The sequence below is a fragment of the Erwinia sp. JH02 genome (assembly GCF_013074405.1).
GTDB classification, from domain to species: Bacteria; Pseudomonadota; Gammaproteobacteria; order Enterobacterales; family Enterobacteriaceae; genus Erwinia; species Erwinia rhapontici.
In genome coordinates, this window is record NZ_JABANZ010000003.1 from 230,687 (window position 1) to 341,083 (window position 110,397).

Genomic DNA, 110,397 nt, shown 5'->3' on the forward strand with positions numbered 1-110,397 from the left:
ATCGCTTGAGTTTGCCAAACTGCTGTTACAGGAAGCGAAGGTGTGTGTGTCGCCGGGTATCGGCTTTGGGGATTACGGTGATACGCACGTGCGCTTTGCCTTGATTGAAAACAGCGACCGTATTCGTCAGGCGGTCAGAGGCATTAAAGCGATGTTTCGGGCTGAGGGTATTTTAGCGAGTGCCACAAAAAGCGGCGAAGACGACGTCTGAAAACAGTAAGGGTCAGGTTGTCCTGACCCCTTCACTTTTATCCCTACACCATCAGATAGAAAGTGCCAACCCAGATTAACAGGATAAAAGAGATTCCCATCAAAGCATATTTCACGAACAATTCCTCTAAACGCCTAAAACAGGCAGGATCGGACGCTAATCTACCCGCATTCCCTTGCGAAATAAAGGTGATTGTTCTGGGATCTTTCTCACATTAATGCATTTCTAATTCTGGAACGACGGACATACCAACGCGCAGTCGTGGCAGGTCTGACTGGCCCGGTTCCAGCACGATTTTTACCGGCAGGCGCTGCACGACTTTGGTGTAGTTTCCGGTCGCGTTATCAGCAGTAATCGCCGCAAAAGTTGAACCTGTAGCAGGGGCAATACTGTCAACATGGCCGCGCAGCGTCACGCCTGGCAGGGCATCGACCGTCACTGAAACGGGTTGCCCCTGGGTCACATGGGCCAGCTGGGTTTCAAGGAAGTTTGCCACCACATAGCTTTGCTGCAAGGGGACGACCGCCAGCAGACGTGTCCCCGCTGCGACCCACGCACCCTGACGCACGGCCCGCTGGCCAACGCTGCCTGAAATCGGTGCGGTAATCTGCGTATAGGAAAGGTTGAGCTGCGCCTGATCGACGCTGGCCTGCATCGCCGCAATGTCCGCATCCGCCTGCTTCACGCTTGCCTGCAAGACGGCGACTTCTTTGCGTGCGGCCAGTACGGCAGCCTGGCTCTGCTTAACCTGCGCTGCCGCACTTAACATCGTTGAACTGGATTTCTGTTGCTCATCGGCGGTCGCGGTGCCGCTTTTCAGCAGGCGACGATAGCGGTCAGCATTTTGTCCTGCGTAGTTCAGCGTGGCCTGGCTGGCGCTAACGGCTGCTTCGGTCTGGGCGATGGTCGCTTTCTGCTGCTCCAGTTGGGCTTCTATGCTGCTGCGTTTCGCTTCGCTGACCTGAAGATTGGCGTTGGCGGTTTCCAGTGCCACACGATAGTCGCGGTCATCAATGGTGGCCAGCACATCACCGGCTTTCACCTGCTGGTTGTCAGTCACATTGACCGTGCGGATATAGCCGGACACTTTGGGGGCCACCAGCGTGTAGTCAGCGGCGATCACGGCATCATCGGTCCGCAGGTGATGGCGATTGATCGCTGACCAGATGAAAAAGGCGATGGTCAAAAGTACCAGCAGCAGCAGTACCAGCAAAGAGGTGCGTTTAGCAGGTGTGAAACTCATTGTTATGATCTCGATGTTTGCGGAGCTGAAGTTAACAGTGTTTGTGGCGGCCAGACGCGTTTTGGTAGCCAGGCGGTCAGAAGGATCAGCAGCAGTGCGAAGCCAATAATCATCAGATAGCTGTCGCTGAGGCTGAGGATCACCGCCTGGTGTTTCACCAGCGTGCTGAAATGGCTGAGATTCTCAACCGAGCTGGCCGATCCATCCGGCAGCAGCGGCATCATGCTGCTGGCCGTGTCGCTACGGGTGGCGGTCATCAGCCACGGGCGGTTACCCAACTGATCGACCAGCGTATGCGAATGGAATTTTTCCCGATGGGTGAGGAAATTTTCGACCAGCACGCCAGCGGCGACGCTGGAAAAACCCCGGACAGTATTAAACATGGCGGAAGCGAAGGGGCCCTCCGGTGGCAGCACCACGCTGGTGGCGCTCATCAGCACGGGCAGGATCATCATCGGCTGACCAAACGCCTGTAGCGCCTGAATTAACCAGAAATTCTGTCGCGCCCACTCCGAGGTGATCTGCATCCCCAGTACGCAGGAGAGGATCATCAGCCCGGCACCTGCCGTCAGCATCCAGCGGCAGTCAATCCAGCGCAGATTCAGTAAGGCCGCGAGCAGGGGGGCAATCACCAGCTGCGGTAGCCCAATGGTCAGCGCCAGCGGAGCAAACTGCGCGGTGCGGAATCCTTCTATCTGACCGAAATACGCCGAGGGCAGGGCCGACCCCGACAGCGCGACCATCAGTACGCCCGCGAGGACCAGCAGTCCATGCGTCAGATTTTTACGTTGCAACATTTGCAGCCGGAACAGCGGCAGCGGATGGAACCATTCATTAATGAAGAACACGACCAGCAGTGCGGCGGCGCTCAGTAACATGCCGCTGATGAGCGGTGACTGGAACCAGTCCAGCCGTTCGCCCTGCGTCAGCGCCAGCACCAGCAGCGCGATACCGCTACAGCCAGTCAGCATCCCCAGTGCGTCAATCTGGCGGAAACGTTCGAGACGCAATGGGTCCTGCGGCAATCCGCGGCTAATCAGCAACATGGCGATCAGACACGGCGGGATCACCTGCCAGAAGGTGAACTGCCAGCCGACGGAATCGGTCCAGAAAGCGGCAAGTGACGCCGCCATATTCGGGCCAAACGTTGCCGTCATGGCATAAGCGGCCAGTCCGTAAAGCTTGATGCCGGGGGGCAGAAAGCGCAGGGCAACCGTCATCAGCATGGGGGGCAGCGCACCCCCAAAAATCCCCTGAATCACCCTGAGAGCGATAAAGCCTGAGGCATCGGTCACCAGCGGTTGGACTGCCGCAATCAGGCAGAATCCGAGGGTGACTGACAGCGTAAAACGGCGCAGTGAGAAGGTGACCGCAAACCAGGGGGCGATCATCATGGCGGCCACTTCTGCGGCCTGGTAAGCGGAGGTGATCCAGCTGCCGGTATCAAAATCGATCCCCAGCGCGGTGCGAATATCAGCCAATGCCAGGTCGGTCACGCGATCGTTAAGACCGGAGCTGAGCGCGGCGATCAGTACACCCACCAGGCCCAGCGCCAGGCGAAGAGTAAAAGGGTGCGGAGACGGCGGCATCGCCGCTGGCTGGCCATTCATAGCAGGTATCCCGGACGAGAATTATTATTATCGATGCAGTGTATTGCATCGTGATACATTGAGCGGAATATTACATGGTGATGCGCTGTATTGCAATGTGATACAGCGTGTCCAGTAAGCCAAATAGTGCTACAGTATTTGCCGATGACAAGGAAAGAGAATCCCTATGTTTGAGTCCGCAACCTGCCGTGATGACGAACGTATCGGCGGCATTCAGGTGATCACGCGCGCCGCGAAAATTCTTGATGCGTTGGGCGCAAAACCGAACGGAATGAGCCTCGGCGAAATCGCTCTGGCGGTCGATTTGCCGCGTTCCACCGTGCAGCGCATCGTCAACGCGCTGGATTCAGTGCAGCTGGTGCGCAGCCACGGCGCGGCCGGTGGCGTTCGGCTTGGCCCGGCTCTGCTGCGGCTGATCGCCAACGTGCATACCGATGTGGTGGCTATTGCTCAGCCGTGGCTTCAGGCACTGTGCGACACCACCGGAGAAACCGTGTCGCTGGCCCGGGCCAGCGGCCTGCAGTTGGCGATTGTGCATTATGTTGTGGCTGACCGGGAACTGCGGGTGGTGCCACGCATAGGCATGAACCTGCCGCTCTACAGCACTTCCGGTGGCCGTGCGCTGCTGGCGCTGGAGAGCGATGACGCTGCCAGAGAATTGGTGGGTGAGGCTTATCAGGCCATTACCGAACTGACCGTGCGCGATTTCCCCGCGTTGCTGGCACATTTAACCGAAATTCGTCGTACCGGTCTGGCGTATGACCGGGGCGAGACGCTGGAAGGGATCTCCACGATGGCCGTGGCAATCGACACGATTCTGGGACGCTTTTCCATCAGTCTTTTGATCCCTGGCGCCCGTTTCCAGCGGCATGAAGCACGTAATCGCGAGGCGATCCTCAAATGCAAAGAGGCGCTGATCGATGAAATTGGAAAAGTTGCATTACGAGACTGACAGGAGAAGGGCTATGAAAACGCTTTTGGTCGCTGTTGATAATTCGGTGATTGCCCGCAAAGTGATTCAGCTTGCGACCGAACAGGCACTGGCCTTGCAGGCAGAGGTGGTGGTGCTGTGCTGTGTGGATGCCAGCTATGCGGCATCCGGTCCGTTTGATATTGAAGCGGGCGAAGATCCCGGCGACTTTGGTCTGGCGCTGGATGAGCAAAATACCGCAGAAGGCGTTGTGCGTCAGGCGTTAGCCGAGCTGCATCGTGCGGGTGTGGCAGCGCGTGGGCGCGTCGCTGCCGGAGAATCGGCAGAAACCATTGTGGCCCAGGCGAACAGCCTGAACGCAGCGATGATCATCATGGGTCGCCGTCATCTCTCCTCCTTTAACCGTCTGCTGAAAGGCTCTTGCAGTGCTGCGGTGATTGAACGTGCCAGTTGCCCGGTATTACTTGATGTGCGCGTCGACTAACATTTCTAACGGGCCGGTTATCCGGCCTGATAACGTCAGGGTTCTGTTTTGATTTCTCACGCTATTCTTGCCTCGCTGTTCTCCGCTCTGGTCTGGCTGGTCGTTTTGGGTGCCCTTTTCAAACGTAAAAAGATGGCCTCTGCCGTGGCGATCCTGCTGTTTTCGGTTCCGCTGCTGGTGGGGAATCTTTATTACTATGGTTGGGTCAGCCCGGCACGGGAAAAGCAGGCGGAAATTGATGCCGCCGCTGCCCGTCTGGCACAGCTCCCGGTCTGGCGTACGGTAAAAACGCAGCAACCCCTGCTATATCAGCAGGCGCATGATGAACTGATCGCTCAGCTGGAAGCCGGTATACCGCAGCAACAGGCGATTGAGCATCTGCGCCCGTTGGTGGCCGATCTGTTGAATCAGCGGATTAACGCGGCGCGTGACCAGGATCTGATTAACTATATGCAGGTTTCCCTGGAGCAGATGAGACAGATCCGCCAGCGTGGCCCGGAGCAGTGCTTCCGTTTCCTGTTTCCCCAGGTGAAAGGCGGGGTGAATGTCAGTGAACTGGTACCGAAAACCCTGACGGAGCGGGAGCTGCAGGCGATGGATGTATTGCTTAAGCACAGTAATGGCATTGAGCAACCCATTGATTTCAAACAGGGAAGGGAGCAGTTGCAGGCGGTGGTGCGTCAGTTGTATGCGCGCTGGGGAAGCGATCTGCAAACGTTAAACACGCCTGCGGAAGCCGGGGTGAATGAAGCGAAACTCTGCGACATGACCATTGACCTTTATCAGTCGGTTCTGGCACTTACTGGTAAGGATTCCGCCAACGTTCTGCGTATAATTATTAGCGGAACAGGTAATTAAGTCCAAAAAAAAGCCCGCTCGCCGCGGGCATAAGTCATTCTAATTATAGCAAAAAATTTCCTGGTGTTGCGCAGACATCTTGCGATGTCTGGGTGCATAGTCGCACTGAAATCGTTCTGACGCTATTCATCTCCCTGAATCGATTCAATCGGTAAAACATTGCATAACTTAAGTAAAATTATGCAAATGCGCTGGCGTCTGATAGCGCCGGGGGGCGGGGCAGCTCATGATGCGGCACTGGAAGAAGGGAGCCATGATGAAATCAAAAATAATCGGCGCATTTGCGCTACTGTTGCTGGCAGGTTGTACTTCCGGCAAACCCGGAGCCTATGAAAAGGTCGATGAAGATCCGGCAGTGAATACCGTTCAATACCGTTTTAATCCCGTCCGCGTGGACAAAACCGCGATGGAGAAAGACGTTGAGCGTTATTGTAGTGAACGCGGCTTTGATAAAGTTGAAGCGTTGCGGCCACAGGATAGTCATGTGCCCGGTCTGGTGAAAGCCTGGTATCAATGTAATTACAGTATTAAAAGCTAAAAAATAAGGGCGGGAAAATTCCCGCCCAATGTACTTATTTACCATTTATTTTATTTACCGACTTACGGCTTATTGCTGTGTGCAGGCTTTGCCCACCCTTCTAAAAATTCCTATCTGCCGCGTCGTGGGCCACCACCATGATGATAGCCGCCATGATAACCCCCACCGCCACCGTGATACCCACCGCCACCGCCATGATGAGGAGGGGCAATAATACAGCCGCTCAGCATAACAATCAGAGACACCACAGAGGTTGCTTTCATTATTGTTTTCATTGTTGTCTTCATGTTGTTCTCCTGCTCTTTTCAATGACTACAACTTTACGAAAGAAAAGTGGAGGAATAATGCGGTGAATGTAGATTTATTCGGGAAGTTATTTCCAAATAATTCATTATATCTCTCGAATGAATGAGAAGGCTTTAATGAAATAAGATAAGGATGAAAAAGGCAGTTTATTGGTGGGAATCGTCTGAATATACCCGTCATACTTCAAGCTGCATGTGCGTTGGCTACGTTTGCTCACCCGAATCACTTACTCGAGTAAGTGATTCGGGATTATGAGCTTCATTTCTGAAGCTCACCCTGTGGGCCTGCGTAAACGCTGTTCAAAATGGCCGTCGGCCAATTTGTCACTCACTTGCCGCCTTCCTGCAGCTCGAATTATTTTGGGTATAGTGGGAAATTAATGAAAACGCCCGCTGTCGTTATCGATAGCGGGCGTTAATTGACTGACGGGTGTTATCAGGCGTGTTGCAGTTCTTTCTTCGTTTCTGCCTGTTTATACGGCATCCGGATGGTGGCGGACATCAGCAGTGAAATCACCAGCAGCGCCATAATCAGGCTGAAGGTCACCGTAAAGCCACCGAACAGTGAGGCAATCAGCGATCCCATTACGCTCCCAATCCCGAAGCCCAGGTAAATCACGCCGTAGTTTTTGGTCAGGTTGTTCAGGCCGAAGAAATCGCTGACCAGTGACGGATAAACCGTGATAGTGCCACCGAAGCTGAAGGCGACGCAGGCAATGGCAATAAAGAAGCTGTTTTCATTCATGTGGCTGAACAGCAGGATGCTCATGCCGACCAGTGACACCACCTGTGCCAGGGTAATAACCCGGATACGTGCCACCTTATCGGACAGGACACCCAGTACCAGACGACCGCTCAGGTTGGCAATGGCAATGATGGTGACGGCATTGGCGGCGGTCTGCGCGCTCAGGTGTACCATGCTTTCGCCGATATCCTTCGCCACGCCAATCACATACAGGCCGCTCATGCAGGCGGTCAGGAACATCAGTGCCAGCATCCAGTACTGCGGCATACGCATGGATTCCGCCAGCGAGTAATCGCGTTTCTCTGCGGATTTGCTGCCGGATGGCTGCTGTGCAGGCGCATCTTTCATTAGCAGTGCGCCAACGATGATCATACTCATCGCCAGTCCGCCCCAAATCATAAAGGTGGTTTCCAGGCTGTAGACGCTCAACAGATAGCTACAGATAAACTTGAAGCCAAGGCTGCCCAGGCCGTATGCGCCAATGGCACAGGCTGATATCACCCCTTTACGTTCCGGGAACCATTTCACGCAGTTTGATAACGTCATCAGATAACCTGCACCATCGGCCAGGCCGACCAGCAGGCCCGCGCTGAGATAGAGCATAAACAGGTTATCGGCCTGCGAGGTCAGCATCAAACCGACCGCCATCAGCAGCCCGGCGGCGATGGTGACGTGACGAACGCCAAAACGTTCCTGTAATTTTCCGGCAACGGATGAAGCCAGTGCCAGACCCAGACTCAGCAAACCGAACGAGAAAGCCACCTGACTGATTGTGGTATCCAGTTTCAGGGAGAGCTGCCCGTTAAACAGACTCCAGGTATAGACCGATCCCAGTGCAAACTGGGTAATGATGGTACCGATCAGGGTTAACCAGCGGGTGCGGTTAACGCTGCTGCCTGCAGTAGGTGTGTTCATGGATATCTCCCGATGGGAATGCTAAGAATCTTGAATTAGCACAATGATAAATTCGCCCCTGTGAGAGCGGGGGAAAAAAGGCATGAACTGCCATGAACAGGGAATGAAATGCCTTCAGGACGACATGAATGGCGGATATCGGGCATGGGCGCAGAATAAACGGCAGGCTTATAACTTGATATATATCAAGTTATTAAGTGGAATTAAAGTTTTATCAGCGCGCGGCCGATGATAGTCATTGATGGTATGTCGATAGAACTTACCCGCATAACAATAAAAATCACTTTTCCTTTGGCTTATCTCTGATTGTCGATTTTCAATTTTATTTTCCGAGGTAATCATTATGTCGTGGGTTCCCGTTCGTTTATCAGGGAAATTGACGTTAGGTGGCGTGTTTATGTTGTTGCTTACCTGCGTCATCGTCTACCTGGCGATTTCACTGCGCGGTCAGCCGCGTGTGATCGATGCCAGCAACAGCTTAATTCAGCAAACCGGTGAGAATATCGTCGGTCAGCTTAACCAGCAGCTTATCCGTATTGAAGGGGAAGGCGTCAGTCTGGCCCGCCTGGCCGAAGTGCTGCCACATGATGACGCGCTGGTGAAACAGGTCTTGCCACAAATCATCGACAGTAAAGGGGATAAAAGTATCGCCGGGGGAGGTATGTGGCCGGAGCCCAACGCGTTCAGTGAGGGGGTGGCTCGCCGCAGTTTCTTCTGGTCGCGTAACGCCAGCGGTGGGCTGGATTACTCGGACGGCTACAACGACCCGGCCGGGGCGGGCTATCACAATGAAAGCTGGTATACCTCAAGCCGCACGGCGTCTGCCAACAAGTGCAACTGGTCCGAAGTCTACCAGGACCCGGTTTCCAACGTGAATATGGTCACCTGTAGCGTACCTTACAGCCACGGCGGTGCTTTTGCCGGGGTCGCGACCTTTGATGTGCTGCTGGATAATCTTTCCGGTTTTATGCAGCGCAACGGCAGCAACACTGGCGGTTATGCATTTGCGCTCGACCAGGCCGGTAACGTGCTCTATTTCCCCGGTATGAAAGACAAAGCGCTGAAAAAATTCAGCGATCTGGCACAGCAGCAATCCTGGCTGGCACCGATAGTTGAAGGGGTAAAAAAAGCGGGCACGGCCAGCGGCAGTACCACACTCAGTGGCATCAACGATGAATGGCTGCACCAGGATGCGCAGGTGACGCTGTTCCGTATGGCGGATACCGGCTGGATCATTGGTCTGGTGACGCCGCAGGCAGAAGTGACTGCGCTGGCGCACAACATTATGCAGGATATCTTTGTGCTGCTGATCCCTTCATTGTTAGTGTTGCTGGTTGCCTCGTGGTTTATCTCGCGCCAGATTTCAGGACGGCTTGAGTCGACCCGTAAAGCGCTGGATGATATTGCGCACGGTGATGGCGATCTGACCCGCCGTCTGGATACCTCAGGCCGCGATGAGATCGCTGATATCGCCGTATCCTTCAACCAGTTTGTCGATAAGATCGCCGGTGTAATCACTAACGTGCAGTCGAGCGGCGTGCATGTGGCACACAATGCCAGCGGGCTGGAGCAGAGCAACCAGGAGCTGACCGACAAGATCAGCGAACAGGCGGCTGCGGTCGAAGAGAGTGCTGCGGCGATGGAGCAGCTTAATGCCACCGTGCAGCAGAATGCTGAGAATACCCGCCTGGCCGATTCCTTTACCGAACAGACGGCGCAGATCGCCCGCAGCAGCAGTAATGTCATGCGACAGCTGATCGATACGATGGAGACCATCAAAGTCTCTTCCAGCCGCGTAGGTGAGATCCTCAGCGTGATTGATGGCATTGCGTTCCAGACCAATATCCTGGCACTGAACGCGGCGGTTGAAGCGGCGCGCGCCGGGGAGCAGGGGCGCGGTTTTGCCGTGGTTGCTGCTGAAGTCCGTGCGCTGGCCCAGCGCAGTGCAACGGCCGCACAGGAGATCAAAACGCTGATCGGTCAGTCCGACAGCAATGTGCTGACCGGCAGTAAGCTGGTGGAAGGCGCAGGACGTCAGTTAGAAGAACTGGTGAAAGATGTGCTGAAAGTGAAAGAAGTGGTGGGGGAGATCCGCGTAGCCGGTGATGAGCAGAGCAAAGGTATTGCCGAAGTGACGCTCGCCGTATCGCAGATGGAGCGTACCATTCAGCAAAATCTGGCACTGGTTCATCAGACAGCGGAAAATACTCACGCCCTGCATGCGGAAGCCTCGCAGCTGGCGGAAGATATTTCGGTGTTTAAAGTCGTGTAATCCCTTCCTGCCGCCCCGGTATCAGCCGGGGCGGCAGGATATCGCTTAACGAATATAACCGCGTATCACATCCGCAATGGCTTTATTCGCTTCACGTCCATCGCGGTGTTCCACTTCTTCCGCAATTTTCTCCAGGTACTTATTCAGCTTGCCGCCGGTCGGGACATTGCCGTAAGCGATGAGCATCTGGACAATATTTCTCAGCGCAAGAACTTCTAAAGAGAGGCGTTCAACAACGGGGTCTTTATCTGGCATAGGATGCTCCGGTACAACGGTCAATAACAATCCTTTTAGGTTACCCGCTATCCGTTCGAATCAATCGGCAGAGTATCGCTGTTTTTCGCACCGGTTTGTCACGTAAACCCCATTTTTCTCTGTCATTGTAAATGTCGGGACCACGGACCGCTAAAGGTTGAACCTGGCATCTTCAGAGGGCATGATCGCCCCTCGTTTTATAAAGGAGGCGTTATGCAGCAGTTGGCTACATTTCTGAAGCAATATGGAATAGAACCAGGTCACCCTACCTCGCTGATTGTGATTGTTGGCATCATTTTTCTTACCGCATTAATCGTGCATTTTATTCTGCACCGCATTGTCCTGCGGGCATTTGAACGGCGTGCGCAGGGCAGCAACCGCCTGTGGCTGCAAATCATTACCGGGAACAAACTCTTCCACCGGCTGGCCTTTATGCTTCAGGGGATGATCGTCAATCTCCAGGCCGTTCTGTGGCTGGAAAAGGGCAGCGATGCCGCCCTGATCCTGTCCACCTGCGCCCAGCTGTGGGTAATGATCTATGCATTGATGTCATTCTTCTCACTGCTTGACGTGATCGCTGGCCTGTCGCACCGGTTTGCGTTTGCTGCGCAGTTCCCCCTGAAGGGGATCTTCCAGGGCGTGAAGCTGCTGAGCGCAATCGTGATTGGCATCATGATGATCTCACTGCTGATCGGTAAATCCCCTGCGATCCTGATCAGTGGACTGGGCGCAATGGCCGCCGTGCTGATGTTAGTGTTTAAAGATCCGATCTTAGGGCTGGTGGCAGGCATTCAGCTTTCTGCCAACACCATGCTGAAACTGGGCGACTGGCTGGAGATGACGAAATACGGCGCGGACGGCGCGGTAATCGACATCGGGCTGACCACGGTGAAAGTGCAGAACTGGGATAACACCATTACCACTATCCCGACCTATGCCCTGGTATCCGATGCCTTTAAAAACTGGAGCGGCATGTCAGCCTCCGGTGGGCGACGTATTAAGCGCTGTATCAATATCGATACCACCAGTATCCGTTTCCTCTCTGATGCAGAGCATGAAAAACTGATGCAGGCCCGCCTGCTTAAGCCGTATATGGCGGCGCGCCAGGAGGAGATTAACAGCTGGAACGGGCAGGGCGATGTTGCCGCCGCCTCCGTACTGAATCAGCGCGGTATGACCAACGTGGGGACGTTCCGCGCCTACCTGACCGAGTATCTGCGCCAGCATCCGTCGATTCGTAAAGATATGACGCAGATGGTACGCCAGCTGGCACCGGGCGCCGAGGGTTTACCCATTGAGATCTATGCGTTTACCAATACCGTTGCCTGGCTGGAGTATGAAAGTATCCAGGCCGATATTTTCGACCATGTCTTTGCGGTGGTAGGCGAGTTCGGCCTGCGGGTGCATCAGGCACCGACCGGCAGTGATGTGCGGGCCATTGCGGGAGTTGTTTCTTCTTAAATACTGTACTGAATAAGAAAGGGGCTAAATAGTTAGCCCCTTTCTGCAACGGATAAATAACGCGGATTCAGAAACTTTTTTTCTTACTGCGTCGCTGCCGCTGAAATAACCCGCCTGCCAGAGCGCCGATCACCGTTAAAAGGGAAGCGGTAATCAGAAACAAGCCAACGTTTTGATTCATCTCCTCATCACTGACCACCGGGCCGACGATCAGATCGGATAGTAGTGGGAATACAGCAAATGTTACGCCAAATCCCACAATCGTGCCCAAAAGCGAAAACAAAAACAGCCTCATCGCATCTTACCTTAAGTTACAAGAAGCCATGTGTTAGCACATTTTCGAGTAGCAAAAAGTCCAAAGTGGTTATTTTGGGTGACAGTCATCACACTTAATAATTAAATGTGCATGATGATATAAGCGAATGGATAGCAATGCTTCCGGACATTGATGGCTGATTTTTTCTTTGTTTTTCCAGATTCTCCCCATGAGTGAACTGTCTACCCTGGTGCCAGAAAAAGCGTAACTAACAGTGCAATACCCGATTACACCGGGTTGCAGCATGCAGCTGGGTGTGTAACGGGGATATTAATGGATTAATACGAGAAAATGCTGATGTCTGTTCAAAATGAAACTCACTCTGCCCTGAGGATCGTAAGACAAGCACGGAGATGGTGGAGCGAGTTTTGTGTGGAATTTGAAAGGAGTAAATACTATAAGGAGTTATCTGAAAGTGGGATATTTCCTGGTCGGTAAGTTGCATATGTAGCCAGTGAGATTTTACCTTTTATATCTGGGGAATATTTTGAGTCATAGCAATCCTCTTCACCCGCAGCAGTTGACGGTGTTTCAGGCCCTGGAGCTGGCGAATGCTCACTGGAACGCGGGCCAGGCGGCGCAGGCAGAGCAGCTCTGTTTACGGGTGCTGCAGGTCGCGCCATTACAGCACGATGCCCTCAATCTTTTGGGGATGATGATGCATGCCTACGGCAAGCCGGATCTGGCTCTCGATTATATCCATAAGGCCAGCCAGTCACCGGAGGCACCGGCAATCATTCACAGCAACCTGGCCGAGCTTTACCGCCAGAAAGGTTTGCTGCTGGAAGCCGAGCAAGCCGCCCGGCGCGCAACCGAACAAGAGCCGGAACTTGTCGCAGCTTGGAGTAATCTTGGAATCATTCTGCAGGAGGCCGGAAAATTCAATGCTAGCCTGGAATGCCTGAAATACGTTGCATCATTGCAGCCGGATAATGCCGAGGTGTACAACAATCTGGGCAATACTTACAAGCGTCTGGGCGATCTGCCCCGCGCCCACGACAGTTACCAGCGTGCCCTGACATTGCGCCCCGATTACGCCGAGGTGTACAGCAATCTTGTCTTACTGTTGATTGACCAGGGCCGTATTGATGAGGCTGTGGCCTCTGCCATGCGGGCGATAGATATCAACCCGCAGCTGGCTGATGCGTACCTAAATCTGGCGGAAATTGCGTTGTCGCGTATGCGCTATGCCGATGCGCTGCGCTGGGTCAACGCACTGCTGGCGTTTGCCCCACAACACGCGGGTGCGCTCACTGCACTTGCCCATATCATGAATGCCGATGAGCGTTACGAAGACGCTGTCGCCGCTGCACGTCACGCCCTGGCCATCGCACCGGATAGTGCCAATACGCATAAGATTTTGGGTAAAGCCTTGCAGGCGCTTGGGCAGTATAAAGAAGCTGAGCAGGCTTATCACCAGGCTGCGGCATTACCTGGTACGGTCGCCGAGGAAGCTCTGATTGCGCGTGCTGTGTTACTGATGGAAATCGGTGATAAGGACGCAGCGACGGCGGGCTTTGAACGCGCATTGGAACGTTTTCCTGATTCGCCGCGGGTTATCGCTGCGCGTTGCGATAACAAATTCTATCGGGCAGGCGACCCCGACGTGGTGGTCATGGAAGCCGCGTTAGTACGCGAACCTGCTCCCCCGTTGAATGAAAAAATGATGCTGCATTTTTCGCTGGGCAAAGCTTATCTGGATACCCATGATTCTGATCGCGCATTTTTCCATTTAAACCAGGGTAATGCGTTTAAACGGGCCTCTTTTCATTACGATGCCGCACAAACCAGTGCGTGGATGAAAAATATTGCTGCCGTTTTCACACCAGCTTTGATGGCACAGTTCAGCGGCGCTGGCGCTGCTTCTGACCGACCGGTGTTTGTCATCGGTATGCCGCGCTCAGGCACCACGCTGATTGAGCAGATTCTGGCCTCACATCCTGCGGTTTATGGTGCAGGGGAGTTGCGTGCGCTGGATCGGGCAGTGTCACGTGGAGGCCGCTTCCCGGATGATGTGGCGCACTGGAGCAAGGCCGATTTTGCCCATATTGGTGCGGATTACCTTGAGCAGGTGCGCCATCTGGCGCCGGATGCATTGCGGGTGATCGACAAACTGCCTGGCAACTTCCTCTATGCCGGATTGATTCCACTGCTGCTGCCCGGCGCGCGCATCATCCATTGCCGCCGCGATCCTGTTGATACTTGCCTGTCCTGTTACAGCAAGCATTTTTCTGGCGAGCAGCTATTCGCTTACCAGCTGGATGAACTGGGCCAGTTCTACCTGGCGTACCAGACGCTGATGGCACATTTTCGCCAGATTTTGCCCGCAGAATGCTTCATCGAAGTTGATTACGAAGCTGTGGTCGACGACCTCGAAGGCCAGGCGCGGCGCCTGATTGATTTCATCGATCTTCCCTGGGACGACGCCTGCCTGACCTTCCACGAAACACGTCGCATTGTGCGCACGGCCAGCGTGGCTCAGGTGCGTCAGCCGATCTACACCTCCTCCAAAGGACGCTGGCACCGGCACGCGGCGCACCTCGGTCCTTTGCTGGACGCACTGGGTCTGGAGCCGCAATGAACCTCATACCGACAGATGTCCACGCCATTTTCCTGCAAGTTGACTCACTCCTGAAGGCCGAACGCTGGGCTGAGGCTGACGTGATGCTGTGCCAGGCGCTGGCCTCCGGTACCGGGCCAATTCCCTTGTGGCGGCAGCTCTATGTGGCGTTTCGCCAGCAAGGGAAGTTTGCCGAGGCGACTCAGGTGCTGGAGATGATCGTGCAGGCAACGCCCGGTGACGTGAGTGTGCGCTTCGACTTGTCTGAGATGTTGTTATTACAGGGCGAATTCACGCGCGGCTGGCGCGAATATCGCTTCCGTTACCGGCTCGACAACACCCGCATGCTTGAACGCCACATCGCTAAACCGCGATGGGAAGGGCAGTCTGTGCAGGGGAAAACGCTGCTTATCCACGATGAACAGGGTTATGGCGACACCTTTCAGTTTCTGCGGCTGGTACAGCAGGCGCAAGAGCGCAGCGGTGCCCATGTTGTGCTGGAGGTGAATCCGGAGGCTTATCACCTGGCGCGTGGCGTCAGCGGGTATCACCAACTGATGGTGCGCGGGATGCTGCCGCCGCCCTTCGATTTCCACTGTGAACTGATGAGTCTGCCAGCGGCGCTCGGTTTACAGCTGTCGCATCTGCCGGGGAAAATGCCCTATCTGTTTGCCGATCCTGCCCGGGTAGAAAAATGGCGCGTACGCCTGGCCGACCTGCCACGCCCGTTAGTGGGGTTGGTGTGGGCCGGTCGTCCCACTCATGCCAACGATAAGCGCCGCTCGCTGACGCTGAGCGAACTGGCACCGCTGGCGCAGGAGGGCATCACCTTCCTGGCATTACAGAAAGGGCCAGCGGCCGAGCAGGCCGCCACGCCGCCACCAGGTATGTCGCTGCTGTCACTGAGTGATGAGATCCACGATTTCGATGATACTGCGGCCATCCTTTGCGTGATCGATACCCTGGTTTCTGTGGACTCCTCGCCGGTTCACCTGGCCGGTGCGCTCGGCCGACCAGCCTGGGTGCTGTTGCCTTTCCAACACGACTGGCGCTGGTTACAGCAACGTGAGGACTCCCCCTGGTATCCTGGCATGCGGTTGTTCCGCCAACCCGCGTCAGGGCAATGGCATACCGTCCTGCAAAACGTTGCCATAGCGTTAAAAACATTAAAGGATGTGCCTGAAGCGCACGGTCCTGCACAGCCTTAATCGCTGTTGCGGAGCAGGTGATACCGGTTGCTAACACCGCACGTCAGAATTGTACGATTCTAATGCAATAATCACTTGTTACAAATTTGTGGCTAATGATATAAGTTTAATCTTATAAATCATAAAAAATGCAGGGGCGGGGAATGTTAAAATATAGAATGAGTCCAGTGGCAGAAGCACTCAACAGACGCAAGGTGCTGGGCCTTTCTTTGGGGTCCGCAATGGTGTTGCTGTCGTCAGCACAGGCCTATGCAGCCTGTTTCCCCGTTAATATCTCGTCGACACTGGTGGGAACGACCGACTGCATCGACTGGTCTGCCGGGGACTTTAACATTGTCAGTGAGAGTGCACTTATTTCAACGGGTACCCCGCCCCTGGCGGCATCCTCCTCAGCGGGAGTATTAACCAATGACGGATTGCTGAGTGGGACATCCGTCGCCGCCCTGCAGAACACCAGCAACTCCTTGAGCGTTGTGAATGGCGGCAGGATCATCAGTGACACTTTCGGGATCTTAAATAACGGAACGATCGTATCGCTGGCCAACAATGCCGGAGGGACGATTTCCGGCACCACGGCAGGTATTCGGAACAACAGCCTCATTACGTCACTCAGTAATGGCAATATCATCTCGGGTGGCATTGGCATCCTCAATGCCGGTACGATCGGCACGTTGTCCAATACGGGAAGCCTCACCGGAACGACAGCGGGCATTCAGAGTACGGGTGCGATCACCAGCTTATTCAATAGCGGCACTATTTCTGCCAATAGTTACGGCGTTCAAGCTGATAACGGCAGCCTCATCACCTCGCTGGAGAATACCAGCACTGGCCTTATTGAAGCAGGGACAGGGGTTCTGGCTGGCAACCTTACTCCCTCGGGCGTGATCAATATCAACACGCTAACCAATGCCGGTCGGATTTCAGGGACGACTAACGTGGGTGTTGGCACCAGCGCCAACGCCACCATCGGTAGCCTGAATAACAGCGGGACTATCACCGGTGCTCTTGGCGCTGTCGCGAATGCCGGTACTCTCGGTGCGCTGGTGAACAGCGGAACCATTGCCAGCAGCAGCGGCTATGCCATTTATAACGCTTCAATTGGTACCCTGGGGCCGATCACCAACAGCGGCCTGGTCTCCGGTTTGATCGGTAATTTATCCAGCCGCAGCATGACTATCAACGGTGGCAGCGATACGATCTTCGGTACCCTGACCGGTGCCAGTGGCGGCATCGGCAGTGCCGATATCGGGACGATCTCAAGTAACGCCGCCAGCCTCTATTTCGCGTCCGGCAATCTGCTGCTCAACGATAAAATCAACGTCGGCAGCAATTACGTGAACAACACGGGCGCGACGTTGCAGGTCAATAACCTTATCAGCATCACCGGCAATTACACTCAGAGCGCCCTGGCGACATTGCTGGTCGGTGTCAGTGATTCAGCAATAAGCAGCGGGAATGATACCGATACCGGCTATGGGCGTCTGATTGTCAGTGGTGCCGCAACCATCGAAAGTGGTTCGACTGTTTCACTCAAGGCACTCAATACCTACAGCTTTGCGGCAGGACAGCGCTACGTGGTGATCACCGCTGCTACCAGTGGCACCGATTACAATGCCGATTCCTTAAATTATTTGGCCTCCGGATACAGTGGGTTAAACACGGGTGCCGCTGTTGTCAATGGCAACACCAGTAGCCTGGTGGTGACGCTTGGCAATATTATTAATCCGACCAATCCTACTAACCCGACCAATCCTACTACCCCTTCCACCAGCTACGCCACGACTGGCAACGCGATCTCATCGTTGAAGGGACTGAAGCAGTACTCCGGCATTGCCCCGGGACTGCTCGATCTGTATAACGCCTCCCTGGCCATTGACTCTACCCGGGAAGCAAACAAGGTGGGTGAGCAGTTATCACCAGTACAGAACAGCAGCGCCAGCCATGTGGCCTCAGTTGCAACATTCGACGCAGTCAGCGTGGTCGGTCAGCGAGTTGATGCCGTGCGTCTGGCACAATCGCATGGCATGCGTGGTGTGGCTACCGGTGATGATCCTGCTGAGTGGTCTGCATGGGGGCAGGTGTTTGGCGGCCATGCTAATCAGGGGATGGTGGATGCTGTCAGTGGTTATAAAGCGAATTACAGCGGGCTGGTACTGGGCGGCGATCGGGGCTTGGGAGACGCCTGGCGCGCCGGTGGTGCCCTGACCTACAGTTACACCTCGGTTCATGGCGAAGATAATCTTTCCGGTAACAAGACGGGCGTTGACTCATATGGCCTGATTGGCTATGCCAGCTATACCGGTGAACCCTGGTTCGTTAACCTTTCGGCCAGTGTAACCCAGCAACGTTACGACACCACGCGCAATGTGAGTGTGACGGGTTACTCCGATACGGCGCAGGGCAAGTTTGATGGGCAGCAGTACGTCACCAAAGCGGAGTTTGGTTATCCGCTGGCCGTGGCGGACGCCACCACTCTGACGCCGCTAGCCAGTCTGAGCTACAGCTATCAGACGCTGGACAGTTATCAAGAAAGCAGCGGTAATGGTTCAGCCCTGTCAGTAGAAGGCAGCCATAATAACGCGCTGCGTAGCGGACTGGGCGCACGTCTGGATAAATCATTCCAGACAGGCTTTGGCGATGTTGTGCCTTATGTACAGGCTGTCTGGACCCATCAGTATAATCCTCAGCGCAGTGCCACTACCGCCAGCTATATTGCTGATACAGCAGGTGAAACCAGTTTCACCACCTTTGGTGCTTCACCCGTTGAAGACACTGCCGATCTGTCTGTTGGTGCTACCGTGGTTAAATCAGACACGCTCAGCCTGACCGCGCGTTATAACGCGCAACTCGGTGAGCAGTACAAAGGGCAGACCGTCACTTTGCAGGTACGTCAGCAGTTCTGATCCGTTCCCGTCACCCGAATACCGCTTCTGAGAAAGGCCTCTGAAGCGGTATTTATCCCTCGCGCATGTGCCAAAATAATGATTCTTATCGAATGAAGAAAAACAGACATGCCACGACAAGTCCACTGACCCGGGCCTTTCGCATGTCGATCTCCTCGGGGCAACGTTATCAGTATGCAGGACGACCTCTAAAAGTGAATAGTGCGTTTTAGCGGGATACTTACAGCTGCTGCCGGATCCCAAAACCGCACCCAAAAGCCAGAACAGAAACCGTTTCACCGCACCTTCCAGACCCCTCCTTTAACGTAAAGTCATAAAGCCCATGTAGTAGTACATTTCCGTTTAGCGAAAAGTCCAATGTTGATGATGGCATCTTAATGCCTGCTTTTGTTTGCCTGTCGACCAGCGACATGAACTGGCTGGTTCATGGTTTTTACGATGCGTATAAATAGCCCCGTAAGCCAATGGACGTGAGTGCTTATCCTCTCGCAAATGGCTCAATCGACAGGGTGTCATACACAGAGTTATCTCAAAAAAACATCATGCAAACAGGGGCTTTTATGACATATCCAACAAGTAAACTGAATGGTCTGGTCGGTTTTGCCAAAGCAGCCAATGTTACAGGCGGCTGGAATGGGTCGGTGGTGGAGATTAATACACTGGCGCAGCTTAACCAGTATGTGGGCGACAGCACGGCGCGGGTACTGGTGATTAACAGCAATATCACCGCCTCAAGTCTGACGAAAGTGAATCTCGGTTCGAATAAAACTATTATTGGTTCATTCCAGAACCGCACCTTAAACAATATCCATTTCCGTGCGACGACCACCTCGCAGAACATTATTTTCCAGAACCTGATTTTCCAGCATTCGGTGAATATTAAAGCCAATGATGATATCCAGCTTTACCTGAACTACGGCAGTAAATACTGGATCGATCACTGTTCATTCGTCGGTCACACCTGGTCAGATGGTGACGGCAGCCTGGATAAATTGCTGTATATCGGTGAGAAAGCTGACTACGCAACCATCAGCAACTGCTATTTCGGTAACCATAAATACGGGCTGATTCTGGGGCACCCGGCAGATGATAATGATGCAACGTATAACGGTTATCCGCATCTAACCATTTGCCACAGTTACTTCGATAATATGGAGGTCAGGGCACCGGGACTGATGCGTTATGGCTACTTCCATGTTTACAGTAACTATATCAACAAGTTCCAGCTTGGCTTTACGCTGGCTCAGAACGCAAAAATTATTTCTGAAAATAACTACTTCGGTGAGGGCAGCGCGAATAAAGGCATGCTGGATGATAAAGGCAACGGCACCTTTACTGATACCGGCAGCGTGCCTGCCATTACCAACCAGAAGTCGCCGAAGAGTCAGTGGACAGCGGCATCAAATTACGCTTACAGCGCAAAATCGGCGGCGGACGCGAAAACATTTGCGGCGGCTAATGCCGGGGCGAAGTCTACGACGCTGGTATTTGGTGGTTAACGGGAGGTAACGGAAGCCCGCACACGCGCTGAGGTATCCCCACAAAAATGAATGGCTGATCATTCGGCTTCAGGTCTGAGGCCAGTTTGAGCACGCCGGATCGGCAAAAGACGCATCCATGCGGGCCTCGGCACGCGGCGTCCCTGCCGCGTGACGTCCGGCTTACCTCAAACTGGCCCCATCCCCGCAGAGCGTCTGCTCGCTGTGGGTATTACAACCCCCACCATGTGACAGTCTCTGCGGATTGATTTGAATCAGGATTTTGGATCTGGGTTTTGACGTTGAGGCGGCGACTGCCCACCTTGGGTCGCTCAGCCCACGCAGCGGGAAAGCGAAACGCCCTTGACGTTGACCTGAACCATCGTGCAGGCCCGCGTCACTGGCCGACCGGAAAAGAAGGTGGCTGCCAATAATGCAGGTCTTGTTTTGTGGGGTCCCTCAGCGCACACGCGGGCTTTATCCTGTCGTGGGGCGGCGGTGTAACCCTCTTGCATCATCGTGCCATTCATATTGAGAGGTCTCCCGGCATACTCATCCTGATAAAAGCGATAATAATTATAAATGAGATTTATCTAATGAAAAAAAGGAAGCATGCTATTACTGTCATGATCCCTGTTGCCCATTTCCATTTTCTCGATTTTTCAAAGTAAAAAAAGGTCATCTGGGATATCAAGATCAAAAATAGAATTACACCAGAAATAACCTTTCCATTATTACTGTTGTTAATCAATGATCCTTGATGGATCATTGGGTCCATATCATAGATAACATCATATTTATCCACCGTGGATAAATAAATGGCCATCATGCCCAGCAGGTAAAAAAGAATAAATACAAACCTGATAAATTTATTCATGTAAATATAATCCTATAGCCAAACCAGCCTGTTGCGGAGCGCGGATGCAACAAACCACTATGAACGGGTCATTTAGATGGATCTTGAGTTTAAAAGGGTTTTTGCGAACTACTGCGTAGGGCGACAGGACAGGAAAATGGTGTCCCCTGCATACATCGAATTAGTATGGCAGGGGGTTGATTAGGAAGGGATATTTCAGGAGTGTATTTGTTTTTACCCGCGCATTTACCCATTCAGGCAATTCAGGAGCTTGTTTTTGAATTCGCAGTGGTCACGATATAGCCAGCGGGCGCGGCCATGTATCAGCTTACTTTTCGGCAGGGTGCCGTCTTTGATTCGGTCATAGATGAAGGTCTTTCCAAAGCCAGTATCGGCCATGATGAATTTCAGGTCAACCAGCGAGTCTGGCTGCAGGTGATGTTGCATAAGTGCGTCTCCAATGGGAATCGAACCTGTGGGCTATTCGCCAGGTTACCTCAGTAGATAGATGGGGGAGGGTTAAGCTTTGAGAAAGAGAATCCAGTGAGTTTTGTCACCTTTTCCTGTGCGCTGCCAGATTGTTGGTTTTTGGTCAGTTAGCTCGATGACGTGGCGAACAGGAATTTGAGTTTCATTCCACTTGAATACCAGCGTGCCTTGTGGCCGCAGCACTCTAAACGCTTCGGAAAATCCCTTTCGGATATCTTCGCGCCAACCATCTCTGTCTAGCACTCCGTATTTTTTTCTCATCCAGCCATTCTCTCCAGCACGGTCAAGGTGCGGCGGGTCGAAAACGACTTGAGAGAAACTATTATCCATAAATGGAAGGTGACGGAAGTCCGCGATCACATCTGGGGAGATGTTTAAGAGGCGGCCATCGCAGAGAACATGCTCTTCACTTCGTCGGTCTGAGAAGATTACTCGTTCATCCTGGTTATCCAGCCAGAACATGCGCGAGCCGCAGCACATGTCTAAAATTGTTGCTTCAATCATGCTCGAATCTCCTTATCCACCACGCGCACATAGTAAGTAAGCCAGCGCTTAGCTGAGAACTTGCCAGGTGGCAGGGCAGTTATTTGTTTAGTGAATTTATCTAACAGAAGTGTGGTGATGCGGTCTTTCTCGGATATCGGTTGGCCGGCAGTGGCTTTGATGATTTCAGCCCGGCAGTTTCTCGCCACCGACCGTAGTGCATTTTCCTGTGCTGGCGACATTCTGTCTCTCCATGCAATCTATCCACACCCCCCGGGCCAGAACGCAGCGCGGTATGCTCCACAGCGTCCGGCGCTTGCCAGTCTGCCCGGCGTGCTCAATTACCTCGTCGAGATAGGCTTCGAATGATTTCTCTGATTCAGTCATCTGACAGCCTTACGCCGGTGATTTTTCCGGCTGCGATGGCTTCGTAGAGACCGGAGAGGTTATAAAGCCCTGATGCATGACCAAAGAATGCGCGCATGGCGGCTATGGATGCCTCACGCCTGCGCTCTGCTTCGGTGCGGATGGGGCGGAACTTTACTTCACTTAACCCATAACTCACTTCTCTTGTCGACAAACGCACAACAACGGTTTCTATGCCTATGAAAAGAATCTCACAGCTCAACCAGTTATCGCCGCACCAAGAACGTTCACACTCACACCCAACAGGTGGCAATCCCTCACCGTTCCACACTGGCTGCTGTGCTGCGATGGCGGCTTCGTATTGCGTTCGGCTAATCTTCACCTTGGCATCATGATGCTGATGTCTATGGTCTTCGCTTAACTCATCAGCAAACCAGTTCAAATACCTAGGTCTCATTTGCCTGTCGTAGTCCTGCCATATTTCTTCAACCCCTTCAGGCCACCCACCACGCTTAGGCAACTCTTTAACCAGCAATTCTAAAAGTGTCATGCAACTCTCCTTTGACTAATGGCCCACAGCTCACGCTCATGGTCTTGTCTGCACTCAGCACAGCAGTAACTCGTACCCGGCTGTGATGGCTCGCCACAGTCTGAATTCCGACATACGGGCGATGGCGGTTCAGGCTTCTTCCTGTTAGCCAGTGCGATATTCCTTTCCAGCTCTTCAAGCTCAGCGGCCTGGTCTAGTTCATCAGACATAAAAATCCTCATAAATTTAGAATTAGGTTAAATTTAATATTTGTATAACAGGAGGTGGAAATGGGTAAGTTGGGCAGTCAAAAGCCAAGAGATAGACACATACACAATGACAGGCACCTTTCAATGCGGCTGGAAGAGCTTCTTTCGCTGGCAAATAAAGCCAATGTCCCTGTTGATACTCTGGTGAAAATAGAGATAGCTATGCATCTTCGCAGCATTGTGGATGTGCTTGCGGATTCAGGGGATAAATCTGATGAAAATCTCGCTGGGCTGGGGGATATCATTAGCAATCTAGGGAATAAGTAAGGGTTTAGGCCGCAACGGAAGCGGCTATTACTCTATGCAAATCGCGCTTACTGTTCACCTCCCGGCGCTGGCGCTGCTGCCAGCATTGCGCGATATGCTCTTGTTGCGCCACCGCTAACCATTCCTTCGGTGTGTGCGTCGATCATGCGTTGTGTCGGCTCAAGCGGAACAAGCTTCCACCCATCAGGCAACGTGTAACCCTTACTTACAGGTTCGCTGGCCGCTGGCGGGGTGGTGTAGAGGGGGGCGGTGTAACCTTCCTCCGTATTAAGCCTTCTATCTGTCGGAAACCCTCGAATATAAAGCCCGGTGACATGCATATTCGATATCTCAAACGCATGAGTATATGCGACAGGCTTAGCATCCAGCACCGCCAGCAGAGCGCGGGCCATCAATCGAATTTCCTCGTTGATGTTGCACATGCGCTTGTCAAAAGCGTACTGCTCCAGCCGCTCCCGGCCAATTTGCTCGATAAGTTTTTTCACCAGTCACCCCCGCCGATATCCGGCGTGTTCGTATACAGCGCTATTAAGTCCTGCTGCGCCGTTTGGTTGCTGTCATCCGCGTGACTGCTTCCGAGCAGCAGGCACAATGTCCCGCTGGCTGAATAGTAATTAGCGTTAGGGAACGACTTCTGCACCTCCAGCAGCAGGTCGTTTAATTTTTTAGTTGCCGCCTTAAACTTCTTTGCCGCATCCGGCACCTCATCCAGCAGCAGGCCAGGCGCATCATTCTCGCCGCTATCAACGATATCCAGCACATCAGATTCAGTCATCATTTCTTCACCTCATACGGCACATTGGCCGCGTCGAGTAACCCGGCGATCTGCTTGATGGTGTCGTTGCTACCCTTGAAATATTGCTTAGTCTTCACATCCCCGGCCATTTTTAGATTGAACAGCGCAGGCAGTACAACAGGTTTCTGCGGCTGTGCTCCCAGTGCAATAGCATCGGCACGGCACTGGTTGTATCCTTCAACAAAAGGATCATGAGTGCCTTTCATCTCAGGCGGCAACACGGCTGGCGGTGCGGCGGTGTAGAGGTTATAAACATCGTCCGGCAGAGAATGACCCGCACTTGTATAACAGAGCGCAAACTTTTTTCCGTCCCCGCGCCCGCGCTGAATGTCCACTACTGCAACAGGCTCACGCGCAGCAGCATCGCGGCGTGCAAGCTCTGCCTCTGCTTCCTGGGCGCGTTTAATCCAATCTCGGCGTTCACGGTCACATGCGCCAAGCTGATCGGTAAGGCGCTGTGACTCTTTATCTAGTCGATCGACCTCCGCTCGCAGCTCGTCGCGCTCACGCTCAACAGCGCTGAGCCGTTTTATTTCGATATCTTTTGCGACATTCCGATCTATGGCTCTGGTCAGCTTCTCCCGCGTGCTGCGCAACAGCTGCTTCGTTTCTTCAAATTCGTGAGACAGGATTTCATTGCTTGTGATCAGCTCGATTACAGCGCCAGGGTGCGCTGCTTCGATGAAAGCCATATCTGCGCGAGATACAGATACACAGGCCACGCCATCAACTGCTTTAAACGCGCTGATAACATCGCCATCTTTGCCGCTGGGAACACTACTCAAGCGATTGTGGCTGTTGCTTGTGAACCACTTCCACGGCCAGGGAGTTGCCAGCTGCGCCAGCTTTTTTAACTGTTGTGTGTTCATCGCATGCGCTCCAATATCACACCTGCGCGGACTAAATCGCGACAATGGCTAATTATTTCAGCGCGAGATGCCCCACGCCAAGGTGAATAGAATGGCGTCAAATCCACTCCTTCCCGCCAACCAGATTTCTCCTGAGCATCGTTCATGCCTTCAAAATCTGTCGTGTTATCGATAAGCCAAGAGTAAAGCAGCCAGTAGCATTCTGATTCATCCCAATCGCCAAAGTAGTCAGGACCGAACCATACAACGCTCTGTTCGTGCCAGACTTTGCTGCGATAGGATTGAAAGCTATCGCCCTCAACTGTGAAATCATTGCCGTTGAGGCTTGGGTAAAGAGAAAGCAGCAGGGTTTTGGCTGTGGTGGAAATTTTCTTCTCGATCCGCGCTGTCGTATGTGAATGTTTAGCCATCAGTATTCACCCCACGTGTATTTTTCAGCCATGGGATCCCCCATTCGTGCGCGGCGCACCGCGATATTCAGGATATGGCCGATGTATCGGCGGCGCGATGGTGTGCTTAATAGCTACCTGCCATGTGGCCCGGTTGTTCCGAAGCCAGCGGCCGCCGTTCTCATCAAACCAACCATCTGTCACCGGGTGAGATAGCGGCTCCAGCACATCACACGGAACCGCGATAGTGTTCACACCGTCGTTGTAGTAACCGATGCGGGCGTTTATCTGGCTCTCTGTGTAGCGCCCGGCAGTGGCCACGCGCCCGCGATAGCCGGAGTTGTCAGGCGCCCATAAAATGATGTACGGGGATTTGCGCTGGCTGTGCGCGATGCTCAAAACGAAATATTCACGTTCAGGCATTGATCACCTCTCCGTTACGCAGACGGGCAGCACACTGCCTTAATAGATGGGCAACCACTCCAGTGCTGGCCACTGTATCGGCCAGCATCAGCTCATCGGCCGCACAATCCAGTTCGTGCGCCTGAAGTTCGCGGATAACGGCGTCGGTGGCTGGGTATTCAGGAAGCAATTTATAATCACACCAGCCCTGCCAGCTGTTTTCTTCTGCGGGCTTTTCGTAATCAACCTCAGTAGCCTGTTGGATGATTAAGCCCCAGCAAGTGCTGCCAGCGTCCTCAGGCCAACCCTCGGAAGAAGCATCAGCACGATAGTCAGCAATCATTTCTTCCGCGGCGTTAACTGCCTCTTCGCGGCTCTTGTAAGTTTCAAAGCCAGCATCAGCACTGTTCATAAAGAAACTAAACCCTGACGTGAGCGCCGCATTCTCAGCAGCCAGCGCCCGCACCTGCTCCTGAAGCGCGGCGACGATTGCGGCATGGTCATCGTGTTTAACGAATCTTCCGTGACTGTTAACCACCATTGCTGACTCAACATCGTCTGATGTGTCATGAATAATCGTGTGATTCCAACGTTTAATCTCTTTCATATCTCTATCTCCCGCCGACCGCAGTCAGCCAGTTAAATCCGATGATGTAATCCATAACCCGGCTTTCATAAGCCTGGCTCTGCGTGCTGCCGCCTCAATGCAGGCCTGACGCTGCTCTTCGCCACGGTCGCGTAGCGAGTTAATGCTGACGACGATGGTTTTGTTCGTTGCCGCTGCTGACGTGATGCGCCGGGGATTTCGAACCAGCGTGTACAGCCTGTCGCGCTGGGCAGTCTCTTCGTCGATATACCATTCACCCGCTGATATTTCGGCGGTGGCGCTGATGAGGTGTCTTTGTGCGTTGAGCTGTCGATGGATGCTGCGGAGGGGTAATTTTGTTGCCATGTGGAGCTGACGCCCGGTCATTGGCCATTTGCTGAGAAGCCAGACTATTTTCTCTTTCAGTCCGTCATTGGGGCCGCCACGACCGCGGCGGTACATTGCGACTTTCTTCATGCTATTACTCCTGCCTGACTGCGCCGCCAGCACCGTAACGATAATCACGATAATCACCCCATCGCTCCGTAACCTGAGGTGTCGTGACGATGATGCACGGCTGCTTAGGATAAAATGCTGCCTGCTCTGCGTAGCGCCGGGTAACAAGCCTGGCTTTTCGCTGTGCCACGGACAGTGTGTTGATGCGAGGGTGCTGCTCTCCAGCTTTCAGCGCCATCCATGCACGCCCTGCATCCCACGCTATGCTTTCCATCTGGCGCTCCCTTTCGGTCATTCGTGAGGCTTTGTAGCGGTACGATGCCCGCCGATATTCCGGCAGGCGTGCGCAATGCTCCTGTTGTTCAGGTGTGAGTTCTCTCATTGGGATTCCTGCCGGGGTAGGGGTTAAGCGACTTGTTTCAGTTCTGCCAGGCGAATGCCCGTGATATCTTTGCACTTCTGCTGATGCTCAGGGTGGCCTGATAGCTCAGCCCAGGCCTTTTTATATTCTGATTGCAGCTTAGCCTTGTCATTTTCATTCCCGGCATACTCAGTGAATGCAGTGAGCCTTGCGTCAGGATTGATTGCTGGCTGCCTTTGCTGCGGAGTATTTTGTTGGCACTTATGCTCGTCTGTATCGGCATCCTTTGAGTCGTCAATGCCAAACAATCCATTCAGGCAGTATTTCCGTGCGTAGGAGCTTGTTGCACCTGTTACCTGAGCATCATCCATGCCTTTCTTTTCGCTGGCCTCCCTTGCCATTGCAGATGCGGAGTGCGATGTCTCACCATCGGTTATGGTGGCCGTAGCCTTGACGTAATAGCGATCGCCAATCATCACTATTTCGTCTGAGATAGAGAGGAAAAGCCCGTTCAGCAGGGGCTTAACGCCTTCGAGAATGTCCTCACAGCTTCGGTATTTGTATTTCCCAAAGCTGTTAAACTGATTCTTTGGGGCATTAAGAGTTCGCTGTATCTCAGCCAGCCTTATAAAGAATTCACTGCTCACAATAACCTCCCATCATCATTTCCTGCTGCTCCGTGCGGTGGTCGGCGTTAGCTTCCTGCTGCGCCAATAGGTCGTTCATAACTGGCTCAATAATCGGGGTCATCATCGAGATAAAGAATTCGTCTGCTGCGTCATGCTGCATGATGCTTCCCCCAGTCTTTGTCCTGACAGTCGCGCCAGCCCAGGGCGATTGTCTGCGCCCAGTCATAAGCCTCTTTCATGCCTTCCTTTGTGTCAGGGAAAGAAGATTCATAGAGCTTTCCAAACTCTCGATTTCCCTGAGTGACGTAGATGGTTCCGTTGACGGGTACAATTGTCATAGGGTGGGCTCCTTGCTCAGGCGGTTGAATGTATGCCCTTTGTGGGATTTATTTTCTCCAGCAAGGCACTTGTAAACACAGTCAGCTCTGAATCCGTTTTTGGCGTACTCAGCCACTCCTGCCATCGTGATTTTTTGACCACTTTTGATGTTTGTGGCGATGACAATGCCTTTGCAGGTGTTGTGGCTTACTCCAGGGTAGGTGTTTGGTGATCTTGGTTTCAGGCCAGTCTTCACTGCGTGTAGAGAGTTTTCTTTTGCTGTGCACCACTCAAGGTTTTCGAGTCTGTTGTCATGCTTTATTCCGTTTTTGTGATTCACAAAACTCTTGTCGGTTTCTTCAGGTAGAAATGCCAAGGCTACTAACCTGTGAACAATGAATCTGACTTGCTTGTTATTTTTATTAATCCCTACTCGAAGATATCCATCCTTGTCCGGAACCTTCGTCATCTCACGGCCATATATATTTTTCCCGCCCCGCAAAACCCTATCTATGGTTCTTACATTCCCTAGGTTCGATACCTCTGCGACTCCCTCATATCCACATATGGCAACCCATATCTCACTCATGGCTCACCCCTTTGATTCAGCATCTCGATTAATGAGCGCCAGCCAGAGCGAAGGCGGCGGGTGATTACGTCTAAAAGTGATTCAGAGCGGCCAGCAACAGGCCACCCTGCAATGACGAGTTGCATGGTCGATTCCTTAGAATTGAATTAGTAGTTGATGCTGGTATGAGGGATTGAGTTGCTCATAAGAGCCTTCAGTGTTGCGATAGCCTGTTCACGCGTTAAGCCAGCGTGCTCTACCAGGCCTTTCACAACATCGGTGCCGACTGCCCTGCGATGGGCTTCATTGGCTGCGCGTTTAGCGGCTTCATCAGCAATGCGCTTATCTTCTGCCAGTCGTGCGGCTTCTTTCTGCTCAGTTTCACGCTTAATGCGGTTGGCTTCATCCTGAGCTTTACGCTGCTCATCAGCGATGGCCTGCTGCTTGTTTTGCTCTGCTGCGGCTAACTCTTTTTGCTGTTCTTCAATGGTTTCAGCGTTAATCAGCAACCGTTTAATCTGCTCAATGGCTTGGTATTTGGCATTTTCCGCAGCGCCTCTCAGTGCGCCAAATCTGTCATCGATAGGCCACGCTTCAGTTTCTGCGAGAGTGTCTTTGATGCACTGAGTTGTGCCGCCTTTTCGAACACCAGAGCGACCAGACTGCGCAATTATTACCTGCTGCTGAATGCCGCTGATTTCACTCAATGCATCCTGGTGTTGCTGGCGCTCACGCTGCGACTGTGCTTCTGCTTCCTGTCGAGCTCGCTCAACTGCCAGACGAGCAATTTCCTCTTCGTGAGAGATTCGCTGACGTTCGGCCTCGGCTTTGGCTTCAATTGCATCCCGGTCGAATTTTTCGTTCAGAAGCAGGGCGATTTCATGGTCTGATTCGAACTGCTTTCTCAATGCTTCTGCTCTCGCAGAATCGAAATCAGCGTTCATGCGATCAGCATCATCACGCATATTGCTATATTCCTCGGCAGCCAGGCGGGCCGCCTCTGCTTCCTTGATGCGCTCCTGCTCGACATCCCATTCATCACGCGGCGCAAGAATCTCATCACGAATCAGGTCGCATTCCCGAGTGAATCGGCGAAGCTCTTCTTCGGCGGGCTTGACCGCTTCTTTCAGTTGGCGAAGATAATTACGCCCAGGCTCTTCAATCGCCTTTTTGCTTGACCCAACCATGCGAGCAAGAGAGCCGATGCGGTCCCTGCCTTTCTTGGTGGTTACATCTGGCACTTCCTTTGCCAGCGCGCGAATCTGCTCAAGGTAATTATCAAGTCCATTAGCAACGTAAAGGGAAGGGGCTTGCTCGGGCTTAATTTCGAGAACGGCGATATCCGTGGTATCAGTCATGACCACTCCTTTAATTGGTTATTCACATGTCGGTGCTGCCTGAACAGGCAACATTGAGATGAAAAAAAGGCCCGAGGGTTAGCTCAGGCCAAACGGCTATGCAATTTCCTTTAACGCCTTTGCAGTGACGACTAAAGCGCTTTACTGATGACTGGGCGTCATCGTCGAAGCCACTGATGGAATGGCTTCTGCGATGCTACTCGAACCACTGGGATGCGAGATAAGCCGCCCCGGCAATCTTGTGCTCATGTTTAGGCTCAAAATCAGATAGGCATGCCTGAATATTCAGCATTGCCAGCTTACCGCTTACTTCCGGCTTTGGTTTTGGCCAATCACTCTTACTCAGGCCATTAAAAAACCATTTGCTGATGAACGAATTCCACTTGTTACCTTCCCGCTTGAAATCACCGGGAATCGATGAATATGCAGGCAGTATCTTCATCGCTTTGCCGCCAAATGCGATATCAAGATTGGTTATTTCGATTGGTAGTTGCATTAGTCGTCCACTCCTCAAACTGATCTTTATTGAGTGTTACAGCAAGCCTGTTATCAGCACGCTCACCGTTGTCTTTTAACTTGTCAGCACGCCACATATAGCCGCAGGACAGAGCTGTTACGCGCCACTTACCATCCTTGCGAGTTACTATCATGGTGTGCTCCGGGCGTAAAAAAGGCTGCGGGTTAGGCAGCCTGATTGTTTGCTAGGTCATGGAATCGACCGTATGTGAGTACCTGGAAGTGCGGGGGAATCTCTACCTCGCCGTGCTTGGCGTAACCATCCCTGTCTTTTGCATTGGGTATTGCGAAAAGCAGGCAGTCATCACGACCCGGGCATCGGCCACCATACGTAGTCAGCATTGCCATGCCAAAGTTGCCAGAAGCTTCTCCAAAGCCTGTTCTCATAATATTGTAATGGTCAATGATGTAAGCCTGCCACGAAGGCAAGGATGCTAGCTTCTGATTGGCTTGTTTAACGCTACCGTCGAGTCGCTTATTGAATTCACGACCACCCTTGGTATTTCCCTTTCCGCGTGCGGAAATAACTTTTTTCCCATCCAGGTAGTCGCTGCGTTTGATGGTGACAGCGCATGGAAACTTATAATCAGCATTCCACACCAAACCGCGCAGCAATGATCCCTTATCACCAAAACCAGATGTGTCCGTGTAAGCAACAGCTCCGAACTCACCCATGACACCTGTAATAATGTCACTGCGACCCTTGCGAATGCTATCGTATCCATCGATAAGGGTTTTGACGTCCGCACCCTCAACTAGGTAATAATCGTAGTGCTTATGATTATCTGCCATCTCTCACTCCTGCGGCAGCGCCGCTGTTAAAGGCCGGCTAAGCGGCGCCTTCGGTTTCCACATCTGGCTCATTAATCCATTCCGGTCGCTCGCCTTTACCCAGGTAAAAGTCGATAACATCAAGCAGGCGGGGATAGAACTTAAGCGCCTTGCGACCATCCATTTCAGCAATTTCACGCTTGGTGAAAGAGCGCCATTGCTCTGCTGTATGGTTTTGGCATCCAGCCTTGATATATTCACCGTTTGTGATTTGCAGGTAGTACGCCTCACCCATAATTACGAAGGTGTGATCAGGCAGGTCGGCATCGCGCAGGTCGGCATCGCGCAGGTTGGCACCGCGCAGGTTGGCACCGCGCAGGTTGGCACCGCGCAGGTCGGCATCGTACAGGTTGGCACCGCGCAGGTTGGCACCGCGCAGGTCGGCACCGTACAGGTTGGCATCGCGCAGGTTGGCACCGCGCAGGTCGGCACCGTACAGGTTGGCACCGCGCAGGTTGGCACCGCGCAGGTCGGCACCGTACAGGTTGGCATCGCGCAGGTCGGCACCGTACAGGTTGGCACCGCGCAGGTTGGCACCGCGCAGGTCGGCATCGCGCAGGTCGGCATCGCGCAGGTTGGCACCGCGCAGGTTGGCACCGCGCAGGTTGGCACCGCGCAGGTCGGCACCGTACAGGTTGGCATCGCGCAGGTCGGCATCGCGCAGGTTGGCACCGCGCAGGTTGGCACCGCGCAGGTTGGCACCGCGCAGGTCGGCACCGTACAGGTTGGCATCGCGCAGGTCGGCATCGCGCAGGTCGGCACCGTACAGGTTGGCACCGCGCAGGTTGGCACCGCGCAGGTCGGCACCGTACAGGTTGGCATCGCGCAGGTTGGCACCGCGCAGGTTGGCTCTCGATCCGCTTTCCTGCAACGAGGTAACCCACAACTTATGTTCGTCTAAAATCTTCTGCAATTCGGTAGAGTTCATTGTCACCTCAAATCAGTGGGATGCTACACCCGCGCATCTTCTGGCGAGCGTTAATGTGCTGCCCGCAAGGGTTGTTAACCTTCCGGTACTGCGGGTTCTCGCGAGTCACAAACTCGACTTCTTTCACATCACGAACACTCGGCCCGTTGATTGCTCTTGCAACCTTCAGGCTGCTGCAACCAGATGCGATTACAGCGTTTTTGCGAGAAAGCGAAGCATCTGCATTGGCTTGCTCACGTTTAGCTGCTCTGCGTGCTCTGTAGCGGCTCTTGGCGTTATCTTTTGCCAGATACGTAATCACTACTGTCATAAGTACCTCCGGTAATTGGCTTGGGTGGATGAAGGTGAAAGATGGATTTCCTTGATGCTTCTAACAGCTATCGATTGGGCATCACGATCGCACTGCGATTCGATGTGCTTATTCACAAGGCCTCATTACACCTACATCCCCAAAGCCAACTGCACTTTGGTCTCCTCCTGTTAGAGAGGAGCAATCCCGAATTTTTAAAGAGCGTGACATCATGTCGTTGTTGCTGTGCTTCGTGCTGATGGGATAAACAATACTAGCGGTATTAATCAAAAGCAATACTATAGGTATTAAAAATAATGGAAAAAGTATTATGTTTGTGTTTTTAAAGGGGATTTATTTTTTTCAGGTATTAAAAATGAAAATTCAGGCCCAGAATTGGGCCGTAAGGGGGGGCTACTTCGATTTTTTTATGCAACGATCTATTCTTGATTGCCAGTCTCCGCTCCAGCCTTGGCTCAGGGCCTTTTCACAGAGCTTGATGGCCTTCTTGTAGTTTTTCTGCTTCTCAAAAATAATCGCAAGTTGCTTAAATCCAGGGTGTGATGGAAGGAATCCATCTTTGAAAAGATTCTTCTTGAAAGCAGATTTCACTTTAGTTGCAATTGAAATCTGGCTTTCGCATGCTTTTATAGCTCGGCCCAATGCCCCGGGGTCTAAGTCTCTCTGCTTGTACTCAAAGGCGATTATTGAGTGAAAAAGGAAATGCAAGTCTATGGCGTTTTGACCGCCGCTTGATGCAATTTCTAGGGCTTTATCGGCGATCTTCTTTTTTACTTCATATGGGCAATCGGTATGAATCAGGGAATTGAATATGCTTATCTGAGATGAAAGCTTTCCTTTAGAATCATATCTTTCTGTGTAGCCAGAATCTAGATTATCACCGCCCCCGAGGGGGTGATAACCCTGACTGATAGCAGCTCTATCGCTTGGGCTAAGAACGTAATCCCACCAATCCGTCAGACCCGCAAACCCAATCAATCCTCTTCCTTCATCCATAGCAACCTCCCTAAATTAGCCTCATCATTGTTTCGATAGCAACGCCTATAATTTTGCAATTACCATCAATTTGGAATCTGGTTTGATTGGGGTTTAATGGCTGAAGGTAACGCTGACCCATACCCTCATCAATCACAAGTTTTTTAAACGTAGCCTCGTTGGCATCCGTTAGCTTCGCGATAACAAGGCTGCCATTCTTTGCCTCTCTGCCTGTATCTACCAATACAAGCATGCCCTCGGGAATGCTCATGCCTACAGGGGATGTCATAGAGTCTCCTTTTACCCGCAACCAAAAGGCATTCCCCTCGACGTGAGCATCAGACTCATACCACTCACTTATCTCTTCCATCGTGTAAGGCTCTACCGCCTCCGCCCAAGCTCCGGCACTCACCCAGCTAATCACCGGATACTTATCTCCCTTCTTGTAATCCCTGACAAAGCTAACGTTGGCATCTGACGCTGAGGCGTAGCTAGATGCTTCCTTTGCCAAGGTCGGGCTGAACTCAGCAATCGAAACACCAAGCTTGTTAGCGAAAGCTGATGCTACTGAGACATTAAGGGCATTACGCCCATTCAGGTAATGCCCTACAGCACCCTGGGTGATATCCAAAAGGTCAGCAATCTGCTGCTGAGTGACATTCAGTGATTTCTTTTTTGACTCGTACAAAGCTTTTAGCTGCTGGGCGTCTGCGAGCTGTTCTGGCGTCAGTGACTTCTTCTTTTCCATCACCTGATTCTAATACCTGTGCTATTGAAAAATGAAATACCGCAAGTATTGATATTTTTAATACTTAGAGTATTATTGAACCATCAGCAAACAACCGGAGAAGACCGATGGAAAAGATTCCACTCGCTGATTACGTCAAACAAAACGGACAAGCTAAAGCGGCTGACGCGATAGGTGTTCACCAGACGGCAATTAGTAAAGCAGTGCGGGTAGGTCGAAAAATTTTCATTACCACACTAGCTAACGGAAAGATTGAAGCAGAAGAGCACCGACCTTTCCCTAGCACTAAAACAGCAGCATAAGCAACACCGCTCTTTAAAACTCTGAAGCCGCTCCCGTCTAACCGCAGGAGCACAACGTGGAACCCCACTGGTTTCACACGTAACTAACTAATCAACAAGGACAAGTATTAACGATGGAACATGCAAGCAACAGCAAGTTAATCAACCAGGTAGAAACGGAGTTGCGTTCACGCCTGACGGTTAAAGGGCAGCGAATTCTGGCTGATGAGGCTGGATGGCACGAATCGAAGGTAAGCCGCTTAAACCTGCGCGATATGGCAACGGTATTTGTGCTGCTGGAGAAGGTGTGGGAAACGAGCCTGATAAGAGAAGTGGCGCGGCAGGCTGTAGAAGCTGCTATGCCGAAAAAGCAAAAATCCCCGGCTGCGCGAACAACTGAGGATTCTCAAATGACGATGTACTTCTAACAATGTCTGGAGATAAGTATGCCAGGAATAATCACTACAGGCAAATGCCTGACAATGACCAGCCGCGAGATTGCAGAACTGACCGGGAAACAACACGCCCACGTAATGCGTGATATCGAAGTTATGCTGGATCAGCTCAATGAGTCAGCTGAGGGGTGTCTCCAGATTTGGGTGCACCCCCAAAACGGCCAGCAGTACCGTGAGTATGCTCTCGACCGCGAACACACCGAATGTCTGGTGACCGGGTACAACGCCATGCTGCGCATGAAGGTGATCAAGCGCCTTCATGAACTGGAAGGTAATCAGCCTCCTGCTTTGCCCCAAACGTTACCTGAAGCGCTCAGGCTTGCCGCTGACCTCGCTGAAGAGAAGCAGCAACTTGAGAGTCAGCTTGCTATCGCCGCACCAAAGGTTCAGTTCGTTGACAGCTACGTTAACGCAACCGGATCGCTCGGGTTCCGCGAGACCTGCAAACTGCTTCACATCAAAGAGAACACCTTCCGTCAGTTCCTGCTTAACCACGACATCATGTACACGCTGGCGGGTAAGTTAACCCCCTATGCACAGCATATTGATGCTGGTCGCTTCACGGTGAAAACCGGAGAGAACCAGGTGAACGGTCACGCATTCACACAGAACAAGTTCACGCCTAAAGGTATCCAGTGGATCGCCGGGCTGTGGGCGGCTCAACAGGTTCAGGAGCGGGCGGCATGAGTACAGCAAGAGTTTACGATCTCAATGCCGAAAGGCATCTCAGGAGCAACAGGATGGAGAACCAGAAAAATGGTTACATCCCGTTGTACCGGAGCGTCAAAAAGAAGCCTTGGGCTAAAGATGTTTTTCTTCGCACTCTATGGGAAAACATCCTTTTTGCCGCAGCCAGGAAGCCATACACGGCTAATTTCAAGGGCCACAGATGGCCGCTGGATACCGGGCAACTGGTGACAACCTCAGCGGATTTAGGGCTGGAACTGTGCGACAGAAATGGTGACCCAACAAGCCGCCATGCAGTTGAAAGGATGCTCAGTTTTTTCGAGAAAGAAGGGATGATTTCTGTTCATGCAGAGCGGCGAAAAGGCACGGTGATTACCGTGATAAATTACACCGAATATGCTGAAAAAATGAACGATACCCCCGCGCATAACTCCGCGCATATGGCCGAGCATAACAAAACCAGTGATAGCAAGGCTTCGGAGGTTGCCCCCGCGCATAACACCGAGCATAAAGCCGCGCATCATGAACAAGAATATAAAAACAATACTAATAAAAACCCTTCGTCCGAGAATTCTAACGAATCCTCTGACAAGCCCCGCAAACGTCTTCCAGTAATTCGAGCAGAAGCAGGCATTCAGAACGGCAACAAGTGGGGAACTGCTGACGACCTCAAAGCAGCCGAGTGGATGTTCGATGTCGTTAAGTCAATCGAACCCTCTGCAAGAAAGCCCGCTTTTGCAGGATGGGCAAACGACATCCGGCTGATGCGAGAGAAAGACGGACGCGACCACCGCGACATGTGCCTGCTGTTCAAGTGGGCCAGTCAGGATAGCTTCTGGTGCGGTAACGTGCTTTGCCCTGGAAAGCTACGCGAGAAGTGGTCACAGCTGGTTATCAAGCGCGACAAGGCCAAATCAGGCACCGCCACTGGCAAGCCTGTTTTAGACCTGAATAACACCGATTGGATAAATGGGGTCACGATATGAGAAACGTCGTCACAGCCATCCAGCAGCGCGATGGCAAATCTTTGCAGCAGATGTATGCCGGGGAGCAGAAGTCTCCGCAGGTGCCCGCACAGGTGGCTCAAATCATCAATGAACTGTTCAGGCAGTTGAACGGTGCGTTTCCGGCAATGATGGCAGGCAATAAATCTCAGGAAGAGCTTAACGAGTTGCGCCGACAGTGGGTGATGGCCTTTGCTGAAAACGGCATCACGACAATCGACCAGGTTAACGCCGGGATGAAGATCGCCCGCCAGCAGGAGACGCCGTTTCTCCCGTCACCCGGCCAGTTTGTTGCCTGGTGCCGTCAGGGTGAAGTGGTCAAGTTTGGCCTGCCTGACGCCGAAGAGTTGTTCGACCTGGTGAAGGATTACAGCGCACGCCGTGGATTGTTCACAACCCCGGAGGCCTTCCCCTGGACCAGCAACGCCGCTTACTGGATGGTGACCCGGATTTACTCCGAGATGATGTCTCAGAACCTGAACGCTGCTGAAGTGCGAAAGCGCTGTGCGAAGGAGTTGCGGGCAATGTCGCGCCGGATTGAGTCAGGAGAGCCGATCCCCGCGCCAGTGGTGCAGATTCCAAAGCTGCACATCCCAGTCACGAACGATGCTGGACTGGATAAAATCGCAGCGCTTCGAAGCAAGCTTGGCCTCCGCAAGCAGGTGAAATCATGACAACAGCACAGCAGCTAATACATCGCGACATGGAACAAAGCCACCGCCTGATGATGCGGTACTACAAGGCATCGTCATTGTCGTGGATTGAGAAGCGAGACAACAAGCCAGAGGCGTGCAAATACCGCCGTGACCGGGTGCTACACGCAATCATGCAGCGAGAAATGGAAAAGGTGCTCCGCATTATCGGGGCCGGCCAGCCAGCCAGAGGGGGTAAGTAACATGGCAATGAACAAAAAAGAGCAGGCGGCATTTGATGCGGCGATTGCAGAGGCAGAAGTAAACCGCGCACTCCGCTGGTCAGACTACGAAACCGAAAGGGACGTACCGAAACCGGGACCATCTGATGGGTATGTTAATGGCTGGAGTGTTAATTACCACAGTGAAAGAGTGTACCTGTCATGGTCAGGAAGCATAAGCCATGGCGATGGCCGTGTTGTAGGTGGTAAGCGTCCACCTTACGGCTCTCAGCGTGGCATTGAGCAGTACAGCACAAAAGAAAAAGCTCTGAAGGCGATGCGTCGGCAGATGGAGAGGGAGTTTGCTCAGAGACTGGCAAGCGTTGACCGCATGATTGCTGCTGCCGTAAACGAAGGGGAGGCATCCTGATGGACTACAGCAAACTGTCAGATTTCGAAATTAATAAGCGGGTACTGGCAATAAAGTCAGGAATCAAGCCGCTTGGTTACGCCCACAACACAGACGCCTGGCCGATTATCAACTATCAATGGTTCGATTTCTGCAACAACGCCGCAGACGCCTGGCCGATTATCATGGGTAACAGAATCACACTTATGCCTGCTTCGAAAGGTGATAAGTGGATGGCTCAAGCATTCGACCATGCCATTGCCGATGTAAGCACAAATCCGCTGCGTAGCGCGATGATCGTATTCCTGATGATGCAAGGAGATGAACAGTGAGAATTGCATTGCCGGGAAGATGTGGAGGTTGGTGGTTGTCTATCTCATGGCAGAAACGCACTGACTGGGGCTATCACCACTTCTACCATAACGGGCCTTTCCGCTCATTCTGGATTTGGCACTTATGCATTGAGTGGTGGTGGCGATGAAAGAAATCTACACAACAGAAATCATCATATCGGGGCTGCTGATTATCGCGGCCCTTATTTTTTGGCGCTGGGCGGGGAGGAAAGCGTGATGGATATTTCCATACCACAACCAACAATCAGTCAGGTTCCTAGTTCTTCAGATGACAACATAATTCCAGAAATAACCCATGAATTAGGGCGTTATTGGCAACAGCCTCGGCGTGAAAACATTCTGGTTGATGATACCCATGCAGTTATGAATCGGAGAGATTTCGACTCTCTCGCTGACTACTCTCGATCAATTCCTTCAGGTGTTTACCCAGGAAAGATGTGGAAAGCCATAATGCCGGATGGGAGAAAATTGCTTTGTTGGTTTTCCAGTGTTAGGGCAGGCCTATGCACCCGTGAGTATCGTGAAATTTTAATTCTGGAGGTGAAGAATGGATAGTCGAGCGCAGTTTGAGATGTGGTGCGCTACTTCTGGCTTTGATTTCGAACGTAGCAATGATGGCGACTATAACGACTTCGCAACTGATACAGCGTGGCAGGCATGGGAGGCATCACGCGCAACGATTGAGGTGACGCTGCCAGAGAGGGTTATGGTAGAGGATGATTACGACCGCGGGCATAACTACGGCATTGAATATTGCGAAGAGGCAATCATAGCCGCAGGCCTTAGCATAAAAGGGGAGTCATCATGACAGCAGAAATCATCCCATTCAAACCACGGCATCAGCCTGTAATCGAATCACGTGAGGCATTGCTCGTAGCTCTGACGATGATTCGCAGTGGCGGCCACAGTGAGCAGGCGATTGACCTGTTAATCAGCGCGGCAGCTGACAATCTCTATGACTACGTGGAGACCCTAGAGGGGAGGTAACCGTGCAGGACTTCTGTTTGCACAAAACAACCCTCGGCCAGTTCACTAAGCTTATCTTCGACCTCGTTTCCTCCGGCAAAAAATACCGCATCAAATTCTCAGAATGGCGTGACCAGCGCAGCATCCCTCAGAACTCCCTTCAGCACATGTGGTACGCAGAACTCAGCGCTTATCTCATCAAGCGCGGCAAGTCTTTTGCGTCTCCAGAGTGGGTAAAAGAGGCGATGAAAAACACATTCCTGGGATATGAAGCGCGTGAAATGGTGAATGTGAAGACAGGCGAACGAACCCAGGTACAAACGCTTCGGCATACAGCCGACCTCGATACAGGCGACATGCATCACTACCTCACTCAGGTGGAGCAATGGGCGCTGAATATCGGGTGCCGACTGACGGTGCCAAATGACAGCGAATATAACCAACTCAGACAAAAGCAGGTGGCGTGATGGAAAAATACACCCTGATTTATGCAGATCCACCATGGACGTACCGCGATAAAGCCAAAGATGGAGAGCGTGGCGCAGGACACAAATACCAGACCATGACAATCCCTGAAATCTGTCGTCTACCGGCATGGGATTTAGCGGCTGATAATTGCCTGCTGGCGATGTGGTGGGTGCCGACCCAACCAATGGAAGCGCTGAAGGTGATGGATGCCTGGGGTTTCCGCCTGATGACTATGAAGGGATTCACCTGGCACAAGACCAATAAGCACAAGGGCAACAGTGCAATCGGCATGGGTCACATGACGCGGGCCAACAGCGAGGACTGTCTTTTTGCTGTACGCGGAAAACTGCCTGAGCGTCTGGATGCATCAATATGCCAGCACGTTACCGCGCCGCGTATGGGGCACAGCGCTAAGCCGCCTGAGTTTCGCGATCTGCTGGTCAGGTTGTTGGGCGATGTGACGCGCTGCGAGCTGTTCAGTCGTGACAGCGTGCAGGGGTGGGATATGTGGGGCAACCAGTGCGATCGCGCATTCGACCTGTTCCCCGGCGTGGCAGAAAAAACCTCAGCGGAGAAAGTAGCATGAGCAAAATGCAGATAGCAATCATCGACCTTTTATCATCCGGTCAGTGGATGACGTCGAGCGAGATAGCAGAGCAGGCCGGACTACCCAGGCCATATACCCGAGTGACTCTGGCAACCATGACCAGGGACGGGTTAATTATCAAGAAAGACGATCCGGAAAGGCTCGGAAAGGTGCTCTACAAAAAGACTGATTTACCCTGCGGTTTTGGTGTCAGCCAGGCAATGGCGGCATTCGAAAAATGCCTTCAGGCGGTGCGAAAATGAGTAGACAGAAAGTCTCACCGACACAGAAAACCATCGACTCCCTGATATTTACCCCCACCGCCAGAACCCGCAGTAAGAGAAAACCGACACCCCATGCCAGCCAGGTGAAAACATTCGATTATGTATTCGGGATTTTGCAGGCCAAGTGGAATCGCATGAGGCGACCGAGATGAATCAACCAACGGATAGAGTGTGCTCCGACTGCGGCCTTGCACTGTCACCCGATGAAACCTGGGTGTGCGACGACTGCGACTCGCTCTACATGATGATTGGCTATGAAGTTATCGAAACAGTGAGGAGGGAAGATGGCGACAGTCATCAAAAAACCGAAACCCCGTAAGCCGAAAAAATGCCCCATCTGCTCCAATGAATACCTCCCCTGGTCATCCACACAAAAAACCTGCAATGAAATTCCATGCGCTATGGCCTTTGCTAAGAAGCAAACAGCAGAGAAAAGTGCACGAGAAATTCGCAAGCAGGAGAAGCTACAGCGCGATGATTTACGAGAAAGAAGGGAAAGGTTAAAGGGCATTGCAGAGTGGCAGAAAGAGGCTCAGGCGGCTTTTAATCGCTATATCAGATGGCGTGATTATTACAGGCCTTGCGTGAGTTGTGGCGGAGCGCTTCAGCACAGAGGGAATTACACTACCGGCAGCGCAGTAGATGCCAGTCACTATCGTTCACGCGGCGCGGCGTCCCATCTTAAATTCAATGTTTTTAACGTCCACTCAGCTTGTACCCGGTGCAATCGTCAGTTAAGCGGCAATGCTGTGGAATATCGGATCCGGCTTATCGAGCGAATCGGCATCGCCCTGGTAGAGCGCATTGAATCCGACAACACACCACGAAAATTCACCATCGACTACCTGAAGCGTGTGAAATCTATATTCACGCGGCGGGCCCGTCATTACGAAAAGCTGCGTAAGCGGCAAATGGAGTGTGCAGCATGACAAATTCCCTGCGCCGAAGATGGCAATTACTTCGAATGTTCCGCAGTAAATCATCGTTCATGTACGACTACCGAATTTTGCAGAACCCCAGCCACATACTCAGGAGAGCAGCATGAGCCTTGAATCAACCGTGAAGTACCACTTCCCGAAGTCAACGCAATACACAGACTCTCCACGTGCCACCGCATCAGATGCACTCACTGGCACTGACCAGATGGCAGCAATGGGCATGGTGCAGTCACTCGCACCGATGGGGTTTAGCGCTTTTATGGGAAGGGTAGGGGTAAGCGAGTACGACGCCCGACGCGCCGTAGCCCTGTTAACTGAACATGCATTGAAAACCTGCGATAAGGTTGCAGCCTTACGCAAACTCGACGCTGATATTAAACCAGCGGTTATGCAAATACTCGCAAGTTATGCGTACATGGATTATTGCCGGAGTGCGGCCAGTAAGAAGCCGTGCGAATGCTGCCAGGCGACAGGGTTCATTGATGCAGAAGTGGTGACGATGAAGTCGCTCTTCAGTAGGCCAAGCCGCCGAGAGGTCAGAGAGCAAGTGCGTGTACGGTGTGGCGCCTGCAAAGGGAAGGGCGTGGTGTCTGCGGCGTGCAGTGATTGCAATGGCCGGGGAAAGGCAGTTAACCGCAAACTAACCGAAGAGCAGGGTGTGCCGGTGATTGCTGATTGCAAGCGCTGCGGCAATAGGGGGTTCGAGCGAATCCCTTCAACTGAGGCTCACCGAGCAGTATGCGAAGTGACGGATATTTTATCCCTCGACACCTGGAAGAAGTCCGTTAAGCCGTTTTATGACAGCCTTATCGTAAAGCTGGAGATAGAGGAGTCATGGGCGAATAGCGCATTAAGAAAAGTAACTGCATAGTGCAATAAGAAATAGCTCATTAATTTATCGTGAGCTATTTACTTTTCCCGAAACTGCGGATATAGTCTTCTAACACTAGAAATCCGTGAAGATGTTACGGTGACTAGAAGAAAGCCCCGGTTAATCGCCGGGGCTTTTTTGCATCCAAACTCCAAAGGTCGCCATAGAGCGGCCTTTTGCATTTGCGCCCATCGAAACAACATCACATATACCTGACGCTCGATGCGGCGCACTTTAAACAAAAAAATCCGCACATTGGCGGATTATTCGGTGACTACCCCGGCACAAGGCGGAGCTTCTTCTATCGACAAGATGAAGTTTACCCGGACTTGTTCAGTATATCTTTTAGACAATTCCTATTTGGACAAGTCCCCTATGCGGGGGTGGAAATGAAACGTATGCCTTACAAAACCGATCCGGGCTTTATTGCCACGCTGATTGCGCTGGGCATGACCTTTCTCGGCGCGGTTGCTTCATATGCATATAAGGTGCTGAGTGGTGATTCCTTCAGTTGGCGCACTCTGTGCCTTCAATTAATTGTATCAATATTCGCCGGGTTCCTGATGATGCTGCTTGCCACGTACTGGAAGTGGCCGCAGGAAGTAACTGGTGCTATTTGCGGGATGGCTGGCTGGTCAGGCTCATCGCTCATTAAGGCGCTGGAAAAACGCTTTCTTCAGAAAGCCTCTGGCGATATCGGAGTATCAGGTAATGACTAAAGACCAGTTCAGACGCGCTGCGAATATTACTCAGTCTCTGGCTGATAAATGGTTCGATCCAGTTACGGACGCAATGAAGGAATTCGGCATCGACACACCGAAGCGTCAAGCTCACTTTATTGCACAGGACGGCACAGAGTCCGGTGGCTTCACTGGCATCAGTGAGAGCTTCAATTACTCAGTTGCAGGCCTGGCTATCTTCGGTGCCAGATTGACAGCGGCACAGCGCGAGCAGTTAGGACGTAAGCCTGGCGAACTTGCGTTATCACCTGAACGGCAGATGGCTATCGCCAACCTGGTCTACGGTGGCCGATACGGCAACAACCTGAGCGGTGATGGCTGGAAATATCGTGGGCGTGGACTGAAGCAGGTCACGTTCCGCGATAACTATGCAGCATGCGGAAAGGCACTTGGTATCGACCTGGTGAATCATCCTGAATTACTGCTGACCGATTCCAATGCGGCCCGTTCTGCCGGATGGTTCTGGAAAGCCAATAACTGCAATCAGTTCGCTGACGCAGGTGATGTAGTTGGGCTGACAAAGCGTATCAATGGCGGAACTAACGGGCTCGATGATCGCAAAGCCAGAACAAAGATTGCGGAGAGTGTTCTATGCCAAGCCTGAACGCACTGAAAATCCTCATTCCGGTTATCTTCACCGTTATTATCATCGGTTTTATTGCAAAGCTGGGTTATGACAATCAGAACCTGACCAACCGCAATGAGAAGTTGAGAGAGCTGACAACAGAGCTGCTCAGTAAGAATAACGACCTGTCCGCCACGATTAAGAATCTGGCTGACCGGGTAGGTGAACAAAACCAGATTGTCGCAGCGGAAACAAAACGCCGCGCCGCAGCAGAGATGAAACAGCAGGGGTTGCAGAATGAAGTCAAACAAGCGCTTCGTGACAGTAAGCCCAGCGTTGTCCTTGTGCCTGATGATGTTGTTGAGCGGCTGCGCCAGCAAGCAGATTCAGTACGCAACGGTGCCGACGCCTCACCTTCCAATACCAGCCAGCCTGCTAAGTGAATGCCCTATACCTGACATCCCCAAGGGCATGACATACGGCGACAGCGTGCTGCTTAACTTCCAATTGCTCGACTCACTCGACGAGTGCAACGGCAAGCTGAGAGCAATAAGCAAGATTGACGAAAACAGAGCCTGACTTCGGTCGGGCTTTTTTATACCCGCAGTAAAACCTCCGCGCACCGCAATGCGCTTCTCACCAAACCGAATCCTATCCCTTTGAAATGAGCCTTTGAGGAAGTCAGTCTAGTGCTGGCGAGCCTTCGGTTGGCTGATTTCCTGTGCGGCAAAGGTTCATCTCAAAGTAAGGTAAAACGCAATGACACATCCAACAGTGATCGTAAACGGCGTATCTGTCAGGGTGGACAGTGATGGTAGATACAGCCTCAATGACCTTCATGCTGCCGCAGTACTTAAAGGAGAGGCGACTGAGTCCCAGCGCCCCGGCAACTTCATTAAGAGCGCGCAGATTAAGCGGTTTGCAGCGGAATTGAGCGAAGCTACAAATGTAGCTTCGGTAAAGGCAGTCAAAGGCGGCCTGCAATCCGGTGTTTGGGGTCTGGAGTTGATTGCCATTCGCTATGCCGCCTGGCTAAGTCCAAAGTTCGAAATTCGTGTCTACAACACTTTCCGTGAAGCCGTGCTTAATGGCATTGGCAATATGACTCGCCTTAACCGACTCGACCTTTTGATCGCCAATGAGACTAAAGAGGTTAGCGCCTGCGCCCGCAAGATGAACCAATGGGGAGTGGGTGGGCGTAAGAGAATGCTTAACGGCACTCGCGAGAACCTGCTGGAACAAATGGACCCGGACATGGTTTCACTGATGGAAGGTAAGGCTGCTTAATGTGATTCAAGAACACATTTGAGAGCCACTTTCACAACGGCTTTCGGTGAGCATTACGAGGCCCATTTGCGAGTAGGCTAGATAATGACTTATCCACCAATGAGGATCACTACATGACAGAACGAGTAATTGGACAATCAGGAAAGGCGGTAGTGGTAGCCACTTTGGCGGATGTTAGTGGAGGTGGTGATATAACCTCAAGCCAAATCACTGATGCCACCACGGTGGGGAAATCAGTATTGACTGCGGCAGATGCCGCAGCTGCACGAGCGGCTATCGGTGCAGGAACTCCATACACATTGCCAGCAGCAACTACATCAGTAAATGGTGGCGTAAAGAAAATGGCAGCTCAGGCAGACTCAACGGCTACCGACGTTGCCGGCATACTGGCAGACTTTAACGCACTCCTAGCAAAAGCACGTACCGCTGGGTTGATGTAATGCAGAGCAATATCTCGTTGGATCAGAAATCCTTCGGGAGAGAAAAGTGGAGTGTGCTGAAAATGAGAAAAGTAATCGGTTGTTGGCTAGTTGATGTCTTTACCCAAAACATAGTTTGTAATGGAGGCGAAGGCATTAAGGGTTATCAGAGAGTCCCAGAGCCAGAGTTCAACAATGGGTTTCTCATTCTCAGAGATAAATCGGGAGTTCAACTAAAAGCACTGAACACATCGGGCATCGCGGGTTTTAACATCACTCCAATTTATGCAGACGAGAAATAACAATGGCAAGCCTGACTCAGAAACAAGAAACCTTCTGTCAGGCATACATCGAAACGGGTAATGCTTCTGAGGCATATCGGACGGCGTATGCTGCTGACAAGATGAAGCCTGAAACCATTAACCGGAAAGCCAAAGAACAGCTCGACAACGGCAAGATTGCGGCAAGGATTGCCGAATTGCAGGGTGAGATTAAGCAACGCCACAACGTAACTGTTGACTCTCTGATTAAAGAATTAGAAGAAGCTCGCCAGTCTGCATTAACAGCAGAGACGCCACAATCATCAGCAGCCGTGGCAGCCACAATGGGCAAAGCAAAGTTGACTGGTTTGGATAAAGTTATTGTCGAGCTGCACGGTGGAATTAAAGTCGAGCATAAATCTATCAAGGACATTTTCGATGGCTAATCCACATTTCAGGCCATTCGCCGAGAGCGCGCCATACAAAATAGCTTACGGCGGACGTGGAAGTGGTAAGTCATATTTCTTTGCAGAATTAGCAGTAGAAGTTTCACGACGCATTAACACGGTAATTTTATGCACACGCGAATTTCAGGGCTCTATCAGCGACTCAGTTCATAAATTACTGTGTGAGACTATCGACCGCCTAGGTTACTCCTCAGAATTCGAAATTCAGAAAAACACAATCATTCACCTGGCAACAGGGGCTAGCTTTGTATTTTCTGGCATAAAGAACAACGTCACAAAAATTAAATCCATACAGGGCGTTGGTATTTGCTGGGTAGAGGAGGCTGAGGCGGTAACCAAGGATTCATGGGATGTTCTCATCCCGTCCATTCGTGGCGATAAGCACTCAGAGATTTGGGTGAGCTTTAACCCCAAGAACATTCTCGATGACACGTATCAGAGATTTATCGTTAAACCACCTGCTGGCGCAGTTGTGCTAAAGGCGAACTACAACAACAACCCCTTTTTCCATGAGTCACCTTTACCCGCGCAAATGGCTGAGTGCAAAGAGCGTGATTACGACCTCTACCTGCATATCTGGGAGGGTGAGCCAGTTGCTGACAGTGACATGGCAATCATCAAGCCGTCGTGGATTGCTGCTGCTATCGATGCGCACCTGAGAATTGGCTTTGCAGCATCAGGGCGTAAGCGTGTTGGGTTCGACGTGGCAGACGAAGGAGAGGATAGCAACGCAACCACACTGGCCCATGGTTCAATCGTTCTGGATTGCCAGCAGTGGAATAAGGGTGATGTGATCACCTCCTCCGACCGCGTTAAGAACTACGCAGAGAGCATTAGTGCCGGAGAGATAGTTTACGACTCCATTGGTGTTGGCGCGGGCGTCAAAGCTCATCTGAAGCGCGTGTGCAAGATTCCATCAAGTGGCTTCAATGCCGGTGCCGCAGTATTCAAGCCAGACGCTAAATATGCCGACGGGAAGACCAATAAAGACATGTTCTCAAACATCAAGGCCCAAGCATGGTGGGGAGTGCGTGACAGGTTCTTCAATACGTGGCGCTGCATAAAGCACCTCGAATCCAATCCCGATGACAAAGAGTTCATCAAGCAGTTCTCCGACGACCAGTTAATCAGCCTCAGCTCTGACATCAAACAACTTGAATACCTCAAGGCTGAGTTGTCACGCCCATGGGTTGACTACGACAACAACGGTCGCGTGAAAGTAGAGAGCAAGAAAGACATGAAGAAGCGCGGCATACCGTCACCAAACATGGCTGACTCGCTAATCATGGCCTTCGCTCCTGCGCACAAGCCATTCCAAATCCCTGACGAGATACTTCAATGACCAGACGTAAACAGGCATCTCAAGCACCTCGACGGGAGCCAGCAAAGATTACCGAAGCGCACCTTCAGAGGGCATCCGTCGCAAATGACGCAGCACCGATGGCGCAGTTCGAGACATACCAGCCATTGCCCGGAGTCATCCCGCAAGGGAGAGAGAAAGCCACCTTCGCCATGGACGCCACCCCTTACGAGGTGATTAACGCCATGTATGCGGGAACAGAGTATTCAGGTTTTCGCGGATACCCAGCACTGGCGGCGATGTCTCAGCAGGTCGAATACTCGAACATGCACAACGTGTTCGCTGATGAAATGACGCGTAACTGGATTGAGGTTAAGAGCCGCAAGGAAGGAGATCACGACCCAGATATCAATCTGATGGAGCGGGCCCTAGAGAAGTACGATGTGAAGCGTTTGATGCACGAAGCTGTGCGCCAAGACTCCATGTTCGGGGTTGCTCACATCTACATCGACACAGGTGCTATCGGTGAAGAGCTAAGTAAGCCGCTCTTCCTCGACCCGAGAAAGATACCTGAGGGCTCGCTCAAGGGGCTGAGAGTGGTTGACCCGACGTGGGTTTATCCTGCGATGTACAACACTCGCTGGCCTCTACAGGAGGGTTTCTACAAGCCTCAAGCTTGGTTTGTAATGGGCGACACCGTTCACGAGTCCAGATTCATGGATATCGTCAGCCGACCGGTGCCAGACATTCTGAAGCCTTCGTACAACTTCGGGGGGCTATCGCTAACGCAGTTGATGGAGGATTACGTCACTGACTGGCGAGATGCCAAGAAGAACGTGATTAAGCTTCTGCGAACGCTGAGAATGCGTGGCCTTAAAACTGACATGGATGCTCGGCTTGCGGAACCAGGGGAGTTCGATAAACGCATCAGGCTCTTCACCCAGTACCAAGACAACTTCGGTATATGGGCATACGACAAAGAAGAAGAGCTTACTCACATGCAGACTTCGCTGAGTGAGCTGTCAAGCCTCCTGTCAAACTACCAAGACCAGCTATGTATGCCTGCTCGAATCACCAACCTTAAGCTTCTGGGTAACGCTCCTGCGGGCCTTAATGCTTCCGGTGACTCCGAGCTAGCAACGTGGCACGAAACAGTATCAGGCTATCAAGACGGTGAGATGCGCAAGCCTCTGGAGAACATCTTCAAGCTGATTCAGCTCTCTGAGTTCGGCGAGATTAACGATGACATCTACTTCGAGTTCCGCCCGCTGGATGAAATCAGTGAGAAAGAGCGCGCTGAGATAGCCGAGATTCGAGTTAGAACGGTTGCGACTGCATCTGACAGTCAATTGGTTAACTCCGAAGAAGCCCGTGCCGCACTGAAAGGCATCGATAACGCCGGTTTCGAAACGCTGGATGGTGACTATGAGCCGGAAGAAAACGAAGAGCCTGAAAGCTATTAACTACAACGCCGGAAACATCAAGTGGTATCAGCGGGAGTTGCTTGCTGAGATTCGCGAGATGAACGACGAGGTTAAGAGCGAGATTGTGCGGATACTTCGTGACAATCCACTTGCCGAAGCTCCTGAGGTGGCAATGGACGCCAACCCTGTACAAATCGTTAAGCAGGCTGTCGATGCACTGGCACGTAAGTGGGTGGATAGGTTCATTAACAAGGCCACCCCGCTATCCGATGACTTGGTTAAGAAAACAGAATCTGCGGTTGATCGCGGACTTCTGGCATCAGCCAGAGCCGATAACCTAACTATCAAGATGCAATGGACTCCGGCAATGACTGAAAAAGTCGATGCCATCATTGCTGAAAACGTGTCACTCATCCGATCAATCCCTGAGAAATACTTCACAGAGGTTGAAGGCACCGTTTATCGCGCCGTAGCACGAGGCGGTGACCGCAAGGCCCTTGCCGATGAGATAGAAGCAAGCTTCGGTAAGCGTCACGGCATTACGAGGCGCAGGGCTGAGTTTATTGCTCGCGACCAAACACGCAAAGCTACCAGCGCGCTCTCATCTGCAAGGCAGCAAGCAGCAGGAATAGTTGAGGGTGAGTGGGTGCATAGCGGCGGTGGACACGCACCGCGCAAGAGTCACGTGAAGGCTGGCAAAGAGCGCAGGCGCTTCAAGCTATCCGAGGGTTGCTTGATTGATGGAGAGTACATCATGCCGGGGCAGCTACCTAACTGCGGTTGCGTATGGAAGCCGGTATTGCCGTTCTGAATAAAACAAAACAACAGGTCGCTAAGGCGGCCTTTTTTATTGCCTGAAGAAAGGTAAAAACATGAAAGACGTGAAGTTTGCCTTTGATAAGGCGAGCGTTCGCAGATACGACGCTGACGGGATGATGCATGTTGCGCAGACGCCGATTAGCAAGGCGAATGTCTGCATCTACTACGGCAAAGAAATCCCTGATTCCGAAAAGCTCGGTCTTGACCCTAATAAGGCATATCGACTTTTCAGAGACCCTGAAGAGTTAAAAAAGGCCGCGCCAACTTTCAATAACAAGCCGCTATTAAACCAGCACCTGCCGTTCTCGGTGGTTAGCCCACCAAAGGACGCGATTGTTGGCTCAACTGGCACCGACGCCAAGTTCGAATTTCCATACCTCTACAACTCGCTGGGTATTCACGACCTTGATTCAATCATGGGCGTAGAGACTGAGCGCCAGAAAGAAATTTCATCCTCTTACCGCTACAGACTCGACATGACGCCGGGCGAGTACGAGGGAGAGGCATACGATGGAGTTATGCGCGACATCGTTTGTAATCACGTGGCAATCGTGCCAAGTGGTCGGGCTGGCCCCGACGTGTTTGTTTATGACTCCAAACCAACAGGAAACATCCTAATGACACTGAAAGAAAAGTTGATGGCGGTCATCAAGCCTTATTTGGCAAACGATGAGAAGCCTGAAGATATCGAAAAGAAAGTTGATGAAGTTATCAAAGACGACGCCACACAAGCCGAGCGTGATAACGAGTCTGAAGCTGAACGCCTGAAGCGTGAAGAGAGAGAAGTCAAAGAGCGCGAAGAGCGTGAGCGCAAAGACCGTGAACGTGATCGCCGCGCTGATGATGAAGATGACGACGGCAAGGACAAGAAAGAAAAAAAGGCCGAAGACGAAGAAGGCGACAAGGACAAGAAAGAAAAGATGGCTAACGACAGCCGCTTAGCAATGGATGCAATGCGCAAAGAGCTTCGAGAAGAGCATGTGGCGCTTCGTCAAGCGGAGCGGGATGTGCGTCCAGTTGTAGGTGACTTGGCGTGTGACAGTGCCGACGAAGTCTATCGTGCAGCCCTGAAACACTTAGGTTGTGCAGATCACCAGACTCTGCCATCGGCAGCGCTCCAGTCAGTATTCAAAGCTTATTCTCGCCCGGCGATGGCTAACGACTCCGCGCCTATCAATCACACCTCGCGCACAGCCGTGAAAGACTTCTTCGAGGGTAAATAATATGTCATTCCAAAAGAGCGTAAACGTTTATTCCGGCGTCGGTCAGGCTGGTCAGCCTGCATCAAACAGCCCAATCATTGCAGCAGCAGGTGGCCCCGGCGCATTCCAGGCTGGTACAAGCGGCCTGATTATGGCTCGGTTCGCATGGCGTAACTCTACCAACCCTCTGCGACTGGATAACACCGGTACTGGCAAGCCTGTTGGCTTCATCTACAACAACGCGAACGCCACCATCGGTTATCTGCAGGGTAATAGCATGACCATCCCAGCAGGACGAGAAGCATCTCCGGTAGTTGGTGGTGATTTCTGGGCTATTTCAACCACCGTGGCGACAGTGGGTCAGAAAGTGTTTGCCGTTCTGGCGACAGGGCTGCTGGCAACAGGTGCTGCAGGTGCGACTATTTCCAGCGCAGTTGAAACTGACTGGTATGTGGCAAGTCCTGCTGCTATCGGTGATTTACTGATTATCTCTACATGGAGCAAAGCATAATGCCTCAACTGACTCAGGCTGATTTCGCAGCCTTTAAAGCGGAAGCTGAATCGCGCGGCATTTTCTTGCCACCTTCTGTCACCAAGTTTGCAATGGACGCCGATGTGCAACCATCACTGCCAGCTAACGGCGGTATCCCGGCAATCGTATCTACCTTCGTTGACCCTGAAATCGTGCGCACCATCTTCGCCAAACAGAAAGCAGTAGATATTCTGGGTGAGAAGAAAAAAGGCTCGTGGGCTCAGGACACAATGATGATCCAGCGCATTGAGCAGTCCGGTGATGTCGTTGCGTATGACGACTATAGCGAACAAGGCGCTAACCAAGTGACCTCCCATTGGGAAAACCGTCAGGTATATCGCTACCAGACAATGGTCACTTATGGCGAGCTGGAACAAGAGCGTTATGGTCTGGCAATGCTGCCATACGTCGCAGAGAAACAACGCGCTGCTGCGTGGACTCTCAATCAGGCGCAGAACAAGTTCTACTTCTACGGCGTGTCCGGCCTGCTGAATTACGGCATCCTGAATGACCCAGACCTGCCAACTCCAATCACGCCGGCCACTGTCGGCGGCGCAACTACATGGCCTACAAAGCAGGTCGTCGATATTTATAACGACGTTCTGGCTCTGTATGCCGATTTGGTAGAGCGTAACAACGGCGCGGTGGGTGACGGCGTAGATATGGCTTCTCCTCTGGTTCTGGCGATGAGCCCAACCAGTTCCGTTTACTTCAAACGCGCTAACGAAGTGTTTGGTAACACCGTAGAGAAGATGGTGAAAGACACGTTCACTAACATTCGAATCGAAGTCGCTCCTCAGTACAGCACTGATGCTGGCGAGTTGGTTCAGATGTTCGTAGAAACTGCTCAGGGTCAGAATGCCGGTTATTGCGCATATAGCGAAAAGCTGCGTGCTCATCCGGTTATCACTATGACATCAAGCTGGAAGCAGAAGCACTCTGGCACCACTTACGGCGCAGTCGTTACGATGCCAACCCTGTTTGCTCAGATGCTGGGAGTGTAAGCAATGGCTAAATCTTCAACGTACGTAATCGGCTGTAAGTTGCCAAACGGCTTGTCATTCCGACATGGCGATCTGGTCATCACGCTGGCGGGCGCTAACTCGTCCGCTCTGGTTAACGGCTTCGGCATGACAAAAGACGTCCCTGCTGATGCTTGGGAAACCTTCGAGAAGAATCATAAAGATTCGAAGTTCATTAAAAACGGCATCGTGTTCGCTGTTTCTGATGAAAAGTCCCTGGCGGATGCAACGCTGGAGCGCACCAGTGTCAAAACCGGCCTTGAGCAGGCATCGAAAGAAACTGCTGATGTGAAGGAAGACAAAGAGGAATAACCCATGGCGATCGTGGTTCTGGATATCCCCAAGTTCCGCGCCATGTTCCCTGAGTTTTCCAATGTAACTGACGAAACCCTGCCATTCCTGTTTGACCAAGCCACCGACTACCTGAACAACTCTGATTTCTCCCTCGTAGATGACGTCATAAAGCGTGAGCGTTTGCTCTATTTGCTTATGGCTCATTTGGCGTCCGTGCGATATGGAGATGCGAACGGTAATGGCGGCACAGGAATGGTGGGGCGCATCTCATCAGCGTCAGAAGGAAGCGTCTCCGTTTCCTCTGATGCTGGTCAGGTTGAGTTTCGCTACATGTGGTACACGCAGAGCCAATACGGCATGGAGTTCTGGCAGGCGACGAAAGTATATCGCATGGCTAACTACTATCCGGGGTGCTGAAAAATGGCTGGAAAGATTTTAAATTTCCTTGAGCAGGTTGGTAAGACGCTCGAATCCAAACAGGTCAAGGTTGGATTTGTTGACGGTGCTACTTATCCGGGCGGAGAAAGTGTTGCTCAGGTAGCGGCAGATAATGAATGGGGAGACCCGCGCAAAAACAGGTCTCCTCGTCCATTCTTCCGAAATGCTATCAGTGAGAAGTCTGTTGAATGGGCGGCAACTGTTGGGCGAGGAATTAGGGCTGGCATTGATACATCTCAAGTTCTGGAGGTAGTTGGGGCTCAGATTAAAGGTGACGTACAAGAGTCCATTGCAACACTGATGGAGCCAGCGCTTGCGCCACTGACTATCGAGTTACGAAAGGAACGCGGGAATCAATCCACCAAGCCACTGGTTGATACCAAGGTCATGATCGGCGACGTCAATTACGAGGTGGGAAACATTGAACCTACATCGGATAGTTAAATCTGCCATTGGTCAAATCAATCCATTTATTTCAGCAACGGTTCGTGTATCTGATGGGTTTGAAGTCGGCGCAGGTCGTAAACAAGTTCCGAAGTACTTACCAGACCAGTCAATTACCATTCAATTGCAGCCACTTTCTGGACAAGACCTTAAACACGTTGATGGCATGAATTTGCAAGGATTACTTAAGTCAATTCATGTCGATGGCAACTTTTACGGGGCTAATCGCGAGAGGGTCATTGGTGGAGACCTGTTCGTTATCGGTAGCGAAACATGGCTGGTGATCGAACCGTTAGAACTTTGGCCTGATTGGTGTCGGTTGTTGGTTCAGTTGCAGGTGACGCCATGAATGACATGACAGTTGATAACGTGATTGATGTCTTGGCTAACTTTGCAGAGCCATTTATCGGAACGTGCGAACAGGCTCAGGCTAACCGGGTGCCTATGGATAAGGGGGCTTTTTGTATCCTGACGCCATTGCGTTTTAAACGACTTTCAACTAGTCGTGAAATCAACAAAGACACGGGCAGTCAGTCAACGAGTGCCATCGGCTTCACCGAGGTAAGGCAGGCCGATATTCAGATCGATATCTACGGCGACAATGCCGGTGACCGCGCTATCGCTCTGGAGACTCTGTTCCGCACTGGATATGCCTATGACGCCATCAAAGCGTTAGATACCCGCGTTGCTCCGCTTTACAGCACTGAGGCAATTCAGGCACCGATGATCAACGCCGAAAACCAGTGGCAGGAGCGTTACATGCTCACAGTATCGCTTCAGGTTCATATCACTATAGATGCCCCACAGGACTACTACGACCAGGCTAAATTCACAGTTAATAATGCTGATAAGGCGACCACATGAGCAAAATTCCATTACGGCGCGATTTTAATATCACGCCATCTACAGTAAATGCAGCAGGCACAGCATTAGATGTATACGGGCTGCTGCTTTCCGACAATGAGCTGCTGCCAGTTGGTAAGGTTTCAGGGTTCACCAGTGCATCGGATGTCGGTCTGGCGCTTGGAACAACAAGCCGAGAGTATCTGGCGGCATCTCTTTATATGTCCGGGTACGACAATTCCACCGTGCGCCCAGGCGGCATCCTGTTTGGGCGCCTTTCTGAATATGCGGTAGAAGGGTGGTTACTCTCAGGAAGTTTCAAGGGGGTGAAGATTTCAGCGCTACTGGGAGTTACAGGAACTATTACCCTGACCCTGGATGGTGCATCAAAAACCAGCACATCCATTAATCTCGCTTCGGCGACCAGCTTCACTGATGCTGCAACAGCCATTGCAGCAGCATTTGGCAGTGGAGTGACAGTTGACTGGCTCCCGGTGCAAAGCCGCTTCATCATTCGTTCCGCTACAACAGGAGCAGCAAGCGAAGTTTCAGTCGCAGTTCCAGGTGCAGCTTCAACGGCGCTCAAGCTTACTGCGGCCACGGCTGCCACCACATCACCAGGCGCAGCCGCAACAAGCATCACCGACACGATGGAAGGCATTGTTAATCAGAATCAGGATTGGGTTCTTACTGCTTCGCTTGTCGATTTTGACGATGAACAGAAAGAAGAGTTGTGTGCCTGGGTGAGCGCTTCAGATAACCGTTATGGGTACGTGTATAACGACGATTCAGAAGCGGCGACAGTTGCAGACAATGCCTCAACATTCCAGCAGAGTGTCGTTGTCGCTAACGGCTATGAGAATGTGTTTCCCGTATATGGGTCGTACCTTTATGCCGTGCTGGCGCTGGCATACTCCGCGTCACTGAACTTCAGCCGTACTAATGGCCGTGTGTCATACAAGTTTCGTTCCTTTGCAGGAATTGCGCCGAATGTTAGCGATAACGCTGCCGCTGCCGCGCTGGAGTCAAACGGGTATAACTTCTATGGCGCATACAGTCAGAACAAAACGATGAAGCAGTACGTCTCTGATGGTGCGATCACTGGTAAATACCTGTGGCTGGACAGTTTCATTAGCCAGGTATGGATTAATGCCAATCTGGTCGCTGCCTTTGCAAACCTGTTCACCAACAATGCCTCTTACGCGTTCAACCCAACAGGGTATGCCTCCATCTCAGCGGCAGTGATTGACGTAGCCACTACTGCGAAAAATTTTGGTGCCATTCGTGCGGGCGTGACTTTGGATCAGGCTCAAATCAACATCGTGAATGATGCGGTGGGTTCAGATATTTCAAGCGTACTGTACACAGACGGCTGGTACTTCTTCATCCCTGAGCAGACAGGCGCATCACGAACAGAGCGCAGTCTCGATGGGGCTATTTTCTATTATGTCGATGGTCAGCTGATCCAAAGCATCAACATGACCTCAACCAACATTCTGTAAGGATTTTACGATGCCAATCGACATTACCAGTGCCAACTCCAAACTAAGCATTGTCGTACCATCGTTTTACCCTGGCGGGTTTGACGTCGATGACTATGCGGCAGAGGACATGTTTGAAGCCGGAGCGCTGCAGAACGCTGAAGATATGATGTCAGCAGACGGTAAGTATCATGCTGGCTTCATCTTCAACCCGCAGGATTTCACTATCAACCTCATGCCTACATCTAACGCCGGGACGCTCATTGATAAGTGGTACGCAGCGGAGCGCACCGCTATCAGCAAGTTTGCGTGCAATGCAACGTTGATTATTCCCTCCCTAAAAACGAAGTATAACTTTGTAAATGGCGTCCTGTTCACGTGGACGCAGACTCCTCCGGGCAAGCGTGTACTTCAGCCACGGCCTGCTGTATTCCACTTTGAGTCAGTGACACCGAGCCCAGCAAAATGAGCAGAAAAATAATCACATTCATTGCAGAGGATGGTAGGGATAAAGGCAAAGAATTTCAGATTACTGAGATGTCAGCCTGGGACGCAGAAGAGCTTTCAGAGGAAATCTACCGTGCCATGGGGCAAGGTGAATTTAACTCTCTGCCGGCCGACGTTGTTTCGATGGGTATCGCAGGTCTGGCAACCGTTGGTATGTCTGTTCTTGCTGCCGCACCAGCTGCTACATCGCGTTATATCTCTGACAAGTTGCTGTCGACGGTTAAAGCAGTCATTACGCACGAAGGCCAGCAAGTGAGTCGTGACGTTGAAAAAATCGACTTTGAAGAGATAGCTACGCTGCGCAAACTAAAGGATAAGGTTCTTGAACTGAACTTCAGTTTTTTATCACTCGCCGCCGGGTGAAATTCCCGCGCCTTCAAACGCCTGAACCACCAAGCAAGTTAGTCTCCACTGTCAATATTCCAGCCAGCATTAACGCCGTTATATGCTCAGGGAAAGCCACGTATGCGCAACTGCAAAACGAGTTTTCCCTGCTGGATATGTACAACCTGCTTGAAGTGATCGCGGTTGATGCGCATAACCAAACTGCCTGGCGGCTGCACATGAGTAAAGACCGATGATTATTGAAGAGCTGGCATACAAGGTCACGGTAAAAGCCGATGAATTCATCTCTGGCAAGAAGAAGGTAGAACAGGGAGCGAAGGATTTAGAAAAGACCGTAACAGGGTCAATGGATGAAGCATCCGACAGCAGCAAGAAGGTTGGCACTGAAGTTGGTAAAATGGGCCAAAGCGTCAAGCGCACCGCTGAAGACACCAAGCGACCTTTCGGTCTGCTGAGTGGCGGATTTTACGGCGTAGCAAAGGGCGCGAAAGAATTTGGGAAGGAAGGTGGGCAGGCATTCGGTAGCGTAGCAACAGGAGCGGCCAAATTCCTTGGGCTGGCTCTATCAATTGAGGGCACACGCAGACTATTTGAGTCATCCACGAAAAACCTGGTGGATTTGGGCAATGCCTCCAGTAATCTCGATGTGTCTGCAAGAAGCCTGGATGGATGGAAAAAGGCTGCTCAATCAGCAGGAGCTTCCGGTGACTCTGTGGTTAGTGCACTTGGAAAGATGAAGAACGCACAAAACCAGTTCGATGCCGGGATGATGAACCCTGACGAAACCACAGTTTCTATCCGCAGGCTTGAGGCTCAGGCGGGAGTGAATATTATCGGGACAGGCTCTCCTGAGGAGATGTTCAAAAACATGGAGGCGGCATTAAGAAAGCTGCCAAAATCGCAGGCTCAGACGTATGCGCAGATGCTGGGGCTTGACTCAAGTATTCTCCCATCAATTCTAAATGGCAGCCTGGACAGCCAGCAGTCAAAGTTTTCTCAAAACTCCAGCGTTAACGATCAGATGATAAAAACGGCTCGCGAGGCGAATGAGATGATGACTCGGCTCGGGCAGTCAACAGAGAGTATTGGCAATAATCTGCTCCTTGCCTTCGGCCCTGACATCATTGACGTCATGAACACCTTCAATCAGTGGGTGAGCAGTAATGGCGGCAATGTTATCGATTTCTTCAAGGAGTCTGATAAATGGGTGCGGCAGTTTTCATCAGCGCTACAGGGGAATAAAAATGCCATACATGACTGGGGGCAGGTAACTGATAACTTCAATATCTTCTCCGGGTTTAACAAATCAGAAGTAGATGCCCCTGCATGGTTGGATGAAAAATTGAAGGGCAATCCTGTATGGGAATTGTGGAAGGCCAATAAAGACAAAGATATTTTTGGCGCCATGAAAGGGTCTGGCTCGTACGATGAGGAACGCCTTCTGGATGCAGTAATGCATGCTGAGAGCGGAGGTAATCCTAATGCGGTATCTCGCGCTGGAGCGACAGGGCCATATCAGTTTATGTCAGGGACGGCACGTGACATGGGATTAAGGGTAGATGGCCAGGTGGATGAGAGGCGAGACCCAGCCAAGTCCAGAGAGGCGGCAAGAAAGTACCTCAACCAGCTCATTAACAGGTATGGCGGAAACGTAGACCTGGCTCTGAAGGCCTATAACGTTGGTCCGACAGCTCTGGACAGGTGGATTAAGGCAGGTTCAAATCCAAACACCATGAATTCAGAAACGGCAAATTACGTTGGCAGGGTATCCAAGAACTACGGCAGCGACCTCTCGCAAATGGCCGCACTCTCGGCTATACCTGACGCACCGCAAAGCAGTGACAATAGCCAGACAAGCACTACTCACATCGGAAAGGTTGAGGTAAATACCAACCCTCAGACGGTAGATCAGCTAATGGATGGTATAATCCAGCAGGCTCGTCGAAGTTCAACAAACGGTGCGTTTATATCAGGAAATGGATGACATGCGGATTAATAAATTAGCTATTGCCTCAGTTTTTATAATTTTAACATCTGGATGCGCTTCGCTGCCAACTCCTCAGCAGCAGCAAAGAGCATTTGATAACGAAGAGCATAAAACCAGATATGGCGAAAAGTGGACAGTTAAAAAGCTAAAGGAGCACTACAAGGAAGAGACTGGAGAAATTCTTGTAGTTCCAGATGCCATCGCATGTGGGTGGGATGGGTCATGTTATTACAATGCGTGGGCACATAAACACGACCAAGGGATTGACTATTTCGAGTCGAAAAAAAGAGAACAAGAAAAGGCTGCTGAGGAGAAATGCCTTACCGAACCTGATTGTAAAAGGAATTTAGAAGTAAGCAATTACAATTACTCTCTAAAAAACTCCTATATAGTAACAGTCGGGTCTCATCCATATCAACAGGCTGAGTATGATATGGTTGTCAGGGATATGTGTGAAAAATCTGCACTATCTCAAAAAAAGGGGGTGGGATTAGAGTCGTTGATTAACAACATTCAAGACTTACCCGGCATATCCCCACAAGATAGATCACTGATAGCCTCCGTGGCAGAATCATGCTGGAATCTATCTAGGCTAGGAAGCGACTGGAAAGAGCCCCTGCGAAAAATTTATTAACTGAATATTACACTCGGGTTGGTTGTTTTCAACTAGTACCTATTCGATATTATAAGTCTTACAACCCGCTTCGGCGGGTTTTTTATTGCCCGGAGATGCCATGAGCATTATTGACCTAAATACGGCTGATATATTTAATGCCATTGGTGGCGGGTCGCCGTTATCAATAATAAATGGGATTCTGCACCCATCTTACTCCATTAAAAAGAGCGGAACATCAGAAACCGCACTTGAATTCAGTGGAATGGCTTCAATTCAGCCATCGGGCGGCGCTTCCATTATCACAGCCCCGATAGAAACTGGTAAGTATCAGTCAATAAACAAGGTCATGAGGCCGGGTCGCATTGCTTGTGACGTGGTTGTAAATGGTCTGACGGGTTACTCAGGTGCAATACCGAACATTTTCGACCTAACTTTTACAAGTCAGAGCGCAACGCTAGATACTATAAAGACCATGCTAGCTACAGCAGCCACTTATGATATCGACACCCCAAAAGACCTGTACGAAGGGTACGATCTGGTTGACTACAGCTACACGGTTAACAGTAAGCGTGGCGTAACAATGCTGGTTGTTAGCCTTGTTTTCCAGCAGGTTCTTGAGCAAATGGAAGTTGCTCTTTCAGGTAGTCAGTCTAAATCAAAGCCGACCGATGACAAAAAATCTAACGCGGGCACAGGTACGGGTGGAGATACAAAAAACGGAGCGGCAGAACCATCCACTATAGATGGGCTGCAAAAGTCATGGTCTAGCCTGAAAACTGCCGTAGGAGAAACCACATCGGCAATAAGTGATTCTATTACTCAGGGTTTTACATCTGCCATCGACACGGTGAAATCACCATTGGTTGATGTGGCGACGTCAGCCACTGATAAATTAACTGGATTAGTTAGCAGCATCAAGGGCGGGATTACATGAATATCATATCCCTCGAAAATATCAAATCGCAGTCAATATCTGTGACATTGGATGGGCAGGATTGCACTATCCGACTGGTACAGAGAGAAAGCTTCCTGTATATGGATCTGGATGTTGCGGGGATTCCTGTCATGCAAGGCGTCCCGTGCCTCTATGCTAATAAAATCGTCAGATATTCATACCTTGGGTTTAAGGGTGATCTTTTCTTTCTCGACAACGAGGGGCAAAGTGACCCTTCATTTGAGGGGCTATCGTCAAGATATCCCCTCTACTTCATAACGGAGGCAGAACTTGTATAACAAAAAAACACTTCGTTATGACTTCTCTGTAAAGCCAGGTGATTTTGATGGTAGGGGGAATGACAAGCTCTCATTAAACGAAGTTAAATCAAACTTTCATGTAGGTTCATATGGAAATGTCAGTGGGACAAATGCGGAGATAACAATATTTGGATTAAGTGCCGATCTTCTATCAGTCCTTTCAGGAAAGGGATTGGGAGTATTCGCCCCTATTGGTAATATTGGCGTTGAAGTATATGCAGGAAAGACAAAAATGTTTAGCGGGGGCATTTTTGCAAGCTATGCAAACATGAATGCACAACCAGAAACGGCGCTTATTATCAACGCAGTTGCTGGATTGTCTCTGCGCACCTCATCTTCAAGCGCATTCTCCTTCTCTGGTGATATCGATGTAGCCAATATGTTGGAGGCAATATGCAAATTGTCAGGATATGCTTTCCGAAGTGAAGGTGTAAAAGGAATAAAACACTCAAATCCGTATTTCAGTGGTAGTCCAATGGACCAAATAAGAGATATATGCTTGGCGCATGAGCTATGGTATCAAGTAATTGACAATGTAGTAACTGTCTGGCCTTACAAGTCGACAAGTGGTACTGCGGCAATAACTGTTGGCCCAGAGAATGGGCTTATAGGATACCCAGTATTCTCGCAAGGAGGGATAACATTCCAGACTCAATTTTCACCACTTCTTTCACAGGGGCGCGATGTGAATCTCATTACGTCACTTCCTAACGCGAGCGGGCTGTATAGGCTCAGTATTGTTGAGCATTACCTCAGTTCATGGACGGATGGCGGTAACTGGCACTCAGTGTGTCAAGCATTCCGAATTACGGAGGCGGCAAGATGAACCGTGAATTCTCGTCAGCTGCGAATCAGTCCAGTGATGCAGATGCTCAGGCTTTTGCTTTCGACAGAATGTTGTCCGGCAATCACTTCATAAAATACGCTCAGGTTACCGCTGTTCGTGGTGCCGCTCCAAACCTTGTTGTAGATGTATTACCTCTTGTTGCTGAAATCAGAAACTCTGATCGCACCATCATAATGGGGTCAGAGGTTTTTAATGTCCCCGTCTGGCGCCTCCAGAGAGGAAGTAGCGCGATTATTATGAACCCGGTGGTTGGTGATATCGGCATGATTGCTGTGTGCGATAACGACACTACGGTAGCCCGCAAGACGAGAAAAGAATCAGTGCCTGGTAGCAACAGAAAGCACTCTCTTTCCGATGCGATCTACCTCGGTGGGATTATTAACTCTGAGCCCACGCAGTTTATTGAGTTCGCCGACAGCGAGTTAAACATCACATCGCCTAACCCGGTAAATATCACATGCAGTGCTGCAAATATTACCGCGGCAAACGGTGTTCTCGTTGATTCGCCAACGGCGCACTTTACCGGAAGAGTAACCGCCGATGGTGATATTACTGATAACGCCGGAACGCAATCTTCATCCCTCAAAGCACTTAGAGATGATTATAACGGACACCGACATCCAGTTGCAGGCGTGCAGAGCGGCAGTTCAACAGTGACATCTGACATTACGGACAAGCCATCATGACCTACAGAACTTTGCAGCTCGATACCTCTTCGTGGGACTTGATTCTTGACGGTAACGGAAACATGGCAATAGCTGAGTCAGGTTACTCAGCAGCTCAGGATGTTGCATCTGCCTGCCTCGTATTTTCAGGTGAATGTTACTTCGATAATACTCTCGGCATTCCCTGGAAAGATGAGGTGCTCGGAACGCGGCCAACGCCGGGATTTATAGCTCGTAAGATGGAGTCAGAAGCCAAAAAGTTACCGATTGTAGACCAGGCCCTGGCAAGCGTGTTTTTCGATAAAGACACGCGACAGATGCGCGGTGCTATCAGGATTACAGATACAGACGGAAACCAATCACAGGCGATTTTATGACAACTCTAAAAACAGCGGTTCCCGGCGTAACGATAACAGAGACCGGGTTGCTGGTTCCTGATATTGCAGATGTGTTATCTGGCAGATTAACAGATATGGACTCAGCAATGGGTGGCGGTTCCAGTCAATCTTTGTCATCACCACAGGGACAGATATCTCAGTCAGATACGGAAATCATCGCGACAAATTATGACGCTCTGCTTTGCCTGTTCAATCAGATGAACCCCGACTATGCAACAGGTCGATGGCAGGACGGAATCGGGCGCATCTATTACATGGATCGTATCGCCGCGAGAGGCACGGTAGTAACCGCATCATGCACCGGGGCCGTTGGCACGGTTATCCCCTCCGGAAGCACGGCTCAGGATGATGCGGGCTATACGTATTCATCAATTAATGAAGCGACTATTGGATCCACTGGTAGTGTTGATGTTGAGTTTCAAAACATAACTACCGGGCCTATTCCGTGTGGTGTTGGGGCCCTAAATCAGATATTTGCCACTGTGTCTGGCTGGGACTCTATAACAAATGATGCCGCAGGAGTTATTGGTATTGACGTTGAGTCACGAGTGGCATTTGAGACACGCCGAAAACAGTCTGTAGCGCGTGGCGGGCGAAACACTGATGCATCGACTCTTGCTGCCCTTCTGGCGACAGATGGCGTCCTTGATGCCTATGTTTGGTCTAACAGGACGGATGCCACAGTAACAAGCGGAGCAACAGGGTTCCCGGTGTTAAGTCACTCCCTTTATGTTGGTGTATACGGCGGAACAGACGAAGACGTAGCGGAGGCGATATTTACAACGAAGAATCCTGGTGTAAACCTTAACGGGAATACAACCTTTATCGTTGAAGATAAAGAGAACTACAGTGCTCCGTATCCCCAGTACACAATGCAATGGGAAAGAGTGGATCCTCTTCGCGTGTACATAAAGGTTCAGATTGAGAACGACACCGTCAATCTTCCTTCTGACGTAACCGAACAAATTAAGAACGTTGTGGCTAGTGTCTTTAATGGAACGTATGAAGGGTCTACAAAGGCTAGAATTGGAGCAAGAATCAGCGGTGGAACCTATTACGCACCAGTAATATCTATATCTCCCGAATACATGAGCATCCTTTCAATAACAATATCATCAGACGGGTCAACATTTACGCAGTCATTAACTGCCGGAATTGACCAGGTTCCTACAATCCAGCTTGACGACATCGAGGTGGTGAAAGTGTGAAATGGCAAGAAACCATTCTGACGCAATACTCCGCAAGCAAAAGAATCCTCGCAATAATCGACACATTTAACCAGGCAATAAACCTTGATGACTTCACTGATGAATTTATTGAAGAGGTGTGGGACATAACTACGTGCGGAACTTATGGGCTGGATGTATGGGGGAAGATTGTTAACGTTTCTCGTTATATTCAGGCTGACATAGAAACTAATAGCTTTGGCTTTTATGAAGCTGACGAGGGCGATATCAATAATTATCCATCCCCGTTCAACGATGAGCCGTTCTATGCAGGGATTCAGGAAACAGAAACAGTAAGACTTGCGGATGATGCATACCGAACACTCGTTTTAGCAAAGGCCTTCTCAAACATCAGTATAGCAACCATCAGTGAAATAAACCGATTCCTAACGATGCTATTCAAGGGAAGGGGAAAAGCATTCTGCGTGGATTATGGCGATATGAGGATGGGCTTTGTCTGCGAGTTCGCTCTGGTTCCATATGAAGAAGCAATTCTGAAAAACTACGAGGTACTTCCGGTTCCGCAGGGAGTTTTAATTACAACCCGGCAATTAGTTCCGCCTTACTTTGGCTTTGCAGAAGATGCCTACCCGTTTAACGATGGAACATTTTACAAAGGTTAATAATGAACAGAACAGACGAACCAAAAAAACAGGCAGTCCCTTTTGCTGTAAATGGTCAGCGAGAAGAATTGCTGCCTACATCTCCTGCGGGCGATAACACTGCATCATATGACGCAGGATTCCCGGCAGTAACAATGATACTAAAGGCAGCCGGGGGGTTACCACCGAAAGGTCAGGATATGAATCAGATCCTGTTCGAGCTTGCTTCAATTGCACGATGGGCTAGCGCAGGTGCTGGATATGCATACGATGCGGCATTTTCCACAACGGTGGGAGGCTATCCGGTAGGGGCTAAGGTTCTCTCAACGGATGGTGCTGGCTACTGGATAAACACATCTGAAGCAAACTCAACAAACCCAGAAGTAACAAATGGATCGCTGACGGGTTGGGTTCCTTCTGCATTTTATGGCGTGACAGCGATTACAGGCCTTGCAGCAGCAAACGTTACGCTGACATCCCTTCAGGCTGCCCGTGATCGTATTGAGCTATCAGGGGCGCTAACAGCAAATATCAACATCATCGTACCCGCATGGCGCAAGGCGTGGACTGTAGTTAACAACTGCACAGGTTCTTTCGCAATTACTGTAAAAACCCCGTCAGGAGCAGGGGTGTCGATTGCCACAGGGAAAAGAGCCACTGTATATGGAGACGCTACAAATATAACTGACCAGGGGTATTTGCTGGCCTCAAACAACCTATCTGAAATAGCAGCGGCAGGCCCGGTCGCTGTCGCTGCGACTCTCGCAAACCTTGGTTTGGGAGAAGCCGCGAAACGAGCTGTTGGCACTGGTACTAATCAGATTCCAGATATGACATACTTTTCTCAATCATTGACAGCAACATCGGGTGTGAAGAATATTCCCGGCGGTTTTAAGATTCAATTTGGTTCGTTTTCACTGGGTTCAGCAGCGAGTTCAACTCAGACAGTGACTTTCACAGAGGCGTTCCCTACGACATGCATTGCACTAGTTCCCACCCCCACCGGCGCATCGGACCAACAGATAGGGTTTTCGTCATTAACGGCGACTACTGGTGTGATTAGAAAGGGTAACACAGATACAGCATCAAGAACTGGCACCTATGTTGCCTTGGGGTATTAAGATGGAAGATAAATTCTATTTCAGCGCATCAAAACTGGGTTTTTACAGAGAGTCACAAAAGGAATCGTATCAGCAGCCTGACTCATGGCCATCAGACTTAATAGAAATAACGGAAGAAAAAAGGGATGAGCTTCTTAAGGGGAATGGCGAGGGTTCAGTGATATCAGCAGATAAAGATGGGTATCCTGTGCTTATCCCGCCACCGTTGCCAACAAAAGATGAGTATATTTCTCTCGCAAAAGCAGAAAAAGCCAGTCGTCAGGCTGATGCGCAAATCGCGATTGCACCGCTTCAAAATGCTGTCGACATCGATGATGCAACAGATGCAGAGATTGCGCTGTTGAAGAAGTGGAAGCAATACTCAGTTGCTGTTAACAGGATTGATACCAGCACCGCGCCTGACATTACCTGGGCTATCCCACCCGCAAGCTAAATTTCCCGCCAGATCATTGCCCTGACGATTTACCCTTCCGCAGAGGTTGATCATTATCGTTAGCTGATCAAATAATACTGTATATACAAACAGTATTGAGGTTGTGATGGGCGGCAAAGACGCGAACTATCAGATAGTGCACCGGGGAGAATCGCTGGATGTGTACCACTCAGGCCAGTGGGTATTCTTCCAGCGACCCAAACCGTGCGGTGGCGGCTACTGGTTTGGCCGCACGTATGACGATTGCTTCTGGCTTGAGTTTGAGCGCCCGACGTCGCTACGGGCTGGTCTGCTGTATCTGATGTCACTTGAGAGTTTGCAGAGCGAACGGTTTGATGATGAGTTTAAGCTTGAGGGGTAGGGTTATTCCCATCTATCCAATCTGCCCACCACTGCATCATCTCTCGGCGCTTTTCCAGGTACTGTGCATGGTTATAGATGCCGCGTACAGAGCCGCTGTTAGCGTGCGCAAGCTGTTTCTCAATGGCATCGGCAGGCCATTCGTGCTCGTTCATGACTGTGCTGAACTGGTGTCTGAATCCGTGCCCGCTTGCCAATCCCTCATATCCAATCTGCCTGATGACCAGAAGAACGGCGTTTTCGCTTATGGACTTCTTTTTGTCATTCCTTCCGGCAAACACAAAATCAGATATAGGCCCCGTAATGGGCTTTATTCCCTCAAGCAAATCGACTACCTGTTGTGACATCGGCACGAGGTGAATTCGGCGGCCTTTCATCACTTCTTCGGAAATGGTGATTGTCCTAGTTTCAAAGTCGATGTTCTTCCATAGCATAGAGCGCAGTTCGATAGTACGGAGCGCCGTATACTGAAGAACCTGAGTTGCTACCTTTGAAACGATGCTCCCGGAGAAGCTAGCCAGAGCTTTATTAAACGCGGGGATCTGGTCGGCGGGCAGGAATGGGTAGTTCTTTTTCCTGTATCCCTTCATTGCATCAGCCAGGTCAGGAGCCGGGTTGTACTTGGCTCGCCCGGTGATTATCGCGTACCGGAATACTTCGCCGCACCTGCGCCGGGCTTTATTGGCCCGCTCCATCGCACCGCGGGACTCAAAAAGGCGAATGACCTCCAGAATCTTCATTGGCTCGATGTCGTTAATATCCATGTCGCCAATCATTGGAAGGATGTCATCGCGGAACATGCGGGATAGCTCGTCTCCGTAACCCGCAGACCACACCTGTCTTTTGTGATCGTACCATTCGGCGTATATGGCCCCGAAGGTGTTATCAGCAACCGCCAGCTTCTTTGCCTTCACAGGGTCCACACCATCAGACACTTCCTTTCTGGCGTTCCAGGCTTTATCCCTCGCTTCCTGCAAAGACATCAGTGGATACTTCCCCACCGTTAAAACCTTTTCCTTCCCGTCAATCTTGTAACGCATCTGCCACACCTTCCTGCCGGAGACGGGCACGTACAGATAGAGGCCGTTGCTGTCCAGTAGTCGGTATGGCCTTTCCTTTGGCTTTGCTGCTTCTATCTGCTTAACGGTCAGCATGGGTAAAATTCCGGTGGGTAAATTTATTTACTCGTTTTTTACCCGCTTAAGAGTGCGGCTGTCAACGAACCATTGCGAACTGCCGCGAACTGGTAACTTATGTGTGGCGTGATTCTAAAGGGTTTTTGCGAACTATTACGGAGGGTGGCGAGCGATGAAATGGTGTCCCCTGCAGGAATCGAACCTGCAACTAGCCCTTAGGAGGGGCTCGTTATATCCATTTAACTAAGGGGACAGCGGCGCGCAGTATAGCCTGTTTCGCGCCACAGATTAACCACTTACCCGCCTGACTGCGCGTTTTAGCATCAATCCGGCTGATTTTCTGCCTCTTTCTTCTCTTTTCGCTTCGCTTCGGCGGCAGCTTTTGCTTTGGCCTTGTTGCTCATATCGTTGCGGATCTGCGCATGGCTGATCAGGGCAAAGATAAAGGTGCCGCCAATGATGTTACCGGCGAGGGTCGGTAGCGCAAACGGCCAGATAAACTGCTGCCACGGCAGATCGCCGCTGAACACCAGATAGAAGATCTCCACCGATCCCACCACGATATGCGCCAGGTCACCCAATGCCACCAGCCACGTCATCAGGATGATCACCCAAATCTTAGCGGCGCCCGCAGACGGGAACATCCATACCATGGTGGCAATGATCCAGCCGGAAACCACCGCGTTGGCAAACATCTCCATCGGGCTGTTCTCCATCACTTTCTGGCTGATGCTGACAAACGCCCCGCGTACGGCGTCGTCGAAAATGGGCAGGTGGTTAAAGGCCAGCGCGGCCAGCGCAGTGCCAATCAGGTTACCGCCCAGCACTAACCCCCACAGACGCATCAGCAACAGAAAATTCCCGCCGTTCGGTTTATGCATCACGGGCAGCACGGCAGTGACGGTGTTCTCGGTAAACAGCTGCTGCCGCGCCATAATCACGATAATAAAGCCGAAGGTGTAGCCGAGGTTCTCCAGCAGAAACCCGCCGGGAACATCCTGCAGATTGACGTGGAAGATGCCTTTTGCCATCAGTGAGGCACCCATCGACAGCCCGGCCGCTATAGCAGAAAACAGCAGGGCGAGGGCATCACGCTCCAGCTCTTTCTCCCCCTCCTGGCGGATCTGCTCGTGTACGGCGGCAGCCTGCGAGGGCAGGGCTTCTTCATCCACCTCAATCTCTTTGCCCTGTTCGCTTTCTTCACTCTCAACCTGATTATCATTATCGTTTTGTGTGTTTTTCATCTTTCCCCCAGAGAATAGCGTTCCCTCTTAAGCGTAGCGGGTATTATCCGACGCGATGAAATGTAACCTGCATTAATAAGAAGAGTAACAAAGCTTTAACCCAGGCGTGAAACCGTGCAAAAAAGCGCCATAGTCCGGTTTTTCAGGGGGGGAAGACGTGCCTTATGCCGCCTGGTCAGCGTAGGCAGACACACAGTTTGTGGTACTATCCTGCATCAAATTTAACAATGTGCGATTTTCCTCCCATGCTGGCAGCCCAAAATCTGACATGTGTTCGCGATGAGCGGACGCTGTTTAGCGATCTCAGTTTTACCGTGAAGGCCGGCGATATTGTGCAGGTGGAAGGGGAAAATGGTGCAGGAAAAACCTCGTTGCTGCGTATTCTGGCCGGGCTCAGCCGGGCAGAGCAGGGCGACGTGCTCTGGCAGCAGCGCAGCATTCAGCAGGAGCGTGAAAACTATCACGCCAGCCTGCTTTACCTCGGCCATCTGCCGGGGATCAAAGCGGTATTAACCCCATTTGAAAATCTCAGCTTCTGGCACGCGGAGTGTTCGCCGGAGGAACTCTGGCAGGCGCTGGAGCAGGTTGACCTTACCGGCTATGAAGACGTTGCGGTGTCCCAGCTCTCCGCCGGGCAGCAGCGGCGCGTGGCGCTGGCGCGTCTGTGGCTGTCAGCGGCACCGCTGTGGATACTGGATGAACCCCTGACCGCCATTGATAAATCGGGTGTGGACCAGCTGATAGCCAGGCTGGTGCTTCATGCCGATCGGGGCGGTGCGGTGATCCTCACCACGCACCAGGAACTGCCTGCGACCGTGCGTCATCTCAGCCGCATTCGGCTGACGGATGGGATGGCCTGATGTTCTGGCGCGTATTGCAGCGTGAACTGCGCATCGCTTTTCGTAGCGGGTCAGAAATTATCAACCCGCTGTGGTTCTTTCTGATTGTTGTCACGCTGTTTCCCTTAGGCATCGGGCCGGAGCCGCAGCTGCTGGCGCGCATTGCACCTGGCATTGTCTGGGTCGCGGCGCTGCTCTCCTCGCTGCTGGCACTGGAGCGGCTGTTCCGTGATGATTTTCTCGATGGTTCGCTTGAGCAGCTTCTGCTGTTGCCCACGCCGCTGCCGTTGACGGTGCTGGGCAAAGTGGCCGCACACTGGATCGTTACCGGGCTGCCGCTGCTGCTGCTGTCACCGCTGGTCGCCTTGTTGCTGTCGCTGGATTTTGCCAGCTGGCGCGCGGTGGCGCTGACTTTGCTGCTGGGCACGCCGACGCTCAGTTTCCTCGGCGCGATTGGTGTCGGGCTGACGGTGGGGCTGCGTCGTGGGGGCGTATTACTGAGTTTACTGGTGTTGCCGCTGGCGGTGCCGGTACTGATTTTTGCCAGTGCAGCCATCGATGCTGCGGGCCAGGGGCTGCCGATTGACGGCTATCTGGCCATTCTGGGTGCCCTGCTGGCAGGGAGTGCCACGCTGGCACCTTTTGCCACGGCGGCTGCATTACGGGTGAGCGTTCACTAACCGGCGAAAAGACCGGGAGTACGCCGTTTTAGCGCGAACTTACGCCAGACGAATGATCTTTAATTGTGAGCAAAAACATCATGTGGAAATGGATACATCAACTGGGCAAGCCCGATCGGTTGTACCGATTATGCGGACGCCTGGTGCCGTGGTTTGCGATCCCGGGCGTGGCTGCGCTGCTGCTGGGCTGGGCGTGGGGGTTCGGTTATGCTCCGCCAGCATCTGAGCAGGGTGACGGTTTCCGCATCATCTATATCCACGTACCGATGGCCATGTGGTCGATGGGCATCTATGCCGCGATGGCGTGCGCCGCCTTTATCGGGCTGGTGTGGCAGTGGAAAACGGCTGACCTTGCCATGATGGCCATGGCCCCAATCGGTGCGGTGTTTACCTTTATTACGCTGGTTACTGGCTCCGCCTGGGGCCGACCGATGTGGGGCACTTGGTGGATGTGGGATGCCCGTCTGACGTCCGAACTGGTGCTTTTGTTCCTTTATATGGGCGCCATTGCGCTGTATCACGCCTATGATGACCGCCGCATGGCCGGGCGCGCCGCGGGGATTGTGATCCTCGTTGGTGTGATTAACCTGCCGATTATTCATTACTCCGTAAAGTGGTGGAATACCCTGCATCAGGGCTCTTCCGGGGTGCTGTTACAGGCCGTTGACCCGACTATGCGGGCACCGCTGTACTGGTCAATCCTGGGCGTGTGGCTGGTGTTTATTACCCTGACGCTGATGCGCCTGCGTAACCTGCTGCTGCATACCGAGCGCCATCGCCCGTGGGTCGCGGAGCTGGCCGTCAAGGGAGGGCATCACCGATGACACCTGCTTTCTCTTCCTGGCATGATTTCTTTGCCATGGGCCGTTACGGCTTCTATGTCTGGCTGGCCGTGAGCTGCACCCTGATCCCGCTGGTTACGCTGTTGATACATACGCTGTGGCAACGCCGCCGTCTGCTGGCTGACATCCGTCAGCGCCATGCCCGTGAGCAGCGTATTCGCGCAGCAAAAATGAAAAAAGCCGCCACCGCGGCAGGAGAACGATCGTGAATTCCCGTCGTAAAAGTCGCCTGATTCTGGTGATGTTGATATTAATCGGGCTGGGGCTGGCAACGGCGCTGGTGATGTACGCGCTGCGTTCCAATATTGACCTGTTTTACACGCCTGGCGAAGTGATCAACGGCAAAGGCGCTCAGCAGATTAAGCCGGAGCCGGGCCAGCGTCTGCGCGTGGGCGGCATGGTGATGCCGGGCAGCGTTAAACGCGATCCGAACACCTTGCAGGTCTCGTTTAAACTCTACGATGCGGTGGGCGTGATTAGCGTCAGCTATGAGGGCATTCTGCCGGATCTGTTCCGCGAAGGGCAGGGCGTGGTGGCGCAGGGCGTGTTGCAGGATGGCACCCACGTGCAGGCCAAAGAAGTGCTGGCCAAACATGATGAAAAATACACGCCACCCGAAATTGAAGATGCGATGAAGAACAATCACCGCTCCCCGGCGGCTGTCAGCGCGAGCGGAGGCCAGTCATGATGCCTGAAATCGGCAGTTTCCTGCTGTGCCTGGCGCTGGCGTTTTCGCTGCTGCTGAGTGTTTATCCGTTATGGGGGGCCGCGCGTCAGGATGCTCGTCTGATGGGGCTGGCGCGTCCGCTGACTTACGGGCTGTTTACCTGCATTGCCGGGGCCTTCTTGATCCTCGTTCATGCCTTTGTGGTGAACGATTTCAGCGTGGCTTACGTGGCGACCAACTCCAATACCTTATTGCCGGTTTACTACCGCATTGCCGCCACCTGGGGGGCGCACGAAGGCTCGCTGCTGCTGTGGGTGCTGTTGCTCAGCGGCTGGACGCTGGCGGTGGCGCTGCTCAGTCGCGCCATGCCGGCGGATGCCATTGCCCGGGTGCTGGCGGTAATGGGGATGATCAACCTCGGTTTCCTGCTGTTTATCACCCTGACCTCGAACCCGTTCACCCGCACATTGCCGGACTTTCCGATAGAGGGTAGCGATCTTAACCCTATGTTGCAGGATATCGGGCTGATCTTCCATCCGCCACTGCTGTATATGGGCTATGTCGGTTTCTCCGTCGCTTTCGCGTTTGCCATTGCCTCGCTGATGGCCGGGCGGCTGGATACCGCCTGGGCGCGCTGGTCGCGGCCCTGGACTACGGCGGCCTGGGTGTTTCTCACCATCGGGATTGTGCTTGGCTCGGCCTGGGCTTATTACGAGCTGGGCTGGGGCGGCTGGTGGTTCTGGGACCCGGTCGAAAATGCCTCCTTTATGCCGTGGCTGGCCGGGACCGCGCTGATCCACTCACTGGCCGTGACGGAAAAACGTGGCACCTTTAAAGCCTGGACGGTGCTGCTGGCAATCACCGCCTTCTCCCTCAGTCTGCTGGGCACCTTCCTGGTGCGCTCCGGGGTGCTGGTATCGGTCCACTCGTTTGCCTCCGATCCGGCGCGCGGCATGTTTATCCTCGCGTTCCTGATTATCGTCATTGGCGGTTCGCTGCTGCTGTATGCCATCAAAGGCGGTAAGGTACGCAGCCGGGTGCAGAATGAGGCCTGGTCGCGCGAATCCTTCCTGCTGGGGAACAATGTGCTGCTGATTGCCGCGATGCTGGTGGTGCTGCTGGGTACGCTGCTGCCGCTGATACATAAACAGCTCGGGCTGGGCACCATCTCCATCGGTGAACCTTTCTTTAATACGCTGTTTACCTGGCTGATGGCTCCGCTGGCGTTGCTGATGGGCATCGGCCCGCTGGTGCGCTGGCGTCGTGATGAGCCACAGAAACTGTGGAAGCGTCTGGGGCTGGCGCTGGTCGTCACGCTGCTGCTGTCGATTGTTCTGCCGTGGCTGATGCACGATCGCATTGAGGCGATGACGGTGGTCGGCCTGCTGATGGCGGTGTGGGTGATTATCCTGACGCTGATGGAACTGCATGAGCGCGCCACGCATCGCCATGATTTCTTCGCTGGCCTGCGTCATCTGTCGCGCAGTCACTGGGGCATGGTGCTCGGCCATCTGGGTGTTGCCGTGACGGTGATCGGCATCGCCTTCAGCCAGAACTACAGCGTGGAACGTGATGTGCGGATGAAAGAGGGCGATAGCGTGAGCGTTGCCGGGTATCAGTTCACACTGCGCGGTGTGGTGCGTCTGGTCGGGCCGAACTATTCCGGTAGTACAGGTGTGATTGACGTCACCCGCAACGGGAAACATGAAGCGACCTTGCAGGCGGAAAAACGTTTTTACAGTGCGGCACGCACCATGATGACCGAAGCGGCCATCGACGGCGGCTTCACGCGCGATCTCTATGCGGCGCTGGGCGAAGAGCTGGAGGGTAAATCCTGGGCTGTACGCCTCTATTACAAACCTTTTGTCCGCTGGATCTGGTTTGGTGGTGTCTTTATGGCGCTCGGTGGGGTGCTGTGCCTGCTGGACCCGCGCTACCGTTCGCGTCGTAAAGCACAAAAGGAGCTGGCATGAACAAGAAAATTCTTTATCTCCCTCTGGTGCTGTTTTTGCTGCTGGCGGCGGCGCTGCTGTGGCAGTTGAGCCGAAACGCCAACGGCGATGACCCGACGCGGCTGGAATCGGCGATGGTCGGTAAGCCGGTCCCGGTCTTCAAACTGGAGTCACTGGACCAGCCGGGTAAAACCTTCGATCAGTCGGTGCTGAATGACGGCAAGCCGATCCTGCTGAATGTCTGGGCCACCTGGTGCCCGACCTGCCGGGCGGAACATCAGTATCTGAATACGCTGGCTGCAAAAGGCGTTCGCGTTGTGGGGATGAACTATAAAGACGATCGTCAGAAAGCGATCACCTGGCTTAATACGCTCGGCAACCCTTATGCCCTGAGCCTGTACGACGGTGACGGAATGCTCGGGCTGGATCTGGGTGTGTACGGTGCGCCGGAGACGTTTCTGATCGATGGCCACGGTATTATCCGCTATCGCCACGCCGGTGATATGAACGACCGCGTATGGAACGAGGAAGTGAAACCCCTGTGGGAAAAATACAGCCAGGAGGCCGGATCGTGAAAGCTTATCTGATGCTGCTGGCGCTGGTGCTGTTCAGCGCGGGTGTGCAGGCTGACAACATCGACACCTACTCTTTTGCCACCGTGGATCAGGAGCAGCAATATCGCCAGCTTACGGCCTCGCTGCGCTGCCCGAAGTGCCAGAACAACAGTATTGCCGACTCCAATGCCATGATTGCCGGTGATATGCGGCTGAAGGTTTACCAGCTGTTGCAGGCAGGGCAAACGCCGGAGCAGGTGAAAGCGTATATGGTGGCGCGCTACGGCAATTTTGTTTCTTATCAACCGCCGGTGACGCCGTCGACGCTGATCCTCTGGGCGGGTCCGGCGCTGTTTGTGATTATCGGCACGCTGGTGATTATTCTGCGCAGCCGCAGGCGTGCTGAGCACGTCGCGCTGGATGCGGAACAGCAGCAGCGGCTTGATACCCTGTTAAACCATGACGAGAAGCAGCCATGAGCACACTGTTCTTAACCATCCTGTTGCTGCTGGTCGCCGCCTGTGCGCTATTTTTACTGGCAGGTGTACGCAACAAGCGGGGAAGCACCGCCGATCGCGATCGGCTTAATCAGGCTTTCTATCATCAGCGCCTGCGTGAGCTGGAAGAGGATGAAGGGCAGGGTGTGGTGGCAGAACGTCCCGAGATGGTGCGCGAGTTGCAGGAAACGCTGCTACTGGATATTCCCCAGACCCCTTCTCAAACATCCCGTCAGGTCAGCCGTTGGGCACTGCTGCCGGGCGTGGTGATCCTGCTGCTGGTGAGTCTCGGCTTCTACGTTAAAACCGGAGGGCTGCAACAGGTCCTGGCCTGGCAGCAGGTGAAAAACGAGCTGCCTGCGCTGCGTGCACAGGTGATGGATCCGCAGGCGCGGCCGCTGAGTATGGAACAGCTGGCACGTCTGGCTCTGGGGGTTCGCAGCGAGTTGCAGCGCACGCCGGATGATGTTGAAAACTGGAAGATGCTCGGCCGGCTGGGTATGGTGCTTAACAATGCCAGCATGGCCAGCCAGGCTTTTCGTCATGCCTTGCAGCTGGCACCGACCGACATTGATGTTCGCCTGAGCTATGCTGAAGTACAGACCCGCTCGAACGATCCGCAGGATAATCGTGAGGCGCTCATGATGCTGGAAGCCATGGCCGTGCAGTATCCTACAAATGAGCAGCTGCTGGGGCTGTTAGCCTTTAACGCGTACAACCAGCAAGACTATGCGCAGGCGGTCACGACCTGGCAGAAAATGCTGTCGTTGTTACCGGAAAATGACGGACGCCGGGTGATGATCCAGCGCAGTATCCAGCAGGCAGACAGCGCTTCCGGCAAAGAAAAAAGCCACCTGGCGTTAACCATCAGTTTGTCACCTGAGGCAGAAAAAATGTTACCCGCGAACGGAGTGTTGTATATTTCCGTGTCTGACGGCGTTTCTCAGGTTCCTGTAGCCGTGAAAAAGAGTCCGTTGAGCCATTTTCCTTTATCGATCACGCTGGATGACAGCAATGCTATGATGCCGGATCGGTTGTTATCCTCGCAGCATCAGGTGCAGGTTCGCGTGCGAATATCGCGCGATGGCAGCGCTTACCGTTCACCTGGTGACTGGTTCGGGCTGACTGAAGTACTGCCTTTTGCCGGTCAGCAGCAGATTGCCGTGGAAATTAACCGGCAGTAGTGGACGATAATTTATAACAGTACAGGGAGAAAACGATGAACTATCGCCTGACGGGCTTAGTGCTGGCTAGCGTACTGATGGTGGGATGTGCCACTTCTGAGACGGCGAATGAGCCGCAGGGCCATGCCGACCCTCTGGAAAGCTTCAACCGTTCTATGTTCGACTTTAACTACAATGTGCTGGATCCGTATGTTCTGCGCCCGGTTGCGGTGGTCTGGCGTGATTATCTGCCGCAGCCTGCACGTAACGGGCTGGGCAACTTTTTCAGTAACCTGAACGAACCTTCCTCAATGGTGAACTATTTCATTGAGGGCAACCCGTATAAGGCGATGGTGCACTTCAACCGTTTCTTCCTGAATACGCTGTTGGGTATGGGCGGTCTGATTGATGTGGCCTCCATGGCTAACCCGAAACTGGCGAAAGAAGAGACCCGTGCTTTCGGTAGTACGCTGGGGCATTACGGCGTGGGATACGGCACGTATGTCGAAGTCCCTGGCTACGGGGGTTTTACGCCGCGTGAAGATATTGGCGGGCTGGTCGATGATGTTTATCCGCCGCTGCTCTGGCTGACCTGGTGGATGTCTGCGGGTAAATGGGCACTGGAAGGGATTGAAACCCGTGCACAGTTGCTCGACTCCGATGCTATTTTGAGAAATTCTAACGATCCTTACGCATTTATGCGTGCGGCTTATTTCCAGCATCATGATTTCCTTGCCAGCGATGGAAAATTAATTCCGCAGGAAAATCCAAACGCCGCCGCAATTAAGGGTGATTTGGGCGATATTGATTCGCAGTAAATAATAAAAACCCCACGGAAGTGGGGTTTTTTATTCGCGTTGATAAAGCGCAGTGATCAGAACTTATAGTTAAAGCTCGCACCGTACAACCAGGCTTTACCGCTGGAAGTAAAGGTATAAGGTGTCGCCTGGCCACCATTTTGGGCGGTGGCAACCGGATCATTCCCTTCTTTAACCGTGACTTTTTGTCCGTGCATATAAGAAATACCGACATCCACTGACGCATCTTTATTAAAGGCGTAAGAGGTACCCGCGCTCAGCCATAAACGGTCCTGGTCAGGAATAGAGATGGAACGCTTATCCGAAGGAACCGGGCTGTCATCGAAGGCAATACCGGTGCGGAAGGTCCAGTTATCATCGTAGAAGTAACTGGTACCCAGCGCGATGCGGTAGGCATCGTGGAAGCTTTCATCTTTAACGAACAGGTCCTGACCATTGCTGCCGGTCGCTCTCAGCTCCTGGAACTGGCTCCAGCTGGTATACGCCAGGCTGTAGTGAACGGCCCACTGTGGTGCAACTTTGTGGTATCCGGAGACTTCCCACATTTCAGGCAGGTGCAGTGACAGGGAGCCTGAAACCGTATTACCACCAGTACCGGACGGCAGACCAAATTGACCGCCGATCGGGTTGTAGGCCACCGGAATATCACTGCTGTAGTCACCGTCAAAGTCGATTTTCACTTCTGAACGGTAGCTCAGGCCAAAGCGGTTCTTATCATCCACTTCATAAAGAATACCGGCGTTCCAGCCGTAGCCCCATTCATCGCCTTTCAGATGAGCAATCTGGGTATCAGCCGGTGCGGCAGGTAAACCTGCGGCGGGCAGGAAAGCGCCCAGCTCACCAATATTACGTTCGATTTTCGCTTTCGCATAAACGGCATTGACGCCGACACCCATGCTGAAGTGCTGGTTAAGACGATAGGCGGTGCTGAGGTTAAGGTTCATGGTTAACAGATCGGTGGTGCCCGCAAAAGGACCACCGGCATATCCATCGTTAAACTCGGTGGCGAGACCATAATTACTGGTTGCTGAGGCGCCAATCCACCACTGATCGTTCAGCGGCTGGACGTAGTGAATATTTGGTACCCACTGCGTCGGTGCAATATTATCGGCATTCAGACTATTACCTGCACCAGACTGTCCCTGAATATTCACATCGGGATCGATAAATACCGCGCCAATGGAAAACATAGGGCGATCCATTAATGCCATTGTGGCCGGGTTACGACTGGCCGATGCTGCGGTATCACCCATTGCGCCTTCGCCGGAATAAGCGCGGCCAAGACCAATGGTGGAAAATTCGTTCAGTTGAAAGCCAGCCGATAAAGCATTTGAAGAAACAAGCGCCACTGCTGCTGCGAGTGCAGACTTAGCAAACAGGTTTTTATGGTTCATAACCACAACCTCATTATCTGATTTTTATTTAAGCTCTGTTACGTAACGTAACAAGGGATCGCGGATTCTAGGGACTGACAGACAACCAACAAATCAGACCAGTGGGCCAAGTATAGGTCCGACCTGTGTCTATGTTGCAATATTGTTTTTCAAATATTTCTAAAATGATGCTGAAAAAGCGATCTGGCTTGCAAAAAACTTACAATCAATTTTTTGATGATTTAGTGTGACTTGTTTCGGATCAAATAATAGTGTGATTTTCATCACTTAACGCGCTCTTTTCCCCGGATGGCTGGAGCGAAAACAGGCGCAGGCGTAGACTTATACTTATCTAAATTAACCTGCCGCCAGATACCGGGTGGTATGCCGGAGGATGTATGACTGAAGCTATTAACCGCTGTAACGCCAGTGAAACCGCTGCGTGTTGCTGTGTCGATGTTGGGACAGTAATGGATAACACGGACTGTACCGCCAGCTACAGCCAGGAATTTGAACGTCGTGAACAGGCTGAAGCGATGCTGCGTACGCTGACGGATAAAGCGCGTGCCGTTGAGTCAGAACCTTGCCTGATCGAAAGCCGCTTCAGCGAAACCCCGGCCGGTGTCACGCTGGACTGTGAGTTTACTTTTAGCTGCCAGGCGGAAACGATGATTTTCCAGCTGGGCCTGCGCTAATCTCCCGGTGGAGGGTGCCCGCCCTCCACCAGAATCGTGTGTGTTCTCGCATTTTTTCCCTTCTGCCGTAGCGCCCGTCATTAATCTGGTTAACACTGATCAGGTCAGACCTCTTGGCAATGATGCCGTCTATCTAAGATATGCTCCCGACCTCGCGTATTGCCGCCCATGCACCGGCAACACGACGCAACAGGGAGCAGAAAGGTGAGAATAATGAGTAAAGCTATACCTTTGCTGACACGTCAGGGTGACCGTATCGCAATCACCCACGGATTGCGTACGCCATTTGTCCGCCAGGCCACCGCGTTTCACGGTATTCCGGCGCTGGAACTGGGGCGCATGGTGATCAGTGAACTGCTGGCGCGCAGCGAGATCCCCGCTGACGCCATTGAACAGCTGGTGTTCGGCCAGGTGGTGCAGATGCCGGAAGCCCCCAATATTGCCCGTGAAATTGTGCTGGCCAGCGGCCTGAGTGTGCATACCGATGCCTACAGCGTCAGCCGCGCCTGCGCCACCAGCTTTCAGGCGGTGGCGAATGTGGCCGAGAGCCTGCTGGCAGGGACGATTCAGGCCGGTATTGCCGGTGGCGCGGACTCTTCCTCAGTGCTGCCGATTGGCGTCAGTAAAACGCTGGCGCGGGTGCTGGTCGACCTCAGCAAAGCGCGTACGTTGCCGCAAAAACTTACACTCCTTAGCCAGCTGCGTCCGCGCGATTTACTGCCGGTGCCTCCGGCGGTGGCCGAATATTCCACCGGGCTGCGCATGGGCGATACCGCCGAACAGATGGCGAAAGATCATGGCATTACCCGCGAGCAGCAGGATGCACTGGCGCACCGCTCCCATCTTCATGCGGCGCGTGCCTGGCAACAGGGGCTGTTAAATGACGAGGTGATGACGGCTTATGCTCCCCCGTGGAAGCAGCCCGTTCAGCAGGATAACAATGTGCGCAGCGAATCCCGTCCTGAAGACTATGCCCGCCTGCGCCCGGCATTTGACCGAAAACACGGTACGGTCACGGCAGCAAACAGCACGCCACTCACCGACGGGGCTGCTGCGGTGGTTCTGATGACCGAGTCCCGCGCGCGCGAGCTGGGCATGGTGCCGCTGGGCTACCTGCGCAGCTATGCGTTTACCGCCATTGATGTGCGCCAGGATATGCTGCTGGGGCCTTCCTATGCTTCACCGCTGGCGCTGGATCGTGCGGGGATCACGCTGGCCGACCTTTCTCTGATTGATATGCATGAAGCGTTTGCGGCGCAGACGCTGGCTAACCTGAAGATGTTTGCGGATGAACGTTTTGCCCGCGAGGTGCTGAACCGTCCCCATGCGCTGGGCGAGGTGAATCAGGAGCAGTTCAACGTGCTGGGTGGCTCTATCGCTTATGGTCATCCGTTCGCCGCGACCGGGGCACGGATGATCACGCAGACGCTACATGAGCTGCGTCGGCGCGGTGGCGGGCTGGGGCTGGTGACCGCCTGCGCCGCCGGGGGTTTGGGTGCCGCAATGGTTTTGGAGGCGGAATAATGGAACAGAAAACGGCTTTTACGCTCAGCATGCGCCTGGATAACGTCGGCGTGATCACTATCGATGTGCCTGATGAGAAGATGAACACGCTGAAGGAGGCCTTTGCCGGGCAAATTCGCGATGTCCTCAGACAGGCACGGTCCAATCCGCACCTTGCCGGGCTGGTGCTGATCTCCGGCAAGCCGGACTCTTTTATTGCCGGGGCCGATATCAGCATGATCGCGGCCTGCGACACGGCAGAGCAGGCCAGCGCGCTGGCACACGCCGGGCAGACCGTGATGGCGGAGATCGCTGCGCTGCCGGTGCCGGTCGTGGCCGCCATCCACGGTGCCTGCCTCGGGGGCGGCCTGGAGCTGGCACTGGCCTGCCATCATCGCGTCTGTTCGCTGGATGATAAAACCCGGCTCGGCCTGCCGGAAGTCCAGCTGGGGCTGTTGCCGGGCTCCGGGGGAACGCAGCGGCTGCCGCGTCTGATTGGCGCTTCGACCGCGCTGGATATGATCCTGACAGGCAAAACCCTGCGTGCGCGTGCGGCCCTGAAATGCGGGCTGGTGGATGACGCGGTGGCAGCGAGTATATTACTGGAGACAGCGGTGAAGCTGGCACTGAAAGCGCGCAGCGCCAGAAAGCCGTTACCGCTGCGCGAACGGCTGTTAACCGGCCCGGCGGGCAGGGCGATACTGTTCGCGCTGGCAAAACGCCAGACGCAGGCGAAAACGCACGGGAATTACCCGGCGACAGACAAAATACTCAGCGTGGTGCGCTGCGGGCTGGAACAGGGCAGCGGTAGCGGTTATGCCGCCGAGGCGCAGGCATTTGGTGAACTGGCGATGACGCCGCAGTCCGCCGCTTTGCGCAGCCTGTTTTTCGCCACTACCGCCCTGAAAAAAGATCCGGGTGCCCAGGCTGCGCCGCGTGAGTTGAAGCGTATTGGTGTGCTGGGCGGTGGCCTGATGGGGGGAGGTATCGCCTGCATCACGGCTACCCGCGCCGGGCTGCCCGTGCGCATTAAAGATGTGAACCCGGAAGGCATTAACCGGGCGCTGAAAACCAGCTGGCAGGTGCTGACTCAGCAGGTCAACCGCCGCCGCCTGAGTGTGGCAGAGCGTCAGCAACAGATGGCATTGATCAGCGGTGGCACTGACTATCAGGGCTTCCGCCAGCGTGATATGGTCATTGAAGCCGTCTTTGAAGATCTGGCGCTGAAGCAAAAAATGGTGGCTGAGGTTGAGGCGCACTGTTCGCCAGACACGCTGTTTGCTTCTAATACGTCATCGCTGCCGATTGCGGATATTGCCTCTGGTGCGCAGCGGCCAGAGAATGTCATCGGTTTGCATTACTTCAGTCCGCCGGAAAAAATGCCGTTGGTGGAGGTGATCCCCCATGCCGGAACGGCGGCGGTCACCGTGGCCACGGCGGTGGCGCTGGCGAAGAAACAGGGTAAAACACCGATTGTGGTGGCCGATCGGGCCGGGTTCTACGTTAACCGCATTCTCGCCCCCTATATGATTGAAGCGATGCACTGTCTGCTGGAAGGGGAGCCGATTGAGTCTATTGACCACGCGCTGGTGCAGTTCGGTTTCCCGGTGGGGCCGGTGCAGTTACTGGATGAAGTCGGGATTGATGTCGGCACGCATATTATGCCAATCCTGCAACAGGCATGGGGCGAGCGTTTTGCATTACCGGCCGCGCTGGATGCGGTGCTGAAGGACGATCGCAAGGGACGGAAGAACGGACGTGGTTTCTACCTTTATCCGCAGAAAGGGCGGAAAAAGCAGCCGGACAGCGCGATTTATCGCTTGCTGAATATCAGTGCAAAACACCATCTCAGCGCACAGAATATCGCTCAGCGCTGTGTGATGATGCTGCTGAATGAGGCGGCGCGTACGCTGGACGAAGAGGTGGTTTCCTGCGCGCGTGACGGCGATATCGGCGCTGTTTTTGGCATCGGCTTCCCGCCGTTTCTCGGGGGTCCCTTCCACTATATGGACCAGTTAGGCATCGGTGAAGTGGTAAACAGTTTAGAGCAACTTATGCAGCGTCACGGGCCGCGTTTTGCCCCTTGTGAACGTTTGAAAAAAATGGCTGACGCCGAGGAAACCTTCTATAAACCGGAAGTTAAGCTGAATAGTTGCACTGATTCAGTGGGATAGTCTGGTGGGGTTAGCGAATGATGTTGGCGGGTTAATCTGCACGTCGCTCACTAAGTAAACAATCGGTTGACTATACTCAAGGCATTGGGGTACAACACAGCGTTCATTCTCTGGATGAAGAGTCGGACGGCGTTGTCCCCCGGCGTTTTTGTTTAACAACAGCGGTGCTATATGCAAGTTTTCATTATGCGTCACGGCGATGCAGCATTAGATGCAGCAAGTGATTCAGTCAGACCTTTGACCCATTGCGGCTGTGATGAGACTCGCCAGATGGCGACCTGGCTTAACGGCCAGTCAGTGGATATTGAGCGCGTACTGGTCAGTCCTTATCTGCGTGCGCAGCAAACACTGAATCAGGTACGTGAAGTGTTGCCCTTGCCGGAAGGCGAAGATGTGCTGCCGGAGCTGACTCCGGGCGGCGATCCTGGCCTGGTGGCCTGCTACCTGCAGGTACTGGCAAACGAAGGCGTCAAATCGGCGCTGGTGATCTCTCACCTGCCGCTGGTGGGCTATCTGGTGGCTGAGTTATGCCCGCAGGAAGCGCCACCGATGTTTGCCACCTCGGCGATTGCCTGCGTTGACTTCGATGCGGAGAATGCGGCTGGCAAGCTGGAATGGCAGGTATCCCCTGCCAAGTTAGCGAAAGCGATGTGATGCCTGCCCCAGGGGCCGATCTTTATTCCGGTCGGCCCGACCCCTGATCTCCATCGTGACACCTCCGTAGCGAAATACAGGCTCCGCGCTACGGCAGCATCAATTCCGGCGGCATCCACTCTTCAATCTCAATCAACACTAGCAGGGCAGCATCTCCGCCAAACAACTTCGGCGCCTGATGAAAGGCCATCACCATGGGGTGCTGGGCCAGCCACAGCGGTGTCTGCTGTTTGAGAACATGCTTGCCGTGGCCGTGCATTACGCTGGCACAGAAGATATGTTCGCGGCGACAGGCGGCAATCAGTGCACCCAGCTCCTCTTTGGCCTGCTTCTGGGTTAATCCGTGCAGGTCGAGAAATATCTCCGGGCTGTAATCCCCGCGTCGCAGCTTTTTCAACTCATAGTGGTCTACGTCGCTACGAACGTAACGCACCGCGCCTTCCGTCGCCAGCAGCGGCTGGAACTCATCGGAAAAATAGTGGCTGTTATCCATCTGCTCGGAGAGCAGGCGTTTCTGCGGGACTTCGCTTATCTTTTTGCGCGGTGGCTTATGGACAATCGTGTCCTGGGTCAGCTTGCGTGTGCCGGTCATCAGCCCGCGAAACAGCGCCCGATCGTCCGCATTCAGATTCTCTTTTTTACTCATCTCAGGGGATCGCTATGCTGTCAGTTAGGGTTTACTGCCCCTTTAAAGGGTCATTTCATCCACAATTTGGGGTCAGTCTACCTTTTCCTCGCCCATCGCTGAAACAAATCTCAGCTTTTTCACCCCCTCGCGCTGAATTATCTCAAGCTTCGTGGCAAACTAGCGCCCGGGTTTAACAGAACGGCCTGCGGAGGGCACTTTGGACAAAATTTTCGTCGATGAAGCAGTCAATGAACTGCACACTATTCAGGACATGTTGCGCTGGTCGGTCAGCCGCTTTTCTGCTGCTGATATCTGGTATGGCCACGGCACCGACAATCCCTGGGACGAAGCTGTTCAGCTGGTGCTCCCGACGCTTTATCTGCCGCTGGATATTCCTGAAGATATGCGCACCGCGCGTCTGACCTCGAGCGAGCGTCACCGCATTGTTGAGCGTGTGATCCGCCGTATTAACGAACGCATTCCGGTGGCTTACCTCACCAATAAAGCCTGGTTCTGCGGCCATGAGTTTTATGTTGATGAGCGCGTGCTGGTCCCGCGTTCGCCGATCGGTGAGCTGATTAACAGCCACTTTGACGGCATCATCAGCCATGAACCCCAGCATATTCTGGACATGTGCACCGGCAGCGGCTGTATCGCAATCGCCTGTGCCTATGCCTTCCCGGACGCTGAAGTGGATGCCGTGGATATCTCCACCGATGCGCTGGCGGTTACCGAGCAGAACATTGGCGCACACGGTTTAGATCACCACGTTACGCCAATTCGTGCCGACCTGTTCCGCGAACTGCCTAAGACGCAGTACGACCTGATTGTCACCAACCCGCCGTATGTTGATGCGGATGATATGGACGACCTGCCAAACGAATACCGCCATGAGCCGGAACTCGGTCTGGCAGCAGGCAGCGATGGTCTGAAACTGGTCCGTCGTATTCTCGCCTGCGCACCGGACTACCTCAGTGAGCAGGGCGTGCTGATTTGTGAAGTGGGTAACAGCATGGTGCATATGATTGACCAGTACCCGGATGTGCCTTTCACCTGGCTGGAATTCGATAACGGTGGCGACGGCGTGTTCATGCTGACGAAACAACAGATTATCGATGCACAACATCATTTTAAAATCTATAAAGACTGATTCACCATTTTAGCGAGGAGCCAGCATGGCGGGTAATACCATTGGACAAGTATTTCGGGTCACGACGTTTGGCGAATCACACGGCATCGCCCTCGGTTGTATCGTGGATGGCGTGCCTCCGGGCATCCCACTGACCGAAGCCGATTTGCAGCACGATCTCGATCGCCGCCGCCCTGGCACTTCGCGCTATACCACCCAACGCCGTGAGCCGGACCAGGTGAAAATTTTGTCCGGCGTGTTTGAAGGCAAAACCACCGGAACCAGTATTGGTCTGCTGATTGAAAACACCGATCAGCGCTCGCAGGACTACGGCGCGATCAAAGATCTCTACCGTCCCGGTCATGCGGATTACACCTACGACCAGAAATACGGTTTTCGCGACTATCGCGGCGGTGGCCGCTCATCGGCGCGTGAAACGGCGATGCGCGTTGCGGCCGGGGCCATTGCGAAAAAATACCTTGAGATGAAACACGGCATTATCGTGCGCGGTTATCTGGCGCAGATTGGTGATGTGGCCTGCGAGCTGAAAGACTGGGACCAGGTAGAACAGAATCCCTTCTTCTGCCCGGACCCTGATAAAATTGAAGCGCTGGACGAACTGATGCGTGCTCTGAAGAAAGAGGGCGATTCCATTGGTGCCAAAGTGACCGTGATGGCGGAAAACGTCCCGGCAGGTCTGGGCGAGCCGGTCTTTGACCGTCTGGATGCTGACCTGGCACATGCGCTGATGAGCATCAATGCGGTAAAAGGCATTGAGATTGGCGACGGCTTTGCCGTGGTCAGCCAGCGCGGTAGCGAACACCGTGATGAGATCCGTGCTAATGGCTTCCAGAGCAACCATGCTGGCGGCATTCTGGGCGGCATCAGCAGCGGTCAGAGCATTATGGCTCATCTGGCGATGAAGCCGACCTCAAGCATTACCGTACCCGGAAAAACACTGACCCGCAGCGGTGAAGAAGTTGAGATGATCACCAAAGGCCGCCACGATCCGTGCGTTGGGATCCGTGCGGTGCCGATTGCCGAAGCGATGATGGCGATTGTGCTGATGGATCACTTACTGCGTCATCGCGCGCAGAATGCTGACGTTGAAACCACTTACCCGCGCTGGTAACCCATGAAAAAGACGCTGATGGCGCTGTGTGCGCTGTTGATATCGACGGCGACCGCACAGGCCGCCACGCCGTGGCAGACAATCCACCAGCCGATTAGCGGTGCACCGCAGTCAATTGGTGCATTCTCTAACGGCTGTATTATTGGTGCACAGCCGCTGCCGCTGGAGGCATCCGGTTATCAGGTGATGCGTACCGATCAGCGTCGCTATTTTGGTCACCCGGACCTGATTGCTTTTATTCAGCGTCTCAGCACCCAGACAAATCAACTGGGGCTGGGGGAAGTGCTGGTCGGTGATATGGGCATGGCGGCAGGCGGTCGTTTCAGCAGCGGCCACGCCAGTCATCAGTCCGGGCTGGATGTGGATATCTGGTTACAGCTCCCCAAACAGCGCTGGACACAGCAAATGCTGCTGAAACCTCAGCCGCTTGATCTGGTTGCCGCCGATGGAAAAAATGTGGTGGCACGCCACTGGCAGCCAGAAATTGACAGCCTGATTAAGCTGGCGGCGAAAGATCCCGAGGTGACGCGTATTTTCGTGAATCCGGCGATTAAAAAGCAGCTTTGTGCGGATGCCGGTAGCGATCGTGAGTGGTTACGCAAGGTGCGTCCGTGGTTCCAACATCGTGCCCATATGCATGTGCGCCTGCGCTGTCCGGCGGGAAGCCTTGAGTGCCAGGATCAACCGATCCCTCCGCCGGGTGATGGCTGTGGTGCCGAACTGCAAAGCTGGTTTGCGCCAGCGAAACCGGGCAGTACACCGCCGGTGAAGCGCGAGCCCCCTCCGTTACCGCCATCCTGCCAGGCTTTGCTGGATAAACATTTACTGTAAGGCATAACGATAAATGGAATGGGTAAGTGTTGCTCCGTGGCTGTTGGGCGTGCTGTTTCTGGTGGCTTTACTGGCGGGGTTTATCGATGCGATTGCGGGCGGCGGCGGCTTACTGACGGTGCCTGCGCTGCTGGCCGCCGGGTTGTCGCCAGCCCAGGCGCTGGCGACCAATAAGCTGCAGTCGGTAGGCGGGTCGTTTTCTGCCAGCCTCTATTTTATCCGCCGCAAAGCCGTGGATTTACGCGAGCAAAAGCTGAATATTGCGCTGACCTTTTTAGGATCGATCAGCGGTGCGCTGCTGGTACAGCACGTGCAGGGCGATATTCTGCGCCAGCTGCTGCCGCTGCTGGTGATTACCATTGGTCTTTATTTCCTGCTGATGCCGAAGATTGGGGAGGAAGATCGTCAGCGTCGTCTCCATGGTCTGCCGTTTGCACTGGTGGCTGGAGGATGCGTTGGGTTTTATGACGGGTTCTTCGGCCCTGGCGCGGGTTCGTTTTATGCGCTGGCGTTCGTGACCCTGTGCGGTTACAACCTGGCGAAATCGACCGCCCATGCCAAAGTGCTGAACTTCACCTCCAACCTCGGTGGCCTGCTGCTGTTTATGATTGGCGGAAAAGTGGTGTGGCTGGTGGGGCTGGTGATGCTCGCGGGTCAGGTGTGCGGCGCACGTCTGGGTGCCAGAATGGTGCTGACCAAAGGGCAGAAGCTGATCCGCCCGATGATTGTGATTGTGTCGGCGGTGATGAGTGCGAAATTGCTGTATGACAGCCACGGCGCGGAAATCATTGCGTGGTTCCATTCGTTATAATGTGCTTTCGGGCGCGGCATGCCACGCCCCTACGAATGGCACTGCCCGCGCATGGCATGCTCTTACGAATGCCGCGCCTCATAATGTGCTTTCGGGCGCGGCATGCCACGCCCCTACGGATATCACGTCCCTACGGATGCCTCGCCTCTACGGATGCCACATCCCTACGGATGTCACTGCCCGCGCATGGCATGCTCTTACGAATGCCGCGCTTCTCCGTATGTAGCATCAGTAGGGGTCAGGCATGCCTGACCCGCTGCACAACACCTAACCTCTTCTCACATTGATCCAGCGGCGCTGCTCCATCGAATCCTCAATCGCCTGTAAGATGCGCTGATTCTCCCAGCCGAACGTAAAGTTCGGGTAGCAGTCGTCATCGCGGCAAATTCCCTGCACCAGGTCATACATTTCCAGCACTTTGACATCGAAGTAACCCAGCCCGCCGCCGCCGAAATCGAAGCCGAAGAAGGCTGAATAAGCGGGGATCTGGCTGCCCGCATACAGGGTTTTGAACCCACGATCGCGCTTATCATCGTTAAAACGGAATACCTGGAGTTCGTTAAAGCGCTCACCGTCCATATACAGCGTGCCTTCGGTGCCGGACACTTCCCAGTAGACGCCGAAAATGCGCCCGGCGGCAATACGTGAAGACTCAATCACCCCGGCAGCGCCGCTGTCGAAGCTCACCAGGCACTGCATCTGGTCATCGTTTTCCACCTCGCGACGTTGCGCATTGGCCTCGACCTTACTGGCGTAACCGCTGTCGACGCCGGGCACCGGACGGGTGTTAAGATGTGTCTGCCCGCTGGCGCACACTTCTTTGACGCCGCCCATCAGATACTGTGCCACCGACAGGGTATGGGCGCCCAGGTCGCCAAGAGAACCTGAACCAGCCAGTTCTTTCGAGCAACGCCAGGACCAGGGCAGCTCCGGGTCGTTATAGAAACCCTGGTCGAAAGTGCCGCGAAAACGCACCGGGGTGCCGATCTCGCCGCGCTCAATCAGCTGCTTCGCCAGCTGCGCCGCCGGGGTTTTGATATTGTTAAACGCCACCATGGTTTTCACCCCGGCCCGGCGTGCGGCTTCCGCCATCTCTCGTGCCTCGTATTCCGTGACGGCCAGCGGTTTCTCGCAGTAAACATGCTTCCCGGCGTTGATCGCAGCCAGTGCCATCTGATGATGCAGATGGTTGGGCGAGGTGATATCAATCACATCGATGTTCGGGTCCTGCACCATCTCCCGCCAGTCGCCAAAGGCGTGCAGCGCACCGAAGCGCTGTGCCGCCTGCTGTGCCATCGCCTGGTTCTGGTCGGCAATGGCGTACAACACCGGTGTTTTCGGTAAATCAGGGTAGAGCAGGGCAGCGCGGCGGATGGCGTCTGCATGCGCCTGCCCCATAAAACCGGAGCCGATCAGGCCAATATTCAGAGTGTCAGACATCGTATTTCCTTAGCGCGAAAAAAGAGCATTAACGTGATGGAAGGCGCGCGTCACGGTGGGCACCGGGGGCGCTTGGATCGGGTCTTGTTCTGCTTCAACGATCAGCCAGCCGCGATAGCCGCTGTGATTGACGAAATCCACCACCGGCTGATAATCGATACCGCCATCACCGGGCACGGTGAACATGCCGCCGCGTACGCCCTGGTTAAAACTTTCATCCTGCTGGTACACCTTTTCCAGGCGCGCACGACGAATATCTTTCAGGTGGATATGGCAGATACGGCTGCCGAACTGGCGGATCAGCGCGTTGAGATCGGCGCCTGCCGCCACGGCATGCCCGGTATCCAGCAGCATCCCGACATCCTCATGGGTGGCAGAGAAAAAGCGCTCGATCTCATCCTGATGCTCCACCAGCATCATCAGATGGTGGTGGTAAGCCAGCTTCAGGCCATATTCCTGATACAGTGCCGAGGCGAACTGGCTCAACCGCCGTACGTAAGCATCAAAGTCAATGGCGCTGAGTTTGGGTGAGTGGGAAATACCGATATCCAGCGGTGTCTCGCCGGGCATCCCCCCGCATTCGCCATACACCATGACGGAACAGCCCAGCGCACTCAGCAGGCGGGCATGATCGGCCACATTGTGCAGCTCCTGCTGCACGCTAATGTCGGCCAGGGTGCCGGAGAACCAGCCGGAAGCCAGTGACAGCCCGGTTTCCTGCAACAGCGGTTGCAAGGCTGCCAGCTCGCGGGGAAATTTACGGCCCAGTTCAATCCCCTGATAGCCGATGGCGGCAGCCTGCTGCATACATTGCAGGGCAGTGACATCATCCCCCAGATCTTCCAGCACATCGTTGGTCCAGGCCAGCGGACTGACGCCAAGACGCACGTTGGCATTTGCCATAGTTTTCTCCTGTCTGAAATCAAAGTTTGATCTGCGTCGCACAATCAGGCTCTGCGCACAGTTTCGGGTTGTGTTCGCCGCTATACGGCTGAAGAGTGGAGAAAAGATAGCCTGCCAGGGGCCGGGGGGTACATGACCAAAGTGGTGAAAAAAATGTCTGAAATCACACTGACGGTCCCCGTCATGGAGGGATATTTCGGTCTGTCGCGGTACGGGGCTGGGGATGTGTACGGGCCGCGTATTCAGCGCGGCATTCAGTTTATTGCGCTGCTGAGTGGCAGCGTGACGATTGAGACGGCGCAGCGTTCACTGCTGTTATTGCCCGGCACGCTGGCGTTGCTGCTGCCGGGAGAGCGTGAGTTGTTCCAGTTTGACTCACTGCTGCCCAGCGAGCATATCTGGTGCCAGCTGGATTTCGCGGCCCTCCCGGCGAACTTTAATCTCGAGCTGGCACATTTGCCTGCCACCATTGCTTTTGACCATCAGGTAGAGCAACTGATGGAGCTGGGCATCAGTTTAACCTCTCAGCCTGAAGGCGCACCGCGAGCGTTAATCTCGCTGGCAGAAACACTGCTCTATTACTACGCCTCACGCGCTATTCAGCCATCGGGAGAGGAGCGGCAAACCATGCCGAAGGGGGTACGTGAAGCCTGCCGCTTTATTGCTATGCGCTACCAGCATCCGCTGGCGCTGGAGGATATCGCAGCCCGCGCCCACTGTTCGGTAAATCATCTGATTGCGCTGTTTCGCCGTCATCTGCGCCAGACTCCGGCCCGCTATCTGCGCGATGTGCGCCTGCGCCATGCGGAACGCCTGCTGATGCGCAGCCACCTGCCCGTGGCACTGATCGCCGAGCAGTGTGGTTTTGTTTCGCCTTTTCACTTTTCACGCATCTTCAAAGAACATTACGGCCTGGCTCCGCTGGCTTTTCGCCAGCAGGCACAGGCATTAAGTGCGGGTGCGGCAGGTCGGTAGTGCAATCAGATGTTCAAGGGCCATCGGTTTGCCGATGTAATACCCCTGCAGGCTGTCACACTGCAACAGCGTTAACTGCTCCATCTGCGATTGTGTTTCAACGCCTTCGGCGGTGACATAGAGAGAATAGGCCTTGCCGAGGCCAATCATATTTTCGACGACTTGCCTGGCGCGTACCGAATCATCCATAGGGAAAATAAAGGATTTATCCAGCTTTATACCGTCAAACGGGAAGTTGCGCAGATAGCTTAACGAGGCAAAACCCGTGCCGAAATCATCGATAAGGAACTTCACGCCCAGTTCCTTAATTTGTAGCATGGTTTTCTGTGTCTTGGCCGGATCATGCAATGTGACATTTTCGGTGACTTCGATCTCCAGCAATGAGCTCTCCAGTCCTGTTTTTTCTAACACCCCTTTTATTCTGTTGTACAGGCTGCTGTCCTGGAATTCACTTGCCGAGATATTCACCGACACCGTTAACCCCGGCATAGCGTTCAGCGCATCACTGCAGGCTGTGAACAATACCCAGTCGCTGAGTGCGTTAATCAAGCCGGTTTCTTCCGCCAGCGGGATAAACTGGTCAGGCATCAGCAGTCCGTGGTGTGGGTGTTGCCATCTGACCAGCGCTTCAACCGCCATGATACACGAACAGTGGGTATCGTAACGCGGCTGGTAAACCAGACGCAGCTGGCCTGCGCGAATTCCCTCACGCAGTTCCTGTTCCATCTCGCGGCGCTGGACAATTTTTTCCCCCATATCGCGCTGGAAGAATGCCCACTGGTTACGCCCCTCATTTTTGGCTTTGTAGAGTGCGATGTCGGCATAACGCAGCAGGTCACTGGCGGTACTGGCGTCCTGAGGGGCGAGGGCAATGCCCAGGCTGACCCCGATAAAAATTTCGCCGTTGGCAATCAGGAAGGGCCGGTTAATCTCATCAATAATCTGCTGGCACAGGGTGGCAATATCGCGCTGATCCTGAACCTCCGGCAGAATAATAATAAATTCATCACCGCCATGGCGGGTCACCATGCCGGATGTTTTCAGGCAGGCGCGTAGCCTGGCAGAGACTTCATGCAGCACGCTGTCACCGGCCGCATGCCCGTAGACATCGTTAACCGGTTTAAACTTATCCAGGTCAACCATCACAATAGCCAGCTGCTGTTCAGTGCTGGGCGCTGAATTCAATTTTCCTTCGAGGAACTCTTTCATCTGCACACGATTAGGCAGGCCGGTTAACTCATCGAAGTGTGATAAATAACGCACGCGCTCCTGTGCTTTTACTTCCTGGGTGACATCGGTTGCTGTGCCACGAAACCCGGTTTTTCCGCCAGGCAGGTACACGCGTTTAACGATCATATTGCAGTAGCGTTGATGTTGTTGGGCCGAGAGATAGTGGCAATGAGGAAGCGTGATGCGGCCACCGGACTGGCACAGGTAAGTCAGTTGCGCCAGGGCATTACTGTCGTTCAGTAAAAACTCCGTTGCCGGACGGCCAATCCAGTCAGAAATGTGGTAGCCGGTAATCACCGGGAAGCGCTCGGATATCCAGGTAAACGTTAAGTTCTCATCCGCTTCCCAAATCCAGTCCGTGGTGGTTTCAGCGACATCCCTGAAACGGCATTCGCTGTTGTAGAGTGCCTTCTTGCTTTGTTCCAGCTGGAAATGACTCTCATCACTGAGACGTGCTTTACGCAGGGCATTTTTCATCAGCATCAGGGCGGTCAGCAGGGTGGTAAACATCAGCAACACCAGTGCAGGCAGAATACCTGTGACCAGGGCATTACCGGGATCATCACTCTGCCAGGTGAATGTGATCGTTCCGCCCAAGGCGGGCAGTGCCAGCATGTTACGGTCTTCAGGCTGGAGTGCGGTTTGTGTACTGAATATTTGTGCGCCCTGGATACCGTATTCCAGCGCCATATGACTCAGCTTCTCCGGGGTGAGCCTGTCGGCGAAGATAAGAATTGAATGCGGGCCGTTTTCCGTATCTGCACTGGCCGCCCCATCGGGGGTGATCCAAGCGGCGCTGACGATGGTGACTCGCCCCTGCGAGACCACCAGCATCGAGATGGCATTCCCCCCTGACACATTCAGCCGTTGCTGAAGCTGGGGCAGAGGATCGATGCCCAGCCATGTTGCAACGCTCTGTAGCTTCAGCTGTCCTTCGAGCACGCTGTAACCTGTTTTTCCCTGCGGAGAGACAACGAAAATGCCCTCATAATGAAAACGTTGATACAGGGACTCCCCAAGGTTTTGATTGTCCCAGGCCCATTCGGTGTTTATCGTCAAATGCAGATTTTTCCAGGCTTCGCCCCAGTCGGCATTGTCCATCGTATGCGCATGCATAATATCCTGACGGTTTTCGATTGCTTTACCCATCAGTAACTGAAGGTGCTTGTCTTCATGGGTATTCTGTTGAGCGGCGATGTAAAACAGCGCAACGATAGCGCAAAGAAAAAGTCCTCCCAGTAATACCAGCATACCGACCAGGGGCTGCCTGATCAGTCCACGGGTATTTCCGTTGATCATCATTGTTGTTTTATTTGATTTTTGCTTCATTCACACTCGCCTGAAAGGGTATGAGGTTGTCAACAGGATTTCAGGACGTCCATGTCACGGGCTAAGATTATTTCACTGATTTCAGCGGGATAAGCGTGGCAGCCAGAGAATATTTAAAGGTGGAAAGCGTTATCTCATCAGCATGTTCAATGAGATGTTTTGAGATTGCGCATAGTTAAAGTAAAACGTTTATTTTTCCATAAAATAAGATGGCGCAATAAAACGATCGCGCCTGTGCCAACGGTTATCGGAGCGTTAAGCCGAAACTTTATGCGTCATGTTGGCGAGTGGTGGTAAGACATTGATAACCTGCCCACCTTTTTCGCGTGAGACAATATATGCAATAGTGCTCGAAACCTGCCTGACAAAATGTCAAAATTGCGCGTTTTTTACTGACACGACAAATAGCTATGAGCCAGCAACACCACTATCAGGATCTGATCGATATCTTCGATCGCTGCTTTATGAATGATTTTCAGACCCGCCTGATTAAAGGTGATGACGAACCGATCTATCTTCCTGCTGACGAGACGTCACCCTGGAACCGGGTAGTGTTTGCCCACGGTTTCTACGCCAGCGGAATGCATGAAATTTCCCACTGGTGCATTGCCGGTGCCGAGCGCCGCAAGCAGGTGGATTTTGGCTACTGGTACTGCCCTGATGGGCGTGATGCTGAGACCCAGGGCCAGTTTGAATCCGTCGAGATCAAACCCCAGGCGCTGGAGTGGTTGTTAAGTGTTGCGGCAGGCTTTCCGTTCAATGTAAGTTGTGACAATCTTGAAGGTGATTGTGAACCGGATCGCATTGCGTTCCAGCGTAAAGTTCATGCTCAGGTGATGGACTATCTGGAGAAGGGCATTCCTGCGCGCCCGGCCCGACTGATTGCTGAACTTCGCTCGTTTTACTCAACTCCACCGCTGACGGCGGCACTGTTTCCCTGGCCGGAAGATTTGTGCTGAACGGGGAGCGACTAGCTTACAGAGGATTATATGATCGATGAATTTGAGGCGCGTATTCTGGGCCTGATTGATGACATGGTAGAACATGCCAGCGACGATGAGCTGTTTGCCGGCGGTTACCTGCGTGGTCATCTGACGCTGGCCGTGGCCGAAATTGAACAGGCCGGCGAACACACGCCGGAAGCGTTGCAGACTCAGGTGCAAATCAGCCTGGATAAAGCGATCAAGGCAGGTGAGCTTTCCCCGCGTGACCAGGTCCTGGTGATGAGCATGTGGGACAGGCTGTTCCTGCAGGCCCAGTAAACGGCGTACGACCCGCAGGGCAGAAGGCCGCCTTCTGCCCTGTATTCAAACCCCATTCTTTACCCGAACAATATCCGCCATAATCGCCAGCGCAATTTCTGGCGGCGTTTTGCTGCCCAGCGCCATGCCGACTGGCGCGCTGATACGTGCCAGCTGTTCACGACTCAGCTCTCCCATTTCTGCCAGCCGCACCCGCCTGCGTTCACTGGTACTCTGTGAACCCAGTGCACCGATATAAAATGCGGACGTATGACAGGCTTCTACCAGCGTCAGGTCGTCAATGCGCGCATCGTGTGTCAGGCTGAGCACCGCCGTATGTGCAGGACATCCGTGCTGCTCCAGATGGCGGGCAGGAAAACAACGAATCATTTCCACCCCGGAATTCAGCATCGTGCGGGCGTCAAACTCAGCCAGCCACGCATCGCGATGCTCGCATACCTGGATATGAAACCCCAGCATGCGTGCGAAATGCATGCAGTATTCCGCCACCGGAGATAGCCCGGCAATCAGTAACGTGGTAGCTGCACTGAGCGTCAGGACCAGGCCATTAGCCTGCTGCGTCACGCGCGGCCGCCCTGTTATGATGTCAGTGGGGAGCAACCGCCCCGGTTGGCCGGGCGCAATCTGTTTTTCCAGACTGACCTCGCCGCGCAGCGCCTGAAGCATTTGCGTCAGGTAGTGTTCGGTCTCTGCCGACGCGGGGAGGTATTCAATCAATACATTAAGGCTGCCGCCGCAGGGCAGCGCGACATTCGGTGACAGCCCCCCTGTACCGTATCGTACCTGCTGGCTGGGCAGTCGGTGGTCACCTGCAGCCAGCCGCTGCAGAAAATCCTGTTCGATGCAGCCGCCGGAAAGCGAACCACAGACAGCACCCTCTTGAGAAACCGCCAGCAACGAGCCGGGCGCACGGGGTGCCGATCCCCAGGTTTGCAGGACGGTACACAGCCAGATACAACGCTGCTTACTCACCCAGGTCAGGGCGTTTTCCAGCACCTGGATATCCAGAGAGCTCACCATCAGAATTCCGCCCAGTCACCAGGGACATCCACATCGCGCACGCAACCCGGGTCGTCCACCTGTAACAGCAGCGGCGGGGCACCGTTCAGAATAGAACGTGCCCCCTCCTGGCCTTGCAGGCCGAGTAACGTTTCACGCACGTTGGCACTGAAGCCGACAGGGTGGCCGACCTGCAGCTTCCACTGCGGGCGGACAATATCGGCAAAGGCCAGTGCCTGACGGACTCGCTTTACCGTATTTAACTGTAACCAGGGCATATCAGCCAGCATCACCAGCCAGCCGGACCAGTAAGGCTGTGCCGCCACGCCTGCGGCGATCGAGTCGCCCAGAGAAGGGCTCTCCAGCAACGTGATGCCACAGTGATAACGCCGTGCCGTCTCGATCAACGCATGATCTTCCGGACGTAACACCACATTCACCCGCTTGCCGCAGGCGGCAGTGGCTATTTGCAAGGTGTGGGCCAGCAGCGACAGATTGCCGCACACCTGATGCCTGACCAGCAGCTTATGCCGCCCATCCTGTTCGCGGTAGCGCCGGCTGTTGCCTGCCGCCATCACTAATATCCCCACATCCTTCATTTATTCGGCTCCATGATTCTGCTGACGAATCGCTGCCACCTTGTTCTCCAGATCGGACCAGGGCGTTTGACCCGCGAAATCAGTGCGCAACCAGTTCAGCAACGTGGCGATCTGGTGATCGCTAAGCTGATGGCGGAAGCCGGGCATGGTGCCCAGATCGCGGGTTGCCGGATGGCTGATACCGCCCAGCACAATGCGGATAAGATTATCGGGCATAGCGCTATACAGATTACTGTTCAGCGCCAGTGACGGGCGCACACCCAACAGCTGCGGCCCTTTCTGCTGGGAGTGGCAGACCATACAGGAACCGGCATACTGCCGCGCTCCTGCGGAGTCGAGACGCAGTGCACGTTGTTCTGCACGTGCAGTCAGTTCATCGGCCTGTGCCGAGGTGGGGGACTGGAAGCTGACCAGCCAGTGGGCTAATGCCTGCAGATCCTCATCCGATTGCTGCGAGAGCCCGCCCGCGATCACCGGTCCCATCGGGCCTGCTGCTACGCCGTGTTCCGGGGAATATCCGGTACGCAGATAGCGCTGCAACTGCACTTCATCCCAGGCGACAGGTGCCGGAGATCGGTCGTTAAGCGCGGGGGCGATCCAGCCTTCAGCAACACCGCCACTCAGCGCATCACTACCGTGTTTTTCGGCAGCGGCCAGATTACGTGGTGAATGGCAGGCGCTACAGTGGCCCAGCCCTCCGGCCAGATAAGCCCCCCGATTCCATATGGCGCTCTGCTGCGGGTCCGGTGTGCGTTCTCCCGGGTGCAGGAACAGCCAGTTCCATGCCGCCATCCCCTGGCGAATACTGAACGGAAAGGATAACCGTGTTTCCGGCGGCTGATAGCTGACGGCGGGCCGGGTCATCAGAAAGGCATAAAGGTCATGCAAATCATCGTTGCTGACTTGCGTGAAGGAGGTATAGGGAAACGCCGGGTAGAGGTAATGCCCACGGCGGTCAATACCGTAACGCATCGCGCGCAGGAATGCCGGGTAAGACCAGCCGCCAATCCCGCTGGTGAAATCCGGGGTGATATTACTGGTGTAGATCGTGCCAAACGGCGTGTCCATGGCCAGCCCCCCGCTGTTGGTCACGCCCCCCGGGCGGGTATGACAGGCGCTACAGTCACCCAGTGCCGCCAGGGTTTTTCCTCTATTGATACTTTCGGCAGAAAACTGCGCGGCATCCGGAGGGGAAATCGGGGCAATCTCGGGTTGCAGACTGAATATCGCCACGGCGACAACCAGTGCCAGCACCGTCCCGCCTGACATGCGCAGCCATTTATTCTGAATCATACGTGGCCTCCCTGTAACGCGCGCAGCACGCGATCCGGGGTAAACGGCGGCGCACGGAAACGAATGCCGGTGGCATCAAACAGGGCGTTTGCGATGGCTGCGGCCCCCGGCACGGACGCGGATTCGCCGGCACCCATAGCGGGTTCGTCCGGGTAGTCCATCAGCGCGATCTGGATGTCAGGCAGCTCGTCAAAACGCAGTAGCGGGTAGCTGCCCCACTCAAGTGAGGTCGTCCCGCTGGCATCAAACGTGACAAACTCTTTTAACACCCGGCTGGCGCACTGAATAATATTGCCGTGCACCTGATGGCGAACCCCGTCCGGGTTGACCATTTGCCCGCAGTCGTGGCTGACGAAGATGTTGTTCAGCGTAATCTCTCCGGTTTGGCGATTCACGCTTAAATCACAGACCCAGGCAGCCCAGGCGGCACCAAATCCGGGGAACTGACTGTGGACATAGCGCGCCGAGGCGAAACCACGACCCCGTAGTACGGAACCCTCGTGTTGAGGGCGATGGTGAGGCGGGCCATTTTTCCATTTAGCCATTTTCTTCAGATGGTTAATCATGACAATCGCACGTGAATCTTCAAGGTGTTCCAGGCGCAGATCGATCGGATCGCGGCCAGAATGCCAGGCGATTTCATCGATCCAACTCTCATGAGCAAACACGTTCGGCAGAGCCGAAACGCCGCGCATCCATGAAGCGCGTACCAGCGGGGCGGCATCTTCACAGATCATCCGCATATGGGGAAAGTGGTACTGCGGAATGGCGGTGCGATCCCCCATTGACTGGACGACTGGCTGATTGGGCACTTTTCCCGTCAGGATCAGCGGCAGGGTGGTGGCATTATTGGAGGGATAGCAGGTGCGCAGCGTATAGCATGAGATATTCATCATGCGGTCCAGCCCACCGCTGACGCGGATTAACTGCGCGGCGCCTTTGGGCTCCCATGCGGCTTCCTGTTCGCGCATGAGCTGCACGCGCACGGGTTTGCCCGTTGCCTGTGACAGCAATGCCGCATCGGCGGTGACATCATCCGCGCAGTTACGCCCGTAACACCCGGAGGCCTCCATACGTTTCACCTCGACCATGGCAGGGGCCAGTTCCAGCAGCAGTGCGATGTCTTTACGCAGATCGTGTGGGTTCTGCGTGCCTGACCACAGCGTGGCCTGCCCGTTGCGCACGTCGGCTACGGCACAGGAAGGACCGATAGAGGCATGAAGTTGATAGGGCCAGACGTAGTCGGCATCAACGGCGACATGCCGGTTCTTCAGCGCGCTGTCAGTGCCTGCATCGTCACGCAGTACGCGCGGGGTTTTCTCACAATTGGCCAGCGTGTGATGCAACTGGTCCAGGCCCAGCGCAGGCAGTCCGGCCCAGGGCTTCCAGTTCACTTTTAGCGCGTACATCGCAGCAATCGCGTGCTCTTCACGTAAGGCGACAATGCCGACAAAATCCTTCATCACCACAATCTTCACGATACCCGGAAGATGGGCAACAGAATGCTCATCGACTGAAATCAGACTGTGCCCCAGCGGGGCACTGCTATCAGCACCGCCATAAGGCGGGCGCACTACGCGGCCATGCAGCATACCGGGTATGCGGAGATCGTGAACCCAGGTCAGTTTGCCACTCACTTTTGCCGGAATATCCACGCGCGCCACCGATTTACCGGTATAGCGGTTTGCGCTATACCGCGGGACAGCGGTGTCCAGAGGCAAATGCGTGTCTTTATCCTGAGCCAGTTGGCCATAGCTCAGGCGGCGATCCGGACGCTGTCGGTCAATGACCCAGCCCGCATTGGTATACACCTGGCTTGCGGAGAGATTCATGGCTTTTGCCGCCAACAGCATAAGTTGTTGACGCAACTGGCTGGCTGCCTGGCGAAGCGGGACCGCCGTCACCTGTAGTGTGGCGCTGGCAATTGTCGGGCCCTGGTCCGGCGTTGAAGCGGTATCACCCAGTATCATCGTAATGGCGCTGAAGGGAACATCCAGTGCATCGGCGACATATTGCGACAGCGCCGTACACACACCGGTGCCGAGGTCGACATGGCCGTTAAAGGCGGTCACTTTGCCATCTGCGGCCAGTGCGATAAAACTGCCGATCGTGACCGGGGGTGAGGCGCTTATTGCCGTGGATTGGGCCAGCGAAAGGTTTGGCAGGAGAGTGCTTACACTTATAAAACCCCCCATCTGCACCAGGCGGCGGCGTGTCAGAGTGAACAGGTTCATGATGGCTGACTTCCGCTGATGAGTTCGCGTGCCTTCTGCGCCGCGCGCAAAATTTCCAGATGGGTGCCGCAGCGGCACAGATTAAATGCCAGCTCATTTTTAATCTGCAGCTCTGATGCCCGCGGATTGCGCCGGAAGAGCGCCACCAGCGTCATGATCATGCCGTTGGTGCAGTAGCCACACTGAGCGGCCTGTTCATCAATAAAGCCCTGTTGTACCGGATGCAGCCCATCATCCTCTGCCAATCCTTCCAGAGTCGTGACTTGCCTGCCGGCGACAGTATGGACAGGCACGCTACAGGATCGGGCGGCCACACCGTCAATAATAATGGTGCAGGCACCACATTCACCGATGCCGCAGCCAAACTTTGGACCATTTAACTGGAAGTCATTACGCAATATATAAAGAAGGGGGGTATCTGAGTGCACATCGTCAATCGAGACGTGCCGGCCGTTAAGCGTGAAGTCCATAGCAAATCATCCTTGATGGCCCGTTCTTTCCGTTTGTTCGTTTACGGGCCAGATACAAAAATGCCCCTGAAGAATTCAGGGGCACAATGGGAATCTTATGCTATTTATCCGGCGCGGGTCATGATATTTCCTGCCATAAGCACATTAAAGCAAGGATTATTCTTACTTCGGTACTTTTCCTTTCAGCAGTTTGCGCACCCAGTAGCGGTTGGGGCTGGTGGCGGCCAGGGTGGAGCGGTCAAGCGGGATCGGTTCGCCACACAGCTGCGCCGCCAGCACTTCTGCTGCCAGCGGTCCGCTGCACAGTCCACGCGATCCCAGCGCACCCAGCACGAACAGGCCCTGATAAACCGGTGCGGGCTCAGCCTGTTGCTGTTGCTGCTGCTGTGCCAGCGTTTCGTACTGGTGCAGCGTAGCGGCATAGTCCGGCAGTGCGCCCATCATCGGCAGATGATCGCGCGTGGCGGCGCGAACGCCACAGCGTGCTTTGCCGTCACTGACATCAATCTCCTGCGGCCATCCTGCATCTGGCAGACAGCGGAGCAGGCGATCGCGATTCTCCTGCTGATCGTCGGCGCGGTACTCTGTCGCAGTATCGCCGCGATGATAGCTGGCTCCGATGCAGTGCTGCTGAAACTGTGGGCTGACCGGCGTCAGATAGCCGTCGTAGCACAGCACCTGTTTCAGCGCGGACAGTGCCTCCGTGGTGGGTACGTGGCTGACCTGACCACTCACCGCATAGAGGGGCAGCTTCTCACTCTGGATGAAATCTGTCAGACGGTGGCCGGTTGCCAGCACCACGTTACGATGCGTGCAGTCAGGCTGCGTGCGGAAGCTTAGCTGCCAGCCTGCCGGGTGTGGCGTCAACTGCGTGATCTCCTGCTGCCAGTGTAACGTCGCGCCCTGCTGTGCTGCCTGCTGCCACAGTCCCGCGGTCAGTTCTGCCGGAGAGAGCCAGCCACCCAGCGGGTAGGTGATGCCGCCGCAGCCGGTGGTGACGCCGCACAGTGCTTCCGCTTCTTCAGTGTTCACGGCGGCAGCCAGCGCGGGCGGCAGCGCCATTTGCAGCATTTTGCTGATTTTCTCCGCGCTTTTTTCGTCCCACGCCAGCTGAGTGACGCCGCACCAGTCATGCTCGAAAGGTAGGGTCAGCTGATTGTAGACGCGGCGGGCAAAGGTAAAGGCGGCAGGGAAAAACTGTGCCAGTGCCGGATCGTGGTGGTTGAGCAGCGGGTAAACTGCGCCCTGGCGATTGCCGGAAGCGCCCTCGGCCGGGCGGGCATCGGCACAATAAAGCGTGACCTTTTTACCGCGCCGCAGTAATGCCAGGGCCAGCAGTGCGCTGACAATGCCTCCCCCTGCCAGGGCAAAATCATCGCCCTCAGCGGCCGGGCGCGCATACCACGGAGCCTGCGCAGGCCGGACAACAGCAGCGGGCAGATGGCCAATCAGCATCTCGCGCTTTTCACCAAACCCCTTGCGCTTTGTCACCTCAAATCCGGCCTGCTGCAGACCACGACGCACAAATCCGGCCGCCGTAAAGGTGGCCAGCGTGCCGCCCGGCCTCGCCAGGCGTGCCATACAGTCAAACAGTTCCGGCGTCCACATATCCGGGTTCTTGGCCGGGGCGAAACCATCCAGAAACCAGGCGTCGACCTGCTGATTCAGGGTGTCATCAAAAGTATGGATAAGTTGATTAATATCGCCAAACCACAGATCGAGCGTAACACGCCCGCCATCCAGCAGCAGACGATGGCAGCCGGGTAACGCGAGCGGCCACTGTTCACGCAGCTGGCGCGCATAATTGGCCAACTGTGGCCAGCTTTGCAGGGCGGCGTCGAGATCGCTGGCCGTTAAAGGAAATTTTTCACAGCTGATAAAGTGTAATCGCTGGAGTCTGGCTTCTGGCTCACGCGTGGTGAAGGCATCAAAAGCCTGCCATAGCGTCAGAAAATTCAGGCCCGTTCCGAATCCAGTCTCGGCCACAATAAAGAGATCGCGCGGGTGCGTGGTGAAACGTTCGGGGAGGTGATTACCCTCCAGAAAAACGTAGCCGGTTTCTTTCAGACCATTCTGGTTAGAGAAATAGACATCATCAAATACTCGGGATACAGGTGTACCCTGATCGTTCCAGCGTAGTTGTGCGTGCTCTATTGGTGCGGTTTTCACGGCAAAGGCTCATTGCTCAGGCAGTGGCGCGATTTTAACGATGTGCTTGACCCTACGCAAATTTACACAAGGAATTCGCTGATCGGACTTGTTCGGCGTACAACTGTAAGCTAGAGTGCCAGTCGAATCCTAATTAGAAGTGAAAGAGGTATTGAATGAAACGTGCTGTGATTACTGGCCTAGGGATCGTTTCCAGTATTGGTAATAACCAAGAGGAAGTTCTGGCATCATTACGTGAAGGCCGTTCTGGCATCACCTTCTCGCAAGAACTCAAAGATTCCGGCATGCGTAGTCACGTCTGGGGTAACGTTAAGTTAACGAAGGACGACATTTCAGCCCGTATCGATCGCAAAATGCTGCGTTTTATGAGCGATGCGTCAATCTATGCTTTCCTCTCCATGCAGGATGCGGTGAAAGATTCCGGCCTGACCGATGAGCAGTACCAGAACAACCCACGTGTGGGCCTGGTTGCCGGTTCCGGCGGTGGTTCACCGTTCTATCAGGCTGCCAGCGTTGACGGTATGCGTGCCAAAGGTCTGCGTGGCGTTGGCCCATATATGGTGACCAAGGCAATGGCTTCTGGCGTGTCTGCCTGCCTGGCGACCCCGTTCAAAATTCATGGCGTGAACTACTCAATCAGCTCTGCCTGCGCCACGTCTGCGCACTGCATCGGTAACGCTGTAGAGCAGATCCAGCTGGGCAAACAGGATATCGTATTTGCTGGCGGCGGCGAAGAGCTGTGCTGGGAAATGTCCTGTGAGTTTGACGCGATGGGTGCATTGTCCACCAAATACAATGACACTCCGGAAAAAGCGTCCCGTACTTACGATCAGCAGCGTGACGGCTTCGTTATCGCAGGCGGCGGCGGTATGGTTGTGGTTGAAGAGCTGGAGCACGCACTGGCGCGTGGCGCACATATCTACGCTGAAATCGTTGGCTACGGTGCGACCTCTGACGGTGCTGACATGGTGGCGCCATCCGGTGAAGGCGCAATGCGCTGCATGCGTATGGCAATGGAAGGTGTGGATACCCCAATTGACTACCTGAACACCCACGGAACCTCAACGCCAGTGGGTGATGTGAAAGAACTGGGCGCTATCCGTGCCGTATTCCCGGATAAAACCCCGGCGATGTCGGCAACCAAAGCGATGACAGGTCACTCACTGGGCGCCGCTGGCGTGCAGGAAGCGATTTACTCGCTGCTGATGCTGGAGCACGGTTTTGTTGCACCAAGCATCAACATCGATGAACTGGACCCGGCAGCAGAAGGCCTGGATATCGTGACTCAGCCTACCGAGCGTAAGCTGACCACCGTGATGTCTAACAGCTTCGGCTTCGGTGGCACCAACGCCACCCTGGTGATGCGCAAGCTGGCATAGTTTGCTGCTGTGCAGTGCTGAAAAAGGGGCGAGTCATCGCCCCTTTTTTTGATCTTAAATGGGGCTATTCGCGACTGTCCCTCAGCGCCGATGGCCTTAAGCGTTTCGGCAAACCTGCCACCACCCGATCGTAAGACTCTTCCACCAGCTGTTTCACTAATCCCTCAGTAATCTGCTCCCCCGGATAAATCGAAATCCAGTGGCGCTTATTCATATGCCAGCCCGCATGAATACTGTCGTAGATCACCCGATGCAGTTCGCCATCTTCCGGGCGACACTTCAGGTTCACGATGCGTTCGCCGCGCACCTGCGACATCAGCGCAAACATCTTACCGCGCACTTTAAATACCTCAATCTCCGGGCCGAAAGGGTAGTCAAGCTCTGCTTCCGGCAACACCAGGGCTATCTGCATGGTGAGTTTCTGAATCTGCTGTCCGTCCATTGCCCTATTCCTGTGCTGTTTTCGTTTTCCGCAGGCTAGCATAAACAGGACGTTTATTTCACGTTCTCTGCCGGCTTCGGTGGCTGTGTGATGTTGTCCGGCGTGTGGTAGTAATGCCAGGTATCAAACGGCAACATCAGCGTATCGGCCACGACGGAGAACGGCAGATCGAGCCAGCACCCGAGACAGTCAGGCAGTGTGTGGACGTCGAGTTGCGTCCCCGCATAAAAGGAGTTTTTTGGATTGTTGCCAACGGTGTGGCTGGTGATGGTTGCGCAGCCGCAGAGCAGCATAGCGAGAGTAAGGCCGATTTTCTTGAGCATGATGACATCCCTGTGATGATAGCCGTCAATAGGGTAGGGGAAAGCATGGGGGAAGAGGAGGATGATAAGTGCGGAGGAAGGGGAGGTATCATGTCGCGGTCAACTCATCGTGACCACGGTGTTGTCCGGCCATGATATGACTTGCGTACGGGGAACAAATTTAATGTGCCATTACGGCCTCCCGTTTTGCAGGTTAATACAAAAGCAAAAAACGGAGTGTTTTCTCTCTATTTTTACTTTTAAATTAACCAATATGTTCGGGCTGGATGCCCTGGTGTATTCAACTTTCACAGGTAAAGTGTATGAGTGAGTCAAAGAAATGGATGACAGATGAAGAGCGCTGGCAGGGCATTGTTGAAAGAAATAAAGAGGCAGATGGTCACTATGTCTATGGCGTGCGTACGACAGGTGTGTACTGTTCGCCGTCCAGTGCGACGCGGCAGCCAAAACAACATAACGTGGTGTTTTTTAATTCCGCCAGTGAAGCGGAACAGCAAGGCTATCGTGCCAGTAAGCGTTTCTATCAGGGGCAACCAGAATTAGAAAAAATCTACACGGATAAAATCGAAGAAGCCTGCCGTTACATAGAGAAAAGTGAAGGAATAATGAAACTGTCTGACGTGGCAGATTATGTAGGGATGAGTTCTTTCCATTTTCACCGACTGTTTAAATCGATCACCGGTTTAACACCAAAAGATTACTCCATCGCAAGATTGCATGAAAAGTTGCGTGACAATCTTGGGCAGAGTGATTCCGTAACAGAGGCCATTTACAGTGCAGGCTTTAGCTCCAATAGCCGTTTTTATGAAAATGCCTCTGCAATGCTAGGGATGACGCCTAAGGCATGGAGAGAAGGGGGAAAAGGGGCAAAGATATATTTCGCAATAGGCATATGTTCTTTAGGTAATATCCTGGTGGCTCAAAGTGAGAAGGGCATTTGTGCCATCCTTCTGGGGGATGATGCTGATAAATTGCTACAGGATCTGGAAGATAAATTCCCCCAGGCGAATCTGGTGGGGGGCAATTCGGAATTCGAACAGGTGGTAGCGCAAGTGGTTGGGTTTATTGAAGCCCCGCAAATGACATTAGCGTTGCCTTTAGATATCCGCGGTACCTCATTTCAACAACGCGTCTGGAAAGCACTCTGCGAGATCCCTGTTGGGGTTACGGTCAGTTATACCGATATTGCGAAGCGTATAGGTTCCCCAAAAGCAGTGCGCGCTGTCGCGGGGGCCTGTGCAGCCAATATTCTGGCCGTGGCGATCCCCTGCCATCGTGTGGTGAAAAATGATGGTTCTCTGTCTGGCTATCGCTGGGGAGTCGAACGCAAACGAACGCTGTTAGACCGGGAAGAAAAATTCAATGAATGAATATCATCCACGGTGTACCCATCGTGCCTTAGTGCTCGATTGGGAACGTATTACTGTTGAACTGAATGCAGGAGGAAGCGCCTGTATCAGTGGGCTTCTCCTTGATGAAGAATGCGATACCCTCAAAGCAATGTATCCACAGGGTGAATGGTTTCGCTCCCATATCCATATGGGGCGTCATGGGTTTGGTCAGGGGGAGTATAAATACTTTAAATATCCGTTACCCGATAGGGTCGCCGAGCTGCGCACGGGGTTATATCCAGAGTTGGCAAAAATAGCCAATGACTGGAATATAAAAATGAATATTCAGTGGGAATATCCATCAACGCATCAACGCTATCTTGACCTTTGTCATAGCGCGGGCCAGATAAGGCCAACGCCTCTCCTCTTGCAGTACACCAAAGGGGATTATAATTGCCTGCATCAAGATCTGTACGGGGAGCGGGTTTTCCCCTTACAGGTTGCCATTCTGCTTTCCGAACCTGAACAGGATTTCCTGGGCGGTGAGTTTGTTTTAACCGAACAGAGGCCCCGTAGGCAAACCCGGGCAGAAGTGCTCAGTTTGAAAAAGGGGGATGCGGTAATTTTTGCTGTGTCTCACCGCCCGGTGCAAGGAAATAAAGGGAATTATCGAGTCAATATGCGGCACGGTGTCAGTAAAATTCATCATGGTAACCGGCATACGCTAGGCATCATTTTTCATGATGCTTTATAAAATATTAAATGCTGAATGGCAGATGTTGAAGTGTAAAAATCATAAAAAGTAAGATTGCTTTATAGAATCCTTATTTAATTTAAAGACAGATAATGATTTTTATTCGTTAAGAATTCAAAAGCAAGATTCGGATGGTTTAAAAGCATCGCACGGAAGAATACTGTATTGGTTTTAAGAACAATACTGCATTCTACTGTGGCTTTTTTCTTGGAATTTTATTCCTACCTCTTACTTATAAAAGGATTTTACATGAAACCTTCTGACGTTAAAGTGAATAAAAATGAAGCTAAGGTTGACAATTTCGTTACCGAAGAGACAGTATTAAAACGCTCATCGGTAAAATTAGGAAACATTAAAACTCAGGGGCGATTGAAAAGAGAGTGTGATGACACCCCTCATATTTGGTTTGATACGATTCAGTTGAAAAATAAAAAGCCGGATGACGGCATGTTCATTAGAGTGATAAATTCTATTTATAGTGGAGTTGTTGTTTATCTTGAAAATATCAACGATCTCATTAAAGCGATCCCAGAGAGGATGCAAATAGTATTGAAAATCCGCAACGAAACAGAACTAAAAAAGTTTCATGAGAGTGTTTTTTTTGATGAGTTTAAAGCGCAGAAAGGAAGTTCTCGTTTCAGTGTCGCCTATCATGATGTTCATGCACTAAAAAATATTAAAAAAAATGATATTCCATCCTGCTATATTTGTTATGTCGATGACCAGAAAAGTCTACTGGGATCAATTAGTGATGGTATTGATTTTGACTATCTCTGGATACTTTTTCGCGATCCCACCAACATTCCGCTAGAACTCGTCATTGCATCATTACAATCAACGCACACAATTTTAATGAAAGAAGTGAAGGAACCTTCAAATGTGGATGATGCAATCGTTTCTTATGGCGTAATGGAATATGGTGCTGAAGGCGTTATATTTTCTCCGGTAGAGCATGATGTCATGAGTGACTTTCTTAATAGAATGTCAGATCGTGGAAACAAAGACATCACTATTCAGGTCGGGACGGTGATGGATAGTCGACCCGTAGGAATGGGATACCGTGCCTGCATTGATACCGCAACGTTGTTCCAGCCTGATGAAGGCATTCTGGTCGGCAATACCTCACAGGGCGGTTTGCTCTGCTGTGCTGAAGTGTTTTTCCTACCCTATATGGAATTACGCCCGTTCAGGGTGAATGCAGGGGCGATGCATTCGTATGTATTCAATCAGGACAACCTCACGGATTATATGAGCGAACTTAAAACCGGTTCTCCCGTTATGGTTGTGAATGCTAAAGGGCGTACCCGCCGTGCTGCTGTTGGCCGTATGAAAATAGAGCTGCGCCCTCTGAGGCTGATTGAGGTTGAGTTTTCTCATCAAGAACGTGTCAGCGTCATTATGCAGGATGACTGGCATGTCCGTATATTTTCTGACGCGGCTAAGCCTCTTAATATTTCTGAACTCAAGGCAGGCGATAAGGTTTTAGGGTACGTCACCGAACCTGGCCGCCATGTAGGCATTAAAATAAATGAAAGTATTATAGAAAAATAGCGAGGTGAGCGATGAGTTTCATTGGAAGAAAAACAAGGCTACACTCACTATTATTTTCTGATTTCCCACTGGGACTTATTGTCCCTCTTGATCACGGTCTCACACTAGGTCCAATTGACGGAATAGAGACAACCGAAAGGCTGTCCCGATGGATTGGCAGCAAAAACATCAGTGCGGTTATTGGACATAAAGGTCTTATCGAAAGGTTAATCGATCGTGATATGTTGCACCCTGCAACAGGAATTGTGGTTCAGCTTAATGGAATGCCCGGTATAGCCCCCGACCCTGATAAGAAAATTATTGTCTCGAATATAGTAGCCGCATTGCGGCTTGGTGCTGATGCTGTATCCGTTCAGGTTAACTTTTCAAAGGATAATTATGGGCATAACCTTTCTCTGCTTGGCCGCGTTGTGGATGAAGCACACGCGTACGGGATGCCTGTGTTAACGATGGCATACGATAAAGAGGAATTATCCAATGATGATGAAAGAATAGTCAGAATCAATCACATCATCAGAATTGTCTCTGAATTAGGGTCGGATGCAATCAAGTTAGCACCACCAAAAGCGATATCTGACATACCCATTATATTGGCTAAGCATTGCCAGGATATTCAGGTTTATTTCGCCGGAGGAGAGTTATGCACGGAAGACAGATTGTGTGAGATGACCTCGACGCTGGTAGCTCATGGTGCATATGGTTTGTGTATCGGTCGTAATGTGTTTCAGCATCCTCAACCCGAAGAGTTGTTAGTTAGCATTGTGAATTTAATGAAAAGTATAAAAATACCCTTAAGAGTCTCAAGACAAAAATACCCAGAGGGAAGGGCGCTGAAATGAGTCATCACATGCGATCGAGAGAACGTTTTGTCAGTGAAATACGACAGGATAGTGGGTTATTTTCGGAAAAAATATTACACCGGTTACGTGAGGATGAGTCTCTCGGTTGCGGGAATATGTTGGACCGTATTTTGTTACTCAACGTCTGTAAAGAGAGAGCATTCCTCTTTCTGGACCGCCCGCTCCTTTCCCCGGGAGGAGGATATACACAGGCTCTCAGCCTTAACACATTACAGCAGTATAGAATGTTTCTGGCGCAGTGGTATTTACAGCATGGAGTGAAAAAAGGGGATGTCATTTCTGTTTGTGTTGAGGATGGTATTACACCGTTTTTACATTATCTTGCATTGACCAGCCTTGGCGCGACTATCTCACTTATCAATCCAGGAATACCTGCAGATCTCGGGATTCTGTATATGAATGAGAACGGTTTCCTGAAACTGGTCATTGACGCTGAGACAAGTAAAAAGAGTTCATTTGTCCGGCAATGGCAACAGTCGAATGAAACGCTTGATATTTCGACGGCGGATTTTCACCGGGCGATTTCCCTCCCTGAGTCGTGGCCATTCGAACCTGAAGATTCCACTCTGGTGATGTTGAGCCATTCTTCCGGCACCACAGGTGTGCCAAAAGCGGTCCGTTTTGAACACCGCCAGTTCTTTATGGGAAAACGAGTGCGCATTGGCCGCTTTTCAGAGGGGCCAGATGAGCGACTGCTCACTGCCCTTCCTCAGTCACATTCAGCGGCAATCAGCCATTTAGAAACGGCAATTCTGCATGGTATCCCCACGTATGTCGTGGGTTCTCAGGATGGAGAAGCTTTACGGCAGGCAATACATGCTTTTTCTCCCACCACCGTTGCCGCCTTTCCTCACAGCTATATGACGTTGATCGAAGCGGGGATCGGT

General features: G+C 52.9%; 136 protein-coding genes and 1 tRNA gene (2 of these 137 only partly in view). 90 read left to right on the plus strand and 47 right to left on the minus strand.

From position 1 onward, the window contains the following. Positions 1-211, plus strand: the end of a protein-coding gene (gene alaC, locus HHI26_RS10060; RefSeq protein WP_133841229.1) for an alanine transaminase. 1,025 nt of this gene lie to the left of the window's left edge; the window shows 211 of its 1,236 coding nt (coding positions 1,026-1,236); the start codon falls outside the window, past its left edge; the stop codon is at positions 209-211. Between the two features lie 214 nt (positions 212-425). Here the strand turns inward: alaC and HHI26_RS10070 are convergent, their stop codons facing one another. Continuing rightward, positions 426-1,454, minus strand: a complete 1,029-nt coding sequence (locus HHI26_RS10070) for an HlyD family secretion protein (RefSeq protein ID WP_133841230.1) — start codon at positions 1,452-1,454, stop codon at positions 426-428. Between the two features lie 2 nt (positions 1,455-1,456). Further along, positions 1,457-3,064, minus strand: coding sequence for an MFS transporter (locus HHI26_RS10075; protein WP_171149000.1), 1,608 nt, complete (start codon positions 3,062-3,064; stop codon positions 1,457-1,459). A gap of 166 nt (positions 3,065-3,230) precedes the next feature. Here HHI26_RS10075 and HHI26_RS10080 point away from each other — a divergent pair, with 166 nt between their 5' ends. The 4 genes from HHI26_RS10080 to HHI26_RS10095 all read left to right on the plus strand — a co-directional run bounded on the left by HHI26_RS10080 (position 3,231) and on the right by HHI26_RS10095 (position 5,875). Continuing rightward, a complete protein-coding gene (locus HHI26_RS10080; protein ID WP_133841232.1) occupies positions 3,231-4,016 on the plus strand; it encodes an IclR family transcriptional regulator in 786 nt (261 codons plus the stop codon). A 13-nt stretch (positions 4,017-4,029) separates the two neighbouring features. Beyond that, positions 4,030-4,479 (plus strand): universal stress protein, encoded by a 450-nt coding sequence (locus HHI26_RS10085; protein ID WP_133841233.1) that lies wholly within the window; start codon positions 4,030-4,032, stop codon positions 4,477-4,479. 48 nt (positions 4,480-4,527) lie between these two features. Further along, entirely contained in the window at positions 4,528-5,337 is an 810-nt protein-coding gene (locus HHI26_RS10090) for a hypothetical protein (protein WP_133841234.1), read from the plus strand. Between the two features lie 256 nt (positions 5,338-5,593). Next, complete coding sequence (locus HHI26_RS10095; protein ID WP_133842101.1) at positions 5,594-5,875, plus strand: hypothetical protein; 282 nt, start codon at positions 5,594-5,596, stop codon at positions 5,873-5,875. A gap of 110 nt (positions 5,876-5,985) precedes the next feature. Here the strand turns inward: HHI26_RS10095 and HHI26_RS10100 are convergent, their stop codons facing one another. Beyond that, positions 5,986-6,138, minus strand: a complete 153-nt coding sequence (locus HHI26_RS10100; protein WP_166653668.1) for a hypothetical protein — start codon at positions 6,136-6,138, stop codon at positions 5,986-5,988. 478 nt (positions 6,139-6,616) lie between these two features. After that, positions 6,617-7,840, minus strand: a complete 1,224-nt coding sequence (locus tag HHI26_RS10105) for an oxalate/formate antiport family MFS transporter (RefSeq protein ID WP_171149001.1) — start codon at positions 7,838-7,840, stop codon at positions 6,617-6,619. A 343-nt stretch (positions 7,841-8,183) separates the two neighbouring features. Between HHI26_RS10105 and HHI26_RS10110 the strand changes: the two genes are divergently transcribed. Further along, positions 8,184-10,112: a methyl-accepting chemotaxis protein gene (locus HHI26_RS10110; protein WP_171149002.1), complete on the plus strand. Its 1,929-nt coding sequence runs from the start codon at positions 8,184-8,186 to the stop codon at positions 10,110-10,112. Positions 10,113-10,157: 45 nt separating this feature from the next. Here the strand turns inward: HHI26_RS10110 and HHI26_RS10115 are convergent, their stop codons facing one another. Next, entirely contained in the window at positions 10,158-10,367 is a 210-nt protein-coding gene (locus HHI26_RS10115; RefSeq protein WP_133841237.1) for a hypothetical protein, read from the minus strand. Between the two features lie 213 nt (positions 10,368-10,580). Here HHI26_RS10115 and HHI26_RS10120 point away from each other — a divergent pair, with 213 nt between their 5' ends. Beyond that, positions 10,581-11,828 (plus strand): mechanosensitive ion channel family protein, encoded by a 1,248-nt coding sequence (locus HHI26_RS10120; protein WP_159336166.1) that lies wholly within the window; start codon positions 10,581-10,583, stop codon positions 11,826-11,828. Between the two features lie 67 nt (positions 11,829-11,895). Here the strand turns inward: HHI26_RS10120 and HHI26_RS10125 are convergent, their stop codons facing one another. After that, positions 11,896-12,123: a hypothetical protein gene (locus HHI26_RS10125; protein WP_159336167.1), complete on the minus strand. Its 228-nt coding sequence runs from the start codon at positions 12,121-12,123 to the stop codon at positions 11,896-11,898. A gap of 508 nt (positions 12,124-12,631) precedes the next feature. Here HHI26_RS10125 and HHI26_RS10130 point away from each other — a divergent pair. The 4 genes from HHI26_RS10130 to HHI26_RS10145 all read left to right on the plus strand — a co-directional run bounded on the left by HHI26_RS10130 (position 12,632) and on the right by HHI26_RS10145 (position 20,314). Next, entirely contained in the window at positions 12,632-14,725 is a 2,094-nt protein-coding gene (locus HHI26_RS10130) for a tetratricopeptide repeat-containing sulfotransferase family protein (RefSeq protein WP_133841240.1), read from the plus strand. Continuing rightward, on the plus strand, positions 14,722-15,912 hold the full coding sequence (locus HHI26_RS10135) for a glycosyl transferase family 8 (protein WP_171149003.1): 1,191 nt from the start codon (positions 14,722-14,724) through the stop codon (positions 15,910-15,912). Before HHI26_RS10130 ends, HHI26_RS10135 begins: the two co-directional genes overlap by 4 nt. Positions 15,913-16,055: 143 nt before the next feature. Continuing rightward, positions 16,056-18,815, plus strand: a complete 2,760-nt coding sequence (locus HHI26_RS10140; protein ID WP_238336995.1) for an autotransporter domain-containing protein — start codon at positions 16,056-16,058, stop codon at positions 18,813-18,815. 560 nt (positions 18,816-19,375) lie between these two features. Continuing rightward, entirely contained in the window at positions 19,376-20,314 is a 939-nt protein-coding gene (locus HHI26_RS10145) for a pectate lyase (RefSeq protein WP_171149004.1), read from the plus strand. Between the two features lie 1,081 nt (positions 20,315-21,395). Here the strand turns inward: HHI26_RS10145 and HHI26_RS10150 are convergent. From HHI26_RS10150 to HHI26_RS10165, 4 genes are all read right to left on the minus strand, one after another. Further along, complete coding sequence (locus HHI26_RS10150) at positions 21,396-21,596, minus strand: excisionase (protein WP_162475305.1); 201 nt, start codon at positions 21,594-21,596, stop codon at positions 21,396-21,398. Between the two features lie 72 nt (positions 21,597-21,668). After that, positions 21,669-22,142: a class I SAM-dependent methyltransferase gene (locus HHI26_RS10155; RefSeq protein ID WP_171149005.1), complete on the minus strand. Its 474-nt coding sequence runs from the start codon at positions 22,140-22,142 to the stop codon at positions 21,669-21,671. Beyond that, positions 22,139-22,363, minus strand: coding sequence for a hypothetical protein (locus HHI26_RS10160; RefSeq protein WP_171149006.1), 225 nt, complete (start codon positions 22,361-22,363; stop codon positions 22,139-22,141). The genes HHI26_RS10155 and HHI26_RS10160 overlap by 4 nt, the downstream gene beginning before the upstream one ends. A 137-nt stretch (positions 22,364-22,500) precedes the next feature. Then, on the minus strand, positions 22,501-23,037 hold the full coding sequence (locus HHI26_RS10165) for a hypothetical protein (RefSeq protein ID WP_171149007.1): 537 nt from the start codon (positions 23,035-23,037) through the stop codon (positions 22,501-22,503). 269 nt (positions 23,038-23,306) lie between these two features. On the opposite strand from HHI26_RS10165, the gene HHI26_RS10170 reads away from it, so the two are divergent. Beyond that, the gene (locus HHI26_RS10170; protein ID WP_171149008.1) at positions 23,307-23,552 is read left to right on the plus strand and encodes a hypothetical protein; all 246 of its coding nucleotides are present in this window, start codon (positions 23,307-23,309) and stop codon (positions 23,550-23,552) included. A 47-nt stretch (positions 23,553-23,599) separates the two neighbouring features. On the opposite strand, the gene HHI26_RS10175 is transcribed toward HHI26_RS10170, so the two are convergent. From HHI26_RS10175 to HHI26_RS10275, 21 genes are all read right to left on the minus strand, one after another. Then, entirely contained in the window at positions 23,600-24,037 is a 438-nt protein-coding gene (locus tag HHI26_RS10175; RefSeq protein WP_171149009.1) for a hypothetical protein, read from the minus strand. After that, positions 24,034-24,330, minus strand: a complete 297-nt coding sequence (locus tag HHI26_RS10180; RefSeq protein ID WP_171149010.1) for a hypothetical protein — start codon at positions 24,328-24,330, stop codon at positions 24,034-24,036. The genes HHI26_RS10175 and HHI26_RS10180 overlap by 4 nt, the downstream gene beginning before the upstream one ends. Further along, on the minus strand, positions 24,327-25,217 hold the full coding sequence (locus HHI26_RS10185; RefSeq protein ID WP_171149011.1) for a hypothetical protein: 891 nt from the start codon (positions 25,215-25,217) through the stop codon (positions 24,327-24,329). The genes HHI26_RS10180 and HHI26_RS10185 overlap by 4 nt, the downstream gene beginning before the upstream one ends. Beyond that, a complete protein-coding gene (locus HHI26_RS10190; RefSeq protein WP_171149012.1) occupies positions 25,214-25,627 on the minus strand; it encodes a hypothetical protein in 414 nt (137 codons plus the stop codon). The genes HHI26_RS10185 and HHI26_RS10190 overlap by 4 nt, the downstream gene beginning before the upstream one ends. Before the next feature lie 24 nt (positions 25,628-25,651). Beyond that, a complete protein-coding gene (locus tag HHI26_RS10195) occupies positions 25,652-26,029 on the minus strand; it encodes a hypothetical protein (protein WP_171149013.1) in 378 nt (125 codons plus the stop codon). Then, positions 26,022-26,615 (minus strand): hypothetical protein, encoded by a 594-nt coding sequence (locus tag HHI26_RS10200; RefSeq protein WP_171149014.1) that lies wholly within the window; start codon positions 26,613-26,615, stop codon positions 26,022-26,024. Before HHI26_RS10200 ends, HHI26_RS10195 begins: the two co-directional genes overlap by 8 nt. 24 nt (positions 26,616-26,639) lie before the next feature. Then, positions 26,640-27,071, minus strand: a complete 432-nt coding sequence (locus HHI26_RS10205; protein ID WP_171149015.1) for a hypothetical protein — start codon at positions 27,069-27,071, stop codon at positions 26,640-26,642. Between the two features lie 4 nt (positions 27,072-27,075). Continuing rightward, complete coding sequence (locus tag HHI26_RS10210) at positions 27,076-27,432, minus strand: hypothetical protein (protein WP_171149016.1); 357 nt, start codon at positions 27,430-27,432, stop codon at positions 27,076-27,078. Between the two features lie 23 nt (positions 27,433-27,455). After that, on the minus strand, positions 27,456-28,058 hold the full coding sequence (locus tag HHI26_RS10215; protein ID WP_171149017.1) for an ERF family protein: 603 nt from the start codon (positions 28,056-28,058) through the stop codon (positions 27,456-27,458). Continuing rightward, the gene (locus HHI26_RS10220; protein ID WP_171149018.1) at positions 28,048-28,200 is read right to left on the minus strand and encodes a hypothetical protein; all 153 of its coding nucleotides are present in this window, start codon (positions 28,198-28,200) and stop codon (positions 28,048-28,050) included. Before HHI26_RS10220 ends, HHI26_RS10215 begins: the two co-directional genes overlap by 11 nt. Next, a complete protein-coding gene (locus HHI26_RS10225) occupies positions 28,190-28,378 on the minus strand; it encodes a DUF5444 family protein (protein ID WP_171149019.1) in 189 nt (62 codons plus the stop codon). The genes HHI26_RS10220 and HHI26_RS10225 overlap by 11 nt, the downstream gene beginning before the upstream one ends. Then, on the minus strand, positions 28,375-28,947 hold the full coding sequence (locus tag HHI26_RS10230) for an NUMOD4 motif-containing HNH endonuclease (RefSeq protein WP_171149020.1): 573 nt from the start codon (positions 28,945-28,947) through the stop codon (positions 28,375-28,377). Before HHI26_RS10230 ends, HHI26_RS10225 begins: the two co-directional genes overlap by 4 nt. Further along, positions 28,944-29,072, minus strand: coding sequence for a protease FtsH-inhibitory lysogeny factor CIII (locus HHI26_RS10235; RefSeq protein ID WP_171149021.1), 129 nt, complete (start codon positions 29,070-29,072; stop codon positions 28,944-28,946). The genes HHI26_RS10230 and HHI26_RS10235 overlap by 4 nt, the downstream gene beginning before the upstream one ends. A gap of 21 nt (positions 29,073-29,093) precedes the next feature. Continuing rightward, positions 29,094-30,284 carry a hypothetical protein gene (locus HHI26_RS10240; protein ID WP_171149022.1) on the minus strand — a complete coding sequence of 397 codons (1,191 nt, stop codon included), beginning with the start codon at positions 30,282-30,284 and terminating at the stop codon, positions 29,094-29,096. Between the two features lie 196 nt (positions 30,285-30,480). Next, positions 30,481-30,780 (minus strand): hypothetical protein, encoded by a 300-nt coding sequence (locus tag HHI26_RS10245; protein WP_171149023.1) that lies wholly within the window; start codon positions 30,778-30,780, stop codon positions 30,481-30,483. Continuing rightward, positions 30,749-30,934 (minus strand): hypothetical protein, encoded by a 186-nt coding sequence (locus HHI26_RS10250; protein WP_171149024.1) that lies wholly within the window; start codon positions 30,932-30,934, stop codon positions 30,749-30,751. Before HHI26_RS10250 ends, HHI26_RS10245 begins: the two co-directional genes overlap by 32 nt. 31 nt (positions 30,935-30,965) lie before the next feature. Beyond that, positions 30,966-31,592 carry an Eac protein gene (locus HHI26_RS10255; protein ID WP_171149025.1) on the minus strand — a complete coding sequence of 209 codons (627 nt, stop codon included), beginning with the start codon at positions 31,590-31,592 and terminating at the stop codon, positions 30,966-30,968. Between the two features lie 37 nt (positions 31,593-31,629). After that, positions 31,630-32,559: a pentapeptide repeat-containing protein gene (locus tag HHI26_RS10260; RefSeq protein ID WP_171149026.1), complete on the minus strand. Its 930-nt coding sequence runs from the start codon at positions 32,557-32,559 to the stop codon at positions 31,630-31,632. Positions 32,560-32,566: 7 nt separating this feature from the next. Beyond that, positions 32,567-32,869 carry a regulator gene (locus HHI26_RS10265; protein WP_171149027.1) on the minus strand — a complete coding sequence of 101 codons (303 nt, stop codon included), beginning with the start codon at positions 32,867-32,869 and terminating at the stop codon, positions 32,567-32,569. 393 nt (positions 32,870-33,262) lie between these two features. Continuing rightward, complete coding sequence (locus HHI26_RS10270) at positions 33,263-33,865, minus strand: tetratricopeptide repeat protein (protein WP_171149028.1); 603 nt, start codon at positions 33,863-33,865, stop codon at positions 33,263-33,265. A gap of 10 nt (positions 33,866-33,875) precedes the next feature. Next, positions 33,876-34,592, minus strand: a complete 717-nt coding sequence (locus HHI26_RS10275; protein WP_171149029.1) for a S24 family peptidase — start codon at positions 34,590-34,592, stop codon at positions 33,876-33,878. Between the two features lie 107 nt (positions 34,593-34,699). Between HHI26_RS10275 and HHI26_RS10280 the strand changes: the two genes are divergently transcribed. The 51 genes from HHI26_RS10280 to HHI26_RS10530 all read left to right on the plus strand — a co-directional run bounded on the left by HHI26_RS10280 (position 34,700) and on the right by HHI26_RS10530 (position 66,646). Then, a complete protein-coding gene (locus HHI26_RS10280; protein ID WP_171149030.1) occupies positions 34,700-34,894 on the plus strand; it encodes a Cro/CI family transcriptional regulator in 195 nt (64 codons plus the stop codon). A gap of 113 nt (positions 34,895-35,007) precedes the next feature. Next, on the plus strand, positions 35,008-35,301 hold the full coding sequence (locus HHI26_RS10285) for a CII family transcriptional regulator (protein ID WP_171149031.1): 294 nt from the start codon (positions 35,008-35,010) through the stop codon (positions 35,299-35,301). Positions 35,302-35,319: 18 nt separating this feature from the next. After that, positions 35,320-36,015, plus strand: coding sequence for a phage antirepressor KilAC domain-containing protein (locus tag HHI26_RS10290; RefSeq protein WP_171149032.1), 696 nt, complete (start codon positions 35,320-35,322; stop codon positions 36,013-36,015). Further along, on the plus strand, positions 36,012-37,001 hold the full coding sequence (locus tag HHI26_RS10295; RefSeq protein ID WP_241008259.1) for a replication protein: 990 nt from the start codon (positions 36,012-36,014) through the stop codon (positions 36,999-37,001). The genes HHI26_RS10290 and HHI26_RS10295 overlap by 4 nt, the downstream gene beginning before the upstream one ends. Beyond that, the gene (locus HHI26_RS10300; RefSeq protein ID WP_171149033.1) at positions 36,998-37,693 is read left to right on the plus strand and encodes a replication protein P; all 696 of its coding nucleotides are present in this window, start codon (positions 36,998-37,000) and stop codon (positions 37,691-37,693) included. Before HHI26_RS10295 ends, HHI26_RS10300 begins: the two co-directional genes overlap by 4 nt. Then, entirely contained in the window at positions 37,690-37,914 is a 225-nt protein-coding gene (locus HHI26_RS10305; protein WP_171149034.1) for a hypothetical protein, read from the plus strand. The genes HHI26_RS10300 and HHI26_RS10305 overlap by 4 nt, the downstream gene beginning before the upstream one ends. 1 nt (position 37,915) lies before the next feature. Continuing rightward, the gene (locus HHI26_RS10310; RefSeq protein WP_171149035.1) at positions 37,916-38,302 is read left to right on the plus strand and encodes a hypothetical protein; all 387 of its coding nucleotides are present in this window, start codon (positions 37,916-37,918) and stop codon (positions 38,300-38,302) included. Next, positions 38,302-38,613, plus strand: a complete 312-nt coding sequence (locus HHI26_RS10315) for a phage protein NinX family protein (RefSeq protein ID WP_171149036.1) — start codon at positions 38,302-38,304, stop codon at positions 38,611-38,613. The genes HHI26_RS10310 and HHI26_RS10315 overlap by 1 nt, the downstream gene beginning before the upstream one ends. 21 nt (positions 38,614-38,634) lie before the next feature. After that, the gene (locus tag HHI26_RS10320) at positions 38,635-39,189 is read left to right on the plus strand and encodes a hypothetical protein (protein WP_171149037.1); all 555 of its coding nucleotides are present in this window, start codon (positions 38,635-38,637) and stop codon (positions 39,187-39,189) included. Further along, positions 39,182-39,442 (plus strand): hypothetical protein, encoded by a 261-nt coding sequence (locus HHI26_RS10325; protein WP_171148948.1) that lies wholly within the window; start codon positions 39,182-39,184, stop codon positions 39,440-39,442. Before HHI26_RS10320 ends, HHI26_RS10325 begins: the two co-directional genes overlap by 8 nt. After that, on the plus strand, positions 39,439-39,621 hold the full coding sequence (locus HHI26_RS10330) for a hypothetical protein (RefSeq protein WP_171149038.1): 183 nt from the start codon (positions 39,439-39,441) through the stop codon (positions 39,619-39,621). The genes HHI26_RS10325 and HHI26_RS10330 overlap by 4 nt, the downstream gene beginning before the upstream one ends. Before the next feature lie 2 nt (positions 39,622-39,623). Then, on the plus strand, positions 39,624-40,067 hold the full coding sequence (locus HHI26_RS10335; RefSeq protein ID WP_171149039.1) for a YbcN family protein: 444 nt from the start codon (positions 39,624-39,626) through the stop codon (positions 40,065-40,067). Then, positions 40,067-40,654 carry an MT-A70 family methyltransferase gene (locus HHI26_RS10340; protein ID WP_171149040.1) on the plus strand — a complete coding sequence of 196 codons (588 nt, stop codon included), beginning with the start codon at positions 40,067-40,069 and terminating at the stop codon, positions 40,652-40,654. Before HHI26_RS10335 ends, HHI26_RS10340 begins: the two co-directional genes overlap by 1 nt. Continuing rightward, on the plus strand, positions 40,651-40,917 hold the full coding sequence (locus HHI26_RS10345) for a helix-turn-helix domain-containing protein (RefSeq protein ID WP_171149041.1): 267 nt from the start codon (positions 40,651-40,653) through the stop codon (positions 40,915-40,917). Before HHI26_RS10340 ends, HHI26_RS10345 begins: the two co-directional genes overlap by 4 nt. Next, on the plus strand, positions 40,914-41,090 hold the full coding sequence (locus HHI26_RS10350) for a NinE family protein (protein WP_171149042.1): 177 nt from the start codon (positions 40,914-40,916) through the stop codon (positions 41,088-41,090). Before HHI26_RS10345 ends, HHI26_RS10350 begins: the two co-directional genes overlap by 4 nt. Then, positions 41,087-41,257 carry a hypothetical protein gene (locus HHI26_RS10355; RefSeq protein ID WP_171149043.1) on the plus strand — a complete coding sequence of 57 codons (171 nt, stop codon included), beginning with the start codon at positions 41,087-41,089 and terminating at the stop codon, positions 41,255-41,257. The genes HHI26_RS10350 and HHI26_RS10355 overlap by 4 nt, the downstream gene beginning before the upstream one ends. Next, on the plus strand, positions 41,223-41,867 hold the full coding sequence (locus HHI26_RS10360; protein WP_171149044.1) for a recombination protein NinG: 645 nt from the start codon (positions 41,223-41,225) through the stop codon (positions 41,865-41,867). Before HHI26_RS10355 ends, HHI26_RS10360 begins: the two co-directional genes overlap by 35 nt. A 35-nt stretch (positions 41,868-41,902) precedes the next feature. Further along, complete coding sequence (locus tag HHI26_RS10365) at positions 41,903-41,983, plus strand: hypothetical protein (protein ID WP_241008271.1); 81 nt, start codon at positions 41,903-41,905, stop codon at positions 41,981-41,983. Beyond that, positions 41,980-42,747 (plus strand): antitermination protein, encoded by a 768-nt coding sequence (locus HHI26_RS10370; protein ID WP_171149046.1) that lies wholly within the window; start codon positions 41,980-41,982, stop codon positions 42,745-42,747. Before HHI26_RS10365 ends, HHI26_RS10370 begins: the two co-directional genes overlap by 4 nt. A gap of 398 nt (positions 42,748-43,145) precedes the next feature. Then, on the plus strand, positions 43,146-43,466 hold the full coding sequence (locus HHI26_RS10375) for a phage holin family protein (protein WP_171149147.1): 321 nt from the start codon (positions 43,146-43,148) through the stop codon (positions 43,464-43,466). Beyond that, positions 43,459-44,091 (plus strand): glycoside hydrolase family 19 protein, encoded by a 633-nt coding sequence (locus HHI26_RS10380; protein WP_171149048.1) that lies wholly within the window; start codon positions 43,459-43,461, stop codon positions 44,089-44,091. The genes HHI26_RS10375 and HHI26_RS10380 overlap by 8 nt, the downstream gene beginning before the upstream one ends. Then, a complete protein-coding gene (locus HHI26_RS10385) occupies positions 44,079-44,495 on the plus strand; it encodes a DUF2570 domain-containing protein (protein ID WP_171149049.1) in 417 nt (138 codons plus the stop codon). Before HHI26_RS10380 ends, HHI26_RS10385 begins: the two co-directional genes overlap by 13 nt. 316 nt (positions 44,496-44,811) lie before the next feature. Continuing rightward, positions 44,812-45,339, plus strand: coding sequence for a KilA-N domain-containing protein (locus tag HHI26_RS10390; protein WP_171149050.1), 528 nt, complete (start codon positions 44,812-44,814; stop codon positions 45,337-45,339). Between the two features lie 113 nt (positions 45,340-45,452). Continuing rightward, positions 45,453-45,779, plus strand: a complete 327-nt coding sequence (locus tag HHI26_RS10395; RefSeq protein WP_171149051.1) for a head fiber protein — start codon at positions 45,453-45,455, stop codon at positions 45,777-45,779. Further along, complete coding sequence (locus tag HHI26_RS10400; RefSeq protein ID WP_171149052.1) at positions 45,779-46,060, plus strand: hypothetical protein; 282 nt, start codon at positions 45,779-45,781, stop codon at positions 46,058-46,060. The genes HHI26_RS10395 and HHI26_RS10400 overlap by 1 nt, the downstream gene beginning before the upstream one ends. A gap of 2 nt (positions 46,061-46,062) precedes the next feature. Further along, positions 46,063-46,464: a terminase small subunit gene (locus HHI26_RS10405; RefSeq protein ID WP_171149053.1), complete on the plus strand. Its 402-nt coding sequence runs from the start codon at positions 46,063-46,065 to the stop codon at positions 46,462-46,464. Then, entirely contained in the window at positions 46,457-47,827 is a 1,371-nt protein-coding gene (locus tag HHI26_RS10410; protein WP_171149054.1) for a PBSX family phage terminase large subunit, read from the plus strand. The genes HHI26_RS10405 and HHI26_RS10410 overlap by 8 nt, the downstream gene beginning before the upstream one ends. Beyond that, positions 47,824-49,248, plus strand: a complete 1,425-nt coding sequence (locus HHI26_RS10415) for a DUF1073 domain-containing protein (RefSeq protein WP_171149055.1) — start codon at positions 47,824-47,826, stop codon at positions 49,246-49,248. Before HHI26_RS10410 ends, HHI26_RS10415 begins: the two co-directional genes overlap by 4 nt. Then, a complete protein-coding gene (locus HHI26_RS10420; RefSeq protein WP_241008260.1) occupies positions 49,211-50,020 on the plus strand; it encodes a phage minor head protein in 810 nt (269 codons plus the stop codon). The genes HHI26_RS10415 and HHI26_RS10420 overlap by 38 nt, the downstream gene beginning before the upstream one ends. Before the next feature lie 61 nt (positions 50,021-50,081). Continuing rightward, positions 50,082-51,251 carry a DUF2213 domain-containing protein gene (locus HHI26_RS10425; protein ID WP_171149056.1) on the plus strand — a complete coding sequence of 390 codons (1,170 nt, stop codon included), beginning with the start codon at positions 50,082-50,084 and terminating at the stop codon, positions 51,249-51,251. Between the two features lies 1 nt (position 51,252). Then, positions 51,253-51,741 (plus strand): hypothetical protein, encoded by a 489-nt coding sequence (locus HHI26_RS10430; RefSeq protein WP_171149057.1) that lies wholly within the window; start codon positions 51,253-51,255, stop codon positions 51,739-51,741. Then, positions 51,741-52,766: a hypothetical protein gene (locus tag HHI26_RS10435; RefSeq protein ID WP_171149058.1), complete on the plus strand. Its 1,026-nt coding sequence runs from the start codon at positions 51,741-51,743 to the stop codon at positions 52,764-52,766. Before HHI26_RS10430 ends, HHI26_RS10435 begins: the two co-directional genes overlap by 1 nt. 3 nt (positions 52,767-52,769) lie before the next feature. Further along, positions 52,770-53,096 carry a hypothetical protein gene (locus HHI26_RS10440; RefSeq protein ID WP_171149059.1) on the plus strand — a complete coding sequence of 109 codons (327 nt, stop codon included), beginning with the start codon at positions 52,770-52,772 and terminating at the stop codon, positions 53,094-53,096. 3 nt (positions 53,097-53,099) lie between these two features. After that, complete coding sequence (locus HHI26_RS10445; RefSeq protein ID WP_171149060.1) at positions 53,100-53,495, plus strand: DUF4054 domain-containing protein; 396 nt, start codon at positions 53,100-53,102, stop codon at positions 53,493-53,495. Positions 53,496-53,498: 3 nt separating this feature from the next. Then, positions 53,499-53,960 (plus strand): hypothetical protein, encoded by a 462-nt coding sequence (locus HHI26_RS10450; RefSeq protein ID WP_171149061.1) that lies wholly within the window; start codon positions 53,499-53,501, stop codon positions 53,958-53,960. Further along, positions 53,938-54,309, plus strand: a complete 372-nt coding sequence (locus HHI26_RS10455) for a hypothetical protein (protein ID WP_171149062.1) — start codon at positions 53,938-53,940, stop codon at positions 54,307-54,309. The genes HHI26_RS10450 and HHI26_RS10455 overlap by 23 nt, the downstream gene beginning before the upstream one ends. Next, positions 54,306-54,824, plus strand: a complete 519-nt coding sequence (locus tag HHI26_RS10460; RefSeq protein WP_171149063.1) for a hypothetical protein — start codon at positions 54,306-54,308, stop codon at positions 54,822-54,824. The genes HHI26_RS10455 and HHI26_RS10460 overlap by 4 nt, the downstream gene beginning before the upstream one ends. Beyond that, positions 54,821-56,305 carry a DUF3383 family protein gene (locus tag HHI26_RS10465; protein ID WP_171149064.1) on the plus strand — a complete coding sequence of 495 codons (1,485 nt, stop codon included), beginning with the start codon at positions 54,821-54,823 and terminating at the stop codon, positions 56,303-56,305. The genes HHI26_RS10460 and HHI26_RS10465 overlap by 4 nt, the downstream gene beginning before the upstream one ends. Positions 56,306-56,315: 10 nt before the next feature. After that, a complete protein-coding gene (locus HHI26_RS10470) occupies positions 56,316-56,753 on the plus strand; it encodes a hypothetical protein (RefSeq protein WP_171149065.1) in 438 nt (145 codons plus the stop codon). Continuing rightward, on the plus strand, positions 56,750-57,154 hold the full coding sequence (locus tag HHI26_RS10475; protein WP_171149066.1) for a hypothetical protein: 405 nt from the start codon (positions 56,750-56,752) through the stop codon (positions 57,152-57,154). The genes HHI26_RS10470 and HHI26_RS10475 overlap by 4 nt, the downstream gene beginning before the upstream one ends. A 214-nt stretch (positions 57,155-57,368) precedes the next feature. Beyond that, positions 57,369-59,120: a lytic transglycosylase domain-containing protein gene (locus tag HHI26_RS10480; RefSeq protein WP_171149067.1), complete on the plus strand. Its 1,752-nt coding sequence runs from the start codon at positions 57,369-57,371 to the stop codon at positions 59,118-59,120. 1 nt (position 59,121) lies between these two features. Continuing rightward, positions 59,122-59,757, plus strand: a complete 636-nt coding sequence (locus HHI26_RS10485; RefSeq protein ID WP_171149068.1) for a hypothetical protein — start codon at positions 59,122-59,124, stop codon at positions 59,755-59,757. A gap of 100 nt (positions 59,758-59,857) precedes the next feature. Beyond that, positions 59,858-60,673, plus strand: a complete 816-nt coding sequence (locus HHI26_RS10490; RefSeq protein ID WP_171149069.1) for a hypothetical protein — start codon at positions 59,858-59,860, stop codon at positions 60,671-60,673. 291 nt (positions 60,674-60,964) lie between these two features. Next, a complete protein-coding gene (locus tag HHI26_RS10495; protein WP_171149070.1) occupies positions 60,965-61,819 on the plus strand; it encodes a hypothetical protein in 855 nt (284 codons plus the stop codon). Then, positions 61,816-62,526, plus strand: coding sequence for a phage baseplate protein (locus tag HHI26_RS10500; protein ID WP_171149071.1), 711 nt, complete (start codon positions 61,816-61,818; stop codon positions 62,524-62,526). The genes HHI26_RS10495 and HHI26_RS10500 overlap by 4 nt, the downstream gene beginning before the upstream one ends. Next, positions 62,523-62,882, plus strand: coding sequence for a hypothetical protein (locus tag HHI26_RS10505; RefSeq protein ID WP_171149072.1), 360 nt, complete (start codon positions 62,523-62,525; stop codon positions 62,880-62,882). The genes HHI26_RS10500 and HHI26_RS10505 overlap by 4 nt, the downstream gene beginning before the upstream one ends. Beyond that, entirely contained in the window at positions 62,879-64,111 is a 1,233-nt protein-coding gene (locus HHI26_RS10510; protein ID WP_171149073.1) for a baseplate J/gp47 family protein, read from the plus strand. The genes HHI26_RS10505 and HHI26_RS10510 overlap by 4 nt, the downstream gene beginning before the upstream one ends. Further along, a complete protein-coding gene (locus HHI26_RS10515; RefSeq protein ID WP_171149074.1) occupies positions 64,108-64,752 on the plus strand; it encodes a DUF2612 domain-containing protein in 645 nt (214 codons plus the stop codon). The genes HHI26_RS10510 and HHI26_RS10515 overlap by 4 nt, the downstream gene beginning before the upstream one ends. A 2-nt stretch (positions 64,753-64,754) precedes the next feature. Further along, complete coding sequence (locus tag HHI26_RS25480) at positions 64,755-65,852, plus strand: hypothetical protein (RefSeq protein WP_241008262.1); 1,098 nt, start codon at positions 64,755-64,757, stop codon at positions 65,850-65,852. A gap of 1 nt (position 65,853) precedes the next feature. Further along, a complete protein-coding gene (locus HHI26_RS10525) occupies positions 65,854-66,285 on the plus strand; it encodes a tail fiber assembly protein (RefSeq protein WP_171149075.1) in 432 nt (143 codons plus the stop codon). A gap of 106 nt (positions 66,286-66,391) precedes the next feature. Beyond that, positions 66,392-66,646 carry a hypothetical protein gene (locus HHI26_RS10530; protein ID WP_171149076.1) on the plus strand — a complete coding sequence of 85 codons (255 nt, stop codon included), beginning with the start codon at positions 66,392-66,394 and terminating at the stop codon, positions 66,644-66,646. Here HHI26_RS10530 and HHI26_RS10535 read toward each other — a convergent pair. From HHI26_RS10535 to HHI26_RS10545, 3 genes are all read right to left on the minus strand, one after another. Beyond that, complete coding sequence (locus HHI26_RS10535) at positions 66,630-67,799, minus strand: tyrosine-type recombinase/integrase (RefSeq protein WP_171149077.1); 1,170 nt, start codon at positions 67,797-67,799, stop codon at positions 66,630-66,632. The two genes, HHI26_RS10530 and HHI26_RS10535, sit on opposite strands and share 17 nt — an antisense overlap. 160 nt (positions 67,800-67,959) lie before the next feature. Continuing rightward, positions 67,960-68,034 (minus strand) — tRNA-Arg (locus HHI26_RS10540). A gap of 70 nt (positions 68,035-68,104) precedes the next feature. After that, positions 68,105-69,025 carry a formate/nitrite transporter family protein gene (locus tag HHI26_RS10545; protein WP_133841299.1) on the minus strand — a complete coding sequence of 307 codons (921 nt, stop codon included), beginning with the start codon at positions 69,023-69,025 and terminating at the stop codon, positions 68,105-68,107. Between the two features lie 245 nt (positions 69,026-69,270). Between HHI26_RS10545 and ccmA the strand changes: the two genes are divergently transcribed. The 10 genes from ccmA (at position 69,271) to mlaA (ending at position 77,037) form a co-directional block, all read left to right on the plus strand. Then, positions 69,271-69,885, plus strand: a complete 615-nt coding sequence (ccmA, locus tag HHI26_RS10550; protein WP_171149078.1) for a cytochrome c biogenesis heme-transporting ATPase CcmA — start codon at positions 69,271-69,273, stop codon at positions 69,883-69,885. Beyond that, the gene (gene ccmB, locus HHI26_RS10555; protein WP_133841301.1) at positions 69,885-70,544 is read left to right on the plus strand and encodes a heme exporter protein CcmB; all 660 of its coding nucleotides are present in this window, start codon (positions 69,885-69,887) and stop codon (positions 70,542-70,544) included. The genes ccmA and ccmB overlap by 1 nt, the downstream gene beginning before the upstream one ends. Before the next feature lie 80 nt (positions 70,545-70,624). After that, entirely contained in the window at positions 70,625-71,368 is a 744-nt protein-coding gene (locus HHI26_RS10560) for a heme ABC transporter permease (RefSeq protein WP_133842107.1), read from the plus strand. After that, positions 71,365-71,595, plus strand: a complete 231-nt coding sequence (ccmD, locus tag HHI26_RS10565) for a heme exporter protein CcmD (protein ID WP_159336247.1) — start codon at positions 71,365-71,367, stop codon at positions 71,593-71,595. Before HHI26_RS10560 ends, ccmD begins: the two co-directional genes overlap by 4 nt. After that, on the plus strand, positions 71,592-72,074 hold the full coding sequence (ccmE, locus tag HHI26_RS10570) for a cytochrome c maturation protein CcmE (protein ID WP_171149079.1): 483 nt from the start codon (positions 71,592-71,594) through the stop codon (positions 72,072-72,074). The genes ccmD and ccmE overlap by 4 nt, the downstream gene beginning before the upstream one ends. Further along, positions 72,071-74,026, plus strand: a complete 1,956-nt coding sequence (locus HHI26_RS10575) for a heme lyase CcmF/NrfE family subunit (RefSeq protein ID WP_133841304.1) — start codon at positions 72,071-72,073, stop codon at positions 74,024-74,026. The genes ccmE and HHI26_RS10575 overlap by 4 nt, the downstream gene beginning before the upstream one ends. Beyond that, positions 74,023-74,580 carry a DsbE family thiol:disulfide interchange protein gene (locus tag HHI26_RS10580; protein ID WP_133841305.1) on the plus strand — a complete coding sequence of 186 codons (558 nt, stop codon included), beginning with the start codon at positions 74,023-74,025 and terminating at the stop codon, positions 74,578-74,580. Before HHI26_RS10575 ends, HHI26_RS10580 begins: the two co-directional genes overlap by 4 nt. Further along, on the plus strand, positions 74,577-75,038 hold the full coding sequence (locus tag HHI26_RS10585) for a cytochrome c-type biogenesis protein (protein ID WP_133841306.1): 462 nt from the start codon (positions 74,577-74,579) through the stop codon (positions 75,036-75,038). The genes HHI26_RS10580 and HHI26_RS10585 overlap by 4 nt, the downstream gene beginning before the upstream one ends. Further along, the gene (gene ccmI, locus HHI26_RS10590) at positions 75,035-76,240 is read left to right on the plus strand and encodes a c-type cytochrome biogenesis protein CcmI (protein WP_171149080.1); all 1,206 of its coding nucleotides are present in this window, start codon (positions 75,035-75,037) and stop codon (positions 76,238-76,240) included. Before HHI26_RS10585 ends, ccmI begins: the two co-directional genes overlap by 4 nt. A 35-nt stretch (positions 76,241-76,275) precedes the next feature. Next, complete coding sequence (gene mlaA / locus HHI26_RS10595) at positions 76,276-77,037, plus strand: phospholipid-binding lipoprotein MlaA (RefSeq protein WP_133841308.1); 762 nt, start codon at positions 76,276-76,278, stop codon at positions 77,035-77,037. Positions 77,038-77,093: 56 nt separating this feature from the next. On the opposite strand, the gene fadL is transcribed toward mlaA, so the two are convergent. Next, positions 77,094-78,431, minus strand: a complete 1,338-nt coding sequence (fadL, locus tag HHI26_RS10600; RefSeq protein ID WP_133841309.1) for a long-chain fatty acid transporter FadL — start codon at positions 78,429-78,431, stop codon at positions 77,094-77,096. 377 nt (positions 78,432-78,808) lie between these two features. Here fadL and HHI26_RS10605 point away from each other — a divergent pair, with 377 nt between their 5' ends. From HHI26_RS10605 to sixA, 4 genes are all read left to right on the plus strand, one after another. Beyond that, positions 78,809-79,105: a YfcZ/YiiS family protein gene (locus tag HHI26_RS10605; protein WP_133841310.1), complete on the plus strand. Its 297-nt coding sequence runs from the start codon at positions 78,809-78,811 to the stop codon at positions 79,103-79,105. Positions 79,106-79,318: 213 nt separating this feature from the next. Then, positions 79,319-80,629, plus strand: a complete 1,311-nt coding sequence (fadI, locus tag HHI26_RS10610; protein ID WP_159336250.1) for an acetyl-CoA C-acyltransferase FadI — start codon at positions 79,319-79,321, stop codon at positions 80,627-80,629. Next, positions 80,629-82,782, plus strand: a complete 2,154-nt coding sequence (gene fadJ / locus HHI26_RS10615; protein ID WP_159336251.1) for a fatty acid oxidation complex subunit alpha FadJ — start codon at positions 80,629-80,631, stop codon at positions 82,780-82,782. The genes fadI and fadJ overlap by 1 nt, the downstream gene beginning before the upstream one ends. A gap of 171 nt (positions 82,783-82,953) precedes the next feature. After that, on the plus strand, positions 82,954-83,436 hold the full coding sequence (gene sixA / locus HHI26_RS10620; RefSeq protein ID WP_133841313.1) for a phosphohistidine phosphatase SixA: 483 nt from the start codon (positions 82,954-82,956) through the stop codon (positions 83,434-83,436). Between the two features lie 88 nt (positions 83,437-83,524). On the opposite strand, the gene smrB is transcribed toward sixA, so the two are convergent. Next, on the minus strand, positions 83,525-84,082 hold the full coding sequence (gene smrB / locus HHI26_RS10625) for an endonuclease SmrB (RefSeq protein WP_133841314.1): 558 nt from the start codon (positions 84,080-84,082) through the stop codon (positions 83,525-83,527). A gap of 199 nt (positions 84,083-84,281) precedes the next feature. Here smrB and prmB point away from each other — a divergent pair, with 199 nt between their 5' ends. The 4 genes from prmB to HHI26_RS10645 are packed head-to-tail and all read left to right on the plus strand — an operon-like array spanning position 84,282 to position 87,967. Then, positions 84,282-85,214 (plus strand): 50S ribosomal protein L3 N(5)-glutamine methyltransferase, encoded by a 933-nt coding sequence (prmB, locus tag HHI26_RS10630; RefSeq protein WP_133841315.1) that lies wholly within the window; start codon positions 84,282-84,284, stop codon positions 85,212-85,214. A 25-nt stretch (positions 85,215-85,239) separates the two neighbouring features. Next, a complete protein-coding gene (gene aroC / locus HHI26_RS10635) occupies positions 85,240-86,325 on the plus strand; it encodes a chorismate synthase (protein WP_133841316.1) in 1,086 nt (361 codons plus the stop codon). Between the two features lie 3 nt (positions 86,326-86,328). Beyond that, entirely contained in the window at positions 86,329-87,156 is an 828-nt protein-coding gene (gene mepA / locus HHI26_RS10640) for a penicillin-insensitive murein endopeptidase (protein ID WP_133841317.1), read from the plus strand. A gap of 13 nt (positions 87,157-87,169) precedes the next feature. Further along, positions 87,170-87,967, plus strand: a complete 798-nt coding sequence (locus tag HHI26_RS10645; protein WP_159336253.1) for a sulfite exporter TauE/SafE family protein — start codon at positions 87,170-87,172, stop codon at positions 87,965-87,967. Between the two features lie 267 nt (positions 87,968-88,234). On the opposite strand, the gene HHI26_RS10650 is transcribed toward HHI26_RS10645, so the two are convergent. Next, the gene (locus HHI26_RS10650; protein ID WP_167863572.1) at positions 88,235-89,407 is read right to left on the minus strand and encodes a Gfo/Idh/MocA family oxidoreductase; all 1,173 of its coding nucleotides are present in this window, start codon (positions 89,405-89,407) and stop codon (positions 88,235-88,237) included. Positions 89,408-89,416: 9 nt separating this feature from the next. Then, positions 89,417-90,310, minus strand: a complete 894-nt coding sequence (gene iolE, locus HHI26_RS10655; protein WP_159336255.1) for a myo-inosose-2 dehydratase — start codon at positions 90,308-90,310, stop codon at positions 89,417-89,419. Positions 90,311-90,463: 153 nt separating this feature from the next. On the opposite strand from iolE, the gene HHI26_RS10660 reads away from it, so the two are divergent. Continuing rightward, positions 90,464-91,285: a helix-turn-helix transcriptional regulator gene (locus tag HHI26_RS10660; protein WP_159336256.1), complete on the plus strand. Its 822-nt coding sequence runs from the start codon at positions 90,464-90,466 to the stop codon at positions 91,283-91,285. Here HHI26_RS10660 and HHI26_RS10665 read toward each other — a convergent pair. Further along, positions 91,259-93,844: an EAL domain-containing protein gene (locus HHI26_RS10665; protein WP_241008264.1), complete on the minus strand. Its 2,586-nt coding sequence runs from the start codon at positions 93,842-93,844 to the stop codon at positions 91,259-91,261. The two genes, HHI26_RS10660 and HHI26_RS10665, sit on opposite strands and share 27 nt — an antisense overlap. A gap of 410 nt (positions 93,845-94,254) precedes the next feature. On the opposite strand from HHI26_RS10665, the gene HHI26_RS10670 reads away from it, so the two are divergent. Further along, complete coding sequence (locus HHI26_RS10670) at positions 94,255-94,803, plus strand: elongation factor P hydroxylase (RefSeq protein WP_133841323.1); 549 nt, start codon at positions 94,255-94,257, stop codon at positions 94,801-94,803. A gap of 30 nt (positions 94,804-94,833) precedes the next feature. After that, complete coding sequence (locus HHI26_RS10675) at positions 94,834-95,106, plus strand: YfcL family protein (RefSeq protein WP_133841324.1); 273 nt, start codon at positions 94,834-94,836, stop codon at positions 95,104-95,106. Between the two features lie 45 nt (positions 95,107-95,151). On the opposite strand, the gene HHI26_RS10680 is transcribed toward HHI26_RS10675, so the two are convergent. The 6 genes from HHI26_RS10680 to mnmC form a co-directional block, all read right to left on the minus strand. Beyond that, positions 95,152-96,126, minus strand: coding sequence for an XdhC family protein (locus HHI26_RS10680; protein ID WP_205945462.1), 975 nt, complete (start codon positions 96,124-96,126; stop codon positions 95,152-95,154). Next, on the minus strand, positions 96,126-96,704 hold the full coding sequence (locus HHI26_RS10685) for a nucleotidyltransferase family protein (RefSeq protein WP_133841325.1): 579 nt from the start codon (positions 96,702-96,704) through the stop codon (positions 96,126-96,128). Before HHI26_RS10685 ends, HHI26_RS10680 begins: the two co-directional genes overlap by 1 nt. After that, a complete protein-coding gene (locus HHI26_RS10690) occupies positions 96,705-97,997 on the minus strand; it encodes a c-type cytochrome (protein ID WP_171149081.1) in 1,293 nt (430 codons plus the stop codon). It abuts the gene before it with no gap. Next, complete coding sequence (locus tag HHI26_RS10695; protein ID WP_171149082.1) at positions 97,994-100,231, minus strand: molybdopterin cofactor-binding domain-containing protein; 2,238 nt, start codon at positions 100,229-100,231, stop codon at positions 97,994-97,996. The genes HHI26_RS10690 and HHI26_RS10695 overlap by 4 nt, the downstream gene beginning before the upstream one ends. Beyond that, positions 100,228-100,701 carry a (2Fe-2S)-binding protein gene (locus tag HHI26_RS10700; protein WP_133841328.1) on the minus strand — a complete coding sequence of 158 codons (474 nt, stop codon included), beginning with the start codon at positions 100,699-100,701 and terminating at the stop codon, positions 100,228-100,230. Before HHI26_RS10700 ends, HHI26_RS10695 begins: the two co-directional genes overlap by 4 nt. 162 nt (positions 100,702-100,863) lie before the next feature. Continuing rightward, positions 100,864-102,870 carry a bifunctional tRNA (5-methylaminomethyl-2-thiouridine)(34)-methyltransferase MnmD/FAD-dependent 5-carboxymethylaminomethyl-2-thiouridine(34) oxidoreductase MnmC gene (gene mnmC, locus HHI26_RS10705; RefSeq protein ID WP_171149083.1) on the minus strand — a complete coding sequence of 669 codons (2,007 nt, stop codon included), beginning with the start codon at positions 102,868-102,870 and terminating at the stop codon, positions 100,864-100,866. Between the two features lie 155 nt (positions 102,871-103,025). On the opposite strand from mnmC, the gene fabB reads away from it, so the two are divergent. Further along, complete coding sequence (gene fabB, locus HHI26_RS10710) at positions 103,026-104,249, plus strand: beta-ketoacyl-ACP synthase I (protein WP_133841330.1); 1,224 nt, start codon at positions 103,026-103,028, stop codon at positions 104,247-104,249. A 64-nt stretch (positions 104,250-104,313) separates the two neighbouring features. On the opposite strand, the gene HHI26_RS10715 is transcribed toward fabB, so the two are convergent. Both HHI26_RS10715 and HHI26_RS10720 read right to left on the minus strand, forming a co-directional pair. Further along, positions 104,314-104,691 carry an MmcQ/YjbR family DNA-binding protein gene (locus HHI26_RS10715; protein WP_171149084.1) on the minus strand — a complete coding sequence of 126 codons (378 nt, stop codon included), beginning with the start codon at positions 104,689-104,691 and terminating at the stop codon, positions 104,314-104,316. Positions 104,692-104,744: 53 nt separating this feature from the next. Further along, a complete protein-coding gene (locus tag HHI26_RS10720; RefSeq protein WP_133841332.1) occupies positions 104,745-105,014 on the minus strand; it encodes a YceK/YidQ family lipoprotein in 270 nt (89 codons plus the stop codon). A 323-nt stretch (positions 105,015-105,337) separates the two neighbouring features. Between HHI26_RS10720 and ada the strand changes: the two genes are divergently transcribed. The 5 genes from ada to HHI26_RS10745 form a co-directional block, all read left to right on the plus strand. Beyond that, positions 105,338-106,384 (plus strand): bifunctional DNA-binding transcriptional regulator/O6-methylguanine-DNA methyltransferase Ada, encoded by a 1,047-nt coding sequence (gene ada / locus HHI26_RS10725; RefSeq protein WP_197931268.1) that lies wholly within the window; start codon positions 105,338-105,340, stop codon positions 106,382-106,384. Continuing rightward, a complete protein-coding gene (locus tag HHI26_RS10730) occupies positions 106,377-107,099 on the plus strand; it encodes a 2OG-Fe(II) oxygenase (RefSeq protein ID WP_171149085.1) in 723 nt (240 codons plus the stop codon). The genes ada and HHI26_RS10730 overlap by 8 nt, the downstream gene beginning before the upstream one ends. 249 nt (positions 107,100-107,348) lie before the next feature. Then, positions 107,349-108,650 carry a 3-dehydroquinate synthase II gene (locus HHI26_RS10735; protein WP_167863574.1) on the plus strand — a complete coding sequence of 434 codons (1,302 nt, stop codon included), beginning with the start codon at positions 107,349-107,351 and terminating at the stop codon, positions 108,648-108,650. Positions 108,651-108,661: 11 nt separating this feature from the next. After that, complete coding sequence (locus HHI26_RS10740) at positions 108,662-109,489, plus strand: aldolase (RefSeq protein ID WP_133841336.1); 828 nt, start codon at positions 108,662-108,664, stop codon at positions 109,487-109,489. Then, positions 109,486-110,397 carry the 5' portion of a class I adenylate-forming enzyme family protein gene (locus HHI26_RS10745; RefSeq protein ID WP_133841337.1) on the plus strand. The gene runs 795 nt beyond the window's last position, so the window shows 912 of its 1,707 coding nt (coding positions 1-912); the start codon lies at positions 109,486-109,488; its stop codon lies beyond the right edge, outside the window. Before HHI26_RS10740 ends, HHI26_RS10745 begins: the two co-directional genes overlap by 4 nt.

Coding starts and splice junctions, on each gene's coding strand:
- HHI26_RS10070 (WP_133841230.1), bottom strand. CDS start 1,454: ATGAGTTTCACACCTGCTAAACGCACCTCTTTGCTGGTACTGCTGCTG.
- HHI26_RS10075 (WP_171149000.1), bottom strand. CDS start 3,064: ATGAATGGCCAGCCAGCGGCGATGCCGCCGTCTCCGCACCCTTTTACT.
- HHI26_RS10080 (WP_133841232.1), top strand. CDS start 3,231: ATGTTTGAGTCCGCAACCTGCCGTGATGACGAACGTATCGGCGGCATT.
- HHI26_RS10085 (WP_133841233.1), top strand. CDS start 4,030: ATGAAAACGCTTTTGGTCGCTGTTGATAATTCGGTGATTGCCCGCAAA.
- HHI26_RS10095 (WP_133842101.1), top strand. CDS start 5,594: ATGAAATCAAAAATAATCGGCGCATTTGCGCTACTGTTGCTGGCAGGT.
- HHI26_RS10100 (WP_166653668.1), bottom strand. CDS start 6,138: ATGAAAGCAACCTCTGTGGTGTCTCTGATTGTTATGCTGAGCGGCTGT.
- HHI26_RS10105 (WP_171149001.1), bottom strand. CDS start 7,840: ATGAACACACCTACTGCAGGCAGCAGCGTTAACCGCACCCGCTGGTTA.
- HHI26_RS10110 (WP_171149002.1), top strand. CDS start 8,184: ATGTCGTGGGTTCCCGTTCGTTTATCAGGGAAATTGACGTTAGGTGGC.
- HHI26_RS10115 (WP_133841237.1), bottom strand. CDS start 10,367: ATGCCAGATAAAGACCCCGTTGTTGAACGCCTCTCTTTAGAAGTTCTT.
- HHI26_RS10120 (WP_159336166.1), top strand. CDS start 10,581: ATGCAGCAGTTGGCTACATTTCTGAAGCAATATGGAATAGAACCAGGT.
- HHI26_RS10125 (WP_159336167.1), bottom strand. CDS start 12,123: ATGAGGCTGTTTTTGTTTTCGCTTTTGGGCACGATTGTGGGATTTGGC.
- HHI26_RS10135 (WP_171149003.1), top strand. CDS start 14,722: ATGAACCTCATACCGACAGATGTCCACGCCATTTTCCTGCAAGTTGAC.
- HHI26_RS10140 (WP_238336995.1), top strand. CDS start 16,056: ATGTTAAAATATAGAATGAGTCCAGTGGCAGAAGCACTCAACAGACGC.
- HHI26_RS10145 (WP_171149004.1), top strand. CDS start 19,376: ATGACATATCCAACAAGTAAACTGAATGGTCTGGTCGGTTTTGCCAAA.
- HHI26_RS10150 (WP_162475305.1), bottom strand. CDS start 21,596: ATGCAACATCACCTGCAGCCAGACTCGCTGGTTGACCTGAAATTCATC.
- HHI26_RS10155 (WP_171149005.1), bottom strand. CDS start 22,142: ATGATTGAAGCAACAATTTTAGACATGTGCTGCGGCTCGCGCATGTTC.
- HHI26_RS10160 (WP_171149006.1), bottom strand. CDS start 22,363: ATGTCGCCAGCACAGGAAAATGCACTACGGTCGGTGGCGAGAAACTGC.
- HHI26_RS10165 (WP_171149007.1), bottom strand. CDS start 23,037: ATGACACTTTTAGAATTGCTGGTTAAAGAGTTGCCTAAGCGTGGTGGG.
- HHI26_RS10170 (WP_171149008.1), top strand. CDS start 23,307: ATGGGTAAGTTGGGCAGTCAAAAGCCAAGAGATAGACACATACACAAT.
- HHI26_RS10180 (WP_171149010.1), bottom strand. CDS start 24,330: ATGATGACTGAATCTGATGTGCTGGATATCGTTGATAGCGGCGAGAAT.
- HHI26_RS10185 (WP_171149011.1), bottom strand. CDS start 25,217: ATGAACACACAACAGTTAAAAAAGCTGGCGCAGCTGGCAACTCCCTGG.
- HHI26_RS10190 (WP_171149012.1), bottom strand. CDS start 25,627: ATGGCTAAACATTCACATACGACAGCGCGGATCGAGAAGAAAATTTCC.
- HHI26_RS10195 (WP_171149013.1), bottom strand. CDS start 26,029: ATGCCTGAACGTGAATATTTCGTTTTGAGCATCGCGCACAGCCAGCGC.
- HHI26_RS10200 (WP_171149014.1), bottom strand. CDS start 26,615: ATGAAAGAGATTAAACGTTGGAATCACACGATTATTCATGACACATCA.
- HHI26_RS10205 (WP_171149015.1), bottom strand. CDS start 27,071: ATGAAGAAAGTCGCAATGTACCGCCGCGGTCGTGGCGGCCCCAATGAC.
- HHI26_RS10210 (WP_171149016.1), bottom strand. CDS start 27,432: ATGAGAGAACTCACACCTGAACAACAGGAGCATTGCGCACGCCTGCCG.
- HHI26_RS10220 (WP_171149018.1), bottom strand. CDS start 28,200: ATGCAGCATGACGCAGCAGACGAATTCTTTATCTCGATGATGACCCCG.
- HHI26_RS10225 (WP_171149019.1), bottom strand. CDS start 28,378: ATGACAATTGTACCCGTCAACGGAACCATCTACGTCACTCAGGGAAAT.
- HHI26_RS10230 (WP_171149020.1), bottom strand. CDS start 28,947: ATGAGTGAGATATGGGTTGCCATATGTGGATATGAGGGAGTCGCAGAG.
- HHI26_RS10235 (WP_171149021.1), bottom strand. CDS start 29,072: ATGCAACTCGTCATTGCAGGGTGGCCTGTTGCTGGCCGCTCTGAATCA.
- HHI26_RS10240 (WP_171149022.1), bottom strand. CDS start 30,284: ATGACTGATACCACGGATATCGCCGTTCTCGAAATTAAGCCCGAGCAA.
- HHI26_RS10245 (WP_171149023.1), bottom strand. CDS start 30,780: ATGCAACTACCAATCGAAATAACCAATCTTGATATCGCATTTGGCGGC.
- HHI26_RS10250 (WP_171149024.1), bottom strand. CDS start 30,934: ATGATAGTAACTCGCAAGGATGGTAAGTGGCGCGTAACAGCTCTGTCC.
- HHI26_RS10255 (WP_171149025.1), bottom strand. CDS start 31,592: ATGGCAGATAATCATAAGCACTACGATTATTACCTAGTTGAGGGTGCG.
- HHI26_RS10260 (WP_171149026.1), bottom strand. CDS start 32,559: ATGAACTCTACCGAATTGCAGAAGATTTTAGACGAACATAAGTTGTGG.
- HHI26_RS10265 (WP_171149027.1), bottom strand. CDS start 32,869: ATGACAGTAGTGATTACGTATCTGGCAAAAGATAACGCCAAGAGCCGC.
- HHI26_RS10270 (WP_171149028.1), bottom strand. CDS start 33,865: ATGGATGAAGGAAGAGGATTGATTGGGTTTGCGGGTCTGACGGATTGG.
- HHI26_RS10275 (WP_171149029.1), bottom strand. CDS start 34,592: ATGGAAAAGAAGAAGTCACTGACGCCAGAACAGCTCGCAGACGCCCAG.
- HHI26_RS10280 (WP_171149030.1), top strand. CDS start 34,700: ATGGAAAAGATTCCACTCGCTGATTACGTCAAACAAAACGGACAAGCT.
- HHI26_RS10285 (WP_171149031.1), top strand. CDS start 35,008: ATGGAACATGCAAGCAACAGCAAGTTAATCAACCAGGTAGAAACGGAG.
- HHI26_RS10290 (WP_171149032.1), top strand. CDS start 35,320: ATGCCAGGAATAATCACTACAGGCAAATGCCTGACAATGACCAGCCGC.
- HHI26_RS10295 (WP_241008259.1), top strand. CDS start 36,012: ATGAGTACAGCAAGAGTTTACGATCTCAATGCCGAAAGGCATCTCAGG.
- HHI26_RS10300 (WP_171149033.1), top strand. CDS start 36,998: ATGAGAAACGTCGTCACAGCCATCCAGCAGCGCGATGGCAAATCTTTG.
- HHI26_RS10305 (WP_171149034.1), top strand. CDS start 37,690: ATGACAACAGCACAGCAGCTAATACATCGCGACATGGAACAAAGCCAC.
- HHI26_RS10310 (WP_171149035.1), top strand. CDS start 37,916: ATGGCAATGAACAAAAAAGAGCAGGCGGCATTTGATGCGGCGATTGCA.
- HHI26_RS10315 (WP_171149036.1), top strand. CDS start 38,302: ATGGACTACAGCAAACTGTCAGATTTCGAAATTAATAAGCGGGTACTG.
- HHI26_RS10325 (WP_171148948.1), top strand. CDS start 39,182: ATGGATAGTCGAGCGCAGTTTGAGATGTGGTGCGCTACTTCTGGCTTT.
- HHI26_RS10330 (WP_171149038.1), top strand. CDS start 39,439: ATGACAGCAGAAATCATCCCATTCAAACCACGGCATCAGCCTGTAATC.
- HHI26_RS10340 (WP_171149040.1), top strand. CDS start 40,067: ATGGAAAAATACACCCTGATTTATGCAGATCCACCATGGACGTACCGC.
- HHI26_RS10345 (WP_171149041.1), top strand. CDS start 40,651: ATGAGCAAAATGCAGATAGCAATCATCGACCTTTTATCATCCGGTCAG.
- HHI26_RS10350 (WP_171149042.1), top strand. CDS start 40,914: ATGAGTAGACAGAAAGTCTCACCGACACAGAAAACCATCGACTCCCTG.
- HHI26_RS10355 (WP_171149043.1), top strand. CDS start 41,087: ATGAATCAACCAACGGATAGAGTGTGCTCCGACTGCGGCCTTGCACTG.
- HHI26_RS10360 (WP_171149044.1), top strand. CDS start 41,223: ATGGCGACAGTCATCAAAAAACCGAAACCCCGTAAGCCGAAAAAATGC.
- HHI26_RS10365 (WP_241008271.1), top strand. CDS start 41,903: ATGTTCCGCAGTAAATCATCGTTCATGTACGACTACCGAATTTTGCAG.
- HHI26_RS10370 (WP_171149046.1), top strand. CDS start 41,980: ATGAGCCTTGAATCAACCGTGAAGTACCACTTCCCGAAGTCAACGCAA.
- HHI26_RS10375 (WP_171149147.1), top strand. CDS start 43,146: ATGCCTTACAAAACCGATCCGGGCTTTATTGCCACGCTGATTGCGCTG.
- HHI26_RS10380 (WP_171149048.1), top strand. CDS start 43,459: ATGACTAAAGACCAGTTCAGACGCGCTGCGAATATTACTCAGTCTCTG.
- HHI26_RS10385 (WP_171149049.1), top strand. CDS start 44,079: ATGCCAAGCCTGAACGCACTGAAAATCCTCATTCCGGTTATCTTCACC.
- HHI26_RS10390 (WP_171149050.1), top strand. CDS start 44,812: ATGACACATCCAACAGTGATCGTAAACGGCGTATCTGTCAGGGTGGAC.
- HHI26_RS10395 (WP_171149051.1), top strand. CDS start 45,453: ATGACAGAACGAGTAATTGGACAATCAGGAAAGGCGGTAGTGGTAGCC.
- HHI26_RS10400 (WP_171149052.1), top strand. CDS start 45,779: ATGCAGAGCAATATCTCGTTGGATCAGAAATCCTTCGGGAGAGAAAAG.
- HHI26_RS10405 (WP_171149053.1), top strand. CDS start 46,063: ATGGCAAGCCTGACTCAGAAACAAGAAACCTTCTGTCAGGCATACATC.
- HHI26_RS10410 (WP_171149054.1), top strand. CDS start 46,457: ATGGCTAATCCACATTTCAGGCCATTCGCCGAGAGCGCGCCATACAAA.
- HHI26_RS10415 (WP_171149055.1), top strand. CDS start 47,824: ATGACCAGACGTAAACAGGCATCTCAAGCACCTCGACGGGAGCCAGCA.
- HHI26_RS10420 (WP_241008260.1), top strand. CDS start 49,211: ATGAGCCGGAAGAAAACGAAGAGCCTGAAAGCTATTAACTACAACGCC.
- HHI26_RS10425 (WP_171149056.1), top strand. CDS start 50,082: ATGAAAGACGTGAAGTTTGCCTTTGATAAGGCGAGCGTTCGCAGATAC.
- HHI26_RS10430 (WP_171149057.1), top strand. CDS start 51,253: ATGTCATTCCAAAAGAGCGTAAACGTTTATTCCGGCGTCGGTCAGGCT.
- HHI26_RS10435 (WP_171149058.1), top strand. CDS start 51,741: ATGCCTCAACTGACTCAGGCTGATTTCGCAGCCTTTAAAGCGGAAGCT.
- HHI26_RS10440 (WP_171149059.1), top strand. CDS start 52,770: ATGGCTAAATCTTCAACGTACGTAATCGGCTGTAAGTTGCCAAACGGC.
- HHI26_RS10445 (WP_171149060.1), top strand. CDS start 53,100: ATGGCGATCGTGGTTCTGGATATCCCCAAGTTCCGCGCCATGTTCCCT.
- HHI26_RS10450 (WP_171149061.1), top strand. CDS start 53,499: ATGGCTGGAAAGATTTTAAATTTCCTTGAGCAGGTTGGTAAGACGCTC.
- HHI26_RS10460 (WP_171149063.1), top strand. CDS start 54,306: ATGAATGACATGACAGTTGATAACGTGATTGATGTCTTGGCTAACTTT.
- HHI26_RS10465 (WP_171149064.1), top strand. CDS start 54,821: ATGAGCAAAATTCCATTACGGCGCGATTTTAATATCACGCCATCTACA.
- HHI26_RS10470 (WP_171149065.1), top strand. CDS start 56,316: ATGCCAATCGACATTACCAGTGCCAACTCCAAACTAAGCATTGTCGTA.
- HHI26_RS10475 (WP_171149066.1), top strand. CDS start 56,750: ATGAGCAGAAAAATAATCACATTCATTGCAGAGGATGGTAGGGATAAA.
- HHI26_RS10480 (WP_171149067.1), top strand. CDS start 57,369: ATGATTATTGAAGAGCTGGCATACAAGGTCACGGTAAAAGCCGATGAA.
- HHI26_RS10485 (WP_171149068.1), top strand. CDS start 59,122: ATGCGGATTAATAAATTAGCTATTGCCTCAGTTTTTATAATTTTAACA.
- HHI26_RS10490 (WP_171149069.1), top strand. CDS start 59,858: ATGAGCATTATTGACCTAAATACGGCTGATATATTTAATGCCATTGGT.
- HHI26_RS10500 (WP_171149071.1), top strand. CDS start 61,816: ATGAACCGTGAATTCTCGTCAGCTGCGAATCAGTCCAGTGATGCAGAT.
- HHI26_RS10505 (WP_171149072.1), top strand. CDS start 62,523: ATGACCTACAGAACTTTGCAGCTCGATACCTCTTCGTGGGACTTGATT.
- HHI26_RS10510 (WP_171149073.1), top strand. CDS start 62,879: ATGACAACTCTAAAAACAGCGGTTCCCGGCGTAACGATAACAGAGACC.
- HHI26_RS25480 (WP_241008262.1), top strand. CDS start 64,755: ATGAACAGAACAGACGAACCAAAAAAACAGGCAGTCCCTTTTGCTGTA.
- HHI26_RS10525 (WP_171149075.1), top strand. CDS start 65,854: ATGGAAGATAAATTCTATTTCAGCGCATCAAAACTGGGTTTTTACAGA.
- HHI26_RS10530 (WP_171149076.1), top strand. CDS start 66,392: ATGGGCGGCAAAGACGCGAACTATCAGATAGTGCACCGGGGAGAATCG.
- HHI26_RS10535 (WP_171149077.1), bottom strand. CDS start 67,799: ATGCTGACCGTTAAGCAGATAGAAGCAGCAAAGCCAAAGGAAAGGCCA.
- HHI26_RS10545 (WP_133841299.1), bottom strand. CDS start 69,025: ATGAAAAACACACAAAACGATAATGATAATCAGGTTGAGAGTGAAGAA.
- ccmA (WP_171149078.1), top strand. CDS start 69,271: ATGCTGGCAGCCCAAAATCTGACATGTGTTCGCGATGAGCGGACGCTG.
- ccmB (WP_133841301.1), top strand. CDS start 69,885: ATGTTCTGGCGCGTATTGCAGCGTGAACTGCGCATCGCTTTTCGTAGC.
- HHI26_RS10560 (WP_133842107.1), top strand. CDS start 70,625: ATGTGGAAATGGATACATCAACTGGGCAAGCCCGATCGGTTGTACCGA.
- ccmD (WP_159336247.1), top strand. CDS start 71,365: ATGACACCTGCTTTCTCTTCCTGGCATGATTTCTTTGCCATGGGCCGT.
- HHI26_RS10575 (WP_133841304.1), top strand. CDS start 72,071: ATGATGCCTGAAATCGGCAGTTTCCTGCTGTGCCTGGCGCTGGCGTTT.
- HHI26_RS10580 (WP_133841305.1), top strand. CDS start 74,023: ATGAACAAGAAAATTCTTTATCTCCCTCTGGTGCTGTTTTTGCTGCTG.
- ccmI (WP_171149080.1), top strand. CDS start 75,035: ATGAGCACACTGTTCTTAACCATCCTGTTGCTGCTGGTCGCCGCCTGT.
- mlaA (WP_133841308.1), top strand. CDS start 76,276: ATGAACTATCGCCTGACGGGCTTAGTGCTGGCTAGCGTACTGATGGTG.
- fadL (WP_133841309.1), bottom strand. CDS start 78,431: ATGAACCATAAAAACCTGTTTGCTAAGTCTGCACTCGCAGCAGCAGTG.
- HHI26_RS10605 (WP_133841310.1), top strand. CDS start 78,809: ATGACTGAAGCTATTAACCGCTGTAACGCCAGTGAAACCGCTGCGTGT.
- fadI (WP_159336250.1), top strand. CDS start 79,319: ATGAGTAAAGCTATACCTTTGCTGACACGTCAGGGTGACCGTATCGCA.
- fadJ (WP_159336251.1), top strand. CDS start 80,629: ATGGAACAGAAAACGGCTTTTACGCTCAGCATGCGCCTGGATAACGTC.
- sixA (WP_133841313.1), top strand. CDS start 82,954: ATGCAAGTTTTCATTATGCGTCACGGCGATGCAGCATTAGATGCAGCA.
- smrB (WP_133841314.1), bottom strand. CDS start 84,082: ATGAGTAAAAAAGAGAATCTGAATGCGGACGATCGGGCGCTGTTTCGC.
- aroC (WP_133841316.1), top strand. CDS start 85,240: ATGGCGGGTAATACCATTGGACAAGTATTTCGGGTCACGACGTTTGGC.
- mepA (WP_133841317.1), top strand. CDS start 86,329: ATGAAAAAGACGCTGATGGCGCTGTGTGCGCTGTTGATATCGACGGCG.
- HHI26_RS10645 (WP_159336253.1), top strand. CDS start 87,170: ATGGAATGGGTAAGTGTTGCTCCGTGGCTGTTGGGCGTGCTGTTTCTG.
- HHI26_RS10650 (WP_167863572.1), bottom strand. CDS start 89,407: ATGTCTGACACTCTGAATATTGGCCTGATCGGCTCCGGTTTTATGGGG.
- iolE (WP_159336255.1), bottom strand. CDS start 90,310: ATGGCAAATGCCAACGTGCGTCTTGGCGTCAGTCCGCTGGCCTGGACC.
- HHI26_RS10660 (WP_159336256.1), top strand. CDS start 90,464: ATGTCTGAAATCACACTGACGGTCCCCGTCATGGAGGGATATTTCGGT.
- HHI26_RS10665 (WP_241008264.1), bottom strand. CDS start 93,844: ATGAAGCAAAAATCAAATAAAACAACAATGATGATCAACGGAAATACC.
- HHI26_RS10670 (WP_133841323.1), top strand. CDS start 94,255: ATGAGCCAGCAACACCACTATCAGGATCTGATCGATATCTTCGATCGC.
- HHI26_RS10675 (WP_133841324.1), top strand. CDS start 94,834: ATGATCGATGAATTTGAGGCGCGTATTCTGGGCCTGATTGATGACATG.
- HHI26_RS10680 (WP_205945462.1), bottom strand. CDS start 96,126: ATGGTGAGCTCTCTGGATATCCAGGTGCTGGAAAACGCCCTGACCTGG.
- HHI26_RS10685 (WP_133841325.1), bottom strand. CDS start 96,704: ATGAAGGATGTGGGGATATTAGTGATGGCGGCAGGCAACAGCCGGCGC.
- HHI26_RS10690 (WP_171149081.1), bottom strand. CDS start 97,997: ATGATTCAGAATAAATGGCTGCGCATGTCAGGCGGGACGGTGCTGGCA.
- HHI26_RS10695 (WP_171149082.1), bottom strand. CDS start 100,231: ATGAACCTGTTCACTCTGACACGCCGCCGCCTGGTGCAGATGGGGGGT.
- HHI26_RS10700 (WP_133841328.1), bottom strand. CDS start 100,701: ATGGACTTCACGCTTAACGGCCGGCACGTCTCGATTGACGATGTGCAC.
- fabB (WP_133841330.1), top strand. CDS start 103,026: ATGAAACGTGCTGTGATTACTGGCCTAGGGATCGTTTCCAGTATTGGT.
- HHI26_RS10715 (WP_171149084.1), bottom strand. CDS start 104,691: ATGGACGGACAGCAGATTCAGAAACTCACCATGCAGATAGCCCTGGTG.
- HHI26_RS10720 (WP_133841332.1), bottom strand. CDS start 105,014: ATGCTCAAGAAAATCGGCCTTACTCTCGCTATGCTGCTCTGCGGCTGC.
- ada (WP_197931268.1), top strand. CDS start 105,338: ATGACAGATGAAGAGCGCTGGCAGGGCATTGTTGAAAGAAATAAAGAG.
- HHI26_RS10730 (WP_171149085.1), top strand. CDS start 106,377: ATGAATGAATATCATCCACGGTGTACCCATCGTGCCTTAGTGCTCGAT.
- HHI26_RS10735 (WP_167863574.1), top strand. CDS start 107,349: ATGAAACCTTCTGACGTTAAAGTGAATAAAAATGAAGCTAAGGTTGAC.
- HHI26_RS10740 (WP_133841336.1), top strand. CDS start 108,662: ATGAGTTTCATTGGAAGAAAAACAAGGCTACACTCACTATTATTTTCT.